Origin of the sequence: Pseudomonas brassicacearum subsp. neoaurantiaca, assembly GCF_013608025.1 — a bacterium.
GTDB lineage: Bacteria > Pseudomonadota > Gammaproteobacteria > Pseudomonadales > Pseudomonadaceae > Aquipseudomonas.
This window is the reverse complement of the sequence record NZ_VDLV01000010.1, coordinates 319071-432659: the sequence shown is the minus strand read 5'-3', so window position 1 is coordinate 432659 and position 113589 is coordinate 319071. Positions and strand designations below refer to the sequence as shown.

At 60.3% G+C, this 113589-nt stretch carries 111 protein-coding genes and 2 pseudogenes (2 of these 113 running past the window's edge); 57 read left to right on the top strand and 56 right to left on the bottom strand.

Annotation, left to right across the window (positions count from 1 at the left end):
- On the top strand, nucleotides 1-326 hold the 3' portion of the coding sequence (locus FHK92_RS08645) for an NADP(H)-dependent aldo-keto reductase (protein WP_181287685.1). The gene continues 715 nt to the left of window position 1, outside the view; only the last 326 of its 1041 coding nucleotides appear in the window; its start codon lies beyond the left edge, outside the window; the stop codon is at nucleotides 324-326.
- A 132-nt stretch (nucleotides 327-458) separates the two neighbouring features.
- On the opposite strand, the gene FHK92_RS08640 is transcribed toward FHK92_RS08645, so the two are convergent.
- Nucleotides 459-1595, bottom strand: coding sequence for an acyl-CoA dehydrogenase family protein (locus tag FHK92_RS08640; RefSeq protein ID WP_181287684.1), 1137 nt, complete (start codon nucleotides 1593-1595; stop codon nucleotides 459-461).
- 243 nt (nucleotides 1596-1838) lie between these two features.
- On the opposite strand from FHK92_RS08640, the gene FHK92_RS08635 reads away from it, so the two are divergent.
- The 5 genes and pseudogenes from FHK92_RS08635 to FHK92_RS08620 all read left to right on the top strand — a co-directional run bounded on the left by FHK92_RS08635 (nucleotide 1839) and on the right by FHK92_RS08620 (nucleotide 6630).
- Nucleotides 1839-2735 carry a GlxA family transcriptional regulator gene (locus tag FHK92_RS08635; protein ID WP_181287709.1) on the top strand — a complete coding sequence of 299 codons (897 nt, stop codon included), beginning with the start codon at nucleotides 1839-1841 and terminating at the stop codon, nucleotides 2733-2735.
- Between the two features lie 266 nt (nucleotides 2736-3001).
- Nucleotides 3002-3241 (top strand): annotated as a pseudogene (locus FHK92_RS27750) (amine oxidase); the annotation flags it as partial.
- A 220-nt stretch (nucleotides 3242-3461) separates the two neighbouring features.
- Entirely contained in the window at nucleotides 3462-4349 is an 888-nt protein-coding gene (locus tag FHK92_RS08630) for a nitrilase family protein (RefSeq protein ID WP_181287683.1), read from the top strand.
- Nucleotides 4350-4364: 15 nt separating this feature from the next.
- Nucleotides 4365-5576: a hypothetical protein gene (locus tag FHK92_RS08625; protein ID WP_181287682.1), complete on the top strand. Its 1212-nt coding sequence runs from the start codon at nucleotides 4365-4367 to the stop codon at nucleotides 5574-5576.
- A 76-nt stretch (nucleotides 5577-5652) separates the two neighbouring features.
- Nucleotides 5653-6630, top strand: coding sequence for an asparaginase (locus tag FHK92_RS08620; RefSeq protein ID WP_181287681.1), 978 nt, complete (start codon nucleotides 5653-5655; stop codon nucleotides 6628-6630).
- Between the two features lie 137 nt (nucleotides 6631-6767).
- On the opposite strand, the gene zapE is transcribed toward FHK92_RS08620, so the two are convergent.
- From zapE to FHK92_RS08605, 3 genes are all read right to left on the bottom strand, one after another.
- On the bottom strand, nucleotides 6768-7862 hold the full coding sequence (zapE, locus tag FHK92_RS08615; RefSeq protein WP_181287680.1) for a cell division protein ZapE: 1095 nt from the start codon (nucleotides 7860-7862) through the stop codon (nucleotides 6768-6770).
- A 100-nt stretch (nucleotides 7863-7962) separates the two neighbouring features.
- Nucleotides 7963-9318, bottom strand: coding sequence for a tryptophan--tRNA ligase (locus FHK92_RS08610; RefSeq protein ID WP_181287679.1), 1356 nt, complete (start codon nucleotides 9316-9318; stop codon nucleotides 7963-7965).
- A 24-nt stretch (nucleotides 9319-9342) separates the two neighbouring features.
- A complete protein-coding gene (locus FHK92_RS08605; protein ID WP_181287678.1) occupies nucleotides 9343-9972 on the bottom strand; it encodes an alpha/beta hydrolase in 630 nt (209 codons plus the stop codon).
- Nucleotides 9973-10119: 147 nt separating this feature from the next.
- On the opposite strand from FHK92_RS08605, the gene FHK92_RS08600 reads away from it, so the two are divergent.
- Nucleotides 10120-10557 (top strand): YhcB family protein, encoded by a 438-nt coding sequence (locus FHK92_RS08600; protein ID WP_181287677.1) that lies wholly within the window; start codon nucleotides 10120-10122, stop codon nucleotides 10555-10557.
- A 258-nt stretch (nucleotides 10558-10815) separates the two neighbouring features.
- Here the strand turns inward: FHK92_RS08600 and FHK92_RS08595 are convergent, their stop codons facing one another.
- The 8 genes from FHK92_RS08595 to ehuR form a co-directional block, all read right to left on the bottom strand.
- The gene (locus tag FHK92_RS08595) at nucleotides 10816-12201 is read right to left on the bottom strand and encodes an aspartate aminotransferase family protein (RefSeq protein ID WP_181287676.1); all 1386 of its coding nucleotides are present in this window, start codon (nucleotides 12199-12201) and stop codon (nucleotides 10816-10818) included.
- On the bottom strand, nucleotides 12198-13685 hold the full coding sequence (locus FHK92_RS08590; protein ID WP_181287675.1) for an NAD-dependent succinate-semialdehyde dehydrogenase: 1488 nt from the start codon (nucleotides 13683-13685) through the stop codon (nucleotides 12198-12200). Before FHK92_RS08590 ends, FHK92_RS08595 begins: the two co-directional genes overlap by 4 nt.
- Nucleotides 13686-13815: 130 nt before the next feature.
- Nucleotides 13816-14295, bottom strand: coding sequence for an Lrp/AsnC family transcriptional regulator (locus FHK92_RS08585; protein ID WP_181287674.1), 480 nt, complete (start codon nucleotides 14293-14295; stop codon nucleotides 13816-13818).
- Nucleotides 14296-14492: 197 nt separating this feature from the next.
- The gene (gene doeB, locus FHK92_RS08580; protein WP_181287673.1) at nucleotides 14493-15494 is read right to left on the bottom strand and encodes a N(2)-acetyl-L-2,4-diaminobutanoate deacetylase DoeB; all 1002 of its coding nucleotides are present in this window, start codon (nucleotides 15492-15494) and stop codon (nucleotides 14493-14495) included.
- A 3-nt stretch (nucleotides 15495-15497) separates the two neighbouring features.
- Nucleotides 15498-16688 carry an ectoine hydrolase DoeA gene (doeA, locus tag FHK92_RS08575; protein WP_181287672.1) on the bottom strand — a complete coding sequence of 397 codons (1191 nt, stop codon included), beginning with the start codon at nucleotides 16686-16688 and terminating at the stop codon, nucleotides 15498-15500.
- Between the two features lie 39 nt (nucleotides 16689-16727).
- Nucleotides 16728-17720 (bottom strand): cyclodeaminase, encoded by a 993-nt coding sequence (locus FHK92_RS08570; RefSeq protein ID WP_181287671.1) that lies wholly within the window; start codon nucleotides 17718-17720, stop codon nucleotides 16728-16730.
- Between the two features lie 21 nt (nucleotides 17721-17741).
- Nucleotides 17742-18713 (bottom strand): hydroxyectoine utilization dehydratase EutB, encoded by a 972-nt coding sequence (gene eutB, locus FHK92_RS08565; protein WP_181287670.1) that lies wholly within the window; start codon nucleotides 18711-18713, stop codon nucleotides 17742-17744.
- 297 nt (nucleotides 18714-19010) lie between these two features.
- The gene (ehuR, locus tag FHK92_RS08560; protein WP_181287669.1) at nucleotides 19011-20405 is read right to left on the bottom strand and encodes a MocR-like ectoine utilization transcription factor EhuR; all 1395 of its coding nucleotides are present in this window, start codon (nucleotides 20403-20405) and stop codon (nucleotides 19011-19013) included.
- Nucleotides 20406-20691: 286 nt separating this feature from the next.
- Here ehuR and ehuB point away from each other — a divergent pair, with 286 nt between their 5' ends.
- The 4 genes from ehuB (at nucleotide 20692) to ehuA (ending at nucleotide 23804) form a co-directional block, all read left to right on the top strand.
- Nucleotides 20692-21549 (top strand): ectoine/hydroxyectoine ABC transporter substrate-binding protein EhuB, encoded by an 858-nt coding sequence (gene ehuB, locus FHK92_RS08555; protein WP_181287668.1) that lies wholly within the window; start codon nucleotides 20692-20694, stop codon nucleotides 21547-21549.
- A gap of 73 nt (nucleotides 21550-21622) precedes the next feature.
- Nucleotides 21623-22282, top strand: a complete 660-nt coding sequence (gene ehuC / locus FHK92_RS08550) for an ectoine/hydroxyectoine ABC transporter permease subunit EhuC (RefSeq protein WP_181287667.1) — start codon at nucleotides 21623-21625, stop codon at nucleotides 22280-22282.
- Complete coding sequence (ehuD, locus tag FHK92_RS08545) at nucleotides 22279-22935, top strand: ectoine/hydroxyectoine ABC transporter permease subunit EhuD (RefSeq protein ID WP_181287666.1); 657 nt, start codon at nucleotides 22279-22281, stop codon at nucleotides 22933-22935. The genes ehuC and ehuD overlap by 4 nt, the downstream gene beginning before the upstream one ends.
- Nucleotides 22935-23804, top strand: coding sequence for an ectoine/hydroxyectoine ABC transporter ATP-binding protein EhuA (gene ehuA / locus FHK92_RS08540; RefSeq protein ID WP_375154600.1), 870 nt, complete (start codon nucleotides 22935-22937; stop codon nucleotides 23802-23804). The genes ehuD and ehuA overlap by 1 nt, the downstream gene beginning before the upstream one ends.
- Nucleotides 23805-24037: 233 nt before the next feature.
- On the opposite strand, the gene FHK92_RS08535 is transcribed toward ehuA, so the two are convergent.
- Nucleotides 24038-24769, bottom strand: a complete 732-nt coding sequence (locus FHK92_RS08535; RefSeq protein ID WP_181287665.1) for an OmpA family protein — start codon at nucleotides 24767-24769, stop codon at nucleotides 24038-24040.
- A 153-nt stretch (nucleotides 24770-24922) separates the two neighbouring features.
- Complete coding sequence (locus tag FHK92_RS08530) at nucleotides 24923-26098, bottom strand: aspartate aminotransferase family protein (protein ID WP_181287664.1); 1176 nt, start codon at nucleotides 26096-26098, stop codon at nucleotides 24923-24925.
- A gap of 98 nt (nucleotides 26099-26196) precedes the next feature.
- Here FHK92_RS08530 and FHK92_RS08525 point away from each other — a divergent pair, with 98 nt between their 5' ends.
- The 4 genes from FHK92_RS08525 to FHK92_RS08510 all read left to right on the top strand — a co-directional run bounded on the left by FHK92_RS08525 (nucleotide 26197) and on the right by FHK92_RS08510 (nucleotide 29943).
- Nucleotides 26197-27099: a LysR family transcriptional regulator gene (locus tag FHK92_RS08525; RefSeq protein ID WP_181287663.1), complete on the top strand. Its 903-nt coding sequence runs from the start codon at nucleotides 26197-26199 to the stop codon at nucleotides 27097-27099.
- A gap of 183 nt (nucleotides 27100-27282) precedes the next feature.
- Nucleotides 27283-28296, top strand: a complete 1014-nt coding sequence (locus tag FHK92_RS08520; protein ID WP_181287662.1) for a sensor domain-containing diguanylate cyclase — start codon at nucleotides 27283-27285, stop codon at nucleotides 28294-28296.
- A gap of 77 nt (nucleotides 28297-28373) precedes the next feature.
- Nucleotides 28374-29117, top strand: coding sequence for a DUF72 domain-containing protein (locus FHK92_RS08515; RefSeq protein ID WP_219915985.1), 744 nt, complete (start codon nucleotides 28374-28376; stop codon nucleotides 29115-29117).
- A 121-nt stretch (nucleotides 29118-29238) separates the two neighbouring features.
- Entirely contained in the window at nucleotides 29239-29943 is a 705-nt protein-coding gene (locus FHK92_RS08510) for a hypothetical protein (protein WP_181287661.1), read from the top strand.
- A gap of 186 nt (nucleotides 29944-30129) precedes the next feature.
- On the opposite strand, the gene FHK92_RS08505 is transcribed toward FHK92_RS08510, so the two are convergent.
- The 9 genes and pseudogenes from FHK92_RS08505 to hmpA form a co-directional block, all read right to left on the bottom strand.
- Nucleotides 30130-30444, bottom strand: a complete 315-nt coding sequence (locus FHK92_RS08505; protein ID WP_030139928.1) for a helix-turn-helix domain-containing protein — start codon at nucleotides 30442-30444, stop codon at nucleotides 30130-30132.
- Nucleotides 30441-30784, bottom strand: a pseudogene (locus tag FHK92_RS08500) (toxin). The gene FHK92_RS08505 and the pseudogene FHK92_RS08500 overlap by 4 nt, the downstream one beginning before the upstream one ends.
- Before the next feature lie 140 nt (nucleotides 30785-30924).
- Complete coding sequence (cyoE, locus tag FHK92_RS08495) at nucleotides 30925-31812, bottom strand: heme o synthase (protein ID WP_181287660.1); 888 nt, start codon at nucleotides 31810-31812, stop codon at nucleotides 30925-30927.
- A gap of 11 nt (nucleotides 31813-31823) precedes the next feature.
- Nucleotides 31824-32159 carry a cytochrome o ubiquinol oxidase subunit IV gene (gene cyoD / locus FHK92_RS08490; RefSeq protein ID WP_041022358.1) on the bottom strand — a complete coding sequence of 112 codons (336 nt, stop codon included), beginning with the start codon at nucleotides 32157-32159 and terminating at the stop codon, nucleotides 31824-31826.
- Nucleotides 32160-32786, bottom strand: a complete 627-nt coding sequence (locus FHK92_RS08485) for a cytochrome o ubiquinol oxidase subunit III (RefSeq protein WP_030139924.1) — start codon at nucleotides 32784-32786, stop codon at nucleotides 32160-32162.
- A 3-nt stretch (nucleotides 32787-32789) separates the two neighbouring features.
- Nucleotides 32790-34820, bottom strand: a complete 2031-nt coding sequence (gene cyoB / locus FHK92_RS08480) for a cytochrome o ubiquinol oxidase subunit I (protein WP_181287659.1) — start codon at nucleotides 34818-34820, stop codon at nucleotides 32790-32792.
- A 3-nt stretch (nucleotides 34821-34823) separates the two neighbouring features.
- A complete protein-coding gene (gene cyoA, locus FHK92_RS08475; protein ID WP_181287658.1) occupies nucleotides 34824-35771 on the bottom strand; it encodes a ubiquinol oxidase subunit II in 948 nt (315 codons plus the stop codon).
- Nucleotides 35772-36554: 783 nt separating this feature from the next.
- On the bottom strand, nucleotides 36555-37064 hold the full coding sequence (locus tag FHK92_RS08470) for a disulfide bond formation protein B (RefSeq protein ID WP_030139920.1): 510 nt from the start codon (nucleotides 37062-37064) through the stop codon (nucleotides 36555-36557).
- A 299-nt stretch (nucleotides 37065-37363) separates the two neighbouring features.
- Nucleotides 37364-38545, bottom strand: coding sequence for an NO-inducible flavohemoprotein (gene hmpA, locus FHK92_RS08465; protein ID WP_181287657.1), 1182 nt, complete (start codon nucleotides 38543-38545; stop codon nucleotides 37364-37366).
- A 149-nt stretch (nucleotides 38546-38694) separates the two neighbouring features.
- Here hmpA and norR point away from each other — a divergent pair, with 149 nt between their 5' ends.
- The 4 genes from norR to FHK92_RS08445 all read left to right on the top strand — a co-directional run bounded on the left by norR (nucleotide 38695) and on the right by FHK92_RS08445 (nucleotide 43408).
- Entirely contained in the window at nucleotides 38695-40248 is a 1554-nt protein-coding gene (norR, locus tag FHK92_RS08460; RefSeq protein ID WP_181287656.1) for a nitric oxide reductase transcriptional regulator NorR, read from the top strand.
- Between the two features lie 195 nt (nucleotides 40249-40443).
- A complete protein-coding gene (locus FHK92_RS08455; protein WP_181287655.1) occupies nucleotides 40444-41346 on the top strand; it encodes a chemotaxis protein CheV in 903 nt (300 codons plus the stop codon).
- 125 nt (nucleotides 41347-41471) lie between these two features.
- The gene (locus FHK92_RS08450) at nucleotides 41472-42221 is read left to right on the top strand and encodes a YkgJ family cysteine cluster protein (protein WP_181287654.1); all 750 of its coding nucleotides are present in this window, start codon (nucleotides 41472-41474) and stop codon (nucleotides 42219-42221) included.
- A 215-nt stretch (nucleotides 42222-42436) separates the two neighbouring features.
- On the top strand, nucleotides 42437-43408 hold the full coding sequence (locus FHK92_RS08445; RefSeq protein WP_181287653.1) for a 2-hydroxyacid dehydrogenase: 972 nt from the start codon (nucleotides 42437-42439) through the stop codon (nucleotides 43406-43408).
- Nucleotides 43409-43468: 60 nt separating this feature from the next.
- Here FHK92_RS08445 and FHK92_RS08440 read toward each other — a convergent pair whose 3' ends face one another.
- Nucleotides 43469-44371 carry a DMT family transporter gene (locus FHK92_RS08440; protein WP_181287652.1) on the bottom strand — a complete coding sequence of 301 codons (903 nt, stop codon included), beginning with the start codon at nucleotides 44369-44371 and terminating at the stop codon, nucleotides 43469-43471.
- Nucleotides 44372-44506: 135 nt separating this feature from the next.
- Between FHK92_RS08440 and FHK92_RS08435 the strand changes: the two genes are divergently transcribed.
- The 4 genes from FHK92_RS08435 (at nucleotide 44507) to fecA (ending at nucleotide 49404) form a co-directional block, all read left to right on the top strand.
- The gene (locus tag FHK92_RS08435; protein ID WP_181287651.1) at nucleotides 44507-45382 is read left to right on the top strand and encodes a helix-turn-helix domain-containing protein; all 876 of its coding nucleotides are present in this window, start codon (nucleotides 44507-44509) and stop codon (nucleotides 45380-45382) included.
- A 129-nt stretch (nucleotides 45383-45511) separates the two neighbouring features.
- On the top strand, nucleotides 45512-46000 hold the full coding sequence (locus FHK92_RS08430; protein WP_181287650.1) for a sigma-70 family RNA polymerase sigma factor: 489 nt from the start codon (nucleotides 45512-45514) through the stop codon (nucleotides 45998-46000).
- On the top strand, nucleotides 45997-46956 hold the full coding sequence (locus tag FHK92_RS08425; protein WP_181287649.1) for a FecR domain-containing protein: 960 nt from the start codon (nucleotides 45997-45999) through the stop codon (nucleotides 46954-46956). The genes FHK92_RS08430 and FHK92_RS08425 overlap by 4 nt, the downstream gene beginning before the upstream one ends.
- A gap of 108 nt (nucleotides 46957-47064) precedes the next feature.
- A complete protein-coding gene (gene fecA / locus FHK92_RS08420) occupies nucleotides 47065-49404 on the top strand; it encodes a TonB-dependent Fe(3+) dicitrate receptor FecA (RefSeq protein ID WP_181287648.1) in 2340 nt (779 codons plus the stop codon).
- Nucleotides 49405-49486: 82 nt separating this feature from the next.
- Here the strand turns inward: fecA and FHK92_RS08415 are convergent, their stop codons facing one another.
- Entirely contained in the window at nucleotides 49487-49897 is a 411-nt protein-coding gene (locus FHK92_RS08415; protein WP_181287647.1) for an HPF/RaiA family ribosome-associated protein, read from the bottom strand.
- A 520-nt stretch (nucleotides 49898-50417) separates the two neighbouring features.
- On the opposite strand from FHK92_RS08415, the gene FHK92_RS08410 reads away from it, so the two are divergent.
- Nucleotides 50418-50735 (top strand): DUF3509 domain-containing protein, encoded by a 318-nt coding sequence (locus FHK92_RS08410; RefSeq protein ID WP_181287646.1) that lies wholly within the window; start codon nucleotides 50418-50420, stop codon nucleotides 50733-50735.
- Here the strand turns inward: FHK92_RS08410 and FHK92_RS08405 are convergent.
- Nucleotides 50732-51232, bottom strand: a complete 501-nt coding sequence (locus FHK92_RS08405) for a phosphate-starvation-inducible protein PsiE (protein WP_181287645.1) — start codon at nucleotides 51230-51232, stop codon at nucleotides 50732-50734. The genes FHK92_RS08410 and FHK92_RS08405 overlap by 4 nt on opposite strands.
- A gap of 287 nt (nucleotides 51233-51519) precedes the next feature.
- Between FHK92_RS08405 and FHK92_RS08400 the strand changes: the two genes are divergently transcribed.
- Nucleotides 51520-51780, top strand: coding sequence for a YebG family protein (locus FHK92_RS08400; protein WP_003205410.1), 261 nt, complete (start codon nucleotides 51520-51522; stop codon nucleotides 51778-51780).
- A gap of 68 nt (nucleotides 51781-51848) precedes the next feature.
- Here the strand turns inward: FHK92_RS08400 and FHK92_RS08395 are convergent, their stop codons facing one another.
- Nucleotides 51849-53240, bottom strand: coding sequence for an aminotransferase-like domain-containing protein (locus FHK92_RS08395; RefSeq protein WP_181287644.1), 1392 nt, complete (start codon nucleotides 53238-53240; stop codon nucleotides 51849-51851).
- A gap of 320 nt (nucleotides 53241-53560) precedes the next feature.
- Between FHK92_RS08395 and FHK92_RS08390 the strand changes: the two genes are divergently transcribed.
- Nucleotides 53561-54766, top strand: a complete 1206-nt coding sequence (locus tag FHK92_RS08390) for a benzoate/H(+) symporter BenE family transporter (protein WP_181287643.1) — start codon at nucleotides 53561-53563, stop codon at nucleotides 54764-54766.
- A gap of 15 nt (nucleotides 54767-54781) precedes the next feature.
- Here the strand turns inward: FHK92_RS08390 and FHK92_RS08385 are convergent, their stop codons facing one another.
- On the bottom strand, nucleotides 54782-55801 hold the full coding sequence (locus FHK92_RS08385) for a Glu/Leu/Phe/Val dehydrogenase family protein (protein WP_030139906.1): 1020 nt from the start codon (nucleotides 55799-55801) through the stop codon (nucleotides 54782-54784).
- A gap of 185 nt (nucleotides 55802-55986) precedes the next feature.
- Here FHK92_RS08385 and FHK92_RS08380 point away from each other — a divergent pair, with 185 nt between their 5' ends.
- Nucleotides 55987-56790 (top strand): SirB1 family protein, encoded by an 804-nt coding sequence (locus FHK92_RS08380; RefSeq protein ID WP_181287642.1) that lies wholly within the window; start codon nucleotides 55987-55989, stop codon nucleotides 56788-56790.
- A gap of 135 nt (nucleotides 56791-56925) precedes the next feature.
- On the opposite strand, the gene maiA is transcribed toward FHK92_RS08380, so the two are convergent.
- From maiA to hmgA, 3 genes are read right to left on the bottom strand one after another with little or no spacing between them, the layout of a single operon-like run.
- On the bottom strand, nucleotides 56926-57564 hold the full coding sequence (gene maiA, locus FHK92_RS08375) for a maleylacetoacetate isomerase (RefSeq protein WP_181287641.1): 639 nt from the start codon (nucleotides 57562-57564) through the stop codon (nucleotides 56926-56928).
- Between the two features lie 9 nt (nucleotides 57565-57573).
- A complete protein-coding gene (gene fahA / locus FHK92_RS08370) occupies nucleotides 57574-58878 on the bottom strand; it encodes a fumarylacetoacetase (RefSeq protein ID WP_181287640.1) in 1305 nt (434 codons plus the stop codon).
- Between the two features lie 3 nt (nucleotides 58879-58881).
- Nucleotides 58882-60186, bottom strand: coding sequence for a homogentisate 1,2-dioxygenase (gene hmgA, locus FHK92_RS08365; protein WP_181287639.1), 1305 nt, complete (start codon nucleotides 60184-60186; stop codon nucleotides 58882-58884).
- A gap of 151 nt (nucleotides 60187-60337) precedes the next feature.
- Here hmgA and FHK92_RS08360 point away from each other — a divergent pair, with 151 nt between their 5' ends.
- The gene (locus FHK92_RS08360; RefSeq protein ID WP_181287638.1) at nucleotides 60338-61144 is read left to right on the top strand and encodes an IclR family transcriptional regulator; all 807 of its coding nucleotides are present in this window, start codon (nucleotides 60338-60340) and stop codon (nucleotides 61142-61144) included.
- A 41-nt stretch (nucleotides 61145-61185) separates the two neighbouring features.
- On the opposite strand, the gene FHK92_RS08355 is transcribed toward FHK92_RS08360, so the two are convergent.
- The 3 genes from FHK92_RS08355 to FHK92_RS08345 form a co-directional block, all read right to left on the bottom strand.
- On the bottom strand, nucleotides 61186-63738 hold the full coding sequence (locus tag FHK92_RS08355) for a LuxR C-terminal-related transcriptional regulator (protein WP_181287637.1): 2553 nt from the start codon (nucleotides 63736-63738) through the stop codon (nucleotides 61186-61188).
- Nucleotides 63739-63946: 208 nt separating this feature from the next.
- Nucleotides 63947-65314, bottom strand: a complete 1368-nt coding sequence (locus FHK92_RS08350; RefSeq protein WP_181287636.1) for a DUF1329 domain-containing protein — start codon at nucleotides 65312-65314, stop codon at nucleotides 63947-63949.
- 22 nt (nucleotides 65315-65336) lie between these two features.
- A complete protein-coding gene (locus tag FHK92_RS08345; protein WP_181287635.1) occupies nucleotides 65337-67136 on the bottom strand; it encodes a DUF1302 domain-containing protein in 1800 nt (599 codons plus the stop codon).
- 570 nt (nucleotides 67137-67706) lie between these two features.
- Between FHK92_RS08345 and FHK92_RS28125 the strand changes: the two genes are divergently transcribed.
- The 6 genes from FHK92_RS28125 (at nucleotide 67707) to FHK92_RS08320 (ending at nucleotide 72716) form a co-directional block, all read left to right on the top strand.
- Nucleotides 67707-67931, top strand: coding sequence for a hypothetical protein (locus tag FHK92_RS28125; RefSeq protein ID WP_375154605.1), 225 nt, complete (start codon nucleotides 67707-67709; stop codon nucleotides 67929-67931).
- Between the two features lie 53 nt (nucleotides 67932-67984).
- Nucleotides 67985-68215 (top strand): bacteriocin immunity protein, encoded by a 231-nt coding sequence (locus FHK92_RS08340; RefSeq protein WP_181287634.1) that lies wholly within the window; start codon nucleotides 67985-67987, stop codon nucleotides 68213-68215.
- A 429-nt stretch (nucleotides 68216-68644) separates the two neighbouring features.
- Nucleotides 68645-70486: an S-type pyocin domain-containing protein gene (locus FHK92_RS08335; protein WP_181287633.1), complete on the top strand. Its 1842-nt coding sequence runs from the start codon at nucleotides 68645-68647 to the stop codon at nucleotides 70484-70486.
- Nucleotides 70483-70734 carry a bacteriocin immunity protein gene (locus tag FHK92_RS08330; RefSeq protein WP_181287632.1) on the top strand — a complete coding sequence of 84 codons (252 nt, stop codon included), beginning with the start codon at nucleotides 70483-70485 and terminating at the stop codon, nucleotides 70732-70734. Before FHK92_RS08335 ends, FHK92_RS08330 begins: the two co-directional genes overlap by 4 nt.
- A 197-nt stretch (nucleotides 70735-70931) precedes the next feature.
- A complete protein-coding gene (locus FHK92_RS08325; protein WP_181287631.1) occupies nucleotides 70932-71726 on the top strand; it encodes an ATP-grasp domain-containing protein in 795 nt (264 codons plus the stop codon).
- A gap of 225 nt (nucleotides 71727-71951) precedes the next feature.
- Nucleotides 71952-72716 carry an N-acetylmuramoyl-L-alanine amidase gene (locus FHK92_RS08320; protein ID WP_181287630.1) on the top strand — a complete coding sequence of 255 codons (765 nt, stop codon included), beginning with the start codon at nucleotides 71952-71954 and terminating at the stop codon, nucleotides 72714-72716.
- 42 nt (nucleotides 72717-72758) lie between these two features.
- On the opposite strand, the gene FHK92_RS08315 is transcribed toward FHK92_RS08320, so the two are convergent.
- The 4 genes from FHK92_RS08315 to FHK92_RS08300 form a co-directional block, all read right to left on the bottom strand.
- Nucleotides 72759-73670, bottom strand: a complete 912-nt coding sequence (locus FHK92_RS08315) for an SDR family oxidoreductase (RefSeq protein ID WP_181287629.1) — start codon at nucleotides 73668-73670, stop codon at nucleotides 72759-72761.
- A gap of 125 nt (nucleotides 73671-73795) precedes the next feature.
- Complete coding sequence (locus tag FHK92_RS08310; RefSeq protein WP_181287628.1) at nucleotides 73796-74698, bottom strand: alpha/beta fold hydrolase; 903 nt, start codon at nucleotides 74696-74698, stop codon at nucleotides 73796-73798.
- Nucleotides 74698-75480: a class II aldolase/adducin family protein gene (locus FHK92_RS08305; protein ID WP_181287627.1), complete on the bottom strand. Its 783-nt coding sequence runs from the start codon at nucleotides 75478-75480 to the stop codon at nucleotides 74698-74700. Before FHK92_RS08305 ends, FHK92_RS08310 begins: the two co-directional genes overlap by 1 nt.
- 150 nt (nucleotides 75481-75630) lie before the next feature.
- On the bottom strand, nucleotides 75631-76086 hold the full coding sequence (locus tag FHK92_RS08300; protein ID WP_181287626.1) for a flavodoxin: 456 nt from the start codon (nucleotides 76084-76086) through the stop codon (nucleotides 75631-75633).
- A gap of 157 nt (nucleotides 76087-76243) precedes the next feature.
- Here FHK92_RS08300 and FHK92_RS08295 point away from each other — a divergent pair, with 157 nt between their 5' ends.
- Nucleotides 76244-76717 (top strand): PAS domain-containing protein, encoded by a 474-nt coding sequence (locus FHK92_RS08295; RefSeq protein ID WP_181287625.1) that lies wholly within the window; start codon nucleotides 76244-76246, stop codon nucleotides 76715-76717.
- 52 nt (nucleotides 76718-76769) lie between these two features.
- Nucleotides 76770-77375, top strand: coding sequence for a hypothetical protein (locus tag FHK92_RS08290; protein ID WP_181287624.1), 606 nt, complete (start codon nucleotides 76770-76772; stop codon nucleotides 77373-77375).
- A gap of 8 nt (nucleotides 77376-77383) precedes the next feature.
- On the opposite strand, the gene FHK92_RS08285 is transcribed toward FHK92_RS08290, so the two are convergent.
- Entirely contained in the window at nucleotides 77384-78343 is a 960-nt protein-coding gene (locus FHK92_RS08285) for a MerR family transcriptional regulator (protein ID WP_181287623.1), read from the bottom strand.
- A gap of 215 nt (nucleotides 78344-78558) precedes the next feature.
- On the opposite strand from FHK92_RS08285, the gene FHK92_RS08280 reads away from it, so the two are divergent.
- The 7 genes from FHK92_RS08280 to FHK92_RS08250 all read left to right on the top strand — a co-directional run bounded on the left by FHK92_RS08280 (nucleotide 78559) and on the right by FHK92_RS08250 (nucleotide 83168).
- Nucleotides 78559-79119, top strand: coding sequence for an antibiotic biosynthesis monooxygenase (locus tag FHK92_RS08280; protein ID WP_181287622.1), 561 nt, complete (start codon nucleotides 78559-78561; stop codon nucleotides 79117-79119).
- 123 nt (nucleotides 79120-79242) lie between these two features.
- Complete coding sequence (folM, locus tag FHK92_RS08275; protein ID WP_181287621.1) at nucleotides 79243-79953, top strand: dihydromonapterin reductase; 711 nt, start codon at nucleotides 79243-79245, stop codon at nucleotides 79951-79953.
- Nucleotides 79954-79973: 20 nt separating this feature from the next.
- Nucleotides 79974-80531: a GTP cyclohydrolase I FolE gene (gene folE / locus FHK92_RS08270; RefSeq protein WP_181287620.1), complete on the top strand. Its 558-nt coding sequence runs from the start codon at nucleotides 79974-79976 to the stop codon at nucleotides 80529-80531.
- Nucleotides 80532-80912 (top strand): dihydroneopterin triphosphate 2'-epimerase, encoded by a 381-nt coding sequence (folX, locus tag FHK92_RS08265; protein ID WP_181287619.1) that lies wholly within the window; start codon nucleotides 80532-80534, stop codon nucleotides 80910-80912. It begins immediately after the preceding gene.
- Nucleotides 80913-81009: 97 nt separating this feature from the next.
- On the top strand, nucleotides 81010-81306 hold the full coding sequence (locus tag FHK92_RS08260) for a DUF1244 domain-containing protein (RefSeq protein WP_181287618.1): 297 nt from the start codon (nucleotides 81010-81012) through the stop codon (nucleotides 81304-81306).
- Nucleotides 81299-81637 (top strand): HopJ type III effector protein, encoded by a 339-nt coding sequence (locus tag FHK92_RS08255; protein ID WP_181287617.1) that lies wholly within the window; start codon nucleotides 81299-81301, stop codon nucleotides 81635-81637. Before FHK92_RS08260 ends, FHK92_RS08255 begins: the two co-directional genes overlap by 8 nt.
- Before the next feature lie 280 nt (nucleotides 81638-81917).
- Nucleotides 81918-83168, top strand: a complete 1251-nt coding sequence (locus tag FHK92_RS08250) for a 2-aminoadipate transaminase (protein WP_181287616.1) — start codon at nucleotides 81918-81920, stop codon at nucleotides 83166-83168.
- A gap of 199 nt (nucleotides 83169-83367) precedes the next feature.
- Here the strand turns inward: FHK92_RS08250 and trxB are convergent, their stop codons facing one another.
- Complete coding sequence (trxB, locus tag FHK92_RS08245; RefSeq protein WP_030139882.1) at nucleotides 83368-84330, bottom strand: thioredoxin-disulfide reductase; 963 nt, start codon at nucleotides 84328-84330, stop codon at nucleotides 83368-83370.
- A 308-nt stretch (nucleotides 84331-84638) separates the two neighbouring features.
- Between trxB and cysZ the strand changes: the two genes are divergently transcribed.
- Nucleotides 84639-85394, top strand: coding sequence for a sulfate transporter CysZ (cysZ, locus tag FHK92_RS08240; protein ID WP_181287615.1), 756 nt, complete (start codon nucleotides 84639-84641; stop codon nucleotides 85392-85394).
- Nucleotides 85395-85458: 64 nt separating this feature from the next.
- Nucleotides 85459-86634, top strand: a complete 1176-nt coding sequence (locus tag FHK92_RS08235) for a glycosyltransferase family 4 protein (RefSeq protein ID WP_181287614.1) — start codon at nucleotides 85459-85461, stop codon at nucleotides 86632-86634.
- A 113-nt stretch (nucleotides 86635-86747) separates the two neighbouring features.
- On the opposite strand, the gene FHK92_RS08230 is transcribed toward FHK92_RS08235, so the two are convergent.
- From FHK92_RS08230 to FHK92_RS08220, 3 genes are all read right to left on the bottom strand, one after another.
- Entirely contained in the window at nucleotides 86748-87851 is a 1104-nt protein-coding gene (locus FHK92_RS08230; protein ID WP_181287613.1) for an NADH:flavin oxidoreductase, read from the bottom strand.
- Between the two features lie 272 nt (nucleotides 87852-88123).
- Nucleotides 88124-88606 carry a glutathione peroxidase gene (locus tag FHK92_RS08225; protein ID WP_181287612.1) on the bottom strand — a complete coding sequence of 161 codons (483 nt, stop codon included), beginning with the start codon at nucleotides 88604-88606 and terminating at the stop codon, nucleotides 88124-88126.
- Nucleotides 88607-88726: 120 nt separating this feature from the next.
- On the bottom strand, nucleotides 88727-89212 hold the full coding sequence (locus FHK92_RS08220) for an FKBP-type peptidyl-prolyl cis-trans isomerase (RefSeq protein WP_181287611.1): 486 nt from the start codon (nucleotides 89210-89212) through the stop codon (nucleotides 88727-88729).
- Here FHK92_RS08220 and FHK92_RS08215 point away from each other — a divergent pair.
- The 3 genes from FHK92_RS08215 (at nucleotide 89181) to FHK92_RS08205 (ending at nucleotide 92620) form a co-directional block, all read left to right on the top strand.
- Complete coding sequence (locus FHK92_RS08215) at nucleotides 89181-89519, top strand: DUF3565 domain-containing protein (protein WP_181287610.1); 339 nt, start codon at nucleotides 89181-89183, stop codon at nucleotides 89517-89519. The two genes, FHK92_RS08220 and FHK92_RS08215, sit on opposite strands and share 32 nt — an antisense overlap.
- Before the next feature lie 89 nt (nucleotides 89520-89608).
- The gene (pta, locus tag FHK92_RS08210) at nucleotides 89609-91708 is read left to right on the top strand and encodes a phosphate acetyltransferase (RefSeq protein WP_181287609.1); all 2100 of its coding nucleotides are present in this window, start codon (nucleotides 89609-89611) and stop codon (nucleotides 91706-91708) included.
- A 3-nt stretch (nucleotides 91709-91711) separates the two neighbouring features.
- A complete protein-coding gene (locus tag FHK92_RS08205; RefSeq protein ID WP_181287608.1) occupies nucleotides 91712-92620 on the top strand; it encodes an acyltransferase in 909 nt (302 codons plus the stop codon).
- A gap of 166 nt (nucleotides 92621-92786) precedes the next feature.
- Here FHK92_RS08205 and cysN read toward each other — a convergent pair whose 3' ends face one another.
- The 3 genes from cysN to FHK92_RS08190 all read right to left on the bottom strand — a co-directional run bounded on the left by cysN (nucleotide 92787) and on the right by FHK92_RS08190 (nucleotide 96621).
- Entirely contained in the window at nucleotides 92787-94685 is a 1899-nt protein-coding gene (gene cysN, locus FHK92_RS08200; RefSeq protein ID WP_181287607.1) for a sulfate adenylyltransferase subunit CysN, read from the bottom strand.
- Nucleotides 94686-94694: 9 nt separating this feature from the next.
- Nucleotides 94695-95612 (bottom strand): sulfate adenylyltransferase subunit CysD, encoded by a 918-nt coding sequence (cysD, locus tag FHK92_RS08195; protein ID WP_030139871.1) that lies wholly within the window; start codon nucleotides 95610-95612, stop codon nucleotides 94695-94697.
- 250 nt (nucleotides 95613-95862) lie between these two features.
- Entirely contained in the window at nucleotides 95863-96621 is a 759-nt protein-coding gene (locus tag FHK92_RS08190) for a Nif3-like dinuclear metal center hexameric protein (RefSeq protein WP_181287606.1), read from the bottom strand.
- Nucleotides 96622-96725: 104 nt separating this feature from the next.
- On the opposite strand from FHK92_RS08190, the gene algW reads away from it, so the two are divergent.
- The 3 genes from algW (at nucleotide 96726) to FHK92_RS08175 (ending at nucleotide 100922) form a co-directional block, all read left to right on the top strand.
- On the top strand, nucleotides 96726-97886 hold the full coding sequence (gene algW / locus FHK92_RS08185; RefSeq protein ID WP_181287605.1) for a Do family serine endopeptidase AlgW: 1161 nt from the start codon (nucleotides 96726-96728) through the stop codon (nucleotides 97884-97886).
- A 199-nt stretch (nucleotides 97887-98085) separates the two neighbouring features.
- Nucleotides 98086-100191, top strand: coding sequence for a TonB-dependent siderophore receptor (locus FHK92_RS08180; protein WP_181287604.1), 2106 nt, complete (start codon nucleotides 98086-98088; stop codon nucleotides 100189-100191).
- A gap of 11 nt (nucleotides 100192-100202) precedes the next feature.
- Nucleotides 100203-100922 (top strand): DUF4198 domain-containing protein, encoded by a 720-nt coding sequence (locus FHK92_RS08175; protein WP_181287603.1) that lies wholly within the window; start codon nucleotides 100203-100205, stop codon nucleotides 100920-100922.
- A 206-nt stretch (nucleotides 100923-101128) separates the two neighbouring features.
- Here the strand turns inward: FHK92_RS08175 and hisC are convergent, their stop codons facing one another.
- The 10 genes from hisC to FHK92_RS08125 form a co-directional block, all read right to left on the bottom strand.
- Nucleotides 101129-102181, bottom strand: a complete 1053-nt coding sequence (gene hisC, locus FHK92_RS08170) for a histidinol-phosphate transaminase (RefSeq protein WP_181287602.1) — start codon at nucleotides 102179-102181, stop codon at nucleotides 101129-101131.
- Nucleotides 102178-103509, bottom strand: a complete 1332-nt coding sequence (gene hisD, locus FHK92_RS08165; RefSeq protein WP_181287601.1) for a histidinol dehydrogenase — start codon at nucleotides 103507-103509, stop codon at nucleotides 102178-102180. Before hisD ends, hisC begins: the two co-directional genes overlap by 4 nt.
- A 123-nt stretch (nucleotides 103510-103632) precedes the next feature.
- Complete coding sequence (hisG, locus tag FHK92_RS08160) at nucleotides 103633-104268, bottom strand: ATP phosphoribosyltransferase (protein WP_030139865.1); 636 nt, start codon at nucleotides 104266-104268, stop codon at nucleotides 103633-103635.
- A gap of 242 nt (nucleotides 104269-104510) precedes the next feature.
- A complete protein-coding gene (murA, locus tag FHK92_RS08155; protein ID WP_030139864.1) occupies nucleotides 104511-105776 on the bottom strand; it encodes a UDP-N-acetylglucosamine 1-carboxyvinyltransferase in 1266 nt (421 codons plus the stop codon).
- Between the two features lie 22 nt (nucleotides 105777-105798).
- Nucleotides 105799-106038, bottom strand: coding sequence for a BolA family protein (locus FHK92_RS08150; protein WP_003221710.1), 240 nt, complete (start codon nucleotides 106036-106038; stop codon nucleotides 105799-105801).
- Between the two features lie 225 nt (nucleotides 106039-106263).
- Nucleotides 106264-106581 carry an STAS domain-containing protein gene (locus FHK92_RS08145; protein WP_181287706.1) on the bottom strand — a complete coding sequence of 106 codons (318 nt, stop codon included), beginning with the start codon at nucleotides 106579-106581 and terminating at the stop codon, nucleotides 106264-106266.
- Nucleotides 106582-106589: 8 nt separating this feature from the next.
- Nucleotides 106590-107243: an MlaC/ttg2D family ABC transporter substrate-binding protein gene (locus tag FHK92_RS08140; protein WP_181287600.1), complete on the bottom strand. Its 654-nt coding sequence runs from the start codon at nucleotides 107241-107243 to the stop codon at nucleotides 106590-106592.
- Between the two features lie 11 nt (nucleotides 107244-107254).
- Nucleotides 107255-107722: an outer membrane lipid asymmetry maintenance protein MlaD gene (gene mlaD, locus FHK92_RS08135; RefSeq protein WP_030139861.1), complete on the bottom strand. Its 468-nt coding sequence runs from the start codon at nucleotides 107720-107722 to the stop codon at nucleotides 107255-107257.
- Entirely contained in the window at nucleotides 107722-108519 is a 798-nt protein-coding gene (gene mlaE, locus FHK92_RS08130; protein ID WP_181287599.1) for a lipid asymmetry maintenance ABC transporter permease subunit MlaE, read from the bottom strand. Before mlaE ends, mlaD begins: the two co-directional genes overlap by 1 nt.
- A complete protein-coding gene (locus FHK92_RS08125; protein ID WP_030139859.1) occupies nucleotides 108519-109328 on the bottom strand; it encodes an ATP-binding cassette domain-containing protein in 810 nt (269 codons plus the stop codon). Before FHK92_RS08125 ends, mlaE begins: the two co-directional genes overlap by 1 nt.
- Nucleotides 109329-109600: 272 nt before the next feature.
- On the opposite strand from FHK92_RS08125, the gene FHK92_RS08120 reads away from it, so the two are divergent.
- From FHK92_RS08120 to FHK92_RS08095, 6 genes are all read left to right on the top strand, one after another.
- Nucleotides 109601-110575, top strand: coding sequence for a KpsF/GutQ family sugar-phosphate isomerase (locus FHK92_RS08120; RefSeq protein WP_181287598.1), 975 nt, complete (start codon nucleotides 109601-109603; stop codon nucleotides 110573-110575).
- Complete coding sequence (locus FHK92_RS08115; RefSeq protein ID WP_181287597.1) at nucleotides 110575-111099, top strand: KdsC family phosphatase; 525 nt, start codon at nucleotides 110575-110577, stop codon at nucleotides 111097-111099. Before FHK92_RS08120 ends, FHK92_RS08115 begins: the two co-directional genes overlap by 1 nt.
- Nucleotides 111100-111106: 7 nt before the next feature.
- A complete protein-coding gene (gene lptC / locus FHK92_RS08110) occupies nucleotides 111107-111679 on the top strand; it encodes an LPS export ABC transporter periplasmic protein LptC (protein ID WP_181287596.1) in 573 nt (190 codons plus the stop codon).
- The gene (gene lptA, locus FHK92_RS08105) at nucleotides 111666-112214 is read left to right on the top strand and encodes a lipopolysaccharide transport periplasmic protein LptA (RefSeq protein ID WP_030139855.1); all 549 of its coding nucleotides are present in this window, start codon (nucleotides 111666-111668) and stop codon (nucleotides 112212-112214) included. The genes lptC and lptA overlap by 14 nt, the downstream gene beginning before the upstream one ends.
- Nucleotides 112214-112939, top strand: a complete 726-nt coding sequence (gene lptB, locus FHK92_RS08100) for an LPS export ABC transporter ATP-binding protein (protein ID WP_047228667.1) — start codon at nucleotides 112214-112216, stop codon at nucleotides 112937-112939. The genes lptA and lptB overlap by 1 nt, the downstream gene beginning before the upstream one ends.
- A 164-nt stretch (nucleotides 112940-113103) precedes the next feature.
- On the top strand, nucleotides 113104-113589 hold the start of the coding sequence (locus tag FHK92_RS08095; protein ID WP_181287595.1) for an RNA polymerase factor sigma-54. The gene runs 1008 nt beyond the window's last position; 486 of the gene's 1494 nt are visible here — the first part of the coding sequence; it begins with the start codon at nucleotides 113104-113106; the stop codon falls past the right edge of the window.

The following is a 113589-nucleotide window of genomic DNA, read 5'->3' as shown; positions in this document are numbered from 1 at the left end:
GTTTCCTGTCGGGCAAGTATGAGAACGGCGCGCGCCCCGCCAAGGGCCGCCTGACGCTGTACAGCCGCTTCATGCGCTACTTCAATCCACAGTCGGAAGCGGCATGCAGTCGCTATGTGGCATTGGCCCGTGAGCACGGTCTGGATCCGGCGCAGATGGCCCTGGCGTTCGTCACCCAGCAACCGTTCGTGACCAGCAACATCATTGGCGCCACCACCTTGGAGCAATTGGACAGCAACATCGCCAGCTTCGACCTGAAGCTGTCGGATGAAGTCCTGGCGGGGATCGAGGCGATTCACAAGGATCAGCCAAACCCGGCGCCTTGATTGATTCATAGACCCCATCGCGAGCAAGCTCGCTCCCACATTGGATTTATGACTGACCACTCATTTGTGATCGACATACAGCCCATGTGGGAGCGAGCCTGCTCGCGATAGCGCCCCAAGCTCACCACCGCATCAAAGCGACCGCGCAATGATCTCCTTCATGATCTCATTGGTTCCGGCATAGATCCGCTGTACCCGCGCATCCGCCCACGCCCGGGCAATCGGGTATTCCCACATGAAACCGTAGCCGCCATGCAACTGCACGCACTCGTCGAGCACCTTGCACTGCAGGTCGGTGCCCCAGTATTTGGCCATCGCCGCCGTCGGCACATCGAGCTTGCCTTGCAGGTGCAGCTCCAGGCAACGATCGACGAAGACCCGGCCGATCTGGATCTCGGTGGCCATTTCCGCGAGCTTGAAACGGGTGTTCTGGAAATCGGCGATGGACTTGCCGAATGCCTTGCGGTCGCGGGTGTAGTCCAGCGTCCATTGCAGCGCCGCTTCGGCCGAGGCCAGGCCACCGATGGCGACGGTCAGGCGCTCCTGGGGCAGTTCCTGCATCAGGTAGGCGAAGCCCATTCCAGCCTGTCCCAAGAGGTTTTCCTTCGACACCCGCACGTCCTGGAAGAACAATTGCGACGTGTCCTGGGCCTTCATCCCGACTTTTTCCAGGCGCTTGCCTTTCTCGAAGCCCGGCGTGCCCGCTTCTACCAGGAACAGGCTGGTGCCCTTGGCGCCCGCCTTCGGGTCAGTCTTGGCGACGACGATGACCAGGTCCGCAAGGAAGCCATTGGTGATGAACGTCTTCGAGCCGTTAATGACGTATTCGTCACCGTCCAGCACCGCCGTGGTCTTCACCCCCTGCAGGTCCGAACCGGCGCCCGGCTCGGTCATGGCGATGGCCGTGACCATTTCCCCGGAGACCAGTTTCGGCAGGTACTTTTGCTTCAAAGCCTCGTTGCCGTAATGGAGGATGTACGGCGCGACGATATCGGAGTGCAACGAGAAGCCAATCCCGGTGAGCCCCAAGCGGCCGATCTCCTCGATCACCACGGCGCTGTAGAGGAAATCTGCATCCAGCCCGCCGTAGGCTTCTGGAAGGTGTGAGCACAACATGCCCGCCTCCCCCGCTTTGTTCCAGAGCTGGCGATCGACATGGCCCTGTTTTTCCCACTGGCTGTGGTACGGCACCGCTTCTTTTTCAAGGAAGCTTCGTACAGTGTCTCGAAACAATTCGTGCTCGGGACTGAACAGGGTTCTCGGGATCATGGCGCACCTTTGGTTATTGTTGAACAGGTCATCCAAAAGAGCCTAAGCCTGCGGCGCACAACGGGACACTGGACACTTGCGCCAAAAAATAAGACGATCCAGCCGTTTGATGACCACTATCCCCTATAAAAATAAAGATGAATTATGTCCATGCACGTCTCCACGCCCTTGCGGCGCGTCAGCATCCTGGCCATCGACCGGGTTTTCGCTTCCACCCTCATGCAAGCCAAGGATTTTTTCCACCTGGCCAGCCTGCGCTATGGCAAACAACTGGGCCACGGCCTGACGCCGGCGTTTGAAACCCGGCTGGTCAGCCCTGATGGCAAATCGGTGAACAGCTTCAGCGATGTGATCATGCCGGTGGACGGTGGCCTGGAAAACGCCGACGTCATCATCCTGCCGGCCTTCTGGGATGACTTCGCCACCCTCTGCCAACGCTATCCACAGGTCCTGCCATGGCTGCGCGAACAACACGCGCGCGGCGCGGTGCTCTGCGGCGAAGCCACCGGGGTCTTCTGGCTGGCCGAAGCCGGGCTGCTCGACGGCAAGGAGGCCACCACCTATTGGCGTTTTTTCAACGCCTTCAAGGAACGCTTCCCCCAGGTGCACCTGAACCAGGACAAACACCTGACCGACGCCGACAACCTGTTCTGCGCGGGCGGCACCACGTCGGCGTGCGATCTCTACATCTACCTGATCGAACGCTTCTGCGGCGCCAACGTCGCCCAGGCCGTGGCGAGGGACATCCTTTACGAAGTACAACGCAGCTATTCGCCTGGGCGGATCGGCTTCGGCGGGCAGAAGCTGCACCAGGACGTGATCATCCTGCAGATCCAGCAGTGGCTCGAAGAGCATTTCGCCGACAAGTTCCGCTTCGAGGACGTCGCCCGTGAACATGGCATGAGCATCCGCAATTTCATGCGTCGCTTCCAGACCGCCACCGGCGACAAGCCACTGCATTACCTGCAACGGCTGCGGATCGAAACCGCCAAGGGCCTGCTCTCCGGCAGCCGCAAGAGCATCAAGACCATCAGCTACGAAGTCGGCTACGACGACGCAAGCTTTTTTGCGCGATTGTTCCGCCAACACACCGATCTGTCGCCGAATCAGTATCGGCAGCAGTTTCAGCAGGCGGCGTGAACCAAGGCTGACTGCAAATCCAATGTGGGAGCGAGCCTGCTCGCGAAGACGGTGTGTCAGCTTGCATCTACGCTGGACATGCCGCCCCCCTTCGCGAGCAGGCTCGCTCCCACCTTCAACCATGCGCAACACAAGGCCACCGCCCTCACATTCCTACAGGAAAAACAGAACGCAGAATGCCCGAGTGCCGAATTTCACTCACATACAGCGCCCCATGAACACCGCAACATCAATCCCTGAAAAAACACCATCAGGGACGACCAACAGTGACTATCGGATCAAGCTACAACTACCCCGCCTCCGCCACCCGGGGCATCACTCGAGCCAAGCGCTCGACTGACAAGAAATGGGTCGCTCGCTTTCCAAACCCTCCCGATTTGTGCTTCGACTACCGGGCGCTGGTCGAACAGAAAGATGGCATCGCCAAGGCTACCAAACCAAAACACAGGATTTGCATCATCGGTGCGGGTATCACTGGGTTGACGGCCGCGAGGGAACTCTCAAGACCGCTGCGATCTTCAACGGCGGATTCTCCCTGAATGACTACCCGCACTATGACCCTGGCACACTGTGCATGGCGCTGCCGAGTCCTCCAAAGCGCTCCAATGTCCATTCTCAGAAGTTGCCTACAACCTACACGGAAACGGCTGACTTACATCCCTGCTTGTTTAGCCTCTTATATACACGCCAATACACAGCGTAATAACAATAAAAAAAGGTTATCCCATGAGTGAGCCAATCAGCCCTGTTCGTGTCGCCGTCGTGCAATTCGACCCACAAGTAGGCATCAATAATCGAGAAACCAATCTGCTGCGCAGCCTTGCGTTGGCCCAGGAAGCGGTCGACGGCGGCGCCAACCTTGTCGTCCTGCCCGAGCTGTCGAATGTCGGCTATTTCTTCAGCAGCAGACAGGACGCGTTCGAACACGCCGAGCCGGTCCCCGACGGGCGAAGCGTGCAGGCCTGGATCGATTTCGCCCGTCAGCAGCAAGTCTTCCTGGTAGCTGGTTTGGCGGAGCGCGAAGGAATGCGTCTGTTCAACACCGGCGTCCTGGTGGGGCCTGACGGCTTTATCGGCAAGTATCGAAAGGCGCATCTGTGGAATCTGGAAAAACTCTGGTTCACGCCAGGCGATGTCGGCTTTCCAGTGTTCGAAACATCCATCGGCCGCATCGGATTATTGATCTGCTGGGACATCTGGTTTCCGGAAGTGCCGCGAATCCTCAGCCAGCAAGGCGCGGACATCATATGCAGTTTGAACAATTGGGTCTGGACACCACCGCCTCTGTTTGATGACGCCGGCAAATGCATGGCCTCGTACCTGACAATGACGGCCGCGCACGTCAACAATGTCTTTATCGCAGCGGCTAGCCGCATAGGGGAAGAGCGAGGCGCCCGCTACCTGGGATGCTCGCTGATCGCGGGCACCAACGGCTGGCCAATCGGTGCGGTGGCATCCGCCGACCAACAGGAAATCCTGTTTGCCGACATCGACCTGACCAGTTCCCGCAGCGCCGCCATCTGGAACAATCTGAATGACCTGCATCGCGATCGTAGAGCCGACCTTTACGATCAAATGCTTGGCTACACCCAGCACCCTTCTCTGCCGCGTTGATAAGGGAGCGATCCGATGGAAACCACAAGCGAAAAACTCGAACAACGCCCGCTGACCACCGGATCACCGCTGGACGTCGCCATCGTTTTGCTGATGTTCGGTGCCATAGCGCTGGTCATCTGGCTTTCATTCACACACCGCGCCTCGTGGCCCGCCCACTGGCCAGACTACAGCCACATGGTATCGAACCTGCCGCAGCCCAGTGCCTGGCTACGCTGGGTGCTGGGGGATATTAGCGAGGTTACGTTCTACAAGCATGAGTTTGCCTCTATCGGGCTGCTCGCCGGGGCCTACCTCGCGTACCGGGCCAATCGGACCGGAAAAGCCTGGCAGGGTTTTTCCATCTGCTATGGCAGCGGCCTGTGGCCGTGGCTCGTCACCAGCTCATTGTTGGGGCTCTTGCTCAGCAACCTGTTGTGGGGCTGGACAGTGACCGCCACCGCTTGGCAGCCCACCTTCGCCGCTTTCGTTTCGTTGCCGGCGGCCATGGTTCTGATGTTTGGCGGCGGCTGGAAGGTCGCGATCAATGGCGCAGTCATGGGCGCTTTGCTGGTCACTCCCGCCAGCTTGTTGATCGTCAACTACGTCTGCAATCCGCTCGGATTACCCGTCGTGATTGGCAACGTCTCGGGCATGGCTGTCGGCAGCGTCATCGCCTTTCTTATCTGTCGCTATCATCCGGGCCTGGTGAAGCCGCAAGCTTCGGCTGAACCATCCGAGCCACCACGAGCCCCACTTCCCGCCAAGACGCCGGACTACGGTGTCGTCTGGACGCTACGCCGGATCCTGGCGGACTTTTCCGAAGCGCCATTCTTCGGCAACGAATGGGCCAGCCTCGGCCTCATAGCGGGTGCATTGCTGGCCTATAGCTTGAGCCCGATGAGCCCAGCCTACGGCTCGGGGTTGCTGCCCCAATTGATCGGTGCGCAAGCATTGACCTCCGCTCTGGGCGTGATCATCTGGCGCCGACAGTGGATGCGACGCGGCTGGTATCCCACCTACATTCCACTGGTGTCAGTGGTTCCGGCGGCATTGTTGACCTACGGCGACAGTTGGCTGGTGACTATTTCAAGCGCCTTGCTGGGTGCCTTGATGGCGCCGCCACTGGCCTGCGCGATCGCCAAACGGCTACCCGCTGACATGCATGTCTTCATCGCCAATGTCCTGTCCATGGCCATCAGCACCGTGCTGATCATTCCGTTTATCGGATTGCTGATAACTCTCTGATTCCTTCATCCCTTGGCTGTATTGCGGCCTTGAGACTCGGCGCATACAGCCTTTCTTATTGAAAGTGAGGTATTGCATGAACCTGCCAAAACTGGCTATTGCATCACTCGGAGGCACCGTCAGCATGCAGGCCCGGGCCTCCGGGGAAGGTGTGGTCCCGACCGTCAGCGGCGCGACCCTGCTGGCTTCAGTACCGGAGTTGAGATCCCATGCCCACGTTACCGTCGAAACGCTGGGAATGTTGCCCAGTGCCTCATTGGATTTCGAGTACCTGCTGAGCGTTCTCCATTGGGCCAAATACCAGATCGAGCAGGGGGCAGTGGGTATTGTCATCACTCAAGGCACCGATACGCTGGAAGAAGCCGCTACGTTCCTGGACTTTCTATGGGACCACGACGAACCCTTGGTCCTCACTGGGGCAATGCGCTCTGCTGCCCAGGCAGGGGCCGACGGACCGGGAAACCTGTTGGATGCCTGTCGAGTCGGCCTGGCCAAGAAGAGCCGGCGACGAGGCGTCCAGGTGGTGATGAACGGGCAGATTCATTCGGCGCAAGCGGTTCGCAAAAGCGATTCGATGGGGTTGCAGGCTTTTTCTTCACCCAACATGGGCCCGACCGGTCTGTTGATGGAAGGTGCCGTCCGCTATTTGCATCCCGCACGACAGCGCAGCGTCTTGCCTGCGCCGCAACACACGACACATAAGGTCGCCTTGTTACAAGCGACACTGTCTGCCGACACCTTGTTATTGGAAAACATACTTGCGCTGGGCTATGAAGGGTTGGTCATCGCCGGTTTCGGTGCAGGGCACCTTTCTGAAACCTGGACTGAGGCGATCGATGCCATTGCAGACAAGATCCCGGTCATCGTTGCAACTCGCTGTGGCTCCGGCTCCACGGCTCGTTCAACCTACGGGTTCAAGGGTGGCGAGATGGATTTGATACAAAGAGGCGCTTCGATGGCTGGCTTTGCCTGCCCGCGCAAAGCGAGGATTCTCTTGTGGTTATTGATCGGGTGCCAGCGACAAGACGACTTGGCTCGCTATATGACGTCTTAGCAGCATTTGAGAATTGGCTAGACCGCTGTGGCGCGAGGGGCTGCTGCGCAACCCAGCGGGAGCAAGCTCCCTCGCCACAGGTGCTTGCTGCCCTTGAAAGAACAGCATGGCTGCTGCCCTCCTCTGTTGCCAATCCCCTACGGCTTATGCGCCCGCGACAGGAATTCGTGGGATTGCATTTCCAGCAAACGGCTCAAGGTCCGTTGGAACTCGAACGTCAGGCGACCGCCGGTATAGAGGTCCTTGAGTTCGACTTCTGCCGAAATGATCAGCTTCACGTTGCGGTCGTAAAACTCGTCGACCATGTTGATGAAGCGACGGGCGATGTCATCGGTGGTGACGCTCATCTGCTCGACGCCGCTGAGCAGCACGGCGTGGAAGATCTTGCCCAGCTCGATGTAGTCGTTCTGGCTACGCGGACCGTCGCACAGTTCGCGGAAATCGAACCAGGCGACGTCGTCACAGGTGCGGATGGCGCGGATCTTGCGATTTTCGATGATCAGCTCGTCGTTTTCGACCGCTTGGGTGCATTCCGGCGTCAGGGCGCGGAAGCTCTTGCGCAGGCTTTCTTCAGCGGCAGCGTCCAATGGGAAATGGAACAGCTCCGCTTGCTCAAGGTGACGCAGGCGATAGTCCACGCCGCTGTCGACGTTGACGACTTCGGTGTGTTCCTTGATCAGCTTGATGGCCGGCAGGAAGCGCGCCCGCTGCAAGCCGTCCTTGTAGAGGCCATCGGGCACGATGTTCGAGGTGGCCACCAACGTCACGCCGTTCTTGAACAGTTCTTCCATCAGCGTGCCGAGGATCATGGCGTCGGTGATGTCGGAAACGAAGAACTCATCGAAGCAGATCACCCGGGTTTCGGCGGCGAAACGCTTGGCGATGATGGTCAGCGGGTTCTTTTCGCCGCCCAGGGTCTTCATTTCTTCGTGCACGCGCTTCATGAAGCGGTGGAAGTGCGTCCGCGTCTTTTCCTTGAACGGCAGCGCTTCGAAGAACGTGTCCACCAGGTAGGTCTTGCCACGGCCGACACCACCCCAGAAATACAGGCCCTTGACCGGCGCCTGGTCTTTCTTGCCGAACAGTTTGCCCAACAAGCCCGGCTTGTTGTTCGACGCGGCGATCAGGTCGTCGTACAGGCGCTGCAAGTGCCGCACCGCCGTTTCCTGGGCTGCGTCGTGGAAGAATTCCGGGCGTTTCAGATCAGCTTGATATCGTTCTAGGGGCGTCATATTCGTTAGCAAGGCAACAAAAACGGGCCGTCACTGTAGCGATGGCCCAGAAGAATGGCAATCGGCCCTTATTCGGGCCGATAGTCGGGTAACGCTTCGATCAGTCCTGAGCAGGCGTCAATGCCACGCGCAACGCATCGATGGCCGCCTCCCGGGCGGCACTGTCAGCGAACGCTGGGCTCTGGGCCACGCACGCGCCGTCGAGCCAGACGCTGAAACTCAGGTCGTCGCTGCGCACATCCAGGGGTTGGCCGGATTGCAATTGCTTGGTCACCTGCCCGGCGGTCTTGCCGTCGGCAAAGTTGTTGGAGAGCAACAATTGCTCGCCCTCGGCGGACAGCAGGCGGAAGCGGAAACTGCCGTCCTCGTCGCGGAAGCTGACGAAGCGTGCCGCCTTGGCCGCTTTCTTTTTGGTCTGGGTCGTCACCTGGACTTGGCTGACGAAGGACCGCAGGCCAACCGCCTCGCGCAGCTCGTTGAGGAACGGCGTCGCCACAGCCCGGGCTTTCTTCGCGCCCAGTTGCAGGATGTCCTCAAGGTCCGACGGACGCTCGATGAATTGGTGATAACGCTCGCGCGCCTCACCCAACTGGTCATCGAGCAATTGGAACAGGCGACTCTTCGCCTCGCCCCATCCCAGGCCTTGCAGCAGTTCGCTGCGGAATTCGGCGGACTGCGCTGGAGTGGAGAAGGCTTGGAACAGGGTAAACAGGTGCGAGTTGTCCGGGTCCTTGGCTTCGCCCGGCGCGCGGGAGTCGGTGACGATCCGCGAGATGGCGTCCTTCATGTCCTTGGCGCTGCTGAACAACGGGATGGTGTTGTCGTAGCTCTTGGACATCTTGCGGCCATCGAGGCCCGGCAGCGTGGCGACGCTCTCTTCGATCAGCGCTTCGGGCATCGTGAAGAATTCCTTGCCCTGGCCGAACAGGTGGTTGAAGCGCTGGCCGATGTCGCGGGCCATTTCCACGTGCTGAATCTGGTCGCGACCGACCGGCACCTTGTGAGCATTGAACATCAGGATGTCGGCGGCCATCAGCACCGGGTAGCTGTACAGCCCCATGGTGATGCCGGCGTCCGGGTCTTCGCCGGCCTCGACGTTCTTGTCCACCGACGCCTTGTAGGCGTGGGCACGGTTGAGCAGGCCCTTGGCGGCGACGCAGGTCAGCAGCCAGGTCAGCTCCGGGATTTCAGGAATATCGGACTGGCGATAGAACGTCACGCGGTCCACGTCCAGGCCACCGGCCAACCAGGTCGCAGCGATTTCCAGGCGCGAACGCTGGATGCGCAGCGGGTCATCGCACTTGATCAGGGCGTGGTAGTCGGCCAGGAAATAAAACGAATCGGCGTTGCTGTCGCGGCTGGCGAGGATTGCCGGACGGATGGCGCCGGCATAGTTGCCCAGGTGCGGGGTGCCGGTGGTGGTGATGCCGGTCAGGATACGGGTACGCGTCGTCATGGGTTATCGCTTGTCAGACTGCTGTCAATTCGAGAGGCGCGGCAGGAGCAGATCCTTGAGGTCGGTCAGCTTGCCATGGAAAAAGTGTCCGCATTCTGCCACTTTCAGCAGCTCATGGGGACGTTGGAGCGCGTCGGACCATGCATAGACCAGTTGCGGATCGACCACTTCGTCGGTTTCCGGCTGGATCACGGTCAGCTCACCACCTGTCGGCAACGGCGATTGCTCGTCCAGGCGCATCACCGCCGGTGCGACCATGAACAGGTGCTTGAGCGCTTTCCCCTGGGCTTCGAGGCGCCCGCCGAGGGTCGCGGCAACAAAGCCGCCGAAAGAGAAACCGAACAGGGCCAGTGGCAGGCCGGGGTGTTTTTCCAGCAGCCAGGCGGCTGCGGCCTGGGCGTCGTCCACTTCGCCAGTGCCCATGTCATGGCTGCCGGCGCTGGCGCCGACGCCGCGATAATTGAAACGCAACGTAACCAGGCCGGCATCGCGGGCGGTGCGTTGCAGGGTCGAGACCACTTTGTTGAGCATGGTCCCGCCCTGTACCGGGTTCGGGTGGCAGATCAGCGCCAGGCCACGGGGGGCCTCGCTGTCCAGGTACAAGGCTTCCAGTTGGCCCACGGGGCCATCGATGAATACAGGGGTTTCGCGCATAAGCAAGGAAAGAACTCCGTGACCCCGAATAGGGTCGACTCGTCTAGCTAAAAGTCTGTGCCTGGCATGATTGCGATGTTCTTCGCGGTATACAGCGCAGGTCCGAGCCGTTAACGTAAAGCAAAGCCGTTTATAGAGGAAGGACTCGTGGAACACTCGCTCTTAGTTTGGTTGTTGCCGACTCTTGCCCTGGTTGCCGGTGTCGCCATTGGATTCCTGCTTGCCCGCCTGCTGCCGAACGCGGTGCCCAACAGCACCCAACGTCAGCTGGACGACATCCAGGAACGTTTCGACAGTTACCAGAATGAAGTGGTCACCCACTTCAACAGCACCGCTTCGCTGGTGAAAAAACTCACCCAGAGCTACCAGGAAGTTCAGGATCATTTGTCCGAGGGTGCCAATCGCCTGGCCCTGGACGAGCAGACTCGTCAGCGTCTGCTGGCTGCCCTGCAAGCCGATGCGGCACAGACCCCACGGGAACGCCTGACCCCGCCGAAAGGGATCCAGGAACCACCACGGGACTACGCGCCAAAGGCCCCGAATTCGCCCGGCATGCTCGATGAGCATTACGGTTTGAAGAAGTAATTTCCAAGCGACATCAAAAAGCCCGCCCGATCGCATGATCGGGCGGGCTTTTTATTGGCTCTGATTCCACTCACTTCAATGTCTGATCCATTGTGGCGAGGGAGCTTGCTCCCGCTGGGCTGCGCAGCAGCCCTTATAGCAGCGAACTCGATTTTCCTGGCGCACCGAGGTGCCTGGTTTTGGGGCCGCTGCGCTGCCCAGCGGGAGCAAGCTCCCTCGCCACGGGATACAGGTGTCCTGAAGTATTGTGTACTCAGCTCAAGCCAACACTTCCTCCGCCACCTGGTCGATAGCCCCCTTGGTGATGTTGACAATCAAGTCCGCCTCTTCCCGGGTCAGGATCAGCGGCGGGGCGAAGCCCAGGATGTCGCCGTGGGGCATGGCGCGGGCGATCATGCCGCGTTGCAGGCAAGTGGCCGAGACCTTGGGGCCGACCTTGAGCGCCGGGTCGAACGCCGTGCGCTGTTCACGGTCGGCCATGAACTCCACAGCGGCCAGCATGCCGTCACCGCGCACCTCGCCCACCAACGGATGACCTTCCAGCGTTTCACGCAACCGACGGTTCAAGTAGCCGCCGACATCCTCAGCGTTGGCCGTAAGGTTTTCCCGCTCCAGGATATCGAGGTTGGCCAGCGCCGCCGCCGCGCAGATCGGGTGACCTGAATAGGTCCAGCCATGGCCCATGGCACCTTCGGCCTGTGAAGCTTTTTCGATTACGCTCCAGACTTTTTCGCCGATGATCACCGCCGACAACGGTGCATAGGCACTCGTCAGCCCCTTCGCAGTGGTGATCAGGTCCGGTTTCATGCCATAGCGCTGGCTGCCCATTTTCGAACCCAGGCGCCCGAATGCGCAGACCACTTCATCGGCGATCAACAGCACGTCGTACTTGTTCAGCACGGCCTGGATCGCATCCCAGTAACCCGCTGGTGGGACGATAATGCCCCCGGTGCCCATCAGCGGTTCGCCGATGAACGCCGCCACGGTGTCGGGACCTTCGGCGAGGATCATTTTCTCCAGCTCATCCGCGCAATAGCGCACGAAGGTCGCTTCGTCCATGCCCGCCGGGGCCTTGCGATACCAGTGCGGGCACACGGTGTGCTTGACCCCTTCCGCCGGCAGGTCGAAATGCTGGTGAAAGGCGGGCAGCCCCGTCAGGCTGCCGGTCATGATGCCCGAGCCGTGGTAGCCACGGTCGCGGGAGATGATTTTCTTCTTCTGCGGCCGCCCCAGCACGTTGTTGTAATAGCGCACCAACTTGATCTGGGTCTCGTTGGCGTCGGAGCCGGACAGGCCGTAATAAACCTTCTTCATCCCTTCCGGCGCCCAGTCCATGATGCGGCTGGACAGCTCGATGATCGCCTCGCTCGAATGGCCGACGTAGGTGTGGTAGTAGGCCAGTTCCTTGGCCTGCTTATAGATGGCATCGGCCACTTCGGTGCGGCCATAGCCGATGTTCACGCAATAGAGCCCGGCGAAAGCGTCGATGAAATCGCGGCCCTCATGATCGCGAATGCGGATGCCCGACGCGCTCTTGATGATCCTTCCCTTGAGCGCGCCGCTGGCGTGGTCATGGGCGTGGGTCGATGGGTGCATGAAATGCGCGCGGTCTTGTTCGAATAGCGTGTTGAGTTCTTGGCTCATGCGGACTCTCCTGGGAACTGGCCTTGATGGTGCAGGCAAAAGTATTTGGTTTCGACGAAAGGCTCGAAGCCTTCGGTGCCGCCCTCGCGGCCGAGACCGGAGGCCTTCATGCCACCGAAGGGAATCGGATGACCGGTGAACTTGACGCCGTTGACCGCGACCATGGCGTGGTCGAGACGGCGGATCAGTGGGTAAATGACATCCAAGCGGTTGGAGCAAATATAGGCGGCCAGTCCGTACTCGGTGTCGTTGGCCATTTCGACGGCCTCGTCCAGGGTGTCGAACGGCATCACCCCGGCGATCGGCGCAAAGTTTTCTTCACGGTAGATGCGCATCTGCGGCGTGACATCGGCCAACACGGTGGGCTGATAAAACAACCCGCCCAAAGCATGCACCTCGCCACCCACCAAGCGATTAGCACCCAACGCCAGGGCATCGGCGACGCGGTCGGCCGTCGCATCGAACGCGGCCTGATGCATCAACGGCCCGACCTCCACCTCTTGTTCCTGCTGATCGACCATGGCCGGCCCGACCCGCAAGGCGCGCACCGCCGCGGCGAAACGAGTGAGAAACGCCTGATACACCGGGCGCTGCACCATGATCCGGTTGGCCGCGCAGCAATCCTGGCCCGAAGTCTGGAATTTCGCTTCCACGGCGACTTTTACCGCCAGGGCCAGGTCGGCATCGGCGCAAACAATGAACGGCGCGTTGCCGCCCAGCTCCAGCGCGACTTTCTTTACGTCATGGGCCGCCGCTTGCAGCACCAGTTTGCCGACGCGTGTCGAGCCGGTGAAGCTCACCGAACGTACGCGGCGGTCCTTGACCAGGGTTTCCATGGCCATTTGCGGCTCGCCCAAGACCACGTTGAATACCCCGGCGGGAAAGCCCGCTTCCTCGGCCAACTGCGCCAACGCCAGGGCTGAGTAAGGCGTTTCATGGGCCGGCTTGATCACTACCGTGCAACCGGCGGCCAACGCGGCAGCGGCTTTGCGGGTAATCATCGCCGAGGGGAAGTTCCACGGTGTGAGCAGCGCGCAGACGCCTACCGGTTCCTTGATCGTACCTAGGTGCGCATTGGGAATATGGCTGGGAATGTTCTGGCCATAGAGGCGCCGGGCCTCCTCGGCGAACCATGGAATGAAGCTGGCGGCATAGGCGATTTCGCCACGGGACTCGGCCAAGGGCTTACCCTGCTCCAGGCTGAGAATCCGCGCCAAGTCTTCACCGTGTTCGGTGATCAGCGCCGCCCAGCGCCGCAGGATAGCGCCGCGCGTCTCCAGGCTTTGTTCGCGCCACGAAGGAAAAGCGCGATGCGCCGCGTCCACCGCCGCGACGATCTGCGGTTGATCGAGCATCGGCACATGGCCGATGACGGTGCGGTTGGCAGGGTTGTGGACGGCCACGCTGTGGCCGCTGTCGCTGTGGACCCAATGGCCATCGACGTAGCAAAGCGCTTTGAACAGCAGCGGATGTTGGTAAGGCATGACGTTCACTCCAGAGCGTGTGCGTGAATCCATGCTAGGGCAGCGGCGCTTGGGTTTTCGGGTGTTCGAGTGGGGTCGGACCTTGGTTTTTTTCTGGAAACGACGGGCTGGAAAGTGTTTTCTGCGGTGCTCAGGAAGCTGGCGCCAGCTCTGCCGGCAACGCACCGGCGGTCTTGATGGTCTTGGTGACGATGTAGGTGAAATAGCGTTCGATGCCGAGGTCTTCGAGCAGCAGTTGATCGACGAAGCGCTGATAGGCATCGACGTCCGGCGCCTGGATCATTGCCAGGTAATCGACACCGCCGCCGGTGGCGTAACAGAACGCCACTTCGGGCGCGGCGATCATGCATTGCTCGAAACGGCGCATGTCCTGGGCGGTGTGCCGGGCCAAGGTGATTTCCACCAGCACCTGCTGGCGCTTGAACACCGCGGCCCAATCGATCTGCGCCCGATAGCCGATGATCAATCCCGCCGCTTCCAACTTGCGCACCCGCTCCCAGGCCGGCGTCACCGACAGGTTGATGGCCTCGGCCAGGCTCGACTTGGTGATGCGCCCGTCCTCGGCGAGTATCTGCAGGATCTTCAGGTCGTAGCGATCGAGTTTGTGCATGGGCCGGGCTCCCGGTGATGACAGAAAAATTCCAGACACACATCAATTGTGGCGAGGGGATTTATCCCCGTTGGGTTGCGAAGCAGCCCCTGACTATCGACCCACTTCGGCCTGACACACCGAGTCGCTTGATTTGGGGCTGCTGCGCAGCCCAGCGGGGATAAATCCCCTCGCCACAGTTCTGTGGTCCATCTGACCTAAGCCAACACATCCGCAATCACCACCAACGTATCGCCACACTGCACTAGCCCGGGAAAGTGCCGGGCCGCGAGCAGGCCGCTGCGGGCGGCGCAGTATTCAACCGGGGCGACGCCGCTGCGGGTGGTGTCATGGATGCGCGCCACCACCTCGCCCTGGGTGACGTTTTCGCCGAGGTCGCGGCACATCTCCAGCAAGCCGTTGTGCTCACTGGCAACGAAGCAACTGGCGTCCGGCATGTCGAGCACCAGCGACGGCTGCAACTCGATCGAGCCCCGCAAAATACCGGCATGGATCAGCAGGTTGCGCACCCCACGCTCGGCAATCGCCACACTGCGGGCGGTCGACGAACCGCCGCCACCCAACTCGGTGGTGACGAACACCTTGCCCTGGGATTCGGCGGCCGTGTCGTACATCGATCCGGCGTCCAGCTCCAGCATGCGCATGCAATACGGCGCGTTGAACGCCAGCATGCCGGCCTCGCAGCGCGCCTGTTGCTGTTTGTCGGGCAAGACGTGGCAGGCGGCGAACGGCAGGAAATCCAGGGTTCGGCCACCGGAATGAATGTCCAGGACAATGTCCGCCAAGGGCAACAAGGTGCGATTGAAATAATCGGCGATTTTCTCGGTGACGGTGCCGTCCGGCCTACCCGGAAAACTGCGGTTGAGGTTGCCCTTATCGATGGGCGAAGTCCGGCGCCCGGCATGGAACGCCGGGGTGTTCATGAACGGCACGATGATCACCCGCCCGCTCACTTCCTCGGCCGTAAGTTGCTGGGCCAGTTTGCTCAAGGCCACCGGGCCTTCGTACTCATCGCCGTGGTTGCCACCGCTGAGCAGTGCGGTCGGGCCGCTGCCGCGCTGGATCACAGTGATGGGGATCATCACCGCGCCCCACGCCGAATCGTCCCGCGAATACGGCAGCTTGAGAAAACCGTGCTGCACGCCCTCGCGGCTGAAATCCACCGTGGCGCTGATGGGATTGCTGGGCAAATCAGGCATGGCTCAATCCTTCACGAACAGTTGACGAGGCACGTTGCACAGCGTCTCGACGCCAGTCTCGGTGATCAAAATGCTCTCGGTGATTTCCAGGCCCCAATCGTCCATCCACAGCCCCGGCATGAAGTGGAAGGTCATGCCCGGTTGCAACACGCTGCTGTCGCCAGGGCGCAGGCTCATGGTGCGCTCGCCCCAATCCGGTGGATAACTGATCCCGATGGGGTAGCCGCAACGGCTGTCCTTATGGATGCCGAATTTCTCCAACACCTTGAAGAACGCCACGGCGATGTCGCCGGTGGTGTTACCCGGCTTGGCCGTGTCCAGGCCGGCGGCGATGCCTTCGACCACGGCTTTTTCACCGTCGAGGAAATGCTGCGGCGGCTTGCCCAGGTAAATGGTGCGCGACAGCGGGCAGTGATAACGCTTGTAGCAACCGGCGATTTCAAAGAAGGTCCCGGCGCCCCGTTCGAACGGCGAATCGTCCCAGGTCAGGTGCGGCGCGCTGGCGTCGGCTCCGGTGGGCAGCAGCGGCACGATGGCCGGGTAGTCGCCGCCATGGCCGTCGGCACCGAGGATGCCACTGCTGTAGATCTCGGCCACCAGTTCGTTCTTGCGCATGCCCGGTTCGATCCGTTCGAGGATCCGCCCGTGCATGTTCTCGACGATGCGCGCGGCGATGCGCATGTAGGCGATTTCCTGGGGCGACTTGACCGCGCGCTGCCAGTTCACCAGGCCCACCGCGTCCACCAGCTTCGCCTCGGGCAGATGTTTTTGCAGGGACAGGAACGCGGCGGCGCTGAAGTAGTAGTTGTCCATTTCCACGCCGATGGTCAGCGCGCCCCAGCCACGGGCGATGATCACCTCGCGGGACAGGTAGTCCATCGGATGGCGCTCGCGGGACTGCACGTAAATGTCCGGGTAGCCGACGATGTTATCGGCCTGCATGAACACCGTGCGCCTGGCACCGTTGGCATCCTGGCCGCGACCGAACCACACGGGTTCGCCGTCCAGCGCCAACAGCACGCATTGGTGCACATAAAACGACCAACCGTCATAGCCGGTGAGCCAGGCCATATTCGACGGATCGGTGACCAGCAGCAGCTCCAGGCCTTGGGCCTGCATGGCCGCGCGAACCTTCGCCAGGCGCTGGGCGTATTCCTCCCGCTGGAACGGAAGATTGACGAGAATCTCTGACATCCACCTGCCCTCTGTTCAATGAATCATGAAAAAAATGATCTAGCGACCGAATGCAAAGCCCTTACCCGCCGCACGCGCCCGCTCGAAGGCGAGGTTGGCGATGGCGGTGTCCTGGGCGCCGGTGCCGGTGAGGTCGCACAGCGTCACTTGCGCCGCATCGGAACGCCCGGCCTGCTGCCCCGCGAGCACGCGTCCCAATTCCATCAGCGCCGGATCGTCGCGAACGGTGCCGGCCACCAAGGCGTGGTGCAGCTCACCCAGCATGCGGGTCTGGCTCAAGCGGTCGGCGACGTAGCAGTCAACGGCCGCCAAGGCTTGCGGGGAAATTTCGTTCTTGTGTTCCGCGTCCGAACCCATCGCCGTGATGTGCAGGCCAGGGTGCAAATGACGGGCTTCGATCAGCGGTTCACGGCTAGGGGTGCTGGTGATGGCGACGTCCACGCCTTCCATGGCTTCCTCGATGGAGGCGCATGGCGTAACGGCAAGCCCGGTGTCGCGAGCGAGTTCGGCACTGAACGCCTTGGCTTTTTGCGCATCCCGCGCCCAGACCCGCACCTCGTCGATGGGCCGCACCAGCCGCAGCGCTTGAAGCTGCAACGCCGCCTGTTCGCCGGCACCGATCAGCGCCACGCTGCGGCTGTCCTCGCGGGAAAGGCAACGCGCCGCCACCGCCCCGGCCGCTGCGGTGCGCACGGCGGTGAGATAACCGTTGTCCAGCAGCAGCGCTTCCAGCAGACCGGTGCGCGCCGAGAGCAGCATCATCATGCCGTTGAGGCTGGGCAGGCCGAGCTTGGGGTTATCGAAAAAGCCCGGGCTGACCTTGATCGCGAAGCGTTCCAGGCCCGGCAGGTAAGCGGTCTTCACGTCTACTTCACCGTTGTGCTCGGGGATGTCCAATCGCAGGATCGGTGGCATCGCCACGGCAGCGGTGGCCAACAGCACGAAGGCCTGTTCGATGGCATCGACGCTGGCCAGATCGAGGGCCACGCAACTGCGCAGGTCGGCTTCGCTCAATAAGGTGACTTCACTCATGGCAGGCTCCGTTAAGGGTTATCAGGCGTTGGCGCCGGCGATCACGCGGGCATGATGTTCGGTGTCGACGTTGCGGCCGCTGACCACCACCACGATGGGGCCACGCGGCTCGACCAGGCCGTCGAGCAGCGCCGCGATGCCCACCACCGCGGCACCTTCGAGCACCAGGCGTTCGTGGTGATAGGCGTGGCGGATGGCATTGGCGATCGAGGCTTCCGAAAGCAGGTGCAGGTCATCGATCAACTGCCGGGTCATGGCGAAGGTGTAGCGGTTGTCGAGGCCGATGCCGCCGCCGAGGGAGTCGGCCAGGGTCGGCAGTTCTTCGATGTCCACCGGCTGGCCGGCAGCGAGGCTGGCCTGCATCGCGGCACCTCGGGCCATGCTGATGCCGTGGACCTGGATCGATGGATGGGCACTTTTCAGCGCGAGGGCAACGCCGGCGAACAGGCCGCCACCGGACAACGGAACGAGAACCTGGGCCACGTCCGGTTGCTGTTCGAGGATTTCCAGGCCGAGGGTGCCTTGGCCAGTGATGATCGCCGGGTGATCGAAGGGCGGCAGGAAGGTTGCGCCCTGCTCGCTCGCAATGCGTTCGGCTTCGCGCTGGGCGTCGTTCTGGGACTGGCCGACGATGCACACCTCGGCGCCCAAATCGCGAATCGCCTGCACTTTGTTGGCAGGTACCAGGTTCGACAGGCAGACAATCGCTCGCACGCCTTGTTGCGACGCTGCGTACGCCAGTGCCCGGCCATGGTTGCCGGTCGAAGCGGTGACCACACCGCGCGCCTTCTGTTCGGAACTGAGTTGCGCCACGGCATTGCTCGCGCCGCGCAGCTTGAAGCTGCCGGTGACTTGCAGCGATTCGAGCTTGAGGTACACGGGCACGCCCATCAGTCGCGACAGGCTGGGGGAATGCTCCATGGGCGTGCGCCTGACCTGCGACTCGATGCGCTGGCGAGCGAGGTAAATGTCCTGCAGCTGCAACCCTGTCATGACCGCGTCCCGAGCAGATGTGTTGGGCGCAGTCTAAGAGGGCCGGATTGCGGGGATGAATGTACTAGGGCAATTTAGTTTGCATTCACTACCGACCGAAAGAAGTGACCACAATCCATAAAAAACACCTTATCCCGTGGCGAGGGAGCTTGCTCCCGCTGGTCTGCGCAGCAGACCCATTCAACAGATGCACCTGTAGACAATTGACTGGTTTAACGACTGCTTCGCAGCCGAGCGGGAGCAAGCTCCCTCGCCACAAAGGCACAGGCAACTCTGCATAAAGCCCACTGCTGCCCATCAAAAATCATGAATCTGCGGATACTGGTTGAAGATCTCCCGCATACCGATCAATGCATGGCGCATTTCTTCATCGCTGCATTCGGCACCGACGCAAACCCGCACCGCGCGGGGCCTGGGGGTGCCACGCACGGTGAACGGATCGGGGGACGTGACGGCGATGTGCTTGTGCCGCAACGCCCGCACCAGGCTGTCGACTTCCCAGTGCGGCGGGATGCCGATCCAGGCATTCAAGGCATGAGGATGCTGGGCCAATACGTGCTCGCCCATGTACTCGGTGACCATCGCCTGGCGCCCAGCCAACAGACGTCTTTGTAGGTGCAGCAACGACTCGGCGCGACCGTCGCGGATCCAGCGGGCGGCGATCTCCGAGACCATCGGCGTGGCCATCCAGCTGTTGACCCGCAGGATGCTTTCAGTGCGCAGCGCCAGACGCTTGGGCACCACCAGATAGCCAATCCGCAACCCGGTGAGCACCGATTTGGTCATGCTCGTGCAATAGAACGACAGCTCCGGCAGGTAATGACTGATGGGCGGCGCCCGGCGTTCGTCCAGCAGCGGACCGTACACATCGTCTTCGATGATGTGCACGCCGAAACGCCGGGCGATCTCGGCGATTTCCCGGCGACGGGCGTCGGGCATCAGGCTGGTGGTGGGGTTGTTCAGGTTCGGCGTGCACACCAGCGCGGTGATGCGCTCGTTGCTGCACATGTCCTCGAAATGCTCGGGGTCGATGCCATGGCGATCAGTGTCCAGGCCCTTGAGGGTAAAACCCAGCACCTGGGAATTACCGATCACGCCGTGGTCGGTCAGCCCTTCGCAGAGCACCACATCGTCGGGCCCGGCGAGAGAGGCCAGGGCGAGGAAGATGCCGTGGGCCGCGCCATTGGTGATCAACACATCGTTGCGATCGACTTTCAGGCCTTGCCGCCCGATCCATTGCGCCGCCGCCTCGCGGTGGGATTCAAAACCGGCTATCGGACGAAACGCGTGAATCCATGGCTGGTCCTCTTCGGTGCTCAGCTCGGCGCAGGTATCGCGCCAGAACTGATCGTGCTCGCGGGTATGCAAAATGCGCGTGATGGAAAAATCCACCAGCGCCCGCTCGGGACTGTCGAGGATATACGTGGCGACCCGATCGCTCATGCGCCGCGAGACGAAACTGCCGCGCCCGACTTCGCAGCGGACCAGCCCTTGGCGCTCCAACTCCTTGTAGGCATTGGTGACGGTCTGCACGCTGATGCCCATGGCGTCCGCCACTTGCCGTTGCGGCGGCAGGCGCTGGTCGTTGGCCAAGGCGCCCTGTTCGATGTCGTCGGCGATCGCCTGCACCAGGATCTTGTATTTGGATTCACCGCTGCGGGCGAGGTCCAGGGCTGATTTCCACTTATCCATAACGGCTATAACCGGCGTGAGAACGGGTGCGCACAGCATTGCGCGGCCATCGCGGCAAAGCAATTGTCCTAGTGCAATACAATCCGCGCCGGGGCTTTTGTATGCTCGGTCCAAGGTCGTTATCCAGGCGGGTGCATGCCCCGACAAAAAGCCGGACCGACCTGTACCGGCGCCAATCCCGATTTCAAGCCACGCCCGGATCCGCCGTACGTTTTGCTCTTGTCACACTGCCTCCTAACACAGAACCGTCCGCTGACGGATCCACAAGAAACAGGAGATTTTATCGATGAGCAATTTTCTTCCCCGCACTTGCACACCTTTGCGCCGGCTCTTGTTGACCTGTGCCGTGCTTGGCCTGGCCAGCAGCGTCCAGGCGGCGACCCTGGACACCGTCAAAAGCAATAGCAGCATCCGCATCGGCTACGCCAACGAAACCCCGTTTGCCTTCACCGAAACCGACGGCACCGTCACCGGTGAATCGCCGGAGATCGCCAAGATCATCTTCGCCAAGATGGGCATCAAACAGGTCAACGGCGTGCTCACCGAATGGGGCTCGCTGATTCCGGGCCTGCGCGCCGGTCGCTTCGACGTGATTGCCGCCGGCATGTACATCACTCCGGCACGCTGCAAGCAAGTGTTGTTCACCGATCCGCAGTACCAGTTGCCTGACGCCTTGCTCGTGGCCAAGGGCAACCCGAAAAAACTCCACAGTTATGAAGACATCGCCAAGCAACCGGATGTGAAGCTGGCAATCATGGCCGGCACCGTGAACCTGGCGTACGCCCGCGACTCCGGGGTCAAGGATGACCAGATCCTGCAGGTCCCCGACACCACCGCACAACTGCAAGCCGTGCGCGCCGGTCGCGCCGACGCCGCCGTCGGCACGCAACTGACCATGAAAGGCCTGGCCGCCAAGGGCGGTGACAAGGTCGAGGCGATGACCGAATTCAAGGACGACCCGTCCCACATCGGCTACGGCGCCCTGGCCTTCCGCCCCGAGGACAAGGACCTGCGCGACGCGGTCAACGCCGAGCTGAAAAAATGGCTGGGTTCGGAAGAACACCTCAAGGCCGTCGCGCCATTCGGTTTCGACAAATCCAACGTCACCAGCAAGACTGCGGCCGAGCTCTGCGCTCAGCCCTAATGGCACGCCGAAACGGGCATGACGCACCGAGCGTAATGCCTGTTCCCCGCTTCATCGGACATCGGGTTGAACCATGGGCGAATTACTTCCGTTATTGATTCAAGGGGCCTGGGTCACGCTCCAGGTGACGTTCTTTGGCTCGCTGCTGGCGATTGTCGCGGCGGTGCTCGCCGCGCTCGGGCGGCTGTCGCCGTGGCGCGCGTTGCGCTGGTTTTCCATCGCTTACATCGAAGTGTTCCGAGGGACGTCGCTGCTGGTGCAGTTGTTCTGGCTGTTCTTCGTACTGCCGCTTCCACCCTTCAACGTCGAACTGAGCCCTTACGCCGTAGCGATCGTCGGCCTGGGCCTGCACATTGGCGCGTATGGGGCCGAGGTGATGCGCGGCGCCATCAGCTCGGTCGCCAAGGGCCAATACGAAGCCTGCACGGCGCTGAACTTCAGCGCCTTCACGCGCTTCAAGCGGATCATCTTGCCGCAGGCGTTGTTGGCGGCGATTCCACCGGGTACCAACCTGCTGATCGAGCTGCTGAAGAATACTTCGCTGGTGTCACTGATCACCTTGTCGGACCTGAGTTTCCGGGCGCGCCAGTTGGATCAGGCGACGTTCCAGACCCTGGAGATATTTAGTCTGGCGCTGGTGATGTATTTCATCCTCGCCCAGGCCATCAACTTCGGCATGCGCAACATCGAGCGACGGCTGAGCCGGGGCCGGATGCGTGGAGGTCTGTCATGACACTGTTCGACTGGTCCTACGCGGCGCAAATCCTCCCGGATCTGCTACGCGCGTCTCTCAACACCGTGGGTATCACGTTGATCGGTTTCCTGATCGCGATCGTGCTGGGGCTGTTCCTGGCGATTGGCCGACGCAGCCGCAAATTCTGGCTGTCGTGGCCGGCCACCGCGGTAATCGAGTTCATCCGCAGCACGCCGCTGCTGATCCAGGTCTACTTCCTCTATTACGTGCTGCCCAACTACGGCCTGAGCCTGACGGCCATGCAAGTCGGCATCGTGGGCATCGGCCTGCATTACGCCTGCTACATCGCCGAGGTTTATCGCAGTGGTCTCGACGCGGTGCCACGGGCGCAGTGGGAAGCGGTGACCGCGTTGAACATCGCGCCGTACGACGCCTACCGCAACATCATCCTGCCCCAGGCATTGCGCCCCATCGTGCCGCCGCTGGGCAATTACCTGGTGGCGATGCTCAAGGACACGCCAGTGCTGTCGGCCATTACGGTGGTGGAAATCATGCAGCAGGCCAAGAACATCGGCTCCGAGAATTTCCGCTACCTGGAACCGATCACGATGGTCGGCCTGTTCTTCCTCGCCCTGAGCCTCGCCCTGGCCTATCTGGTACGGCGTCTTGAAACGCGCATGGAGCTACGCTAATGACTTTACCTCTGTCCACGCCCAACGATTTGTCCCGGCGCAGCACGCTGGCATCGCAGCAGGAGGCCCCGGCCATGCAAATTCCGACACCGTCCCGGCCGATTGTGAGTTTCCAGGACGTGACCAAAAGCTATGGCAGCTTCACCGTGCTGGATCACTTGAACCTGGATGTCGCGCCCGGTGAAAAGGTCGCGATCATCGGCCCCAGCGGCTCGGGCAAGTCCACGTTGCTGCGGGTGTTGATGACGCTCGAAGGCATCGACCAAGGCCAGATCCGCATCGAGGACGATTCCCTGACCCACATGCCCAACCGCAACGGCGTGCTGGTGCCGGCCAACGACCGACACATCCGCCGGGTGCGGGGCAAGATCGGCATGGTGTTCCAGAGTTTCAACCTGTTCCCCCACATGACCGCGCTGCAAAACGTCATCGAGGCGCCGGTGCAGGTGCTGGGCATGAACCCGAAGGAAGCCCGCGAGCGCGCCGCCGACCTGCTGGAACTGGTGGGCCTGGGCAACAAGCTCGATCATTACCCGTCGCAGCTATCCGGCGGCCAGCAACAGCGGGTGGCGATTGCCCGGGCGCTGGCGATGCGGCCGAAAGTGATGCTGTTTGACGAAGTGACTTCGGCGCTGGATCCGGAGCTGTGCGGCGAAGTGCTGAACGTGATCCGCAAGCTGGGCGCCGAACACAACCTGACGATGCTGATGGTGACCCACCAGATGGGATTTGCGCGGGAGTTCGCTGATCGGGTGTGCTTTTTCTACAAGGGGCAGATTCATGAGCAAGGCACGCCGGCGCAGATCTTCGAGCACCCACAGCAGGAGCGCACGTGTGCGTTCTTGAGTGCGGTGAAAGAGGCTAACTAGCCCCCGTCACACAAGTGAACACTTCGTGGCGAGGGAGCTTGCTCCCGCTGGGCTGCGCAGCAGCCCCCCAGAAACTTCACCTCAGTTCTTCAGACACACCGCGATGCCGATTTTGGGCCTGCTTCGCAGTCCAGCGGGAGCAAGCTCCCTCGCCACAAAAGCCCAAACGCTAGCCGCAAAAAAAGGGGGACCCCATTTCCGGGGTCCCCCTTTCAGTTACCGCCCAGCGCTTACTAATACTGCTGGTAAGTCTGCCCCTGCTGCTGCGGGGCCTGGTACTGCTGCCCCGGAATCGCCTTGAGGTTGACTTCGACGCGACGGTTCTGCGCGCGGCCATTGACGTCGGCGTTGCTTGCCACCGGGTTGTCCGGGCCGGCGCCACGGGCCGAGAGGTTGGCACCACTTACGCCCTGGGACGTCAGGTAGGTCGCCACGCTCTGGGCACGACGCTGGGACAGGTCCATGTTGTGCTGGCGGCTGCCGGTGCTGTCGGTGTAGCCGACGATTTCGATCTGGTTCTGGTTGAACTCCTTGAGGGAGTTGGCCAGGTTGTTCAGCGGCTGGTAGAAGCTGGACGCGATGTTCGCCGAGTCGGTGGCGAAGGTGATGTTGCCCGGCATGATCAGCTTGATCTGGTCGCCCTGGCGCTGCACTTCAACACCGGTATTGGCCATGCTGGCGCGCAGTTTCTTTTCCTGCTGGTCGGCGTAGTAACCGTAGCCAGCCGCCGAGGCGCCGACCACTGCGGCGCCGATCAACGCGCCCTTGCCCCGGTTATCGTGACCGATGGCCGCACCGGCCAGGGCCCCCGCCAGTGCACCGAGGCCGCCGTACTTGGCGGTTTTGCTCATGCCCGAAGATTCGGTAGAGGCCTGGCCCTGGTTGTCATAGGGGTTGGGCGACGCACAGCCGGACAACAGGGCCACGGCAGTAGCGACAACGATCAAGCGACGCGAGGTGAACATGGAGATGCTCCTGGGATTTTCAGTCTGGTTGCCAAAGTGTAGGCAATCGACTCTGGCTGGCGTTGGAACGCGACAATCGTTAAAAATTCCGTCCCGCTACGCTGCGCTTCGCCCCGACCGGAAAATACCGTTCGTCACCCCGCCGGAGTCGTTTCACGCCTGCGCCAAACTACGGCTCACGCCCCTGGCGATCATCTCCACTTCCCGCCCGTCAATGGTCAGCGGCGGCAACAGGCGGATGGTCTTGCCCCGGGTGACGTTGATCAGCAATCCATGGTCCCGGGCGGCACTGAGCGTCAGGTCGCGCACCGGCTGCTTGAGCTCGATGCCGATCATCAAACCTTGACCCCGAATCTCCAGCACGTTCGGGTTGTCCGCCAACTCAGCCCGCAACCGGCTGAGCAGTTGCTCGCCCTGACGCCTGGCGTTCTCCACCAAACCTTGCTCCTCGATGATGTCCAGCACCGTGCAACCGACGCGACAGGCCAGCGGATTGCCGCCAAACGTACTGCCATGGCTGCCGGGGGTGAACAGCTCGGCAGCCTTGCCCCGGGCCAGACAGGCGCCGATGGGCACACCGTTACCCAAGCCTTTGGCGAGGGTCATGACGTCCGGCACGATGTCCTCGTGCTGGAACGCGAACCACTGGCCGGTGCGGCCGATGCCGGTCTGGATCTCGTCCAACATCAACAACCAGGCGCGCCGGTTGCACAGGTCCCGCAGCGCCCGCAGGTAACCCGGCGGTGCGACTTGCACGCCACTTTCCCCTTGGATCGGCTCCACCAGAATCGCGACGATACGCTCGCCTTGGGCCTGCTGGATTTTCTCCAACGCGGCGAGATCGCCAAACGGCACCTTGATGAAATCCCCCGGCAGCCGATTGAACCCCAGCCGTACCGATGGGCCGTCGCTGGCAGACATCGTGCCCAATGTGCGCCCATGGAAGGCGTTGTCCATGACCACCACCAGCGGCTGCTCGACGCCTTTGTGCCAGCCATGCAGACGCGCCAGTTTTAACGCGGTTTCGTTGGCCTCGGCTCCGGAGTTGTTGAAAAACGCCCGGTCCATTCCCGACAGCTGCGTGAGTCTGCCGGCCAACCGTTGTTGCCAGTCGATGCTGTACAGGTTGGAGGTGTGCAGCAACAGGCCGGCCTGCTCGCTGATGGCCGCCACCAGCCGGGGATGGGAATGCCCGACGTTGGTTACCGCCACGCCTGCCACCGCATCGAGGTATTCGCGACCGTCCTGGTCCCACAGGCGCGTTCCCAACCCGTGGGTAAAATTCAGCGGCAGGGGTTGGTAAGTGGTCATCAGGCAGGCGGCGGTCATGACATCTAACTCCATTGGATGGTTTTTTCCAGTATGGTTAGCCACCCTCAATGGATAAACATCGCTTTACTTCAATCATTTAAAAGCTGAGCTTGATAATGGACCTATTCCAGGCAATGACCGTTTACGTGAAAGTCGTGGAAGCCGGCAGCCTGACGGCGGCGGCCCAGGCCTGCGAGATGTCCACCACCATGGTGGGCAATCACCTTCGCGCGCTGGAGCAGCGCCTCGGCGTGCGCCTGATCAACCGGACAACGCGGCGCCAGCGCCTGACCGAGTTCGGCTCGGCCTACTACCAACGCTGCCTGGAAGTGATCGGGCTGGTCGCCGACTCCGAACGCCTGGCGGAGCAGACCCAGGGCGACCCCACCGGCACTTTGCGCATCACCGCGCCGCTGACCTTCGGCACGGAGCGCCTGGCGCCGGCCCTGGCCGAATTCAGCCAGCGCTGCCCACAGGTCAAGCTCGACGTGGTCTTGACCAACCAGCGACTCGACCTGCTCGACCACGGCTTCGACGTCGCCGTCCGCCTGGGCCCTGTCGATCCCAAGCTGATCGCCCGGCCCCTGGTGGACTACACCTTGACCATTTGCGCGTCCCCGGCTTACCTGGCACGGCGAGGCACGCCACGACAACCCGATGACCTGCAACAGCACGACTGCCTGTCGTTTGCCTATTCTGCCGCTGACGAATGGCGATTCGCCCAGGACCTCTGGCCTATCAACGGGCCAGAAGGCGAAATCAAGGTGCCGGTGACCGGGCCGATGCTGATCAACAGCTCCTCGGGCCTGCATCGCGCCGCCCTGGCCGGCATGGGCGTGGTGATGCTGCCGGACGCGCTGGTTGCCCAGGACCTGAAAGACGGACTATTGGTGGCGCTGCTGCAGGATTATCAACTGCCCCATCGGCCAATGAGCCTGGCGTACGCCCAGGATCGCTATCGTTTGCCGAAGCTGCGCAGTTTTGTCGAGTTTGCGCTGGAGAAGTGGGGCAAACCCTAAGCTTTGAGTCGAATGAATTGTGGCGAGGGAGCTTGCTCCCTCGCCACGATGAGGCCATCCTGCTTCGATGCATGAGCCCTGCGGCGCCCCACCAGCCATGCTCCGGCTAGTGCCCCTCCGTCCCATCGGCTACTCTTCATCCTCAAAGAGCATTTTGATATCAGGGCTGATTGAGGAACAACGATGGACGACGCCTCGAAGATCGATTTGCTGCGGTTCGATTTGTCCGACCTGGACGAAAGCGTGCTGCACACCATTATGGAACTGGTGAGCGACGGCATCTGGGACTGGAACGCCAATACCGGGTTCGTTTATCGCAACCCCGGCTGGTACACGATGCTCGGCTACACGCCTCATTCACTGAGCAACACCGTGCTGACCTGGGAGAGCGTGATCCATCCGCAGGACTATCCTCAGGTGATGGCGCTGTTCGATGACTATCTGGAACAGCGGTCGCCAAAATACCAGGCCGAATACCGCTGTCGCACGCATGACGGTTCCTATATCTGGATCGAAGACCGCGGCTACGTCATCGCCCGCAATCCCGACGGCAGCGTGGCCCGCATGATCGGCGCCCATCGCAGCATCGACGACAAGAAACGCTTGTTCGAGCAACTGGAACAGCGCAACAAATCCCTCGAGGCAGTCATTGAAGAACGCACCCGCGAACTGTCGCGGGTCAACCATCAACTGCAAATCCAACTCGACGAAAACCGCAGGCTCGCCGAAACCGACGCCTTGACCCTGGTCGCCAACCGCTATCGCCTGGAGCAAGCCCTGCCATTGGCCTGCGAACGCGCCCAGCGCTTTCGTGAACCGTTGTCGCTGATCGCCATGGACGTCGACGATTTCAAGGACATCAATGATCGATACGGCCATGCGTTCGGGGACGCAGCACTGGTTCAGGTGGTGCAGGCGGTCAAGCGTTGCGAGCGCGACGGTGACCTGCTGGTGCGTTGGGGTGGTGATGAATTCATCATGATCTTGCCCAATACATCCTTGGCCGATGCGGTCCTGATGGCCGAAACCATTCGTCGAGGCCTGTCCGACCTGCTGCCGGTGGGGGATTTCCAGATCACCATGAGCTTTGGCGTGGTGCAGCGGCTCGAAGACGAAACCCAGGAGGTGCTGATGGATCGGGCGGACCAGGCACTGTATCGCTCCAAGATGGCCGGCAAGAATGTGATCTGCGACTGACCCCAGGATTACAAAAAATGAACCCTTGAGACGTTTGTCGCGGTCATAGCTTTGTCCCCGCAATCAGGTCTCTCACGTTGGCGACTCGACGTTCGCACTCTTCAATCCTTTTCCTGGGCTGCGCCGGCTGGTCGTTGCCCAGGGCGCAATGGCCGTCCTTTCCCGAGGAAGGGACTCATCTGCAGCGCTACAGCGCGCGCTTTCCAGCCGTGGAGATCAACAGCTCGTTCTATCGCCCGCACCGTCCCGCCACCTACGCAAAATGGGCAGGCAGCGTGGCGGCGGATTTTCGTTTCTCGGTGAAGGTTCCGAAGCAGATTACCCACGAACGACGCTTGTTCGATTGCGAGGGGCTTGTGGATGAATTCCTCGGGCAGTGCTCGCAACTGGGGGAGAAACTGGGCTGCCTGTTGATTCAGTTGCCACCGTCGCTGGCCTTTGACGATGCGCAGGCCGAGGCTTTTTTCAGAGCCTTGCGTGACCGCTATCAAGGCGCTGCGGTGCTCGAACCTCGACACCCGAGCTGGCTCGCACCACACGCCATGGCGATGTTGCAGGCGGAGCGCATCGGCCGGGTGGCCGCCGATCCGTCGCCGCTGCCGGGCGGCGATCACCCGGCGGGTTGGCCCGGCATTCGTTATTACCGTCTGCACGGCTCACCGAAAATCTATTACACGCCTTACGACGACGTCCGGCTCAGGCAAATCGCCCAAGCCTTGCAAGCCGCCCCGGACACACCGACCTGGTGCATCTTCGACAACACGGCCAGCGGCGCCGCGACACCGGACGCGTTGCGGTTGATGGAACTGTTACGCGACTGAAATGCGTACCGGTGACCGGTCCGACCGTGACAACACCGCCCGTGTCCAATAGATTAGGCGACCGGAAAAAAGCTCAATGCCTTTCTCGCCTTATCCCGCTAACAGAAGTAGTGAAATTTCAATGTCCGATTCCAATACCGCTGAATCCGTAGTCACCCTGTCGTCCAAAGCGGAATACGAAAACTCCATCAATCTTTCACAGCATCTGCCCCAGGCCAAAACCATCAGCGAGATGGTCCTCGATGCGTTCCAGTCGAACCGCGAAAGCGACCAGATCCGCGAACTGCGCACCGCCATTCGCCAGGCCCACGATGCGTTCGATGACGACAAGGCCTACGAACTGATGGGCCAGCTCAAGCAACTCAAGGATGCCGAAGCCGCAGACTTTGCCGCCCTGGAAGACCTCAGCAGCCGCTTCCCCATCAGCCGCATTCTTTCCAGCTACAAGGATGATGCGGACTTCCAGGAACTGGTCTATGGCCTGGCCCTGAAAGTGCTGAACCAGACCCACCAGGCCATCAGCAACCCGAGTGGCAGCAAGGGCAAGGCCTCGCGGCCCAAGAAGGAGGCCGAGGTGTTCGTCATCAGCAAGGACGGCATCAGTGTCACCCTGCCCCTGCGCACGCCACGCTCCAAGCCGAACGTCGACCGCGAGGCCTTCGAGTTCCTGGGTTTCAACTTCATTGGCGAAGGCGAAGAAGCCGAACTGGAAAGCGAAACCTTCCTGGACAACAACGGCACCGAACAGCCGGCCACCCGCAAAAGCATCGTCACCGCGCTGCAACAGCAGAAAGCGTTCGACGGCTACAGCATCGCCCAGCAATAAAACAAGCCTGCGTCGAGCCCCTTGTGGGAGCGAGCCTGCTCGCGAATGCGGTGGATCATTTGAAGTGATGTTGGCTGACCGGGCGCTTTCGCGAGCAGGCTCGCTCCCACAGAAGTCCTATGTAATGCCCAAGAAAAAGCCCCGCACTTCTCTCGAAGGCGGGGCTTTTTCATAGCGACTGGCGGTTCAAACAGCACCAAGCCGCTCAACCATATCCGGAAACTTCTCGACCAGTTTGATCAACAAAGCCGCCTGGGCGTTAGGCTTGGACTTCTCCTGCTCCCAGTTTCTGAGGGTGCCTGGACTGGTCCTGATGCTCTTCGCGAAAACGGCTTGGGACATATGGAGCCTGTCGCGCAGGGCCACGATTTCCTGGGCCGACACTTCGGGAACCGGCTTGTCTTCGATCGAAATCTGGCGAAGGGTAATCTTGCCCTCGCGGTGAGCGGCCATCTCCTCGACGCCTTGCATCATCTCGGCAAACAGATCGCGCTTTTTCATAAGGTACCTCGTACTTTCAACTCAGCTTCTATGGCGCGCTTGAGCGTCTTCTCTTGCTCGGAGGTCAGGTTTCCAGTTCGTCCTTGTCATAAATCGCAAACATCCAGAACTGACGATCATGCCTCAACCAATAATAAATGACCCGCAGTCCACCTCGTTTCCCTTTGCCGCGACTTTCATCGAACCAACGCAGCTTACGGAAGCCACCGGTACGTGGCATGACGTCACCGGCCTCTGGATGCTGCAGCATGTAGAACTGAAGCAGGCGATATTCATCATCGGTCAGGTAATGATCAACCGTGGCAGTGAAGGTAGTCGTTTCAAAAAATAAGGTTCGCATGGCAGAAACTATAGGCAAATCGCCTATAGATCAACAAGCCAGAATCTATTGCGACGAATGACAGCGGCTAGTCATGCCCCATTTCGAAAAAAAGCCCCGCACTTCTCTCGAAGGCGGGGCTCTTTCGCAGCGTCTGGCACTTAAGGCGCGTAAGTCAGCAGCAACTCACTCGGCACCTTGAAGTCCAGGGACATCATGACGCTCAGGGCGGTGATGGTGAAGATCGAGAACACGAACAGCTTGCGTGCCCAGACCCGGTCATCTACGGCCTTATAGCCGGTCCAGGCCATGTACAGCCAGTACATGCCCATGGCAGCGGCGACGGCGAGGTAGCTCATGCCGGCGTAGCCGCTGAAGGTCAGCATCAAGGTCGCCACGAGGAACGCAAGGATGTAGAGCAGGATGTGCTTCTTGGCCACCTGGATACCGCGCTTGACCGGCAATACCGGGATCGAGGCTGCCAGGTAGTCGTTGAAGCGGAAGATCGCGATGGCGTAGGAATGCGGCATCTGCCACAGGCTGAACATCACCAGCAGCGTCAGCGCAGCCATGTCGAAGCTGTTGCTGACCGCGACATAGCCGATCACCGGCGGCATCGCCCCCGACAGACTGCCCACCAGCGTGCCGTGGACCGACTTGCGCTTGAGGTACAGGCTGTAGAGGCCGACGTAGATGACAAAGCCGATCACCGCGAACAACGCCGCCAGCGGGTTGGCGACCCAATACAGCAGCGCCACGCCCGCCACGCCCAGCACCGTGGCGAATACCAGGGCCAGCTTCAGCGAAACCAGGCCTTGGACCAGCGCCCGGTTCCGGGTGCGTTCCATCTTGATGTCGATGTCGCGGTCGATGCAGTTGTTGAACACGCAACCGGACGCCACCACCAGGGAAGTGCCGATCATCGCCGCCAGGAAGATGGCCAGATCGACATGCCCTTTCGAGGCCAGGAAAAACCCGCCCGCCACAGAAAGCACGTTACCGAAAATGATCCCCGGCTTGGTGATTTGGATAAAGTGCTTCAGTGACATCCGGACTTTCCTCAGTGCGCCATCATGTTGGTGTGGATGCTGAACATGATCCACAACGACAGGCCGACCAGCAGAACGATCACCAACGCAGCAAAGACAAACGCAATCACGTTGTTGCGCTGGGCGGCCGAACGGTCCAGGTGCAGGAAGTACACCAGGTGGACCAATACTTGGACCACGGCGAAGATCAGAACGATCCAAAGCGTCAGGCTCTTGGGCAGCGATGGGTACATCACCAGGCCGAACGGAATGACGGTCAGGATCACCGACAGGATGAAGCCGATGGCGTAGGACTTGACGCTGCCGTGGCTGGCGTCGTGGCCATCATGGGAATGAGCGTTAGCCATTTACAGGGTCCCCATCAGATAAACAACGGTGAATACGCAGATCCACACCACGTCCAGGAAGTGCCAGAACAGGCTCAGGCAGCTCAGGCGCGTCTTGTTGGTGGCGGTCAGGCCCTTTTTCTGGACCTGGTACATCATGATTGCCATCCAGATCAGGCCGCTGGTCACGTGCAGACCGTGGGTGCCGACCAGGGTGAAGAACCCGGACAGGAAACCGCTGCGGTTAGGACCGAAGCCTTCGGAAATCAACATGTGGAACTCGTTGATTTCCATGCCGATGAAGCCGGCACCGAACAGGAAGGTCATGGCCAGCCAGCCCAGTACCTGATTCTTCTTGCCCTTGAACAGCGCCAGCATGGCGAAGCCGTAGGTGATCGAGCTGAACAACAGCAGCGCGGTTTCACCCAGCACGTACGGCAGCTCGAAGATGTCGTGGCCCGACGGGCCACCGGCGACGTTGTTAACCAGCACTGCGTAGGCCGCGAAGATCGACGCGAACAGAATGCAGTCGGTCATCAGGTAGAGCCAGAAACCGAATACGGTCATCTCGCCCGAGTCGTGGTGATGGTCATCGTGCCCATGGTCATGACCATGGGCGTGTCCAACATTGGTCACTAAGTTCGACATGGTTTAAGCCTGTTCCAACGAGGTTTCAACACGGGTGGCGGTGGCAGGGACTTTCCCGGCCGCGACCAGGCGCTTGTGCTGCTCGGCTTCGATGCGTTCGATGACATCCACCGGCACCATGTAGCCCTGATCGTCACGGGCGGCATGGATGGCGAAATACACCACGGTGCCGACCAGGCTGGCGATGGCCAGCCACCAGATGTGCCAGATCATCGCGAAACCGAACACGGTCAACAGTGCGCCCATGACCACACCGGTCGCGGTGTTGTTGGGCATGTGGATCGGCGAATACTTGGCCGGGGTCTGGTACGCGGTACCGTTTTCCTTGGCTTCGGTGAACGGGTCGATCACGTCTGCTTTCGGCAGCACGGCGAAGTTGTAGAACGGTGGTGGCGAAGAAGTCGACCATTCCAGGGTATGGGCATTCCACGGGTCACCGTGTTCGCACATGTTTTCCGGCTTCTTGCGGTCACGCACGCTGACGTACAGCTGGATCAGCTGGCAAGCGATACCGACAGCGATCATCACCGCACCGAACATGGCGACGTACAGGTACGGCACCCACTCAGGGTTGGTGGTGGTGTTCAGGCGACGGGTCATGCCCATGAAGCCCAGTACATAGAGCGGCATGAACGCGACGAAGAAGCCGGTGATCCAGAACCAGAACGCTGCCTTGCCCCAACCTTCGTGCAGCTTGAAGCCGAACGCTTTCGGGAAGTAGAAAGCGAAGCCGGCGATGTAGCCGAACACCGCGCCGCCGATGATCACGTTGTGGAAGTGCGCGATCACGAACAGGCTGTTGTGCAGCACGAAGTCCGCACCCGGAATGGCCAGCAGTACGCCGGTCATGCCGCCGATGGCGAAGGTCACCATGAAGCCCAGGGTCCACATCACGTGGCTGGTGAAGCGCAGGCGACCCTGGTAGATGGTGAACAGCCAGTTGAACAGTTTCACCCCGGTCGGGATCGAAATCAGCATCGTTGCCAGGCCGAAGAAGGCGTTGACGCTGGCCCCCGAACCCATGGTGAAGAAGTGGTGCAGCCAGACCATGAAGCCCAGTACCGAGATCGCGCCGGAAGCGTAGATCATCGAGTGGTGGCCAAACAGTTTCTTGCCGGAGAACGTCGAGATGACTTCGGAGAAAATACCGAACGCCGGCAGGATGAGGATGTACACCTCAGGGTGACCCCAAGCCCAGAACAGGTTGACGTACATCATTGGATTGCCACCAAGTTCGTTGGTGAAAATGTGGAAATCCATGTAACGGTCAAGCGTCAGCAGAGCCAGTGTCGCGGTCAGGATCGGGAACGAAGCGACGATCAGGACGTTGGCCCAGGTGCAGGTCCAGGTGAAAATCGGCATGTCCATCAGCTTCATGCCTGGGGTACGCATTTTCAGCACGGTGGCCAGGAAGTTGACCCCCGTCAGCGTTGTCCCCAACCCGGATAGCTGTAGCGCCCAGATGTAGTAATCCACACCCACGCCCGGACTGTATTGCAGCCCCGACAAAGGCGGATAGGCAACCCAACCGGTCTTGGCGAATTCGCCGACACCCAGGGAAAGGTTGATCAGCACGACGCCGGACACCAGCAGCCAGAAGCTCAGGGAGTTCAGGAACGGGAAGGCAACGTCACGGGCACCGATCTGCAGCGGCACTGCCAGGTTCATCAGGCCGGTGAAGAAAGGCATCGCCATGAAGATGATCATGATCACACCGTGGGCGGTGAAGATCTGGTCATAGTGCTCAGGCGGCAGGTAGCCAGGCGAGCCCTCGGTGGCCATGGCCAACTGGGTACGCATCATGATGGCGTCGGCAAAACCGCGCAGCAGCATGACCATGGCGACGATGATGTACATCACGCCGATCTTCTTGTGGTCGACCGAGGTCAGCCACTCAGTCCACAGATAGGTCCACTTCTTGAAATAAGTGATACCTGCGAACAATGCCAGACCACCGAGCGCGATGATGGCGAGGGTCACCATGACAATCGGCTCGTGGAACGGGATCGCTTCCCAACTTAATTTACCAAACATCGTTTACTCCTCTGCCCCGGCAGCTGAATGCGAGCTCATGTCCATCCCTTCCATGTTGTGAGCCACTTCCTTCTCGCCCTTCTCGTGATGCATCGGCTTGCCCGGATTCATCCCTTCATACTTATCAATGATGGTCTGGAACAGGTTCGGCGTTACCGACGAGTAGAGTTCGACTGGGTTGTTCTGGCTCGGCTTGGAAAGGGCTTCGTATTCAGCTTTTTCAAGCTGTTTAGGTGCCTTCTTGACTTCGTTTACCCAGGCGTCGAACTCTTCCTGGGTGGTGGCGGTCGCCTTGAACTTCATGCCGGTAAAGCCTGCGCCGCTGTAGTTGGCGGAGATACCTTCAAGTTCGGTGTTCTGGTTGGCGATCAGGTGCAGCTTGGTCTGCATGCCAGCCATCGCGTAGATCTGGCCGCCCAGGCCCGGGATGAAGAACGAGTTCATCACGGTGTCGGAGGTGACCTTGAAGTTGATCGGCGTGTGGGCCGGGAACACGATCTTGTTGACAGTGGCGATGCCTTGTTCCGGATAGATGAACAGCCACTTCCAGTCCATCGAGACGACTTCGATGGTGATCGGCTTGACGTCGGAATCCAGCGGACGATACGGGTCCAGGGCATGGGTCGACTTGTAGGTGACGTAACCCAGGGCAATGATGATCAGCACCGGGATGGTCCATACCGCCACTTCGATCTTGGTCGAGTGGGACCACTTCGGCGTGTACACAGCCTGAGTGTTGGACGCGCGGTATTTCCAGGCGAACAGGAACGTCATGACGATAACCGGCACGACGACCAGCAACATCAGCAGCGTGGCGGTGATGATCAGGTTTCGTTCATCCAGGCCGACCTGGCCCTTGGGATCGAGCAGGGTCATGTTGCAGCCTCCCAGCAACAACGTGCCGAGCAGCGGCAACAAGCCTAGTAATCGGGGGTACCTGTTTTTACTCATCTCACGACCTCTAAAGCAGCTTGCGCAATGCAGTTGGGTTTTGATCGCCAACACTTCACCCTGCCAAGGGTTGGCATTTTCTTGGATTGAATAAGGGCTGCCCGTCGAACGTCAGCGGCTGTTCGACACATCCTGGGCCAGCAGTGAGTTCTTATTCGTTGGTCAAAGGCCTAGTTCAAGCCCAATTCCATTTGGTGCGGGTAGTTGGAGGCACCGACACCTGGGGTCGCATGGGGCGCTGGCGCCCGTCGACCACTCTCGTGCTCAAGCCTGAGCCGGGTCGGAAATTCGGTGCGGGCGATTGTAGTGAGCTGACGCGCCGTAGACCATGTCTCATCCCGAAATAATTTTTATCCGAACCGGCAACAATCTCTTGTCGACATCGCAACGGGCCAGCATCTTATCGAAATTAATTCTCAACAAGAACCCCAAAAATCGTAAGGCTACTACGCCCGATTTAGACAGTTCCGAGTCGTATGACTGAGCCTTGATAGCTTTCAGGCGCCCGTTTTTCGGGGCCTGGGCGATGATGCGCTTCGCTGTTAAAAATGCCTGCACGAGATCACTTCTGCGTACTCAGCAAAGTGCCAGCAGGCTGTTTTTTTATTACAGATTGAAGCGTCAATTCGCGTCTTGAAAGGAGCCCGGACGCAACATGTGTGACAACGTGTCGCACATTGCCGCAGGCTATTCTTGCCTCGGATCAAGGTTGATCCTTACCGAGCCTGAAACGACAAACGCCCCGGCTCTTATAAAGAAACCGGGGCGTCTTCCTGCGCTGTTTCAGCGAATGGCTTTGCGATTGCGTGACACCAGCAATGGCACCAGCACGACGGTCAGCACGAACGCCACCAGCGCCCATTGCGCCAGCGACAACCCGAGGATCGGCGGATACGGGGTGGAGCAGAAACCATCGACTTGGAAGCCCAACGGGAAGATCTTCGCGAGCGGCAGGTCATCGACAATCGGTTGCAACACATCGATGCCACAACTGACCGCCGGAAAAAACTGGGTGTATACGTGATGCCCCGCTACTCCCGCGCCGGCCAAGGCGCAAAGCACAACCAGGCCTTCAAAGATCGTCAGGCTGCGGCGGCTACGCATCGCCGCGCCGATGAAGGCGAAGATCGCGATCAGCAACAACGCATAGCGTTGCAGGATGCACAGTGGGCAGGGAGCCTCACCGAGGACCACCTGCATATAGAGCGCGCCGCCGATCAGCGCCAGGCAGATAAGCCCCAGCAGCACCAGATAGCGCCGCTCACGGCCCAGCCGCATCATTTCCTCATTCATTGCGTTTCCCTTAAGTGCATGGATCGACGCGCAGCCTTGCGGCACGTGGCGCGTTATCGGATGGCCGAAGTCTACACGCAGAAGATGAACGAGCGGCAGTCGGCAGTATCGGGGGAATAAACAGGAAGGGGGTTAAGCGCGGATTAATTTCAGTACCGCGTCGGTAGAACCAACGCTATCGCGAGCAAGCTCGCTCCCACAGGGATTGGGGGTACGCCAACAGAATGGCCTCCGAAAAACTGTGGGAGCGAGCTTGCTCGCGATGAAGGCAACCCGGTCTCCCAGGTCGCCCGAAGCGTTTACTCCAACGCAGCCGCCGGCCCGAAGAACTCGTAACGGCTTTGTTCCGCCGGCACGCCCAAGGCCTTGAGATGCCGCTTGACCGCCGCCATGAAGCCTTTCGGCCCAAGGAAATAAGCGTCCAGGTCGCGCTGTTCCGGCAGCCATTGCGCCAGTTGCGCCTCGTTCAACAGCCCGACCTTGTCAGCCGCAGGACCTGTGCCGTCATGCTCGTCGTAGCAATAAAAGCGCTTGAGTTGCGGATGCCGGCTGGCCAAGTCATCGATCCAGCCGCGGAAGGCGTGTACCTGGCCATTGCGTGCGCAATGGATGAAGTGCACGGGACGCTCGGTCTGCAACGCCGCCTGCAACATGGCGAGGGTCGGGGTGATGCCGACGCCGCCGCTGATCAATACCAACGGTTTGTCACTTTCCGTGAGATAGAAGTCCCCGGACGGCGGGAAGAGTTGGATGCTACTGCCGACCTGGAACTCGTCGTGCAGGTAATTGGACACGCGGCCACCCGCCTCGCGCTTCACGCTGATGCGGTACTGCCCATTGTCCGCCAGGGCCGACAGCGAATAATTGCGGCGCACCTCTTCACCGTCCAAGACCAATTTCATGCCGATGTATTGGCCTGGCTCGGCCTGCAGAATCGGGCCCTTGTCGGCCGGTTCGAAGTAGAACGAAGTGATCTCGGCGCTTTCCTGGACCTTGTCGACGAGGACGAATGTCCGCTCCCCGCGCCAGCCGCCCGGCGCTGCGGCCTTCTGGTCATACAGGCCGGCTTCGGCGCCGATCAGGATATCGGCCAATTGGTTATAGGCCGCGCCCCACGCCGAAATCACTTCCGGCGTGGCGATCTCTTCGCCCAGCACTTCGGCGATTGCCCGCAGCAGGCAGGCGCCGACGATCGGGTAATGTTCTGGCTGGATCTGCAAGGCCACATGCTTGTTGACGATTTTCGCTACCAGGTCGCCCAACTGATCGAGCTGGTCGATATGGCGCGCGTACATCAGTACGCCATTGGCCAACGCCCGGGGTTGGTCGCCGCTGGCCTGGTGAGCCTGGTTGAACAGCGGGCGCACTTCGGGATATTCGGACAACATCATGCGGTAGAAATGAGTGATCAGCGCTTCACCACCGCTCTCGAGCAATGGGACGGTGGAACGGATAATGGCGCGTTGTTCTCGACTCAGCATAGTGACTCCTCGCGTGGTACAGATAACGGATATCCATGCTTATCAGTTTTCATGCCATAAAATTTATCCTTTATTTTCAATGTGTTGAAAACAGATTAGTCATAAAGACACGGCAGCCTTTATAGTCGTTATGACCAGATGGAGTCATTATGACCGCAACCTCTTTGCTCACTTCACTGCTACCGCTGGTGGCAGACCTGTCCCGCGAGTTGCCGGAAGGCGAGCGTTATCGGCGCTTGCTCGGCGCCTTGCGCGCCCTGCTGCCGTGCGACGCCGCTGCACTGCTGCGCCTGGAGGGGGATTGCCTCGTGCCATTGGCCGTGGATGGCTTGAGCACCGACACGCTGGGTCGGCGCTTCCGCATCAGCGAACACCCGCGTTTCGAGGCCTTGCTGGCCAATCCGCAACCGACGCGCTTCGCCACCGACAGCGACCTGCCCGATCCCTACGACGGGCTGGTCGAAGGGCTGGACGAGCATCTGGAAGTTCATGACTGCATGGGTTGCCCGCTGTTCGTCGACGAGCGGCCCTGGGGGTTGCTGACCCTTGATTCGTTGGATCCGGAACGCTTCGAACCGATCGACCTGAGCGCCTTGCAAGCCTTCGCCAGCCTCGCTGCCGCCACAGTCAGCGCCGCCGAACGGATCGATCGGCTGGCCCTGAGGGCCGAAGATGAGCATCACCGCGCCGAGGTTTATCGCCAGGCGAGCGGTCAGCAGCATCGCGACATGGTAGGCCAGAGCAAGGCCCACAAACGCCTGGTGGAAGAAATCAAACTGGTGGGCGGCAGCGACCTGACGGTGCTGATCACCGGCGAAACCGGCGTCGGCAAGGAACTGGTTGCCCAGGCGATCCACGCGGCCTCCACCCGCGCCGACCAGCCGCTGATCAGCCTCAACTGCGCCGCCCTGCCGGACACCCTGGTGGAAAGCGAGCTGTTCGGTCATGTGCGCGGCGCTTTCACCGGCGCCATGAACGACCGGCGCGGCAAATTCGAACTGGCCGACGGCGGAACCTTGTTCCTTGATGAAGTGGGCGAGCTGTCCCTGACCGTCCAGGCCAAGTTACTGCGAGTCTTGCAGAGCGGTCAGTTGCAACGCCTGGGCTCGGACAAGGAACACCGCGTCGACGTACGTCTGATCGCGGCGACCAATCGCGACCTCGCCGATGAAGTGCGCAATGGCCGTTATCGGGCCGACTTCTACCATCGCTTGAGTGTGTATCCGCTGCAGGTGCCCGCGCTGCGTGATCGCGGGCGTGATGTCTTGCTGCTCGCCGGTTTTTTCCTGGAACAGAACCGTTCGCGCATGGGCCTGGGCAGCCTGCGCCTGACCAGCGATGCCCAGGCCGCGCTGCTGGCCTACGATTGGCCGGGCAATGTGCGGGAACTGGAACACCTGATTGGCCGCAGCGCGTTGAAAGCACTGGGTCATTGCAAGACAAGGCCGAAAATCCTCAGCTTGAGCGCCGAAGACCTGGACCTGCCCCGTGCAGCCTCGGACAACGCGCCCATTGCCAGCCCTGTGCCAGTGCAGCCGGAAATGCTGACCGGCGACCTGCGCCAGGCCATGGAAAATTATCAACGGCAAGTCATCAGCGCTTGCCTGGAGCGTCACCAGCACAACTGGGCCAGCGCCGCCCGCGAGCTGGGCCTGGACCGGGCGAACCTGGGACGCATGGCGAAGCGGTTGGGCCTGAAATAACGACAACGGACAGAGCCAAGCGGGAGCAAGCTCCCTCGCCACAGAAGCGGCCTCGCACAAGAACTTGTGACGACGATCCTGGCCTTTGACAGTTTTTCGTCCTAAAGCCTGCCCCCAACAAGTCGATAACCCGTTATCAAAAGCTGTCTTGGCGATCTACATCGCTCGCCCCACCTTTTTACACAGAAGGTTTTTATGTCTTCCAACAAAGCCCGCGCAGATTCACTTTCGCTTCTGCTATTTACCTTGCGCAGCGGCAAGCTGATGGCAATCAACCTGCTCAAGGTCAGTGAAATCATTCCCTGCCCGCCACTGACCAAGCTGCCGGAGTCGCATCCGCACGTCAAAGGCATCGCCACGCTGCGCGGGACATCACTGTCGGTGATCGACCTGAGCCGCGCCATTGGCGAGCGACCGTTGGAAGATCCCGATGGCGGCTGCCTGATCGTCACCGACGTCAGCCGTTCCAAACAAGGCCTGCATGTCCAGGCCGTGAGCAAAATCGTTCATTGCCTGACCACCGACATCAAGCCACCGCCCTACGGCTCCGGCGGCGTGCGCGCATTCATCACGGGCGTGACCTCGGTGGACGGCACGCTGGTGCAGGTGCTGGACATCGAAAAGGTCATCCACGGCATCGCCCCGGCGCAAATCGAGACGGCGCCCACCGAGCTGAGCATGGAAGACGCCGAAGTGCTCGGCAACGCACGGATCCTGGTGGTCGATGACAGCCAGGTCGCCCTGCAACAGTCCGTGCACACCCTGCGCAACCTGGGCCTGCAATGCCACACGGCCCGCAGCGCCAAGGAAGCCATCGATTGCCTGCTGGAGCTGCAAGGCACCGCACAAGAGATCAACCTGATCGTTTCCGACATCGAAATGTCGGAAATGGACGGCTATGCACTTACCCGCACGCTGCGCGAGACGCCGGACTTCTCCCACCTCTACGTATTGCTGCACACCTCGCTCGACAGCGCCATGAACAGCGAAAAAGCACGATTGGCCGGCGCCAACGGTGTGCTGACCAAGTTCTCTTCGCCCGAACTGACCAAGTGCCTGATCACGGCGGCCAAGGCCGTGGCTGAACAAGGCCGCTGAGTTCGCTGAAAATCGATCGCAGGCTTCGTTGTCGCCTCCCAGTGGATGGCGCATAACTTGCTTCGCACGGCTCATCGCGGCGTTTTTGTGACGCTGCTTTCAGCCTATTTGCCTGCGGTCGATCAATGAATACAACGTTTTCCTGTGTAGGGTGCGGTAAATGCTGCTCCGGTCATCACGTTCCCCTGACGCTCGATGAAGCCAGGATGTGGGCCAGTGACGGCGGGCAAGTGATTGTCCTGGTCGAAGCCTTCCTCCCCAATGGCCTCGGTCTGCCCGTGGCGCAGCGCGAGCACGCCGAACGTCGCTCCGCAGTCGTGCGCAGCGGCACGAGCCAAGCCATGGTGGCGATCACTTTTGCCGCTTACAACGCCGGCCCCTGCCACAACCTGGATGCCGACAACCTGTGCAGCATCTATGAGCGCAGGCCTTTGGTGTGCCGCATCTATCCGATGGAAATCAATCCGCACATCCCGCTCAATACCGCCGCCAAGGACTGTCCACCGGAGTCGTGGGAAACGGGGCCACAGTTGATCGTCGGCGGCAAATTGGTGGACCGGGAACTGGCAGGATTGATCGAGCGCTCACGCCAGGCTGACCGTGAAGAAATCGGCATCAAGGAACGCATCTGCGCCTCCCTGGGCATTCATACCACGGCACTGAAGGGCGACGGATTCACGGCGTACCTGCCGAACATGGATGCGTTTGCCGCTGCCATCGACCAGGCCCGTTCGCAGCCACTGCAACCGCAAGACAGCGACTGGCAATTCCATTTGTCCGGTGATGACGTTGCCAGCCAAGTCACGGCCAGCGGCGCGCGGGTCGTCACGCAAGCGCCGGTCGACTACGCCTTCATTTCGCTGCGAGCTGCATGAATCTCTAAGAATCCCTGTGGGAGCGAGCTTGCTCCGGGCGGCGATCCGACGATAGCGGTGGGGCGGCTTGCATTGATGCTGAATGTGACGGCCCCATCGCGAGCAAGCTCGCTCCCCACAAGGAATTAGCTGCTCTCTGAAATGCCATCCCTCTCGCCTAACCCGCGCCAAGAATGTTAGCGTGCTTGGTATTCCATGCAGATGAGCCTTGCACGATGAAAAAAACCGTACTTGCCTTCAGCCGTATCACGCCCCCCATGATCGAGCGCCTGCGACAGGACTTCGATGTGATCGTGCCCAACCCATCGAACGGCGACATCAACGCGCAGTTCAACGAAGCCCTGCCCCATGTCCACGGACTGATCGGCGTCGGTCGCAAGCTCGGCCGCGAGCAACTGCAGAACGCCACGAAACTGGAAGTGGTATCTAGCGTGTCGGTGGGCTATGACAACTACGACCTGGCGTACTTCAATGAACGCGGGATCATGCTCACCAATACCCCTGACGTGCTCACCGAAAGCACCGCAGACCTGGCCTTCGCCCTGCTGATGAGCAGCGCCCGTCGCGTTGCCGAACTGGATGCCTGGACCAAGGCTGGCCAATGGCAGGCGTCAGTCGGGCCGCAATTGTTCGGCAGCGATGTACACGGCAAGACCCTGGGCATCGTCGGCATGGGCAACATCGGCGCGGCCATCGCCCGACGCGGCCGGCTGGGGTTCAACATGCCGATCCTGTACAGCGGCAACAGCCGCAAGGTCGAACTGGAAATTGAGCTGGGTGCTCAATTTCGCGAACTGGATCAACTACTGGCCGAAGCGGACTTCGTCTGCCTCGTGGTGCCGTTGAGCGAGAAGACCCGCCACCTCATTGGCCAACGCGAGCTGAGCTTGATGAAACCGAGCGCCATCCTGGTCAACATCTCCCGCGGCCCGGTGGTGGACGAGCCGGCGTTGATTGAAGCCTTGCAAAACAACCGCATTCGCGGCGCCGGGCTGGATGTCTACGAGAAAGAGCCGTTGGCCGAATCGCCCCTGTTCCAATTGAAAAATGCCGTGACCTTGCCGCATATCGGTTCGGCGACCCATGAAACCCGTGAGGCCATGGCCAATCTCGCTGTGGAGAACCTGCGCAACGCATTGCTGGGCGAGCGGCCGCAGAACCTGGTCAACCCGCAAGTCTGGAAATAACCCCCCTGTGGCGAGGGAGCTTGCTCCCTCGCCACAGGGTTTATCGCCTGACGTTGTGCATCAGCGGGCACCCAGCGCGACTTTCGCGGCCGCTGGTCGCGGCTTGCGAAACACCAGCACATTACCCAGCATCACAAGCACCAGCCCGACCAGCGCGGGCGCCGTCCATTGATAACCTTCGACGAATGCCGAGACGTTAAGCGCCACCACCGGAAACAGAACCGTGCAATACGCCGCTCGCTCCGGCCCCATGCGTCCGACCAGCGTCAGGTAGGCGGTAAAACCGATCACCGAACCCGGGATCACCAAGTACAGCAACGAGCCGACGTAGCGCATATTCCATTCCATGTCGAACGGGATGCCCTCGGCCAGACACCACACCGACAACATCGCCGCCCCGTAGGCCATGCCCCAGGCATTCGTCGTGAGCGGCTTGAGGCCCGCTTTCTGCTGCAGGCTCGACAACATGTTGCCTGCCGAGAAACACAACGTCCCCAGCAGCGCCAATCCCAACCCGAGCAAGGTCTGCGGGCTTGCGCGGTGGCCAGCCAGTTCCGGCCAGAACAACATCCCCAACCCGAACAATCCCAAGGTGCCGCCCAGCAACACGTTGCGGGCGATTCGCTGGCCGAAGAACACCCGGGCATTCAGGGCATTCCAGAGGGTTGCGGTGGAGAACACCACGGCGACCAATCCGCTGGGAATCCACTGGCTCGCGGTGAGGAAACACATGAAGTTGATGCAGAACAGGCAGAGACCCTGGGCGACACAAATCAAGTGGCCGCGCCGGTTCATCACCTGCAAGCGGCGGCTGAGCAGGAGCATCGCGAACAGGATCAGCGCCGCCAGGCCGAAGCGATAAACGATCGAGACCGGAATGGCGACAACACCTAATTGCAATTTCAGCGCAATCCAAGTGGTGCCCCAGATGAGTACGGTAAGCAAGTACAACGAGAGGTTCATGACGGCGACTCCTGGCAATGGCGACCAGTCTCACGCCGATGCCTGCGTGGCGCTTGCGTAAACTTGCGGTTTTTATGCACGACAGGCTGGCATGGGCCGGTCGAGGGAGTAGGATTCAAGCTGGAGAAACCGATCATGACCAGCCTGCAAACCCTGCAAGTATTCCAAGCCCTCAACAGCTCGCCCAACGCTCGCCTGGAGCACAGCGCCGAGCTCGGTGACGGCATGGCGGCCGCTTTGTGGACCAACCACCACGACGCCCGTGACTACGAAGCGCCGACGCACCATACGCTGTCGTGCTACATCGCTGGCGGCACCGGCACGTTTCGTCGCGAACGGCCCGATACTACGGGCGCACCGGACAAACTTTGCATCCTGCCGGCTGGGCATGAGTCCGCCTGGGTCATCAATGGCGACATTCGCCTCGCCCACCTGTATTTCAGCGCTGAACAATTCGCCCTTGGCTGCATTACCCTGCTGGACCGCGAGCCGCGACAAGTGCAACTGCACGAGGAAACGTTCCTCGACGACCCGCAACAGGCCCAGCGCTTTCGCCAGTTGATCGCGCTGAACTGGGACGAACCCGGTGAACGCCTGCTGACCACCAGCCTGGCCCATGACCTGCTCAATCGCCTGTTACTCAGCCAGGTCGGCCAGCGCCAAGGCCTTCGCCTCAAGGGTGGCCTGGCTGCTCATCAGCGGCGAATGCTGGTGGATTACGTCGACAGCCACCTGGCCGATGCCATCAGTCTCGGGCAATTGGCGGCGCTGTGTGCGTTGTCCGAATATCACTTCGCACGGATGTTCCGTGAAAGTTTCGGGCTGCCACCTCATCAATATGTATTGGCTCGGCGCCTGGCCCGCGCGCGGCATTTGCTGCGCAGCACTTCACAGCCGTTGGGCGACGTGGCGCTGGCCTGCGGGTTTGCCAGCGCCAGTCATTTTACTAACCGCTTTCGCCAAGCCTTGGGCGCAAGCCCCGGGGAATATCGACAGGCGTTCTTGCGCTAAAACCCAGCATGCCTCGGCCAAATGAAACAACCAGGTACTCATCCCGATTGCCGTAGCCACCATCGCGCCCCTACAATGCGAACAATTCTTGTTCTCTAGCACAGCTTCGCGCTGTCGGGATGTTCTTCGTTGCCGCCTGCACACACCGTCGAAGTGCTCTACAACGCCCATCACCGTTGGCTCAACGGCTGGTTGCGAAGAAAACTCGGTTGCCCCGACAGTGCCGCCGACCTGGCCCAGGACACCTTCATGCGCGTGCTGACTGCGCGCGATCCGCAGCCGGTCCTGGAGCCCCGTGCGTTTCTCACGACCATTGCCAAGCGCGTGCTGTTCAACCATTACCGCCGCCAGGACCTTGAGCGCGCCTACCTCGATGCCCTCGCCCAACTGCCGGAGCAAGTAGCGCCATCGGAAGAAGAACGGGCAATCATTCTGCAAACCCTGATGGAGCTGGACCAATTGCTCGATGGGTTGCCACGCGCGGTCAAGCAGGCGTTTCTGCTGGCCCAGGTCGATGGCCTGACCTACAACGAGATCGCCCGTGAACTGGGAATCTCGCTGGCGACGGTCAAGCGCCATCTGAACAAGGCAGCAATGCGCTGCTACTTCGCCTTATGACCGCACCGATCAACGGCGCACCCGGCGTCAGCGCGCAAGTTGCCGAGCAGGCCGTACACTGGCTCCTGGAAATGCAGCAAGGCCCGCTCGATACCCGCCAGCAGCAAGCCTGGGAACACTGGCTCGCTGCTCACAGCGAACATCGCCGGGCCTGGGAGCATATCCAGCGAGTCAATCAGCGGCTGCGCAGTGTGTCCCCGCCGCTGGCCCATGCGACCCTCAACGCACCCAAGTCGGCGGCGCGACGTCGGGCGCTGAAGATGTTGCTGGTGCTTGGCGCTGGCTCAGCGCTGACCTGGGGCCTGCGTGAACGCCAATGGCTGCCGCCGTTGATGGCCGATTTTCGCAGCCCAGTGGGCGAACGCCGACGGCTGACGCTGGATGACGGCAGCCTGTTGCAGCTCAACAGCGGCAGCGCGGTGGACGTTCGCTTCGACGCTCAACGTCGCTTGATCCGCCTGCTGGACGGGGAACTGTTTCTTACCGCAGCCCGGGACCCCAGGCCCCTGCAAGTGCTGACCGCCCATGGCCTGCTGGACAGCCACAACGCTCGGTTCAACGTCCGCGAGTATCCGGACCACACCCAGGTGGCGGTGTTTGAAGGCCAGGTGGAAATTCGTAGCCAACATGGCCCGGCGTTGTTGCTGACGGCATCACGGCAAGTTTCCCTTGGCATCAACGGCACCGGGTCCGCCACGGCGCTGGATGCCAACAGCGGTGCCTGGACGGAAGGCATGCTGGTGGCCGCGCACATGCGCCTGGCGGATTTCGTTGATGAGCTCCGCCGTTACCGACATGGCCAATTGCACTGCGACGAGGCGGTTGCCAACCTTCTGATCTCCGGAACGTATCCGCTGGACAACAGTGAACGAATCCTCGATCTGCTGGAGGTCAGCCTGCCGGTAAAAGTACGTCGCTTCACCCGCTATTGGGTCACAGTCGAGGCTCGCGCTTGAATCATCGCGCCCAGCCCAAAAAAAGTGCTGCGCCAGTGAGCCGTTTTCCACGCCTCGGGTGACAGAGAAGGAAAGCACTTCGATACAACCTTCTCGGGATCCTCATCCATGCTGCAGCAACCTACCTGTCTCACCCCGCTCGCCCGTACCCTGCGCCAGCTGCTTCTGGGGGCCAGCTTGAGTTTCGTCGCACTGCCTCCCGTACAGGCTGCAGATACCAAGGCCTATCACATCGCGCCGTCGTCATTGGAAAATGCCCTCAATCAGTTCGGACGCGAGGCCGGGGTGTTGATTTCCTTTGGCTCGCTGACAACCGCAGGCCTGCAAAGTCGCGGGCTGGAAGGCAACTACAGCCCGGAGCAAGCGCTGAGTGCCCTGCTTGAAGGCACAGGCCTGCAAGCCCGCCCCGAAGGCGACAAAGCTTTCAGCCTGCAACCGGCCGCCGACGCCTCGCTGGATCTTGGAACCACCACCGTGGTCGGCGATTGGCTCGGCGACGCCGCACAGACCAACGTCTTCGAACACCCCGGTGCCCGTGACGTCATCCGTCGTGAAGAGTTCGAACGCCAGGGCGCAACCCAGGCCCGGGACGTGCTCAACCGCATTCCCGGCGTCAACGCACCGGAAAACAATGGCACCGGCAGCCATGACATGGCATTGAACTTCGGTATCCGCGGACTCAACCCACGCCTGGCCTCTCGCTCCACGGTATTGATGGATGGCATTCCGGTGCCTTTCGCCCCTTACGGCCAGCCGCAGCTATCGTTTGCGCCAATCAGCATGGGCAACATGGACGCGGTGGATGTCGTGCGCGGCGGCGGTGCGGTGCGCTACGGTCCGCAGAACGTTGGCGGCGTGGTCAACTTCGTGACCCGGGCGATTCCGGACGCACCGACGGTCAAGGGTGGTTTCCAGACCGAGACAAGCCCGTCCTCCAGCCACGATGGCTTCAAGACGTCATCGAACCTGCTGGCCGGCGGAACCGCCGATAACGGCTTGGGCGGTGCCCTGCTCTATTCCGGCACTCGCGGCGGCGACTGGCGTGAACACAGCGACACACAAATTGACGACTTGATCCTCAAGGGCAATTACCAACTGGACGATGCCAACAGTTTCAACGCCATGGCCCAGTATTACGAAGGTGAAGCCGACATGCCCGGTGGCCTGAACGTGGCCGACTACGATGCCAACCCGTATCAATCCACGCGTCCGAACGACCGGTTCTGGGGCCGTCGCACCCTGGTCAATTTCGGCTACCGCTACCAGCAGGACCGTCGGGAATTCACGGCCAGCACTTTCTTTACCAAGACCTTGCGCAGCGGCTACCTGGACCAGGGCACTTTCCTGTCCCTGTCACCCCGCCAATATTGGGTGCGTGGACTGGAAACCCGTTTCGCCCAGGGCTTCGACCTTGGCCCGACCAGCCATGAAGTCGGCGTCGGCTATCGTTATATCAACGAGGCCGGTCATGAGCTGCGCTATCGCACGCCCATCGCCAGCAACGAACTGCCGACAACCTCCAGCCGCAACGATCGGGACACGCGCGGCGGCACCGAGGCCAACGCGTTTTTCATCGATGACCGGATCGATATTGGCAAATGGACCATCACGCCCGGTGTTCGCTACGAAATGATCGAGTCGCAGCAAACCAATAACCTGACGAATGTGAAGTACAAGGGCGACTACAACACCGCTCTGCCAGCGCTTAACGTGCTGTACCACCTGACCGATGACTGGAATCTTTATGCCAACACCGAAGGTTCGTTCGGCAGCGTCCAGTACAGCCAGATGCCCAATCGTGTCAGCAGCGGCGAAGTGAAGCCGGAGAAGGCTCGTACTTGGGAATTGGGCACTCGCTACGACAACGGCAACCTGCGGGCAGAGATCGGCGCATTCCTGATCAATTTCGACAACCAGTATGAGAGCAATCAGACCAACGATTCGGTCATCGCTCGCGGCGAGACTCGTCATCAAGGCATCGAAACCAGCTTCAGCTACGCCCTCGAAGGCCTTAGCCCGGCACTGGGCGGTTTCGACGTGTATGGCACGTATGCCTTCGTCGACGCGACTATTCGCGAGGATGGACCGAACAAGGGCAACCGTGTGCCCTTCTCCTCGAAGCATAAAGGCACCCTGGGAGTCGCTTACACAGAAGGCCCATGGAAGCTGAACCTGGACAGCACCTATCAGAGCGCTCAGTTCGCAGACAATGCCAACACCCGAGCCGAAAGCGCAGATGGCAGTACCGGCAATATTCCCGGCTACATGCTGTTCAGCAGCCGGGCCGCGTATGACTTCGGGTCGCAACTGTCGGACCTCACCGTTGCAGTGGGTGTGAAGAACATCTTCAACACCCAGTATTTCACCCGCTCGTTCGACGATAACAACCGCGGCAAGTATGTCGGCGAGCCGCGCACGCTCTATGTGCAAACTTCCGTTGCGTTCTGACCAGTGCCCAGCGGATCGCTGAAACAAAACGGGCCTGCGATTGCAGGCCCGTTTTCAGTTCAGACGTTAATAGACGGGGCAATCAACCATTGAGGGCGGCCCGTTCGTTCTCCAGGAATTCTTCTTCCAGCATCGCATCGGCCAGGGCAATCGACTCGGTCGGACCGTTGGTGGCGGCGCGCTTGCCGCGCAGTTTGCCAAACAGATGCTCCAGCTTGTGTTCCAGCTTGGTGGCTGCGCCTTCGATGGCGAGTTCCAGCGACTCAGCCTTGTGCGTCACCGAAATTGGCTGATGGCCTTTTGGCCGGGCTTCGAGCTGGCAACGCAAGTCATGGGGACCGGGCTTGTCGCCGTTCTCATCCCCCAAATGGACCTCGACCCGTGTCAGGTCTTCTTCGTAACGTTCGAGCGTGCTTTCAATGGTAGTACGTACCCACTCCTCCAGTCGGATGCTGCTTTGAATATGGTTATCGCTATTGACTTGGATTTGCATAGTTCATCCCTTATTTCGGCTAGCTCGCCAGGGGCCAATCGACGTTAGCGCAACGGCCCCTTGAGTACAGAGTCGGGCTGGCGGAAGAACAATTCAAGCCCTGGAAAAAGATAAATATTGATTTGCAAATAAAGCCGGACAACGGGCAAAAGCGCTGTTAATGTCGGGAGTTGCTTCGCCTCACCTCTCCCCTCGAAACGTCCTTTCCGACCTGCACCGCCAAAGGACATCCAGCGATTCCTGCCCCGAAACGGGCTACACCTAGAGCCTCATCCCAGAGCACCAGCGCGTAAGGCGCCGTGATCATTGTCCGACAGTTTTTCCGGCATGGCCCTTGCTAACTCCTCTACAGGAGCCTGCAGAAGCTACCGAACGCGGCGAGACGGCGATTCCCGGAGGCTGACGCCCTCCGCAACCTTTGGATGGACACGATCATGGAATGGCCGGTGGTCCGGTGTTGCGAACTAATCCCGATCATGGCCGGTCAACAACTGCACGTTCAATCAGGCGGTGACGCATCATGGACAACCCTTTTCAGATCATTACGGACGCCTTCGCGCCGCAGTATCAAATCAACCTGAGCATCCAGGGCCTGGACGGAAGCATCATGCTGACCCTGTCCAAGGCTGGGCGCATCGTCGCCAAGCGCATGATCAGCGCCCAGCAACGCAACGATCCGGAACGGCTGAGACGCTTGGTGCAAAGCATCCAGTTCGGGATTGCCATCGAACAGGGCCACAGCGCCGTGGCCATCCTCGAAGCCATGACCGGCGGCGACAACATCAAGGTGCCGCCACCCCAAGCCCAAGGCCCGGCGCCTTCTGCGGCCGGCCTCTAGATTTCACCCTTTTCCACTTCGGAATGTTCACTGGAACCCGCACCGATCTTGCGGTGCGGATGTTCGATCTTCACCGAAGGGAACTGCGACGAGGCGTAGCGCACCACCAGGATCGCGAACGCCAATAGCAGGATGCCGGCGCACAGGTAAATGATTCCCAGATCAGGCGGGCTGTGGTGCGAGACGTTGGAAATCAGCAGCCGCGTCAGCGCCGTGATCGCCACGTAGATCAAAAAACGAACAGGCATGTGGTTGGTCTTGAAATAGATCCCGACCATCGCACCCAATTCGAGGTAGATGAACAGCAACAGGATGTCATCGATCTTGATGTGTCCCGTTTCGATCATCTGCAGGAATTCCATCACCGCAGCCCATGCGGTCACCGCACCAATGGCGAACAGCGCCAGGTAGTGGAAAGTCTCGACGAACAGGTTGCCCAGCGATTCGGCCAGTTGATGCACGTTCTGGCGGAGGCTCTCGGCCCAGTTGATTTTCACGATGTAATTTCCTTAGGTCGACTCGACCGGATGATGCGGGTTGGACGTGACGGTTGTTCTGCATGCAGAAAAAAGGCCAGCAACCGAGGTGAGATGGCGACTGGCTGGTATTCGACACGTTGGCCACGAACATGCTTGTACGCGCAACACCCACTCAACCGGTCTACATTAAAAAGCCGCTACATTAAAAAGCCACTACCCAAGGCGTCGAGATTCGCTTATTCTTTCGCCTGTATATAAATACAGTAGTCGCACGATAACCAATGTGAAGGCATGTGAGGTGGTGAATGGCCGTCGAAGTGGTATACCGCAGCAGCCGAGATCTGGAGCGCTTGTTCATGGATAAAGCCGAAGCTGACCGTCATGACAAAATGCTGGAGCTCGCCGAATTGCTGGCCGAGGTGTTGCAAAAAGCCGTCCCATCGCTGAGCGAGCAACAGGTGGAAGAAGCCGGGATCTACATGGCGAAGAATCGCGATGTGTTCGCCAAGGCATTCAAGAGCCAGCCGGACGCCTTGTCCGAATTGCTCAACCCGTCAGACGAATGATCAAAAGATCGCAGCCTTCGGCAGCGCCTACACCGCGTAGGAGCTGCCGAAGGCTGCGATCTTTTTTATCAATAGAAACGACGCGGGTCCGAATCGATCAGGCTCGCCAATTTGGTCAGGGCGAAACGCAACTCGTCCTGGCTGGTGGGAGACATCAGCACCAGGCGCACGCACCGGGTTGTTGTCTCTGAACGCTCAGCCTGGAACTGGCTGCCGCTGAGCACCAACACGCCGTTGGCCCGGGCGAGCATGGTGAATTCGTCGCTGGTCCATGGCTCGGGAAGCGTCAACCAGACGTGATACGAGTAAGGCTGGGCCTTGAGCTCGAACCTGGCGAAGATTTCCTGGGCAATCGCTTGCCGCGCAGCCGCTTCGTTGCGTTGGATGCGAACCAGTTTCTTGTCCAGGCCCTCGGTGATCACGTTGCTGGCCAACTGTGCGGTCAACGGCGAGGGCATCCAGACGCTACTGCGCACCATCGAGGTCAAGCGCGACAGCAGTTTCGGCGGGCTATGGAGATAACCGATGCGAAGCGCCGGCATGACCGACTTGGACAGGCTGGTCAGGTACACCGAACGGTCCGGTGCAAAGGCGGCCAACGGCTTGGTCGAGGGATCGGTCGCGAGAAAACCGTAGATATCATCGTCCAGGATGATGAAGTCGAACTCTTCGGCCAGCGCCGCGATCTGTGCCCGGCGTTGTTGCGACATGATTGCCGCCGTGGGGTTCTGGCACGTCGCCACGCAAATCAACATGGCCGGTTTTTCCCGCAGGCACAGCTCGCGCAACGCCTCGGGAATGATGCCTTCGTCATCCATTGGCACGCCGCGCAGGCGACGCTCCAGGCCATGGGCAAGGGAGATGATGCCGGGATAGCAAAGCGCTTCGCACAGCACCAGGTCGCCAGCACGGGTCAAGGCGCTCATCGCTACCATCAAGCCATGCTGGGCACCCGACGTGATGACTACCTGTTGCCATTGGGCGTCGGGCAACGAATGGCGAAGCCACTGCGCCCCGGCCTCACGATGGGCCGGATGCCCACCGTCCGGGGCGTAATCCAGGGCGCGAGCGAAATCGGTGCTCCTGGCCATGCCCACCAGCGCACCCCGCAACCAATAATCCAGCGTCTCGCTGTAGGGCTTGATGATCGACAGATCAAGCAATTCAGGCTGGCCGAGGTTGAGCGCCACGGCGTTGTTGTTCGTCGCCAGTTCAAGTGGCTGGCGGTTGAGCACATAAGTGCCGCGTCCCACTTCCCCGCGCACCAAATGACGCCGATGGGCTTCGCTGTACGCCCTGCTAATGGTGCCCGGCGTGACATCCAACGCGCTGGCCAGCTCCCGCAGCGTCGGCAGCCGATCACCTTCATTCAACACTCCACTGTCGATATCGCGCGCCAGTGCATCGGCGATCGACAGGTACATCGGCTGGCTGGTGTCGCTTAGCTGGGGAACCCACATGAATGACGAATGCCCATCGTAGAAATGATCAAGGGCCGGAGCATATCACAAGGCCCAATACGGCTCATTCCGCGGAGCAACGCAAATTGATTCGATTGAATCTATTTACCGTTTTGCCAATACGCCAAGTCCTGATGATCGATCGTCTGCTGCGACGGCGAATTAAGCCCTAAAACCCCATCCATGGAAATATTTCAATGATCGATCATCACGCCTATTGAATCGATTCAATTTATTCAAATACACTCACGAAAATCGACTCAATCTGTTCCCTCCAATCCGCCAACATTCGGGCGCCCTGCGCGCCAAGCCGAGACCTCATGGACACAATCAGAAAGGATCTATCCCTCTCCGCGATCATCGCAGGCTTTATCGCCGTGATCATTTCCTACGCCGGCCCACTGATCATCGTGTTCCAGGCCGCCAAGGAAGCACAGCTGCCCAACGATGTGGTGTCGTCATGGATCTGCGCCATTTCCATTGGCAGCGGGGTGACAGGGCTGTTCTTGAGCTGGCGCCTGCGGGTTCCAGTGATCACGGCCTGGTCGACGCCGGGGGCGGCCTTGCTGGTGTCGATGCTGCCCACCGTTACCCTGCCCCAGGCCATCGGCGCCTACATCGTGGCTTCAGTGATCATCGCCGTGGTCGGCCTGTCTGGCGCGTTCGACAAACTGATGAGCCGCCTGCCCAAGGCCATTGCCGCCGCCATGCTCGCCGGCATCCTGTTCCGCTTCGGCGCCGGGCTGTTCACGTCCATCGAACTGCAACCGGTGTTGGTGCTGGCGATGATCGCGGCCTACCTGGCCTTCAAACGCTTCTCGCCACGCTACGCGATCCTGTCGGTGCTGATCATTGGCTGTGCGGTGGCGGCTTCGTTCGGCGAACTCAACAGCGGCTCGATCAACGTTGCGGTGGCCCATCCGGTCTTCATCGCCCCGCAATGGAGCTGGCACGCGATCATCAATATTGGCCTGCCGCTGGCGCTGGTCACCTTGACCGGCCAATACGTACCGGGCATGGCCGTGCTGCGCACTGCCGGCTATGACACACAGGCTCGCTCGATCATTTCGTTCACCGCCATCGGCTCGATCCTGATGGCTCCGTTCGGCTCCCATGGCCTGAACCTGGCCGCAATCACAGCAGCGATCTGCACCGGCCGCGAAGCCCATGAAGACCGCGACAAACGCTACATCGCCGGGATTGCCTGCGGGGTTTTCTACATTCTGATGGGCATCTTCGGCGCGACCTTGGCCTCGGTGTTCTCCGCGCTGCCGAAAGAACTGATCGCATCCCTCGCCGGCCTGGCCTTGTTCGGCGCGATCAGCGCCGGGCTGACCGGCGCGATGGCCGACGAGAAACAACGGGAAGCCGCGCTGATCACCTTCCTGGTGACAGCCTCGGGCATGAGCTTCCTTGGTTTGGCCGCCGCATTCTGGGGGCTGATCTTTGGTCTCGTGGCGCATTTCGCATTGAACTACACCCGGGAACGCCGGGCCGCCGTACTGGCCGATGGCAGCCGACCATGACGGTCCGCGATGACGTCATCGGTACAACAAACGCTCCGCCAACTCATCGGCCACCCGTGCCGGCGAGCGTTTTTCCGCTTGGGCGTGGGCGAAGACTTCCGTGAGCCGGGCGCCAATCTTCGACAAGTGCGCGGTGATGGTCGGCAACTCTTCGCCGCGATGTTTCAGGGCGACATAGATCAAGCCGCCGGAGTTGATCACGTAGTCGGGCGCATAGAGGATGCCCCGTCTCTCCAACTGATCAGCCACCTGCAAGTTGCTCAGTTGGTTATGGGCCGAGCCGGCGACCGCCGAGCAGCGCAGTTGCGCCACGCTGTGGCTGTTGAGCACGCCGCCGAGGCCGCAAGGTGCCAGGATGTCACACGGCGTGCTGAGCAATGCGTCGTTGGCGATGGGGTGGGCGCCCAATTGCTCCATGGCCAACTGGACCTTGCCGGGGTCGATGTCGCTGACCAGCAGTTCCGCGCCCGCCGCGTGAAGTTGTTCGGCCAGGGCATAACCGACGTTGCCCAGGCCCTGTATCGCGACGCGCAGGCTCTCCAGGTTATCGCTGCCCAGACGGGCCATCGCCGTGGCGCGAATACCGGCGAAGACGCCCATCGCCGCATGCGGCGCCGGGTCTCCCGAGGCGGTGGTGCTGGTGACATGACGGGTCTGCTGGGCGATGCAGTCCATGTCCGCCACTGACGTCCCGCTGTCGATAGCAGTAATGTAGCGACCGTCCAATTGCTCGATGCAACGACCAAAGGCTTCGAATAGCGCAGCCCGGCTTTCGACATGCGCCGGACGCATGATGACCGCCACTCCCCCGCCCACGGGCAAACCGGCCAGGGCAGCTTTATAGCTCATGCCCTGGGCCAGGCGCACGGCATCGGCCACGGCACTTTCGTCGTCGGGGTAGGAAAGATAACGACACCCTCCCAGGGCAGGCCCCGGACGGCTGCAATGAATGGCAATCACCGCCTTCAACCCGGTCACCGGGTCTACGCTTAAGTGCAGCGATTCAAGGCGGGAGCTTTGCATGAGAGCGAACATTGACAGGCTCCCGAATCACTTTTGTCTGTTTCGCCAGTATAGGCGTGCGCTCGAAAATTGCTGGAGTTCGCCGGAATAAGCACGAGTCGTTGCCTGTTATTTCGGCATAACCTGTTACCGCGTATTTGTGAGACTGGACGAAAACCCATGGCAGAGCTAAAACGAGGCATAGCCCGGAGATTGTGATGACGCCGCGCCAAGCCTTTTTTGATTGCCTGCACCGCTCTCCACCGGCGCTGTTCGAAGCAGCGCTATGGATTGCCGCTGAACATGACCGCGAGCTGGACGTACCGACGTTGCTGAAGGACTTCAAGGATTTGCAACGGCTAGTCAGCCATGGCCTGCCCATGTTGCCGGTCAGTGAATTGGGCCAGCCCTTGCTTCGACGCCTCAATGACCTGGGTTTCGCCCAGGATGATTCCACCCCGCTACGCCCTCGCGCAGCCTTGCTGGACAAAGTCCTGGCGCACAAACGGGGTCAGCCCCTGGCCCTCGGCCTGATCGCCCTGGAATTGGCCCGCGGCCTGGAGATCCCAATGGCCGGTGTCAATTTCCCCGGCCATTTCCTGCTACGCGTCCCCGGTGCCGACCATCTGCTCGACCCGTGCGGCGGCCGACGGCTGTACCCCAATGATTGCCGGGAATTGCTGCAGCGTCAGTACGGCGCGAACATGCCGCTCAAGGCTGAACATATGCTCAATGCTGAGCCGATGCAGATGCTGCAACGGTTGTCGCGCAACCTGCGGCAATTGCACCTGGCGAACGATGACTACATCGCTGCGCTGATCGATGCCGAACGAGTGCTCGAAATGGGCAATGCCAACGCCGCCGACTACCTGGCGCGCGCCAGCCTTTACCAGCGCCTCGACTGCCCCAACGCCGAACGCTTCGATCTGGAGCACGCGCTGATGCTCAGTGAGGATCCGATCCAGCGGCTGCGCCTGACCGAGCGGCTAGGACATCTGCCGCCCAATTCGATTGTGCATTGAGCGGGGTGCAGGGCTAGCAAACATAGGGTGATGGTTGAATCGCCTTCGCGAGCAGGCTCGCTCCCACAGGAATCCCACTCACCCCGTGTGGGAGCGAGCCTGCTCGCGAAGACGCCAGGCCAACCAACATCAATATCAAACAGGGGTATCTGGCTGATTCGCCGGATGCGCCCGCTGAAAGGCTTCATGCTTGGCCGCCAACGCCGCAACCCGCCGGATTCGCGGATAGGGTTGCAACGAGACATTGAACCGCTCGGCGGCGTACAGCTGTGGGATCAGGTACACGTCCGCCATGCCTGGCAGCGCGCCGAAGCAATAGCCGTCATCGCCAATCAATTGCTCCACCGCCGTCAGCCCCTGGCTGATCCAATCCGCGATCCACTCCGCCACCTGCGCTTCGTCGTGTCCCCACTTGCGCAGCTTGTTGAGCACGCTGACGTTGTGCAGGGGATGAATATCGCAGCCAATCAGCGCCGCGACACCCCGTTCGTGGGCGCGAATGGCAAGGTCGTTGCTGAGCAGCGGCACCTGTGGATAACGTTCTTCCAAGTATTCAATGATGGCCGGCGATTGCACCAGCAACGCCCCCTCATCAGTCCGCAGAGCCGGCACCCGCCCCTGCGGATTGATCGACATGTACGCCGGCTGGCGATGCTCGCCCCCCGGCGGGGCGATCAGGTTGATCGGCAGGGCCTGGTAATCCAGGCCCTTGAGCGCCAGGGCAATACGCACCCGATACGACGAAGTGGACCGGTAATAAGTATAAAGTTCCATGCCCCGCCCTCACCGTGCCGGCAGGATCTTGCCGCGACATTCGCCGAAGCCGATGGATGTCATGCCTTCACGACTGCAACGCGCGCGCAGGATGATTTCATCGCCGTCCTCAAGGAATTTGCGAACTTCGCCGGACGCCAGTTCGATCGGCTTTTTGCCGCCCTCGGTGATTTCCAGCAGGCTGCCGAATTGGCCGTTTTCCGGTCCCGACAACGTACCCGAGCCAAACAGGTCACCTGCCTGCAACTGGCAGCCGTTGACGCTGTGGTGCGCCACCATCTGCGCCACGGTCCAGTACATGTAGCGGGTGTTGCTGAGGGTCAACCGATGGGCCGACAAGTTCTGTTCGCGCATGGTTTCGGTCAGCAGCAGGACTTCCAGTTCGATGTCGAATGCACCGCCGGCCTGGTCACGCTTGTCCAGCAGGTACGGCAGCGGCTGCGGATCGCCCTCGGGACGCGCCGGTTGCGGACGACGGAACGGTTCCAGGGCTTCAGCAGTTACCACCCAGGGCGAGACGCTGGTCAGGAAGCTTTTCGACAGGAAAGGCCCCAGCGGCTGGTATTCCCAGGCCTGGATATCTCGCGCCGACCAATCGTTGAGCAGACAGAAACCGGCAATGTGCTCGGCAGCGTCACCAATGGCGATAGGCTCGCCCAAGGCGTTGCCTTGGCCAATCCAGATGCCCAACTCCAGTTCATAGTCCAACCGCGCACAGGGGCCGAATGTCGGCTCGGTCTGGCCAGCCGGCAAGGTCTGCCCCTTCGGGCGCCGCACATCGGTGCCGGACGGGCGGACCGTCGAGGCGCGACCGTGGTAGCCGATGGGCACGTATTTGTAGTTGGGCAGCAGCGGATTGTCAGGCCGGAACAGCTTGCCGACATTTTGCGCGTGCTCGATGCCGACGTAGAAATCGGTGTAGTCATTGATTTTCGCGGGCAAATGCATCTGGCAGTCCGCCGCGCGGGGCAACAGGCTGTCACCCTGGGCTTCGATCTTGTCCCGCAGCGGACTGTCCTCGCGCAGCAGCTCGAGGAGACGTTCACGCAAGGCGACCCGGGCGGTGCGGCCCAAGTCGAAGAAAGCGTTCAGTTGACCACCTTCCATGGCCGCGACAGCGTCGCCCGCCGCGCCTTCGAACAAGCCTGCCTGCAACGCTGCCTGCAGATCGAAAATCCGCTCGCCAATGGCAACGCCGCTCCGCGGGGCGCCGCCAGCGATGCTGAAAATGCCCAGCGGCAGGTTCTGCAGCGGGAAGTCGGCATGACCGTTGGCGGAGGCGACCCAACTGCGGATGGGGGAAACGTGATTCATGGATTATCTCCGGGTCGGGTCGAACGTGACTGGCAACGAGGCCCAGCAGGCATCGTAGTCCGTTTGCAATTGAGGGCAATCCAGGGCGAAACGGCTCGGGCGCAGCACTTGGCTGGTCTCGAACATGAACGCCATGGTGTTATCGATTTTCGCCGGCTTGAGTTCGGCATTGATGGCCTTGGTGCAAGTCTCGCCGTCGGGGCCATGGGCACTCATGCAGCTGTGCAACGACGCGCCTGCGGGCAGGAAACCTTCGGCCTTGGCGTCGTAGGCGCCCTGGATCAGGCCCATGTATTCGTTCATCAGGTTGCGGTGGAACCAGGGCGGACGGAAGGTGTTTTCCGCCACCATCCAGCGCGGCGGGAAGATCACGAAATCAAGGTTTGCCAGGCCGTGGACGCTGGTGGGGGAAGTCAGCACGGTGAAGATCGACGGATCCGGATGGTCGAAGCTGACCGTGCCGATCGTGTTGAATCGACGCAGGTCATATTTGTACGGCACGTTATTGCCGTGCCAGGCCACCACGTCGAAGGGTGAGTGATCCAGCTCGCAAGCCCACAACTCACCCAGGAATTTCTGCACCAGCGTGGTCGGTTGTGCGAGGTTTTCGTAATGGGCGACGGGCGTCAGGAAATCCCGCGGATTGGCCAGGCCATTGCTACCGATAGGCCCCAGGTCCGGCAATCTCAATGGCGCGCCATGGTTCTCGGCGATGTAGCCGCGGGCCTGCGGGTCGAGGAGCTCGACGCGCCACTTCAGCCCTCGCGGCAGCACGGCAATTTCCAGTGGCGCCAGCTCCAGCACACCCAATTCAGTGACGATCCGCAAACGCCCGAGTTGCGGCACGATCAGCCATTCGCCATCGGCATTGAAGAACACCCGCTCCATGGAGCAGTTCGCGCGATAGTGAAAGATGCTGATGCCGGTCGGTTTGTCCGAACCGGCGTTGGCTGCCATGCGCACCAGCCCGTCGATGAAATCGGTCGGCTGTGCAGGGATCTCCAGCGGGTTCCAGCGCAGGCGATTAGGCGTGACCTCGCCCAGTGGACCACCCGCCAATTGACGATCAAGCCTCACAAAGGCCGGATGATTGGCCGAGGGCCGGATGCGGTACATCCAGGTTCGCCGCGCTTCGCTGCGGGCCATGGTGAAAGCGGTGCCTGAAAACAGTTCGGCATACAGACCGTACGGTGCTTTCTGCGGAGAGTTCTGGCCAACCGGCAGGGCGCCAGGCAGCGCTTCGCTGGAAAACTCATTACCGAAGCCAGACAGATAAGCCAGATCCGACGCCGTGGAATCGAGGTTCATGGAGCCTCCTGAGATGCGGCCTGTTACATCGTGCAGTGTTCGAGGCGCACCGGGTTATTTTTATCGTAATCCAATTACGCATAACGTAATTTGCTCGACGACGACCGTCAAGCTATAAAGACGCCCATTCGCCCTCCGGACCCGCACTTCCATGGAAAACCTGCCCAGCAACGGTAAACAGAAAGTCCGCTCGGCCGAGGTCGGCACCGACATCCTCAAGGCGCTGGCCGAACTGTCCCCCTCCACATCATTGTCGCGCCTGGCCGAACACGTGCAGATGCCGGCCAGCAAGGTTCATCGCTATCTACAGGCGTTGATCGCCAGCGGATTCGCCGAACAGAACACCGCCACCAATCACTACGGCCTGGGGCGCGAGGCCTTGCGCGTGGGGCTGGCGGCCTTGAATGGCATGGATGTGCTGCAAGTGGCCGCCCTGCCCTTGGCCGAGTTGCGCGACGATTTGAACGAAACCTGTTTCCTGGCGGTGTGGGGGAACCACGGCGCGACCGTGGTGCGGATCGAGCCGGCCGTACGGGCCGTCACCGTGGTGACGCAACTGGGCTCGGTCTTGCCATTGCTCAGCTCATCCACTGGCCTGGTTTTCAGCGCCTACCTGCCGGCGCGCGAAACCGTCGAATTGCGCGACGAGGAAATCCGCGCCACCCGTGGCCATGCGCTGGCGGACGACCGGGCCTACGCGTCGCTGTGCGAACACATCCGCCAACGCGGCCTGCATCATGTCCACGGTTTGTTGATGCCCGGCGTAGATGCCTTGTCCGCGCCGGTTTTCAACGCCATGGGCCAAGTGACGGCGGTCATGACCATTGTCGGCCCGACGTCGTTGTTTCATGCCGATGAGAACGGCCCGGCAGCGCAACGCTTGTTGGCGGCGACCCGGGCCGTGAGCTGGCGGATGGGTTATGAGGCCAGCCCGGGGTCAGATCACGCAGCCCGGTAAGATCTCGATCAGCAAGTTATCGAGGCAGGCGATGTCAACGGTTAATTCATGACCCCCATCACCTTCGCCTTGGCGACCGCTTGCGTACGCCGCTGTACACCCAACTTGCTGTGGATTCGACGCGAGTGTGTTTTTACGGTGTGCAATGAAATGAATAATTGCTCGGCGATCTGTTGATTCGAATAACCTTGGGCAATCAATTCCAGCACTTCCAACTCGCGCTGGCTGAGCAGGGTCTCTTCGGTCTGCGCGGGTGGCTGCTCGATTTGTCCGGCCGATTCAAACCAGCGCAACAGTTCCGGCTGACGCAAGCGCAGCTCGCGCAGGGCTTGTTGCGCTCGCCAACAGGCGACACGCTGCAGGCCTTCCTGCAAGAGCGTACGCGCCTGGGAGCGGTCGCCGGTCAACCAAGCGACCTCAGCAAGGGCGAGGTACAACTCGGTTTCCAGACCATGCATTTCACTGCGCTGCGCCTGGGTGATCATGGCCGTGAGACGGGCCTGCGCGTCCTGTGCCCGGTGCAGATAGACCTCGGTCAGCACCAGCAGGTATTCAAGATGCGGGATCAGTTCCAGGGTGGCGGGCGGCGCCTGCTTGGCCTGCGGTCCGCAAAAATGCCGCAAGACGCGAGTCAGTACCTCATGGGCCAGTTCCGGGCGGCCCTGTTGCAGCCAGAACTGACAACTGGTTTGCAGCAATACACCACGGTACACCGTATCGGGAATGTGTCGCTGCTGCATGATGCGCTCGGCGTCGCGAAGCTGCATGAACGCCTCGCCATAATCGCCCTGGTTGGCGGCGAGGCAGGCCTTGCCAAGAAAGCCATAGAGCACCTGTTTGTCCTGGTTGCGCAGCCCCGTTTCCAGGCCCGCCTGAAAGTGCTCGTTGGCCTGCTCGTCCAGGCCCATTCGCAAGGACAGTCGCCCACGACGCAGGGCGATTCTTCCCAGCAACGCGGAAAAATCCTGCCCAGGCTTATCAAGCAATGCCTGGACAGCACCCAGCAGGTGGTCGGCCCGGTGAGGAGCACCCCGTTGCTCCAGGATCTGGGCATGATCCAGTTCGAGCAGGCCTTCAAATACCAGAGAATCTTGCGCGCGCGCCAGGCAAAGTGCCTGGCGATTGATCCATTGTGCAGAAGCCAATTCGCCTTTCAGTAACGCCTGCTGTGTCTGACCAATCAGGCACAGTACCCGCAGCGACCAGGCGTCCGGGCCCAGGCTGGCCTGGGCCTGGAGAAAATGTTCACGGGCCTGTTCGCCGTCACCCCGAAGATGCAGCAACCATCCGCGCAGGACCTGCCATCGGGCAATCAACTGTCGCTGTTGGCAAGCCAGGGGCTGGGGCATGAATTTGACCAACTGTTCGATGCAGGCCTCGGCCTGGTCGAAACGTCCGGCAAACATCAAGGCCGTGGTCACCAGGCCTACCGATTGCGCCGTCCCGAGCGACAGCGCTTCACCCTGCTGGTCGTGCAGGTTCAGCAAGAGCTGGACGTTGTTGCGTTGCAACACATGCTCGAAATTCAAATGCTGGAGAAAACTGACGGCGGCCTCGAATTCCTCGGCCTGCATGGCTTGTTCGAACGCCATGGGCCAATCCTGCTCGGCGGCGAACCACTGGCAGGCCCGTCGGTGCCACGAACGACCCTGGGGCCAAGGTTCATCACGCACCAGCCGGGCCAGCGGCGGGAAAATCTGCAGCCAGTCCGACGACGCTTCCCACGGTTCGATAAAACAGCCCAGGTCCCGCAACAGGGGAAGGCACTCAGCCCCCACGGTGTCACCAAACAGATGCTCGCAGAGCCGGGCATTGAAACGCGGCAGATGCGCCAGCACACGCCAGGCCTGGGCCAACTCGGGCGTGAGGGTGCCGAACAATTCGTATTCCAGGTAATCGAGCAAGGTACCGGGACGACCCGGCGCGGCGTGACGACGCGCCCACTCACAACGCTCCAGCAATGTGATGCGCACCCCGGCACACCACCCACCGCTGCGCTGGATGACTTCGCGAGCGGTGCGGGCCGCCAACGGGCCCGGCAAATGAGTGAGGAACTGCTGGACATCGTCGACACCAAACGCCAGGGCTTTCGCGTCGAATTCGTACAGTTCGTCATCGAGCAGCAGGCGCGGCCAGTTGCAGTGAGGACGCCGGCGGCCATTGAGCCACAGGTGCAGCGCGGGACTGCTGACGTTCAACAAACGGTCGAGCAATTGGTCCAGCTCAGGATTGGGCACCCGGCAATAATCGTCGAGGAACAGCCAGGTGGGGGTTTGCAAACGGGCCAGATGGGCCGACAGGCTTGCTTCATCCGTGACGGGCAGGCCAAGGGCTTGCGCCAGGTATTCGCACAATTGCGCGGCATCGATCGCCGTGCCCGCCAGCGGCAGCCAATGCAACCGGCACTCCGCCGGCGCCTGGAGGAAACACTCGGCGAACAATGCGCTCTTGCCGCTGCCTGCCGGCGCGCAAAGCAGCTTGACTCGTGCCTCGGACGCCAACAGGGGCTCGCTCAACGACCGGCGCGACACGTGCGTCGAAGACAGGCGAGGCAACAGCCCAGGACGGTCCGAACACGGAGTCATGGCGGTCATTGTGCGAGGTCCCTTTTATTGTTGTTCCATCACCCTAGACCTCTGTCGACCACCTTAGGAGAAATATTCAGCGCGCTGATTGGCGGCCATAAAAAAAAGACCGGCAGCTCGGCTGCCGGTCTTCGGTTTGCGTATTTTCTCCTAAGGGCGATTGGGGCCGCTGCGCGGTCCAGCGGGAGCAAGCTCCCTCGCCACAGTGCCAGCCGCTTTAGCGAACCCCACTCGAACGCAGCGCCGCCGGGGTGTAGTCGGCTGCCCGAGCCTCGAAGCCATAGACGTAGGCGTGCTTCTCTTCGTTTTTCATCCCCAGGGCAATGTAGCGGCCAGCGATAATGTCGTAGAGCGCTTCAAGCGTGTAGCCCGGGTTCTGATGGTCGTAGTAGAACTGGGCATGACCTTCGGCGACGCGCCACAACTGGCCGCGGCCGTCATAGTGGTCCACCAGCGCTGCCTGCCAGCTGTCCTCGTCGATGTACATGTGGCGCTTGGCGTAGATGTGCCGCTCGCTGGGCTTGACCGTACCGATCACTTCCCAGACCCGGTGCAACTCATAGCGAGTCAGGTCCTGGTTGATGTGGCCGGCCTTGATCACGTCGTCATACTTGAGGCTCGGCGAATCGAGTTTGTAGCTGTTGTACGGGATGTACATTTCCTTCTTGCCGACCAGTTTCCAGTCGTAACGATCCGGCGCACCGGAGAACAGGTCGAAGTTGTCGGAGGTACGCAACCCATCGGCGGCGGTCCCCGGGCCGTCATAGGCCACTTGTGGGGCGCGACGAACGCGGCGCTGGCCGGCATTGTAGATCCACGCCAGGCGCGGCTCTTTCACCTGGTCAAGCGTCTCGTGTACCAGCAACACGTTACCGGCCAGGCGCGCCGGGGCTGTCACCTCCTGCTTGAAATAGGTCAGCACGTTGCTGGCTTTTTCCGGGTCGGCGTCCTTGATCAGGAACGGCACGGCGATCTCTTCTTCAAAGCGGATCGGCGTGAAGCTGCCGTTGGTCTGCGGCGTGGCCTGGGTGATGACTCGCCGCAGGTTGCCGCCGTGATAACGGGTAATGTGGTTCCACAGCACCTCAACGCCGTTCTTCGGAATCGGGAACGCGTAGTAGCGGTTGCCGGTGAAATTGGCCAGGCCGTTGCCGTCGTTGATCGCGTTCACATTGAGCGCGCTGCGCTTGGCCGCTTCATAGACTTCCGGCGGCAGGCCGACGCTGCGATGGGTCGGGTAGACCGGGATCTTGTAGGTCTCCGGGTAGCGCTTGAACATCGCGACCTGGCCGTCGGACAGCTTGTCCTTGTACTTGTCCACGGTCGCGGCGGTGATGGTGAACAGCGGTTTTTCGTTGGCGAACGGGTCGGCCAGGAAGCCCTTGCTGTCCACTGCACCGGCGTTTTTCGCAATGCCGCCGGTCCAGGCCGGAATCGAGCCATCGGCGTTACCGGCCTTCTCCGCGCCCAGCGGCGTCAGGCTGGTGCCCAGTTTGTTCGCTTCCTCCGGCGACACCGCCGCCATCACGTTCGCGGCCAGCAGGCTCAAGGCCAGGGCACCGCATTGCAGGATCATCTTGCGCATTGGGTTTTCCTTGTCAGCCAGATCAGAAGTTCACGCCGAAGCTCAGCGCGAGGAAGTCGCGGTCTTCGAGAACGTTGTAATCGCCGCCGAAGAAATCGGTGTAGCTCAGGCTGGCGGTGTAGGTGTTGCGGTAATCGGCATCGACACCCACGCTGATGGCCTTGGCGCCTTCGTTGAACAAACCGTTGGGGCCATAGCCGGCCACGTCATGGGACCAGGACACGTTGGGCTTGAAGTTCACTCCGCCGATGACGTTGGAGTAGTCGAGGATCGCCCGGGCACGGTAGCCCCAGGACGTCGAGGTGACGAAACCGTCGGTGTCGCCGTTGAAGCCGTACTGGCCGTAGACCGAGTCACGGCCATAACGCAGCTTGTCCTTCGATTCGAGGCCACCGACGTGCACGACCGCCGCCTCGCCCACCACAGTCAGGCGATCGGCGCCCAGGACCTGGTCGAAGAAATGGGTCAGGGTGCTCTGGACCTGGGTGACTTCCTTGCGGCGATAGCCGGTGTTGTCGGCGCCTGCCGAAGTGGCGATGGGGGATGCGGCGCCGCCGGCGATCGGGTTCACCAAGGCGAGGGTCAGGTCGTTGGTGTTGACCTGTACGGGTGCGTTGGGGCGATAGCTGATTTCGCCGGTCCATGCGGTGCCGGTGGGCAGCGTGGTGGAGAAGCTTGCGCCGTACAGGCGGATGTCTTCAGGGTATTCAAGGTAATAGCCACCGCGGCCAAGCATGACACTTTGGGCCAGCGACCGCCCCGCTCCGGTGTTGGGTGCAAGCCCATCGGCAATCAGCATCATGCCAGGCAACGCGGCCAATGTGGACAGGCCTGCCGTAGTGGTTCCAACGGTCGGCGTACGGCTGTGGTAGTTCATGAAGTACAAGCCGTACTCCGTGTCATCACCGAGCCAACGCAACGCCGTGCCCCATTGCCCGGAATCCCGCGCATCGCGGTCAGCACCACGCGCAATGACAACGCCTTCGTCAGTCACCTGGATGCCCTGACCAAAGGTCTGGGTCAACGGCACGAACGGTGCAATCGCCGGGCTGCCCACCGTGTACCCGCTGGTGCAACCATCAGCCACCACATCGTTACCGAAGAACGTCCCGCAGTTGTCGACGACCGTCTGGTCCCACTCCAACTGGTAGAAACCTTCGATGGTGAGTTTGTCGGTCAAGCCCTGGGAGGCGAACAACATATTCACCGGAATCAGGCCTTCCTTGATCTCCGCACCCGGACGGCGGAATGCGGACACGTCGATCGGGTTGATGCTGTTGATAGAGTTACCGATGAAAGTACTTTCACCCCAACTGACCACCTGCTTGCCGGCGCGCACGGTGCCGGGCAAATCGGCGATGGAATAGTTGTGATAGACGAAGGCATCGAGAATTTCCGCGCCTGACGACTTGGCGCCCTCTTTGCGATTGCTGTCGCTGATGTCCTTGAACTCACGGTTTTCATCCTTGAGCTCGAAGTCGTACCAATACTTGCCACGCACGAACACACCGGTGTCGCCGTACTTGAGCTCCAGGTCGTGCAAGCCCTTGAAGATTTTCGAAAAGGTCTCGCCCTTCTTGAAGTTCAATCGTCCATCATCGCCGGTGGAGGATTGCCCCCTGCCCCCGTTGACCGTACCGACCAGATCCTTGTCGGCATCGCGCATGCCCCAGCTCGCGCCAACGGACAGCGAGGAGTCAAACTGACCTTCGATTTCGCCAATGTTGAAAGAAACGGCCTGCGCCTGGGCACAGCAACCCAAGGCCACCGCGACGGCCAGCGCCTGCGGCTTGAAGATGGCGCGCATTGTTATTGTTGTCATGCGTCTTCCCCGGTGAGTGACAGAGCCTTCACCCTACTTGCGCACGTCATGGGCGATAAGCGCACCAAGGGGGTATTCGCGCTGTACCTAAAAAGGATTACAGCCCGTGCGGCAAAGGCTTCTGCGTGGAGTATGAACAGACTGGATGATGGGTCATCAACGCCGCGCATGGGCAATGCCGACCTTCGCGACTGTTGCGCGCACCGCAACAGTGCATGTCCGAAACCGGGCTGTTTCCCGCAGTGCCCGATCCCTATGCTGGCCGGGCTTGCAGGGCAACGGGCCTGCAGGCACAAGTCGCCCGGCGTCCCTCGCGCCTGGCGCACCGTCATTCGGATGGATTGCACATCGATCCATCGTCCCCGTGTACGACTGACGTTGATTTGTAGCTCCTTTACAACGTCACGCTTGGGCCGCTGCTTTTGCAGCGGCCTTTTTTATTGCGGGTTTATTCCTAAACAAAAATTTCTCGTTTCCTACAACTTTGTCGGAAACGCTCACCTGCCCAACTTATTTGATTAACGCCATAGTTGTTCCGCGGTTTTAGACCTCTGGACGGATGCAGCGTCGATAGGTGAAGGGGCACCTATTGCGTCGCAGATTGCGGATCAGTTGAGGGGAGGGGGAAAGTTTAGAAATTTTAAAGGCTTTAGAAAGAGGTTTTGGAAGGCTGTTGCTGCTGATCCGATACTTTCGCAACAATTTAATCAGCACAACCTAATTCGAATGAAGAAGGGGCTATCAGCTATTACGCATGAACGTGAACCTCGACAATATCAACGTAATGACGCCTAAGCGGCACGTCGAAACCCACCGAGAGCACAAACAATGACCCGCTCGATAACGGTATGACAGAGTCTGAATTTCTCGCATTTGTAATAGGAATCTGCAACTTAGACTATCCCTCGGATGAGACTCATATAGGCGCCATCCTAGAATTCAAAAGGACATCAGAGCACCCTGCTGGGTCGGACTTAATCTATTATCCAGACGATGGCAAGGACTGCCCGAAAGAAATAGTAAGCAAAGTGAAAAACTGGCGCGCCGCCAATGGCAAGCCGGGATTCAAGCAACCATGATCCAATTTATTGGGGCCCTTTCTCTGCCGACAGATGCAGCGAAAGGGCTCATTTTATCCGCGCAGCCTCGCTCATATGAAGAATGGACATGCGGGCAACTCCACGGCAATAGGGCTTCGTAATCTTCGACCTAGGATGCTTGTGGCAGGCGCCCCAATGCGCGACGCAGCTACGCATATCCAGCATCACTTGGCAGCTTTGAACGTGTAGTTTATGGAGCGGTTACGCTGTTTTTTGCAGCGAATTTTATCTGTAGGTTGTTTCTCGATAATAAACTCTCGATTCCTACAACTCTGTCGGAAACGCTCACCTGCCCAACCTATTTAATTAACGCCATAGTTGTTCCGCGATTTGAGGCCAGGAACGACTATTCCCGGCAATCCAAGTCGCACTGCCTATTTGCCTATACGCATCGATAAGGAAGTCGACATGCCACAAGAAAAAAATATCCGTGTTACCCACGGCAGGCCCATGACGCCAAGTTCGTCTTCCAATAAGGGGGGCGGACCGGGCGGACCGACAGGCGGGGGCGGAAGTTTTTATTCCGGGTTTGAGCACGGTGGTTTTGACTCGGTGGAAGCGCTGGTTGATATCACCGTGACGGACACTGCAAAAAGCGCAAAAAAGGATTATGAAACCAAGTCACGGCAACTTCCGAGAACGATCGAGAAAGAACTGACGGCGGCTGGACTGGAGGGCTCGCCCCCTTCAAGTTCCCCTGTAGATACCCTTACACGTGAACTGGCCGTGCGCCACAAACTTCTAGCGCGCAAGGCCGCTGAACTAAAACAGCAAACAGCGCTTGCCAATCAGTTTTTCGGCGTCGATCCCCTCAGCAAACCTGTATCGGAGTTCCACCGAAAAGCCCGCGCCATGGAAAGGCCGATCCGCCCGAACGGCGCCGCGATAAAGTCTTGGACGGCCTCTTATAAGGCAGCGTACGAAGCAAAACTGCTGGCCCAAACCATTCGGTTGTTGAATGAACAGCAAGCCGAAATGCAGAAAAAGTTGACTGCCGCCCAAGCCCAGGAACGGGCCAGGAAGGCAGCTCAACAATTGGCCGCTGAAACGGCTCGCAAAGCGAAGGAGACCAAGGAAAGAGAAGCGCTTGCCCTAAGGGCCGAAGCCCAACGCCTGGCTCAGGAACAGGCTCTGCGCCAGGCCCAGTTGGCTGGCGCGTTCATCATTCCGGGCGCGACCGCCGCAGCCGGACCGGTACTCGTCCCCGCCGGCAACAACGCGGACACAAGCCCGATAACGAGCTTGGCTATCAGGGCTGCGCTACGAGCCGCAGTCGCCATGGCTGTCGAGTCGCTCACTGCGTTGGCAGGGGCGACGCTGGCAGGGGTCGGGGCGCTGCTCTATTCCTCCAAGTTGGCCAATGGCGAGTTACCCGAGCGATACGCGTTAAGCACGCCACTTTCAGAACTCACGCCAACACAACACCACGACTTGCACGCCATAGCGGCAATTGGCGGAGCCGTTGACTTGCCGGTGCGCCTCACTTCCCAAGCGGAGGCGGACGGCCAGTTCGAAATCCTCGTGATCAACACCGACGGCGTCACTCATCCGTCGACAGTCAGGGTGGTGGCGGTTGCCTATAACAAAGAACAGAACCTCTACACCGCGACAACTGAAGACACCCCACCCAGGACCTTGACCTGGACACCGGTCGTTCAACCCGGAAACAACTCCACAACGCTCCCCGCTGAACCGCCCGCCCCACCTGTTCATACAGGCGCATCGGTAACGCCCATCGTGGGGAGGATCGATCCCTTCCCCGAAATTACCGCAGACAGCTTCGACGATTATGTCTTCGTTTTCCCAATCGACTCAGGCCTGGCGCCTCTGTACGTCATGTTCAGGGATCGGCGGCAAGACCCTGGGGTCGCGCTGGGGACGGGAACCCCCGTTACGGGAATCTGGACGGATGCAGCATCGATAGGTGAAGGGGCACCTATTTCGTCGCAGATTGCGGATCAGTTGAGGGGAAAGGAGTTTAGGAATTTCAGAAAGTTTCGGGAGAGCTTTTGGAGGGCGGTTGCTGCTGACCCGATACTTTCGCAACAGTTTGACCAATACAATCTAGAACTAATGAAAAGAGGAATGTCAGCTATTGTCATTAAATCTGAACGCGTCGGCAGTCGCAGCAAGTATGAGCTACACCATAAAGAATATATCCATCTAGGCGGCGAGATTTATAATATTGACAACATCAACGTAATGACACCTAAGCGACACATAGAAACCCACCGGGAGCACAAAAATTGAAAAGATCAATAGCGGAAATGACCGAGTCCGAATTTTTGGTATTTTTGATAAAAATCTGTTATGTAGATTACCCCTCGGAAAAAGCCCACACTGCAGCGGTTTTTGAATTTGAAAGAATTTCGGAGCACCCCTCCGGCTCAGATCTGATCTATCATCCGGAAGACGGCCATAACAGCCCCGAAGAGATAGTAAACAAGGTAAAAAACTGGCGCGCCGCCAATGGCAAGCCGGGATTCAAGCAACCCTGATCCAATTTATTGGGGCCCTTTCGCTGTCGGCAGATGCAGCGAAAGGGCTCATTTGATCCGCGCAGCCTCGCTCATATGAAGAATGGACATGCGAGTATTCCTGGCGTGCCGCCAACGGAAAACCGGGATTCAAACAGTCCTGATTTACTACAAAACAACAGTTCCTTTCGTCCTCCATTCTCACCGACAGGCACAACATGCACCTTCTCTACCCCAGTGATCCCTTCAATAAAAAACGTCCCGACGAACAGTACACGGAAGAATACGACGCCGTCGTAGCGGCTGGATTGAAGACGGTGTTGTTCTCTTTCGAAGATTTCGAAGCGGGATTTTTCAGGACTTCCATACCATTCACGCCCGGCGACACCGTTCTGTACCGCGGATGGATGCTGACAGTGGATGCTTACGCGGCGTTGGTCAGTCACTTGCGCGACCAAGGCGCTATTGCGACGACCAGCCCCACGCAATACCGGCACTGTCATCACCTGCCGGAGTGGTATCCATTGCTAGCGGCCTTTACGAGCGAGACCGTGGTATTGGCCGATGATGCGGACTTTGAACAGGCGCTGGATGGGCTGCACTGGCCGGGCTACTTCATCAGAGATTACGTGAAATCTCTCAACACGGGCGCCGGCAGCCTGGTGGACACGCCTGCGGATATAGCACCGCTCGTTGGACTGATGCGCCAGTATCGGGGGCAGATAGAAGGCGGTATCTGCGTGAGGCGACGAGAGAGCTATCTCGAAGAAACCGAGCGTCGGTACTTTGTTCTCCATGGGCAAGCATACGGAGCTACAGGAGAACTGCCGGAATTGGTGAGTAAGTGCGCAAAAATGATCGACAGCCCTTTTTTCTCGATTGACGTAGCGCTCCGGTCAGACGGTGTACTTCGGGTGGTGGAATTGGGAGATGGCCAGGTCTCGGACCGTAAGGAATGGTCGGCGGAGTATTTCGCCTCGATGTTGAATCGTCTGGAAAATGAACACAATTAAGCTACCTCTGCTCCCTTATCCAGACCAACCCGTATGGCCGCTTGTCAGGCGGCCCATTACTCATAACAATTAATATCTTAATTGCAGTTAATAAAAACCCTCAACCTCCTAGCGCCAGTTCCTACAACAAAGCCAGAACCCAACTACGCGCACATAAAAAATTCGCTGTTACGCTCAAACCAATCGCAGCATTTCGCTTCGATTTAATCACCAGCGGATTTTGGTATGCAGATAAACAATACAAGCTATCGGTCAAAAAAAGGTTTTAACAGTCGCATTCGCTTTCTGGTGTTTCATTACACGGCCGGCAACTTCGAGTCTTCGATTAACACGTTAACCGGCCCTTCCGTCAGTGCCCATTACCTCATACCCGACTTCGCCGACCCCGGTTATTTGAAAGCGGGTTTTGAATCCCCCCAGGTTTTCAATCTGGTCGACGAAACCCAGCGCGCCTGGCATGCCGGCGTGAGCAGTTGGGGTAATCGCAGCAACTTGAACGACACGTCGATCGGTGTGGAAATCGTCAACCTGGCAACTGACTATCAAGGCCAATTTACCTTTCCGCCTTATAAGGCCCAGCAAATCGAGGCCATCGAATACCTGGCATTGGATATTCTCAAGCGATACCCGGACATCAGTCCGGTCAATGTGGTGGGGCATTCGGACATCGCGGCAGGGCGTAAAAGTGACCCCGGCCCGATGTTCCCGTGGCATGCGTTGTATCTCAAGGGAATCGGGGCCTGGTTCGATGAGGCCACCCAGGATACGTTCGTGCAGGCGTATCGAGCCAACGGGATTCCCCTTCGGGAACAACTGCTCGGGCAGTTCAAGCGATATGGATATGACACTTCGGCCGCCGCCACGGTCGCCGGTTTCCAACGACTGGTACGGGCCTTCCAGCTGCACTTCCGTCCGGCAAAACATGACGGCGTGGTGGACATCGAGACCGCCGCGAACCTGGCGGCCCTGGTGAAGAAGTATTTTCCCTGAGCAGGTCGCCGCTGCCGACGACAACCGGCCCGGGCGACAAGCTTAAACGGCGTAGCGCTGCAGGTTAGCCATCATTTCCTTCAGGGCTTCGAGATTGTCATTGGGGTGAACGGCGTCCTCAAAGTCGCAAATCTGTTGCCAGTGGGCGGCGACATCCTCAGGCGAAAAGCCTTTGCGCGGATCGAACCCGGCGCCAAGGCTGCGCTCCCAGCGCACCTTGCCCATCCAGCCGCCGCCCACTTCGAATAATCCGGAGGTTTCCTGGCAAGCTTCACTGGCCAGGTACACCACCAGCGGACTGACGAGTTCAGGCTTGAGTTGTTCGAACACCTGCGGCGGGATCAGGCCTTCGGTCATACGGGTGCCGCCGGTGGGGGCGATCGCATTGACGTGGATGTTGTTTTTACGGCCTTCGATGGCCAGGGTGCGGGTCAGGCCGTAGAGACCGAGCTTGGCCATTCCGTAGTTGGATTGGCCGAAGTTGCCGTAGATGCCAGACGTGGAGGCGGTGAAAATCACCCGGCCATAATTCTGCTCACGCATATGGGGCCAGGCGGCGCGGGTGACTTTATAAGCACCTTCGACATGGACGCGGTAAACCAGGTCCCAGTCGGCGTCGTCCATTTTATGAAAGGTCTTGTCTCGCAGGATGCCGGCGTTGTTGACGACAACGTCGACGCGACCAAACGCGTCGAGAGCGTTCTGCACAAGCTTGTCGCCGTCGGTGACGGAGTCATGATTGGCCTCGGCAATGCCGCCGGCCTGGCGAATTTCAGCGACCACCCGGTCGGCCGCCGAAGCGTTGGCGCCCTCCCCTTGAGCCGAACCACCCAGGTCGTTGACCAGCACTTTCGCGCCTTGCCGGGCGAACAGCAGCGCATGGGCACGTCCCAGGCCACCACCGGCTCCTGTGACGATCACGACTTTATCTTCGAAGCGCACAGACTCATTCATGGGCAGAACTCCAGCAGGCCGTAGGACAATGAACGGGAGTGTCGGGTACAAGTCCGCTGGTCACAATCAACTGGGTTGAAAGTGAATGTTGGCCGATAAGGTGCAGGGATGATGCGAGCAATCCATCATGAACACGCCACTTGCCTGCGAGGCGCGGCGATGGCCTCGCGAAATGCCAGGTAGTGATCGAGCACCTGCACCGGTGCTTCGGTGTGCGGGTAATGACCGATGTGAGGCAACAACACCGCGTCAGCATGGGGAATGAGCGCCTGGTAACGCGCCACCATATGCGCACCGGAAATCGGGTCGAACGCCCCGTCGATCAGCCGCAACGGCACCTCGCCGCTCTGCATCGCGCGGACCCAGCGATCACGCTGCACGCGACGCTCGGGAATATAGGCAATGAGCTTGTGCATGATTCGCGGCCCGCGATGAGTCTCGACCAGACTCCAGTAATCATCCAGCTCGCTTTCGGTGGGGCCGGTCCAAGGGCCGAAAATCTGCCGAAAACTCTTCACCAGGCCGTCCCTGCAGAAAGCCCGGCCAACCAGCCAGCCCAAGGGGCTGAGCAGCAGTTTCTGCATCAACACCGGACGATGGGTTTCGGGAAACAGGCCACCGTTGAGGAAGACACAGCTGGCGAGGTCAATGCGCGCCTCGCCATGCCGGGCAATCAGTTCCTGGGCCACGCTGTCGCCGTAATCGTGGGCCAGAACGTGAACACCTTGCGTCACGTTCAAGTGGGCGAGCAGTGCTTGTTGCAGATCGGCCTGCTCCAGCAGGCTATAGACATGCTCCGTCGGCTTCGCGGAATCACCAAACCCGAGCATGTCGCAGGCGATGACTCGATAACGCTGTGCCAACGGCTGCCACAGGTAATGCCAGTCCCAACTGGCGGTCGGAAAACCATGGATCAGTAGCAACGGCTCGCCGTGCCCGGCCGCCCAATAACGGATGGCGTGGCCACGAAACATGAATGTCTGGCCGCGCTGACGCCAGATACGCAGCGGGATCTGGACCATGGGCATCAGCTTTTATAGCCTGGATCTTGCTGGTCCAGTCTGCGCAGCAGCGCTGGCCAGGCCAACGCGCCCCCCATGCCCTGGGCACTTTTGGTTACCCCGGCGACCATCGCCCGGGCGCCGGCCAATACCTGCGGCTCGATGGCAATCAATTCGGCCCCGCCCGTCTGGGCCATGACCTGGATGTCGCAGGCTCGCTGGAAAATGAACATCATCAGGAACGTATCGGCAATGGTCCCGCCACAGGTGAGCAGACCATGGTTGTGCAACATGAGAAAATTGCTTTCGCCCAGGTCAGCTTGCAGGCGGGCCTTTTCTTCCGGGTTCAGCGCGACTCCTTCATACGGGTGATAGGCCAGGCTCGACAGCACGAACAGCGATTGCTGGCTGATCGGCAGCACCCCTTGCTTCTGCGCCGACACCGCAACGCCGGACGCAGTATGGGTATGCAGCACACATGTCACATCGTGCCGCACCTCGTGCACCGCGCTGTGGATGGTGTAGCCGGCAGGGTTGATTTCGTAGGGACTGTCCATCAACTTGTTGCCGGCCTGATCGATCTTGACCAGGTTCGAGGCGCTGATTTCGTGGAACATCAACCCATACGGGTTGATAAGGAAGTCTTCGGTGCCGGGAACCTTCGCCGAAATATGCGTGAAGATCAGGTCATCCCAGCCATGCAGCGCGACCAACCGATAGCACGCAGCGAGATCGACTCGGGTTTGCCATTCGGCTGCGCTGACCTGATCCTTTATGCCGGGTGTCGATTGAATGGGCGCTACGCTCACGGCTATGACCTCTGGCTTTATTTTTTATGGGAGAGACGTCCAGGCTCATGGACAAAGAACCAGTCTAGTCATCTCCCGCCAGGTCGGTAGTTGCGTTGGCAGCCAGCTTACTGGCCGAGCGAGTCAGCATCAGGGCTCGCCGGTGGCGGCTCAACCACGCAGCGCAACGATCAACTCGGCCAACCAGGGCTCGGCATCGGTTTCCGGCGTGACGCTTTCGCTGGCATCCAGGCGCAGCATGGGCAGCACTTCATTCACGCCGAGTTCGGCAAACAGCTCGCGCATCTGCTCGCCACCGCCGCAGAACGTGTCGCCGTAACTGGCGTCCCCCAGGCCGATCACCGCGCCAGGCAGTCCACGAAATGAAGCGGGCAGCTGATCACGAATCGTTGAATAAAGCGGCATCAAGTTATCCGGCAACTCGCCCATGCCGGTTGTCGACGTAACGGCGAGCAAGGCTTGCGGTCCGAACGCCTGGATGTCCGCCAGGGTTGCCCGTGGATTGAGGAATGTTTCGAAATCCGCGTCACCGAGCAATTTGGCGGCATGCCGGGCAACTTCTTCGGCCGTGCCGTAGACGGAGCCGGAAAGAATGGCGACTTTCATCGGTCTGATCCTGAAACTGAATAAATAGAATGGTCATGGTAACAGGCTGCGCACTCAAGCTGCGATTGACTCTCAACAACCAATAATAGCCAGTGGACATCTCCCCGCGTTCTTCTAGAATGCAGCGCGTACAGGGAAGTCCAAGGCTGGAGGCCTCATGATCAACGCCCATCTGATGCAATTGGTGATCAATGCGTCCAACGACGGGATCGTCATCGCCGAAAAAGAAGGCGATGACAACATCCTCATTTATGTAAACCCGGCCTTCGAACGGCTGACCGGTTACAGCCGCGACGAAATCCTCTATCAGGATTGTCGCTTCCTGCAGTCAGGCGACCGGGACCAACCGTCCTTGGAGCCCATTCGTGCCGCCTTGAAACAGGGAGGTGCGTGCCGACAGGTGCTGCGCAACTACCGCAAGGATGGCACCCCTTTCTGGAATGAGTTGTCGCTGTCCACCGTAAAAAACGAGGCGGACGGCCACACTTATTTCGTGGGCGTGCAAAAAGACGTTACCGCCCAGGTGAAGGCCCTGCAGCGCGTTGCCCTACTTGAGAAAGAATTGGCCGAAGCCCGGGACATCATTGCTCGATTTAATTCGACGAGCGGTGAAAACAAAACGGCGAATTAATGGTCAGTCACTACAATCACCAGTGATAACGCAAATATTTTTCGAGCACCTTATGCAGCGCGACGCCCTTCTGACCCAGGATGAGCTTGATTTCATCCGGACCATGCAGCACAACCCGCAGTTGAATGAGCGGGATGTCACGTCGAGCTTGCTTGTAAACGGTGGATCACAGATTCGGGATTTGCTGACGCGCCTGGCGGCGAATGAGCAGGTCACGCTGCAGGCCAACTTCGAAAACCAGCAGATGACCTTCCCGTTGCATCTGGTCGAAGATGAATTCCATGCCATGCACCTTCGTCTGGGCGTGCCGAGCATCTATGAGGATGGCCCGAAGATTCGTCCATGGCGCCTGAACCTCGAAGAGCCCGTGGCGCTGGAAAATGTCAACGGCCAGCCGGGCCCGTTATGGGTGCATGAGGTTTCCTGCAAGGGTGTTCTGCTGGAAATCCGCAACCGCACCAAACCACCGAAGCAGTTTTCCTTGTGGTTCAGCCCGTCTGGCTACGAGCGGATTTCGCTGCGTGGCACGTTCGAAAGGGAAACCGCCCAAGGCATGTACGCTTACCACCTGAGCCAGCATGACCAGGACGAAACCGAGCGGCTGCGCCAATACATCCTTCAACAGCATCGCCTGGCTCACCCGGCAATGCATTTGTAGCAAGCCCCTCAAGTGTCCAGATTGCCCGCCAGAAACTGACGCAAACGCTGGCGAATCTCCATTCCGTCGTTTCCCAGACAACCAATCGATGACCCAGCCAGGCTTTCCTGTGCCAGATCGGAGGCATCGCCGGCCAGCATCACCGGACAATCCAGGCTCATCGCCAATTTCTTCAAGCGCTTGGGTAGATCAACCGCCGGTGCGTGATTGGAGACCAGCACCAGTGCCAAGGGCTGGATCTTCTGGCAGACCAGGATCAGCTCGTCAAACGGTTGGCCGACAGTCATCAGCCTGACGTCCACTTCCGCCTTGGACACGAACAGCGCCGTGACCAACAGCTCCAACTCCCGGCACTGACCGCCAATTCCGCTGATCAGCACTCGTCGGGAGGAAACGTCGCGCTTGAGCAGTATCCGCTGCATCACGCGCGAGCGCAGGAAACCGTCGAAGAACAGCCACTCGCTGGTCTGCCCGAACTCATGCTGGCGTTGCAGCAGTTCTCGCCAGAGCGGCATCAGGATGTCTTGGAATACCACTTGCACTGCATAATTGGAAAAAATCTGTCCGTAGACGCGGTCCAGTGCCAAGTCATCGAAATTACCAACCGCATCCGTGACTTGCTGCTGCCAGCGGTTGTAATCGGCACGAACCAGGTCGGGGGAAATGAATTTGGAAACTGGCGGCACCGACTCGGTCCTCGCCAGAATCTTTCCCACCTTGCTGACGGCCACCCCTCGCTCGATCCAGGCGAGAATGCTCCTGACCTTTTCAATATCGCCCAGGGAATACAGGCGATGCCCACTTTCGGTGCGCGTGGGTTGGATCAGGCCATAGCGACGCTCCCATGCGCGCAACGTCACCGGGTTCACCCCAGTCAATCGCGCCACTTCGCGGATGGGAAACAGATCTTCACGCGTCAAGACACTTGATGTGGGAAACACGAAGTTATCTTCGGTGGTTACGCTCATTCCGAGTTCCCGACATAAGAATGTGTCTCATATTACTCCCTCGCAACCCTGTCATTACAAGGACAAATTAGGTCGGCTTGCGAATTTGTTGTTTTTTGCTCGACAAGGAATAATCCTTGCTTTGCCCTTTGTGACTAAACGCAACCCACTACCCTTGGGGGCGTTTCCCGCGAAGCTCTTATCCGGAGCGTTGCGCTTGTACATGGAGATACAAAATGTCTACCTCACCCGTCACCTTGATGGTCGCGCGCCGCGTCGCCAACGGACGCTATCAGGACCTGATCGCCTGGTTGCGTGAAGGCGAGCAACTGGCAACCGATTTTCCCGGCTACCTGGGCTCCGGCGTGCTCGCACCGCCGCCCGAAGACGACGAATTCCAGATCATTTTCAGATTTGCCGACGAGCAGACGCTGCATGCGTGGGAGCATTCAGCCTCGCGCACGGCCTGGCTGGGACGCGGCAGCGAACTGTTTGCCGATCCCTCTGAACACCGGGTGCGAGGCATCGACGGCTGGTTCGGCACGATCGGCCAACGCCCGCCACGCTGGAAGCAGGCCGTGGCGATCTGGCTGGCGTTCTTTCCTGTTTCGTTATTGTTCAATTTCCTGTTGGGACCGTTACTCGGCGAACTGGGCCTGTTGAGCCGGGTTTTAATCAGTACGCTCATCCTGACGCCGCTGATGGTCTATTTGTTTATCCCGATGTCGACTCATTTATTGGCGAGTTGGCTGGCGGGTGCACCACAGCGGCCATTGCCGGCCGCGCAGAATCGTTGACACCATGGACGCAAGCCAGGGCCCGTGAGGGAAACCGAATCGGGCGCTGGATTTTCCCTTGTTCATAGGACGTACCCGCCGTCGCTGTTATAGTTTTGCTTCTGCCGCGAACCGAGCCGTCCCATGCCCAGCGCCACCGCTCCGATCCTGATCACTGGCGCAGCCCAACGCGTCGGCCTGCACTGTGCCCGACGCTTGCTGGAGGACGGCCACCCGGTCATCGCCACGTACCGCACCGAACGCCCAGGCGTGCAAGCGCTACGGGACTCGGGGGCGACGGTACTGTTCGCCGACTTTTCCAGTGAGTCCGGGATCCTGGCCTTCATCGAACAGCTCAAGCAGCACACCGGTCAATTGCGCGCCATCGTGCACAACGCCTCGGCCTGGCTCGCCGAATCCCCGGGCAACGAAGCCGCGGCCTTCAGCGCCATGTTCGGCGTCCACATGCTCGCGCCCTATTTGATCAACCTGCACTGTGCCGATTTGCTGCAGCGCTCGGTGCCGGCGGATATCGTGCACATCAGTGATGACGTGACGCGCAAGGGCAGCAGCAAGCACATCGCCTATTGCGCCACCAAGGCTGGCCTGGAAAGCCTCACGCTTTCTTTCGCGGCGAAATACGCACCGGCCATCAAGGTCAACGGCATCGCCCCGGCCCTGCTACTGTTCAATCCCGACGACGATGCGACCTACCGCGCCAAGGCCCTGGCCAAATCCGCGCTGGGCATCGAACCTGGCAGCGAAGTGATTTACCAAAGCCTGCGCTACTTGCTCGACAATCCTTACGTCACCGGCACGACCCTGACCCTCAACGGCGGGCGGCACATCAAATAGTCCTGTTCCGAGGAAGCACCATGGCCCTTTCGCCCCAGCATTACCGCGAGATCCTGATCGGCCTGGGCGAAGACCCGGAGCGCGAAGGCCTGCTGGACACGCCGGTGCGCGCCGCCAAGGCCATGGAATACCTTTGCCATGGTTATGGGCAGAGCGTCGAGCAGATCGTCAACGGCGCCCTGTTTTCCTCCGACAGCGACGAAATGGTGATCGTCGCCAACATCGAGCTTTATTCGCTGTGCGAACATCACCTGTTGCCCTTCATCGGCAAGGCCCATGTGGCTTATATTCCTACGGGCAAGGTCCTGGGGCTGTCGAAGATCGCCCGGTTGGTGGACATGTTCGCCCGCCGCCTGCAAATCCAGGAAAACCTCACCCGGCAAATCGCCGACGCGGTGCAGCAAGTCACCCAGGCCGCCGGCGTGGCGGTGGTGATCGAAGCCCAGCACATGTGCATGATGATGCGCGGTGTCGAGAAACAGAACTCGACCATGAACACTTCGGTGATGCTTGGCGCTTTTCGCGAGTCCAGCAACACCCGCCAGGAATTCCTGCAATTGATTCGACGGAGCCAATAAATGCCACAACTTCAGCCCGCCATGGCGCGCATCAAGGTCAAGGATCTGCGCCTGCGTACGTTCATCGGGATCAATGAAGACGAGATCCTCAACAAACAGGATGTGTTGATCAACCTGACCATCCTCTATGCGGCGCAAGAGGCCGTGCGCGACAACGACATCGACCATGCCCTGAACTACCGCACCATCACCAAGGCGATCATCGCCCATGTGGAAGGCAACCGCTTCGCCCTGCTCGAACGCCTGACCCAGGAATTGCTCGACCTGGTCATGGCCAACGAGTCGGTGCTGTACGCCGAGGTCGAAGTCGACAAGCCGCACGCCTTGCGCTTCGCCGAGTCCGTGTCGATTACCCTCGCGGCAAGCCGGACAGCTTCGTAGTCGCTGGACGCGTCAAGCGGTAGACTTCAAGCCTGGCCAAGACAATCCAACTCGCAGCTTGAAGCTCGCCGCTTGAAGCTGTCTCGCAGAGATTCCCATGAACGATCAACAACGCCTCGAACTCGAAGCCGCCGCTTTCCGTCGGCTGGTGGCCCACCTGGACAGCCGCAAGGATGTGCAGAACATCGACCTGATGAACCTCGCCGGTTTTTGCCGCAACTGCCTGTCCAAGTGGTACAAGGCCGCCGCCGACGAGCGCCAGATCGAGGTCAGCCTCGATGACGCGCGCGAAGTTGTCTACGGCATGCCCTATGCCGAATGGAAAGCCCAATACCAGAAAGAAGCCAGCGCCGAACAGCAAGCGGCGTTCGCCAAAGGAAATCCCAATGCCTGACCTGAACACCTTTCGCGCCAGCCTCAAGAGCGGTGAACATGCTTTCGCTGACACCCTGGCTTTTATTGCCGAAGGCTACGAATACCAGCCCCAAGCTTTCAACAACGGCGGCGTCGTGAACGCCGCCGGGCAGAACGAAGGCTCCTGCAAGACCCTTGGCCTGGCTCTGCTTGAAGGCTTGAGCGACGAAGAGGCGCTGCTGGCATTCGGCGAACATTATCGCTCGGTGCTGAACACGCCCGAGGGTAGCGACCACGGCAATATCCGCGCATTGATGGCCCACGGCTTGGCCGGCGTGACATTCGAGGCGCAGCCGCTGCAGCGGCGCTGAACGACACAATCGCCCCCATGTCGAAACCCGCTTTTGTGGCGAGGGAGCTTGCTCCCGCTTGAGTGCGCAGCATCATAAAAGTAGCTGCGCCGCAGCCCGAGACCAGCGCTTCGCGCTGGAGTGGGAGCAAGCTCCCTCGCCACGGGTTGCGCATCCCAAATCAGTGGCGCCTCAGCACATCCCGACTTTTATGATTGACCCGGCAACTTTATTTCGTTTGCCGGGCGCTGCTGCTCGCGGCTTAGATAACGCAAATATTTCTTCGTCCGAGCCGTCACCCATGAGCCGCGAAACCATCAGCCAATCGATTTCCTTCGTTCACCCTATCAACCTCAGCCATGGAAAAAACGCCGAAGTCTGGGACACCGATGGCAAACGCTACATCGACTTCGTCGGGGGCATCGGTGTATTGAACCTAGGCCATTGTCACCCGGGCATCGTCGAGGCCATCCGCGACCAAGCCACCCGGCTGACCCATTACGCATTCAATGCCGCCCCTCACAAGCCTTATCTCGATTTGATGAAGCGCCTGGCAGCGTTTATCCCGGTGGATTACCCAGTGAGCGGCATGCTCACCAACAGCGGCGCCGAAGCGGCGGAAAATGCGCTCAAGATTGTGCGCGGCGCCACGGGTCGCACTGCCGTCATCGCCTTTGATGGCGGTTTCCATGGTCGAACCCTGGCCACACTCAATCTCAACGGCAAGGTCGCCCCTTATAAGCAGAAAGTCGGCGTACTGCCCGGGCCTGTCTATCACCTGCCCTACCCTAGCCAGGACAACGGCGTGACGTGCGCCGAGGCCTTGCAAGCCATGGACCGGTTGTTCAGCGTCGAGATTGATGTGAACGATGTGGCCTGCTTTATCGTCGAGCCGGTGCAGGGTGAAGCCGGCTTCCTGGCGATGGATGTGGATTTCGCCCAGGCGCTGCGACAGTTCTGCGACGACAAAGGCATCGTGCTGATCATCGATGAGATCCAGTCCGGTTTCGGTCGCACCGGCCAGCGCTTTGCATTTTCGCGACTGGGCATCGAGCCCGACCTGATCCTGCTGGGCAAGAGCATCGCCGGTGGTGTCCCGTTGGGGGCAGTAATGGGACGCAAGGCCTTGATGGACAACCTGCCCAAGGGCGGCCTCGGCGGCACCTACTCGGGCAACCCTATCGCCTGCGCCGCCGCGCTGGCGACCCTGGACGAGATGACCGACACGAACCTGCGGGCCTGGGGGGCGCGCCAGGAGGAGGCCATAGTAAGCCGCTACGAATCCTGGCGCCGTCGCGGCCTGACGCCTTACCTGGGCCGCCTGACCGGCGTCGGTGCGATGCGCGGGATCGAACTGGCCCACGCCGACGGCACCCCAGCTCCGGCCCAACTGACGCAATTGCTGGCCTCGGCGCGGGAGTCGGGTTTGCTGTTGATGCCCAGCGGGAAATCGCGGCATATCATCCGGCTGCTGGCACCGTTGACGACCGAGCCGGCCGTGTTGGAAGAGGGATTGGATATCCTGGAAGCGTGCCTGGCGGAACTGGCCTGAGATGCATTGTTTCTGACCACACACAGAACCTGTGGGAGCGAGCTTGCTCGCGATAGCGTCAGGTCAGCCAACATCTATGTTGACTGACACACCGTCATCGCGAGCAAGCTCGCTCCCACAAGGGCTCGGCATCCACCCGTTGGTCATGTGACAGGCATTAAAAAACCGGCCGAAGCCGGTTTTTTTTGTGCCCGATGAATCAGAACGAGGCGTTCTGCAGGCCATCCAGGTAACGCTCGGTGTCCAAGGCTGCCATGCAACCGGCACCGGCCGAGGTGATCGCCTGGCGGTAGACGTGGTCGGCCACGTCGCCGGCGGCGAAGATGCCCTCGACGCTGGTAGCGGTGGCGTTGCCGTCGCGGCCGCCCTTGACCACCAGGTAGCCGTCCTTGAGTTCCAGCTGGCCCTCGAACAGCGAGGTGTTCGGGGTGTGGCCGATGGCGATGAACACGCCGTCAACCTTGATCTCGTCAAAGCTGCCGTCGTTGTTTTTCAGGCGAGCACCGGTCACGCCCATGTTGTCACCCAGCACTTCGTCCAGGGTGGCGTTGAGCTTGAGGATGATCTTGCCTTCAGCGACGCGGGCGTTGAGCTTGTCGATCAGGATCTTCTCGGCGCGGAAGGTTTCGCGACGGTGGATCAGGGTAACGGTGCTGGCGATATTGGCCAGGTACAGCGCCTCTTCGACCGCGGTATTACCGCCACCGACCACAGCCACTGGCTTGTTGCGGTAGAAGAAACCGTCGCAGGTGGCGCAGGCCGAGACGCCTTTACCCATGAAGGTTTCTTCCGACGGCAGGCCCAGGTAACGAGCGCTGGCACCGGTGGCGATGATCAGGGCATCGCAAGTGTAAGTCGCGCTGTCGCCGGTCAGGGTGTACGGCTTGGCGGCGAAATCCACGGCGTTGATGTGGTCGAAGACGATCTCGGTCTCGAAGCGTTCGGCGTGTTCCTTCATGCGCTCCATCAAGGCCGGGCCGGTCAGGCCGTGGACGTCGCCCGGCCAGTTGTCGACTTCGGTGGTGGTGGTCAATTGACCGCCGGCCTGCATGCCGGTAATCAGTAGTGGCTTGAGGTTGGCACGGGCCGCATAAACCGCAGCGCTGTAACCGGCAGGGCCGGAACCGAGAATAATCACACGCGAATGACGGACTTCAGACATGACCTGCTCCTGTTGACCGGACCTTGCGGGCCGGAACGCCGGGTGAGCGGCGCGAATAAAAAAGGACCGTTGATGCACTTGGGGAAGGCTTGGGTTCGACAGTCCTGAAAAAAGAATGGGTGCAGCGTATCGAGGGAGCGAAGATTAAGGAAATACGGTTTAACAATCCAGCTCATAGGTGAGCTCTATCCGCTGCGGCGTTCGCAATAGCGACAAACCTTAAACCTTTGTTACACGCCATGTCGTAGCTTTCCCGCATCAAGCAAAGCCGGTAAGGTCGGCGCGTCCATCTATTCTCGGAGCCACCTATGCCCGCCCCCGTCCTGTCCGGCCCGCAATACTTGCGAGAGGGCCTCAAACTGGTCTTGAGCCCCGGCCTGCGGCTGTTTGTGCTGCTGCCCCTGGCGATCAACCTCGTGCTGTTCGTCGGGTTGATCTACCTGGCTGGCCACCAGTTCAGCCTGTGGGTCGATACATTGATGCCTTCGCTGCCGGATTGGCTGGGTTTCCTCAGTTACATCCTCTGGCCGCTGTTCGTCGTCCTTGTAGCGCTGATGGTGTTTTTCACCTTCACCATGCTCGCCAATATCATCGCTGCGCCGTTCAACGGCTTCCTCGCCGAGAAAGTCGAAGTGGTGGTGCGTGGCACAGATGATTTCCCGGCGTTCAGTTGGGGCGAACTGATCGCCATGATCCCGCGGACACTGGCCCGGGAAGCGCGCAAGCTCGGCTATTTCCTACCGCGTGCCCTGGGCCTGTTCGTGCTGTCGTTCATCCCGGTGATCAACATCGTGGCCGCGCCGCTGTGGTTGCTGTTCGGCATCTGGATGATGGCGATCCAGTACATCGACTACCCGGCGGACAACCACAAGCTGGGCTGGAATGAAATGCTCGCCTGGCTGCGGGAGAAACGCTGGCAGAGCCTGGGCTTTGGCGGCAGCGTGTACCTCGTGTTGCTGATCCCGGTGGTCAACGTGCTGATGATGCCGGCGGCGGTGGCCGGGGCGACGTTGTTCTGGGTCCGCGAACAAGGTGCCGAGACGGCGTTGGCACGACAGGGCTGAGCCGGTCACAAATCCATCATGCTGGCGTCACAATGACGAAACGGCCCCGGTCGACACTGGGGTCATGACCACACACCTGCACGTCACCCTCGTTACCGAAACCTTTGCGCCGGAAATCAACGGCGTAGCCAACACCCTCGGCCGTCTCTACGAGGGCTTGCGTGCCCGCGGGCACCGGGTGGAGCTGATTCGCCCCCGTCAGGCCGGTGATCACGGCCAAGTCAGCGACGACCAGCTATTGCTCTGTCGAGGCTGGCCGTTGCCGGGGTACCCGGGGTTGCAGTGGGGGCAGTCCTCGATGCACAAGCTGCTGCGCCGCTGGAAACGCCACCGCCCCGACGTGCTGTACATCGCGACCGAAGGGCCACTGGGTTTGTCGGCCCTGCGAGCGGCGCGGCGCCTGGGCATTTCAGTGGTCAGCGGCTTCCACACCAACTTCCAGCAATACACCCAACAGTACGGGCTCGGATTGTTGAGCCGGGTGCTGACCCATTACTTGCGCTGGTTTCACAACCGCTCCCGCCTGACCCTGGTGCCGAGCCACAGCCAGCGCCTGGAGCTGGAGCGCCGGCATTTCGAGCGCGTGGCGATGTTGTCGCGCGGGGTCGACAGCCAGCTGTTTCATCCAGCCAAACGCTCGGCCACCCTGCGCGAGAGCTGGGGCCTGGGCGATGACGACATTGCGGTCATTCACGTGGGACGCTTGGCGCCGGAGAAAAACCTGGGGCTGCTAAAGCGCAGTTTCGACACGCTGCGCAACGCTTTTCCGACGCGACGGATTCAATTGGTCATCGTCGGCGACGGCCCGCAGCGTCTCGCCCTCGAACAGCAACTGCCCGAAGCCATTTTCTGTGGCGCACAACGAGGCGAAGCATTGGCCGCCCATTACGCATCGGGGGATATGTTCATTTTTCCGAGCCTGACCGAAACCTTCGGCAATGTCGTGCTGGAAGCCTTGGCCTCCGGGCTGGGCGTGGTGGCCTACGATCAGGCTGCGGCGGCGCAACACATCCGCCATGGCTATAACGGCGTATTGGCAATGCCGGGGGATGAAGAAGCGTTCTGCGACGCCGCTCGTTGGCTGCTGGAAGAGCACGAGGCCTTGCGGTGCGTGCGGCTCAATGCGCGGCAGCACGCCAAGCGCCAGGGCTGGGCGGCGGTGGTCGAGCAATTCGAGGCACAGTTGCGCGGCGTTTGTGTGGGCGAGCAGGGAATGCCTGCCGCGCCGACAATGCTTTGATTATTCGGTAATGCTGAGGTCGCCATCACGAGCAAGCTCGCTTCCACAATGAGTGCGCTGAAGATCAAATGTGGGAGCGAGCTTGCTCGCGATATCGGCGGATCAGGCGCCGCTTAAACCAAGGTCATCAACGCTTCGCGACTGAACGGCAAAATATCCTGCTCCCGCCCTTCACGCACTTTCTGCGCCCAATCAGGATCCACCAGCAGCGCACGGCCTACCGCGACCAAGTCGAATTCTTCCTTGTTCAGGCGCTCAAGCAGTTTTTCCAGGCTGGCCGGTTGCGCAACCTTGTCGGTGTTGACCATGAATTGCAGGAACTCGCCATCCAGGCCGACGCTGCCCACGGTGATCGTCGGCTTACCGGTAAGTTTACGGGTCCAGCCGGCCAGGTTCAGTTCGGAACCTTCGAATTCCGGTTCCCAGAAACGACGTGTCGAGCAGTGGAAAATATCCACACCGGCGTCCGCCAAAGGCTTGAGGAATTCACCCAGCGCTTCTGGCGTCTGCACCAGGCGCGCGGTGTAGTCCTGCTGTTTCCATTGGGAAAAGCGGAAGATGATCGGGAAACTCTCGCCCACGGCCGCACGCACCGCACGGATCAATTCGATGGCGAAACGTGAGCGATTGGCGAGGCTGCCGCCGTAGCCATCGGTGCGCTGGTTGCTGCCTTCCCAGAAGAATTGGTCAACCAGATAACCGTGGGCGCCATGGATCTCCACCCCGTCCATGCCGATGTCCTGGGCGTCCTTGGCCGCTTGGGCGAAGGCGGCGATGACTTCGTCGATGTCCGCCTGGTTCATGCCGTGGACCACCACTTGGCCGTCCTTGAGTTTTTCGGTCGGGCCATAACCCGGCACGCTGGCGTCCGGCTCAGTCCCGATGCGACGCACGCTGCCCACATGCCACAACTGCGGAACGATCTTGCCACCTTCGGCGTGCACGGCATCGACCACTTCTTTCCAGCCCGCCAACGCGGCATCGCCGTAGAAGTGCGGCACGTTCGAATAGCCGTTGGAAGCCTTGTGGCCGACCGTCGAGCCTTCGGTGATGATCAGCCCGACCCCGGCCGCTGCGCGACGACGGTAATACTCGATCACCTTGGCGTTCGGTACGCCACCCGGCGAAAAGGAACGGGTCATCGGCGCCATCACCACCCGGGTCGGCAGCTCGAGGGCGCCGAGATGAAAGGGTTTGAACAGGGCTTGTACAGGCATGGGGCTCTCCACGGGACGGGTCGCAGTCAGATATGACGACGATAATATGGAGCATCCGCAACGCTGGGTAGCACTATTGATTGGAGTGATTAAGGGTTAGAAGGATGTGGGAGGATCGTGTTGGGGTGGCTTAAACCGTATGCACTGCCGGACGCAAGACCTGTGGCGAGGGAGCTTGCTCCCGCTCGGTTGCGCAGCGACCGCCAAAAGCCGGGGCTGCTACGCAGCCCAGCGGGAGCAAGCTCCCTCGCCACAAGGGCTCAGCGTATGGCTTAGGACAGCGCTTTCTCGATCGCCTGGATCACGGCAGGATCATCCGGCGCAGTACGCGGCGAGAACCGTGCCAGCACCCGGCCGTCCTTGCCGACCAGGAATTTTTCGAAATTCCAGGTGATGTCCCCCGGGAACTCGGCCCCTTCGCCTGCCAGCAGGCGATACAGCTGATGACGGTCAGGACCGTTCACTTCCAGCTTGCTGGCCAACGGAAACGTCACACCATAGTTGAGGCTGCAGAACTCCTGGATTTCCTGCTCGGTTCCAGGCTCCTGTCCGGCGAACTGATTGCAGGGCAGGCCCAGCACACTGAAGCCTCGGGCCTTGTATTGCTGATAGAGATTTTCCAGTGCCGCGTACTGAGGCGTCAGGCCACATTTGGAGGCGACGTTGACCACCAGCACGACTTGCCCCTTGAACGGCGCCAGAGCAAGCTCCTGACCATCCAGGGTTTTCAATTTCAGGTCGTGGAAAGCACTCATGACGAACTCCAATTCGCAGATCTTTTCGAAACAGCCGTGGTTGATGCTAACAGCAAGTGACTAAAAAGGCGCCGTACGGCGCCTTTCCAGTTCACTGGTTACCTGAGCGTAGCGCAGAAATCAGTGGTGATGGCCGCCTTCGCCATGGACGTGACCATGGGCGATTTCTTCTTGGCTGGCATCACGGATATCGACGATCTTGACCTGGAAATTCAAGCGCTGGCCGGCCAACGGATGGTTGCCGTCAACGGTCACGTCATCGCCGTCCAGGTCGCGGATGGTCACGATCTGCATCTGGCCATCGGGGGCGGAAGCGTGGAACTGCATGCCCACTTCGAGCTCATCCACACCTTCGAACATGCTGCGGCTCAAGGTGCTGACCAATTCGGCGGAGTACTCGCCATAGGCATCTTCCGGCTCGACGGCTACGGTCAGCTCGTCACCGGTGGTCTTGCCTTCCAGGGCTTTTTCCAGACCCTGGATGATGTTGCCTGCACCATGCAGGTAGACCAGCGGAGCGCCGCCGGCAGAGCTGTCGATGACCTCACCAGCGTCGTTGGTCAGGGTATAGTCGATGGAGACAGCCTTATTGGCGGCGATCAGCATGGGGCGAGACCTTTTGCATAAGAATGAAGAACGGACAAGTCTAAACAAGGATTTGCCCGAAAGCGAACGGAACCCGGACAAACGGGCTAGCTCGAACAGACCAACGGTCACGGGTTTCCATCAGGATGAGGATGGCCACTGGGTCGCCGAGCTGTCCTGCGGCCACACCCAGCATCTGCGCCACCAGCCACCGTGGCAGTCCAGGGCCTGGGTGCTGGACCCTGTGCAACGTATTGAAAAATTAGGCCAGCCCTTTGATTGCGGCTGGTGCGCTCAGGGCCCGGTTAGCGATAACCTTGGCGACTGAATTGTGGGTAGATGACCAGCCATAGGTCGCGCCCTGGTGTCCTGTCGCACAAATACAGGACACTCGTCATGCACCCTTAGAGAATCCGCATGCAAACTTTTTTTATCGCACCCACCGATTTTGGTGTGGGTCTGACCTCCATCAGCCTCGGGCTGGTGCGTACACTTGAACGGGCCGGGCTGAAAGTCGGCTTCTTCAAACCCATCGCCCAGCCCCACCCTGGCGATACCGGCCCGGAACGTTCCACCGAGCTGGTGGCCCGTACCCATGGCCTCAAACCGCCGCAACCGCTGGGCCTGGCCCACGTGGAGCGCATGCTCGGCGATGGCCAGCTCGACGAATTGCTGGAAGAAATCATCACCCTCTACCAGCAGGCCGCCATCGGCAAGGACGTGCTGGTCGTCGAAGGCATGGTCCCGACCCGCAGCGCCAGTTATGCCGCACGGGTCAACCTGCACCTGGCCAAGAGCCTGGACGCCGAAGTCATTCTGGTCTCGGCGCCGGAAAACGAAGTGCTGACGGAGCTGTCCGGTCGCGTTGAGTTGCAGGCGCAACTGTTTGGCGGGCCAAAGGACCCGAAAGTCCTCGGCGTGATCCTGAACAAAGTTCGCACCGACGAGAGCATGGAGGCGTTCACCGCGCGGCTCAAAGAGCACTCGCCGTTACTGCGCAGCGGCGACTTCCGCCTGCTGGGCTGCATCCCGTTCCGCCCCGAACTCAATGCCCCGCGCACCCGCGACGTGGCCGACCTGATGGGCGCACAGGTGCTTAACGCCGGTGACTACGAAACCCGGCGCATGAGCAATATCATCATTTGCGCCCGCACCATGCGCAACACCGTGGAACTGCTCAAGCCCGGCGTGCTGGTGGTAACACCCGGAGATCGCGACGACATCATCCTGGCCGTGAGCCTGGCGGCGATCAACGGCGTGCCGCTGGCCGGCCTGTTGTTGACCAGCGACACCCTGCCCGACCCACGCATCATGGAGCTGTGCCGTGGCGCCTTGCAGGCGGGCTTGCCTGTGTTGTCAGTGAGCACCGGCTCCTATGACACCGCCAACCTGCTCCACGGCCTGAACAAGGAAATCCCGATCGATGACCGCGAACGCGCGGAGATCATCACCGATTTCGTCGCCAGTCACCTGGACGCCAAATGGCTGCACCAGCGCTGCGGCACGCCACGGGAAATGCGCCTGTCGCCCGCGGTGTTCCGCTATCAATTGATCCAGCGTGCCCAGGCCGCGAACAAACGCATCGTATTGCCCGAAGGCAGCGAGCCGTTGACCGTCCAGGCCGCCGCCATCTGCCAGGCCCGGGGCATCGCCCGCTGCGTATTGCTGGCGAAACCGGCCGACGTCGAAGCAGTGGCCCGCGCCCAAGGCATCGAACTGCCGCCGGGGTTGGAGATTCTCGACCCGGATGCGATTCGCGAGCGTTATGTCGAGCCGATGGTGAGATTGCGCAAGAGCAAAAGCCTGAACGCCCCCATGGCCGAGCAGCAATTGGAAGACACCGTGGTGATCGGCACGATGATGCTGGCGCTGGATGAAGTGGACGGGCTGGTCTCCGGTGTCATCCACTCCACCGCCAACACCATCCGCCCGGCACTGCAACTGATCAAGACCGCGCCAGGCTGTTCGCTGGTGTCGTCGGTGTTTTTCATGCTGTTTCCCGAAGAAGTCCTGGTCTACGGCGACTGCGTGATGAACCCGCACCCCAGCGCAGCGGAGCTCGCGGAAATCGCCTTGCAAAGCGCCGACTCGGCGGCGGCGTTCGGCATTACGCCGCGGGTGGCGATGCTCAGCTATTCCAGCGGCGAGTCGGCCAGTGGCGAAGAAGTGGAAAAAGTTCGCGAAGCCACCCTGCTGGCCCATGAGGCCCAACACGGTTTGTTGATCGACGGCCCGCTGCAATACGACGCCGCTGCCAACGAAACCGTGGCGCGGCAACTGGCGCCCAATAGCCAAGTGGCAGGCCGGGCGACGGTGTTCATTTTCCCGGACCTGAACACCGGCAACACCACCCACAAGGCCGTGCAGCGCAGCGCCGACTGCGTCAGCCTCGGGCCGATGCTGCAAGGCCTGCGCAAACCGGTGAACGACTTGCCGCGCGGCGCCCAGGTCGACGACATCGTCTACACCATCGCCCTGACCGCGATCCAGGCCGCCAACCGACCCATGGATATTTGATCAATGCTCGATTCCCTGCCTGTTCCCTTGCGCGGCGTCATTGCCTCGCTGCTGTTGGCACTCAATACCATCGCCTGCTGCACACCGCTGTTCATCGTGGCGATCTTCAAACTACTGCTGCCCTTCCCCGCCGCCCAGCGCTTCACCGACTGGCTGATGAGCCACATCCATGAAGCCTGGATCAGCAACAACAAGGTCTGGATGAACCTGGTGCGCTCTACCCGCTGGCACATCAGCGGCCTGGAAGGCCTGGACTACCAGCATTCGTATCTGGTCACCAGCAACCACCAGAGCTGGGTCGATATCATGGTGTTGCAGTACGTGCTGAACCGACGCATCCGCCCGTTGAAATTTTTCCTCAAGCAAGAGTTGATCTGGGTGCCGGTGATCGGCCTGGCCTGGTGGGCGCTGGGCTTCCCGTTCATGAAGCGCTACTCCAAGGCTTACCTGGAAAAGCACCCGGAGAAGAAAGGCAAGGACCTGGAAACCACCCGCAAGACCTGCGCGAAGTTTCGCAACAACCCGGTGGGCATCTTCAATTTCGTCGAAGGCACGCGCTTTACCGAAGGCAAGCATGCGCAGCAACAGTCACCGTTTCGCTATTTGCTCAAGCCCAAGGCCGGCGGCATCGCGTTCGTGCTCGATGCGATGGGTGAGCAACTGGAGTCGATCATCAACGTGACCATCCATTATCCGGGCGGTCGCCCAGGGTATTGGGATCTGCTCTGCGGCAACGTTGGCGAAGTGGTGGTGCATTTCCAGGAACTGACGATCCCGCCGCAATTCATTGGCAAAAGCTACGACCAGGACGGGGAATATCGCCTGGAGTTCCAGGGTTGGATCAACCAGTTGTGGCAGGACAAGGATGCGCTGCTGGAGCAGATGCATCGCGAGTACCCCGCCAAGTCCTGAGGGGACTGCACTGGCCTCATCGCGAGCAAGCTCGCTCCCACAATGGTCAGCGGTAAAGCAACCCCCTGTGGGAGCGAGCTTGCTCGCGATGGCGTCCTTCCAGACAACAAAAAAAAGCCCGCAGATGATCACTCATCTGCGGGCTTTTTAGTGACAGCGGCGAGCCTTAGATCGCCCCACGCTTGCGCAGCAGATCCAGCACCTGCTTGACGCTTTCTTCCAACGTCAGCGATTGCGTGTCGATCACCAGGTCGGCATCCAGCGGCACGTCGTACGGGAAGGACTCGCCCGGGATGTTATCCCCGGCAGCCGCGTACAGCCCTTGCGGATCACGCTGGGCGCATACCGCTGGCGAGGCCTGGACGTAGACGGTCAGCAGGCGCTCGCGGCCGATCAGGTCCTTGGCCTGTTCACGCCCTTCGGCGCTTGGTGCAACGAACGCGGCCAGGGTCAGCAGGCCAGCTTCGTTGAACTGGCGGGCGACGTGAGCCGCACGGCGCCAATTTTCGGTTCGCCCGCTGCGATCCTGCGGCAGGCCTTTGTTCAGGTCGTGACGAAGGTTCTGCCCGTCGAGCACGAACACCGCACGGCCCATGTCGAACAGCTTGCGCTCCACCGCATAGGCCAACGTGCTCTTGCCCGCGCCGGACAGGCCGCTGAACAGCACCGTGGCCGGCTGTTGGCCGAAGCGTTGGGTACGTTCTTCCACCGACACATGGGCCAGCTTGCCGTGGTGCGTGCTGCTGCCATGGGCCAAAGGCTGCGCCACGATCATGCCCGCGCCGACGGTACCGTTGGTCAGGCGGTCGATGACGATGAACGCGCCGGTGGTGCGGTTGCTCTCGTAACCGTCCAGGGCGATCGGCGCATCCAGGGCGATCTTCACCTTGCCGATTTCGTTGAGCTGCAACGCGCTGGCCGGACCTTCTTCCAAGGTGTTCACATCGACCTTGTTGACGATGCTGGCAATCGAACCCGGCACGTAGCTGGTGGCGCGCTTGATGTCGTATTTCTTGCCCGGCAGCATCGGCTCCTCGGCCATCCACACCAGCATCGCTTCGAAGCTGTCGGTGACCGGCGGAACGTTGTCGGCATGCACCAGCAGGTCGCCACGGGAGATGTCGATCTCGTCTTCCATGGTCAGCGTCACGGCTTGGCCTGGGCCGGCATGTTCCAGCTCACCCTCGAAGGTGACGATGGATTTCACGCGGCTGCTCTTGCCCGACGGCAATACCACCACTTCGTCGCCCTTGTGCACGATGCCGCTGGCAAGCGTGCCGGCGAAACCGCGGAAGTTCAGGTTCGGACGGTTGACGTACTGCACCGGGAAACGCAGGTCGGTGAAGTTGCGGTCGCCCGCCACTTCCACGGTCTCGAGGATTTCCATCAGCGACTGGCCGGTGTACCACGGCGAACGCTCGGACTTGTTCACCACGTTGTCGCCCTTGAGGGCCGACATCGGCACGAAGTGCATGCTGGTGGGCTTCATCTTCAAGCCTTCGGCGAACTTCAGGTAGTCGGCCTTGATCGACTCGAACACACCTTGGTCGAAGTCCTTGAGGTCCATCTTGTTGATGGCCACGACGATGTGCTTGATGCCCAGCAACGAGGCGATGAAGCTGTGGCGACGGGTCTGGGTCTGCACGCCATAGCGCGCATCCACCAGGATGATCGCCAGGTCACAGGTGGAGGCACCGGTGGCCATGTTGCGGGTGTACTGCTCATGGCCGGGGGTGTCGGCGATGATGAATTTGCGCTTGGCGGTGGAGAAATAGCGGTACGCGACATCAATGGTGATGCCTTGCTCGCGCTCGGCCTGCAGGCCGTCGACCAGCAACGCCAGGTCGATATCGTCACCGGTGGTGCCGACTTTCTTCGAATCGCGGGTGATGGCTTCCAGGTGATCTTCGTAGATCATCTTGGAGTCGTGCAGCAGGCGCCCGATCAGGGTGCTCTTGCCGTCGTCGACGTTACCGCAGGTCAGGAAGCGCAGCAGCTCTTTACGCTCGTGCTGGCCCAGGTAGGCGAGGATGTCCTCGCTGATCAAATCAGATTGATGCGACATGACAGCCCCTTAGAAATAACCTTGACGTTTTTTATCTTCCATCGAGCCTGCGCCATCGTGGTCGATGACCCGGCCCTGGCGCTCGGAAGTTCGCGTCAGGAGCATTTCCTGGATGATGTCCGTCAGGCTCTCGGCCTCGGACTCCACCGCGCCCGTCAACGGGTAGCAGCCAAGGGTACGAAAACGCACTTTCTTCTTGACGATACGGGCTTTGTCTTCGTCGGACAGGTGCTCGAGGATGCGCTCGTCGTCGATCATGATCAGCGTGCCGTTCTTCTCGATCACTTCACGTTCGGCGGCGAAGTACAGCGGCACGATCGGGATGCCTTCGAGGTAGATGTACTGCCAGATATCCAGTTCGGTCCAGTTCGACAGCGGGAAGACGCGAATCGACTCGCCCTTGTTGACCTTGCCGTTGTAGACGTTCCACAGCTCCGGACGCTGGTTCTTCGGATCCCAGCGGTGCTTGCTGTCACGGAACGAGTAGACGCGCTCCTTGGCGCGGGACTTCTCTTCATCGCGACGGGCGCCACCGAAGGCTGCGTCGAAACCATGCTTGTCGAGCGCCTGTTTCAGGCCCTCGGTCTTCATGATGTCGGTGTGCTTGGCACTGCCGTGGGTGAACGGATTGATGTTCTGCGCCACGCCGTCGGGGTTGATATGGGTGATCAAGTCCAGGCCGAGCTCTTCGACCATACGGTCGCGGAACTTGTACATTTCCTGGAATTTCCAGCGGGTGTCGACGTGCATCACCGGAAACGGCAGCTTGCCGGGGAAGAACGCCTTGCGTGCCAGGTGCAGCATCACGGCGGAGTCTTTACCGATGGAGTACAGCATCACCGGGTTATCGAACTCGGCGGCCACCTCGCGGATGATGTGGATGCTTTCCGCCTCCAGCTGTTTCAGATGCGTCAGTTTGTCGACCATGGCTACTCACGAAAGCTTTCTTATGAACGGCCAGCGGGCCGTGTTCGAGCGGGGAATCCTAGCACAGCGACCTCTTCTAATCAGGGCGCCAACTAGATCGAAACAGCATATGGATATGCCCGGTGGTTCGGGCCCCGCAATGCCCTTTGTGGGAGCGAGCTTGCTCGCGATAGCGGTATGTCAGTCACAAATGTTGACTGATCCGCCGTTATCGCGAGCAAGCTCGCTCCCACAGGGGATAGTCGGTGAGTCAGATCGGATTTGGGCAGTCGATAAATATATGCTCCAACGCAAAACGCCGCGCCAGGTAGTCACCCAGCGCCTGGACGCCGTAGCGCTCGGTCGCATGATGCCCGGCGGCGATGAAGCTGATGCCGTTTTCCCGCGCGCTGTGGAACGTCTGCTCCGACGCCTCGCCACTGAGATACAGATCAACTCCCGCCAGCACCGCCTGGTCGATGTAACCCTGGCCGCCACCGGTGCACCAGCCAACCCGACGGATCATCTGCTCGCCCTCGATCAGCAACGGCTCGCGACCCATCACTTCCTGGACCCGACGGGCAAAGTCCCGAGGCGTCATCGGTTCGTTCAGCGAACCGACCAGGCCGACAACCTTGGGATTATCCGGATCCAGCGGCCCCTCGACGGTGATGTCCAACTGGCGGGCCAATTGCACGTTGTTGCCCACCTCGGGATGCAAGTCCAACGGCAAGTGATAGGCCAACAGGCTGATGTCGTGCTTGAGCAATGTCTTGAGCCGGCGCTGCTTCATACCGGTGATGCAGGGGTTTTCACCTTTCCAGAAATACCCGTGATGCACCAGTATCAGGTCGGCGTTGGCCTCCACGGCAGCGTCCAGCAAGGCCTGGCTGGCCGTCACACCGCTGACGATACGCATCACTTGGGGGGCGCCTTCGACTTGCAGGCCGTTGGGGCAGTAATCGGCAATCCGGCTGCTCGCCAGGTAACGGTCCGCTTCTTCGACCAGGGTGCTCAGGGCGACGGCCATGAAAAGACTCCTAAATATCCCGTTCAGAGGCGCGCGCGGCCTCGTATAATGCGCGACATTATGGGCGGTCTCATACCGCCTGCAACCTTTGTAGGACGTGCTTAATGCTCAAGGCGCTGCGTTTTTCCGGCTGGCCGCTGTTGGCCGGCGTGCTTGTCGCTCTCCTGATTATCCAGCGCTACCCCGAATGGGTTGGGCTGCCCAGCCTTGACGTCAACCTGCAGCAGGCGCCGCAAACCAAGGCCGTGCAGCAAGGACCGGTGTCCTACGCCGACGCTGTGACCACCGCCGCACCGGCCGTGGTGAATCTGTACACCACCAAGGTCATCAACAAACCCAACCATCCGCTGTTCGAAGACCCGCAATTCCGGCGTTTCTTCGGTGACAACTCGCCCAAGCAGAAGCGCATGGAGTCGAGCCTGGGGTCGGGTGTAATCATGAGCCCGGAAGGCTACATCCTGACCAATAACCACGTCACCAGCGGTGCCGACCAGATCGTGGTGGCGCTCAAGGATGGCCGTGAGACCCTGGCCCGGGTGATCGGCAGCGACCCGGAAACCGACCTCGCGGTGTTGAAGATCGATCTGAAGAACCTGCCGGCCATCACCATCGGCCGCTCCGACAGCATTCGCATCGGCGACGTGGCCCTGGCGATCGGCAACCCGTTTGGCGTCGGCCAGACCGTGACCATGGGCATCATCAGTGCCACTGGTCGCAACCAGCTGGGACTGAACAACTACGAGGATTTCATCCAGACCGACGCCGCGATCAACCCCGGCAACTCCGGCGGCGCGCTGGTGGATGCCAACGGCAACCTCACCGGGATCAACACCGCGATCTTCTCCAAGTCCGGCGGCAGCCAGGGCATTGGCTTCGCCATTCCGGTGAAGCTGGCGATGGAGGTGATGAAATCCATCATCGAACATGGCCAGGTGATTCGTGGCTGGCTGGGCATCGAAGTGCAGCCGTTGACCCAGGAACTCGCGGAGTCGTTCGGTTTGTCCGGGCGGCCCGGCATCGTGGTGGCGGGCATCTTCCGCGACGGCCCGGCACAGAAGGCCGGCCTGCAATTGGGCGACGTGATCCTGAGCATCGACGGCGAACCGGCCGGCGATGGCCGTCGCTCGATGAACCAGGTGGCCCGGATCAAACCCACCGACAAGGTGACGATCCAGGTCATGCGCAACGGCAAGGAACTCAAGCTCACGGCTGAGATTGGCCTGCGCCCACCGCCAGCACCGGTGGTGCCGAAGGAAGAGCAGTAAGCAATTTCAAGCCTTCCAAAATCCTCTGTGGCGAGGGAGCTTGCTCCCGCTTGAGTGCGAAGCGCTCACAAAAAAAAGGGCTGCTTCGCAGCCCAGCGGGAGCAAGCTCCCTCGCCACGAAGATACCAAATCAGAAATAGCATAAATTCTCATTAGTAGTGTTATATTGTTTCAATTCTAGCAATTGGAACAACATAACATGTCATCCCTGAAACGGATTTCCGTTGCCAGTCTCACGCTGGGCCTGCTTGGCGATCCCGCAATCGCCGAAGAAATCCAACCGCTGGAACTGGACGCTATCAACGTGACGTCCGAATACGAATCCCCCACCGGCCCCATCTCCGGCTACCGGGCGACCCGCTCCGCCAGCGCGACCAAGACCGACACAGCTTTGCGCGACGTCCCGCAATCGATCAGCGTCATTCCCGCCAGCGTGCTCAAGGATCTCGGCAGCACCCGCGTCGAACGAGCCCTGGAATACGCCGGCGGCGTATCGAAGCAGAACAACTTCGGCGGCCTGACCCTCTACGAATACAGCGTGCGCGGCTTCACGACATCGGAATTCTACAAGGACGGTTTCAGCGCCAACCGCGGTTATCCGAGCACGCCGGACGCGGCAAACATCGAGCGCATCGAAGTACTCAAGGGCCCGGCCGCCAGCCTGTATGGTCGAGGCGATCCCGGCGGTACGGTGAACATTGTCACCAAGAAACCGCAACCGGAAGCCTTCACCACGTTGCAAACCAGCGCCGGGAGTTGGGATCGCTACCGAACCGCCCTGGACGTCAATACGCCGCTGGATGTCGAAGGCAGCGTATTGTCGCGGGTCAACCTGGCGGTGGAGGACAACAACAGTTTTCGCGACCATGTCGGCAGCAAGCGCGTCTTCGTCGCGCCCTCCATCAGTTGGCAACTGAACCCGGACACGCGCTTGATGGTGGAAAGCGAAATCGTGCGCCACAGCTCGACGTTCGACCGTGGCATCGTCGCCCCGAACAATCGCTGGAGCGGCGTGTCCCGCTCGACGTTCCTGGGTGAACCCAACGATGGCGACATCGACAACCACAACAACATGCTCCAGGCCGCCCTCGAGCATCAGCTCAACGACGCCTGGCAATTACGCCTGGCCAGCCACTACAAGCAGGGTGAACTCTGGGGATTCGCTTCCGAAGCGCGCCCACTGAACACTGACGGCCACACGGTGAACCGCCGCTACCGCGAGCGCGACAACAATTGGCACGACAGCATCACCCAACTGGAATTGCGCGGCCTCTTCGACCTCGGTCCCTGGCAGCACGAATTGTTGCTAGGCACGGAATACGAGGACTACCGCAAGAACGAGCGCGTGACGACCATCGCTGGCGGCGCTTATCCGATCGACATCTACGACCCGATCTACGGCCAGCCAAAACCGAACGGCACGCGCTCCGGCACGGATTTCTTCGAGCATGTCGAAAGCAGGGCCGTAAGTCTCCAGGACCAGATCATCTTCACCGACAAGCTGCGCGGCCTCCTCGGCGTGCGCTACGAACACTTCGAGCAAAGCATCGACAACCACGTCAATGACGTGACCAGCCGCCAACGCCATGACGCCCTGACGCAGCGGGCCGGCCTGTTATATCAACTGACGCCGGAGGTCGGGCTGTTTACCAACGTTTCCACTTCGTTCAAACCCAACAATGGCCTGGGTGCCGATGGCAAGACTTTCGATCCCGAGGAAGGGGTTGGCTACGAAGTCGGGATCAAGAGCGAACTGTTCGACAACCGCCTGAGCACCACGCTGGCGGCGTTCCACATCGAAAAGGAAAACGTCCTGACGCAAGTTGCCGGGAGCGACTTCAGCCGCGCCGTGGGCAAGGCCCGCAGCCAGGGCATCGACTTGCAGTTCAGCGGCCAACTGACTGAAGCCGTTCGGGTGATTGGCGCCTTCGCCTACATCGACGCCGAAGTCACCAAGGGCGACGAACTCATCCCCGCAGGCAGCCGGATCCTCGGCGTCGCCAAGCGCAGCGGCAGCCTGCTGGGGGTCTACGAGTTCCAGGATGGTCAGCTGCGCGGCTCGGATGTCGGTGCGGCGTTCACTTACGTAGGCGATCGCTCGGGCGAAGCCGGCAAGGACTTCGAACTGCCGGCCTACCACACCGTGGACCTGCTGGCCCACTACAAGGCCAGCGACACGGTCACCGTGGGCCTGAACCTGAACAACATCTTCGACGAAAAATACTACGAACGCTCCTACAGCAATTACTGGATCACTCCCGGCGATCCACGCAACTTCACCGTCAGCCTCACCCTCGATCTATAAAGGAAGTCAGCATGAAATACCCCAAGACCTTCGCCCTGCTCGGCCTGCTCCTGGCCACCCAGGCTTCGGCCCATGGCCTGTGGACAGAACAACGACGCGGCAACATCGAAGTGATCTACGGTCACGGCGCCGAGGACAATGCCTTCAAGGCACAGAAAGTCAGTGGCGCCTGGGCCTACGACCTGGCCGGCAACATGATCCCAGTCACGGTGGAACGCTTGCCAGACCACGCCCGCCTGCTGCCTCTCAAGCCGCCGGCCGTGTTGGCCGTCGCGCTGGACAATGGGATGTGGTCGCAGACCGCTGACAAAAAATGGATCAACGAAGGCCGCAGCAAGGTGCCCGGGGCGATCGAATCGACCCAGACCTTCAAGTACAGCCTGGCGATCTATGAGCCGGGGGCGAAGCTGCCGAAGCTGGGTGCGATCAAGTTTGTGATCGTGCCGGAAGTCGACCCACTGACCGTCGGTCCGGGCCAGTCGTTGCCGGTGCGGGTGCTGCTCGATGGCAAACCGGCCGCAGGCGTGAAATTGGTGGGGGACTATCGTAGCGCGCCGAGCACTGTGAGCACCGAAACCGATACCGAAGGCCGAGCCAAGGTACTGGTGCGCAATGAGGGGCTGAACGTGATCGCCGCTCAGATGGAAATCCCGCTCAAGGACAACAAGGATGTCGCGACGCGTGGGGTGTTCACCTCGCTGACGTTCCTTGGCGAGCCGCATCACGAGTAAGCGCTGAAAGCTGTGGGAGCTGATCTGGCGCCATCGCGAGCAAGCTCGCTCCCACAAGGGACTTTCAGTGTCGCTGATCTTCAGGACACCTTGGAATCAATGTGGGAGCGAGCTTGCTCGCGATGGCGTTGGGTCAGTCACCCTTGCATTAACTGACACACCGCCTTCGCGAGCAGGCTCACTCCCACAGGGTCCATGTGCAGGCTTTAGAGTTCGCCCAACGCCTCGATCAGCGCCTGGTTCTGCTCCGGCGTGCCGATGCTGATCCGCAGGAACTGGGCAATGCGCTCTTGCTTGAAGTGCCGCACGATCACGCCCTGCTCACGCAACTTCGCCGCCAGCCCGGCCGCGTCGTGCCGGGGGTGACGGGCGAAGATGAAGTTGGCCGCCGACGGCAGCACTTCAAAGCCCTTGGCTTGCAAGTGGGCCACCACCCATTCACGGTGCTCGATGACCAACCGGCAAGTGCGGTCGAAATACTCGCGATCATCGAATGCCGCCGCGCCGCCGACATTCGCCAGGCGATCCAGCGGGTAGGAGTTGAAGCTGTTCTTGATCCGCTCCAGCGCTTCGATCAGATCCGGATGGCCCACCGCCAGGCCCACGCGCAATCCCGCCAACGAGCGAGACTTGGACAGGGTTTGCGTGACCAGCAGGTTCGGATAACGATCCACCAGGCTGATAGCCGTCTCACCACCGAAGTCGATATAGGCTTCATCCACCACGACCACTGAATCCGGGCTGGCCTTGAGGATCTGCTCGACCGCTTCCAGCGCCAGCAGGCAGCCGGTTGGCGCGTTCGGGTTGGGGAAAATGATCCCGCCGTTGGGCTTGGCATAGTCCGCCGGCTCGATTCGGAATTGCTCATCCAGCGGCACCGCGTCGAATTGAATGCCGTAGAGCCCGCAATATACCGGGTAGAAACTGTAGCTGATGTCCGGGAACAACACCGGCCGGTCGTGCTGAAGCAGACCGTGGAAGATGTGCGCCAACACTTCATCCGAACCATTGCCCAGGAACACCTGGTTGGTTTGCACACCGTAATACCGGGCGACGGCGCTTTTCAGCAGGTCGCTGTTGGGATCCGGATACAGGCGCAGGTTGTCATTCAATTCAGTCTGCATCGCCGCGAGTGCCTTGGGCGATGGGCCGTAGGGATTCTCGTTGGTGTTGAGCTTGACCAGGCGGGTCAGCTTCGGCTGTTCGCCCGGTACATACGGCACCAGGTCCTTGACGAACGGGCTCCAGAATCTACTCATTTCAGTTCCCCTTCTTGTTCGTCTTTGATGCGGTATTCGGCGCTGCGTGCGTGGGCGCTCAGCGATTCGCCACGGGCCAGCACCGAGGCGGTCTTGCCCAGTTCGGACGCGCCCTGCTCCGAGCAGAAAATGATCGAGGAGCGTTTCTGGAAGTCATACACCCCCAGCGGCGACGAGAAGCGCGCGGTGCCGGAAGTGGGCAGTACGTGGTTCGGACCGGCGCAATAGTCGCCCAGCGCCTCGGAGGTGTGGCGGCCCATGAAGATCGCGCCGGCGTGACGAATCTTCGGCAGCCAGGCCTGGGGATCGGCGACCGACAGCTCCAAGTGCTCCGGCGCGATGCGGTTGGCGACTTCGATGGCCTGCTCCATGTCATCGACCTTGATCAGCGCGCCACGGCCATTGATCGAGGTGTTGATGATTTCAGCGCGGTCCATGGTCGGCAGCAACTTGTCGATGCTGGCGGCGACCTTGTCGAGGAACTCGGCGTCCGGGCTGACCAGGATTGCCTGGGCGTCCTCGTCGTGCTCGGCCTGGGAAAACAGGTCCATGGCGATCCAGTCCGGATCGGTCTGGCCGTCGCACACCACGAGTATCTCCGAAGGGCCGGCGATCATGTCGATACCGACCTGGCCAAATACGTGGCGCTTGGCGGTGGCGACATAGATGTTGCCCGGGCCAACCACTTTGTCGACCCGTGGCACGCTTTCAGTGCCATAGGCCAACGCGGCCACGGCCTGGGCACCGCCGATGGTGAACACGCGGTCCACACCGGCGATGCAGGCGGCAGCCAGCACCAGTTCGTTGATTTCACCGCGCGGCGTCGGCACGACCATGACCACCTCGGTCACACCGGCTACCTTGGCCGGGATCGCGTTCATCAACACCGAAGACGGATAGGACGCCTTGCCACCTGGCACATAGAGGCCGGCGCGATCCAGCGGCGTGACTTTCTGACCGAGGACAGTGCCGTCGGCCTCGGTGTAGCTCCACGAATCCTGTTTTTGCCGTTCGTGATAATTGCGCACCCGGGAGGCAGCTTTTTCCAGGGCTTCACGCTGGGGCACGGTGATTCGGGTCAAGGCCAGTTCCAGACGCTCGCGCGGCAAGATCAGGTCAGCCATCGACGCGACTTGCAGGCCGTCGAACTTCTGGGTGAACTCCACCAGGGCGGCATCGCCACGCTCGCGCACGGCCTTGATGATGTCCAGCACCCGCTGATTGACCGAATCGTCGGACACGCTCTCCCAGCTCAGCAGATGATCCAGATGATGTGCGAAATCCGGGTCGGCAGCGTTGAGTCGGCGAATCGAGGTGGGAGCGGTCATAGCGAGGGCCTCATTAATGGCAAATGCTCAGGCGCCCTAAGCTACCAGTCCATTCGCGTGGGCACCTGAGAAAATTGGCTATGACGCGGATAGACGGGCGCGACCCAAGGTCGCGCAGGTGAATCAGCCGCGGTGTCGCGATTCCACTGCCTTGCGCAGGGTATCGATCAGAGCCTGGATACGGGCGTGCTGCATTTTCATCGAAGCCTTGTTGACGATCAGCCGGGAGGTGATGTCAGCGATGAAATCCTGGGGCTCCAGGCCGTTGGCCCGAAGGGTATTGCCGGTGTCGACCACGTCGATGATCTTGTCTGCCAGGCCGATCAGCGGCGCCAGCTCCATCGAGCCGTAGAGCTTGATGATATCGACTTGGCGGCCCTGTTCGGCGTAGTAACGCTTGGCGACATTGACGAACTTGGTCGCTACCCGCAGGCGTCCCTTGGGTTCGGCCGCGCCAACCTTGCCAGCGGTCATCAGCTTGCAGCGGGCGATGCGCAGATCCAGCGGCTCGTACAAGCCCTGGCCGCCGTATTCCATCAATACGTCCTTGCCGGCGACGCCCAGGTCGGCGGCACCGTGTTCCACATAAGTCGGCACATCGGTGGCACGCACGATCAACAAGCGTACGTCGGCCTGGGTCGTGGGGATTATCAGCTTGCGGCTCTTGTCCGGATTCTCGGTCGGCACGATGCCCGCTTCAGCCAGAAGCGGCAGGGTGTCGTCAAGGATGCGGCCCTTGGACAGTGCGATGGTCAACATGGGAAACGTCAGTCCTTATCAAGGTACTCATGCCCGGTCGCAAGCGGCGCCGGACACACATCGAGGGTGAAACCACCCTCGATTTGAAGCGATTCAACAGGCACATCCGTGTGCCCACGGAAAGTGCCTGCGCGACGATCATACTGCGTTGAAAACAGGCTCGGAATGCTCATTGACAATCAGTCAACTCCGCTTCCTCGCCTGTTTTCGCCTTGCCTGATCGCCGCGCAGTCACTTTCCAATTAACCCGGTACGCGACGAATCTTGGCGCCGAGCATCTGCAGTTTCTCTTCGATGCACTCGTAACCACGGTCGATGTGGTAGATGCGGTCGATCAGGGTGTCGCCTTCGGCGATCAAGGCCGAGATCACCAGGCTGGCCGAGGCACGCAGGTCGGTGGCCATGACTGGCGCGCCCTTGAGTTTCTCGGTGCCGGTGACGATGGCGGTGTTGCCTTCGACCTGGATCTTGGCGCCCATGCGGTGCAGCTCATAGACGTGCATGAAGCGGTTTTCGAAGATCGTCTCGATCACCGCGCCCGTGCCTTCGGCAATGGCGTTGAGGGAGATGAACTGCGCCTGCATGTCGGTTGGGAACGCCGGGTACGGAGCAGTCCGCACGTTGACGGCTTTTGGCCGCTTGCCGTGCATGTTCACTTCGATCCAGTCTTCGCCGCAGGTGACTTCGGCACCGGCTTCCTTGAGTTTTTCCAGGACCGCTTCGAGGATCGTCGGATCGGTGTCCTTGACCTTGACGCGACCACCGGTAACGGCGGCAGCGACCAGGTAGGTACCGGTTTCGATCCGGTCCGGCATCACTTTGTAAGTGGCCGAGTGCAAGCGCTCGACGCCATCGATGGTGATGGTGTCGGTGCCGGCACCGCTGATCTTGGCGCCCATGGCGATCAGGAAGTTCGCCAGGTCGACCACTTCAGGCTCGCGCGCGGCGTTTTGCAGCACGCTGCGGCCCTTGGCCAGTGCGGCGGCCATCATGATGTTCTCGGTACCGGTCACACTGACGGTATCGAAGAAGAAGTGTGCACCGCGCAAACCGCCTTCCGGCGCCTTGGCCTTGATGTAGCCGCCCTCGACGTCGATCACCGCACCCATGGCTTCCAGGCCACGGATGTGCAGGTCCACCGGACGCGAACCGATGGCGCAACCGCCAGGCAGCGCCACTTCGGCTTCACCGAAACGGGCGACCATCGGGCCCAATACCAGGATCGAGGCACGCATGGTCTTCACCAGCTCGTACGGTGCGATCAGGGTCTTGATGGTGCGTGGGTCGATTTCGACGGCGAGCTTCTCGTCGATCACAGGCTCGATGCCCATGCGACCGAACAGCTCGATCATCGTAGTGATGTCGTGCAGGTGCGGCAGGTTGGCCACGGTCACAGGACCGTCGCACAGCAGGGTCGCGGCCAGGATCGGCAGCGCGGAGTTCTTTGCCCCGGAAATACGGATTTCGCCATCAAGGCGAACGCCGCCGGTAATAATCAATTTATCCATAAGAATCTCGACGCCCTTGGGCTCAGGTGCGCTCGGCCCAGGCCGCGCGGCTGAAAAATTTCATAGTGACCGCGTGGATGCTGCCATCGGCGATCCATGGGTTCAAATGGGCATAGATGCTCTGCTGACGCTTCACCGGGCTCAACGCCGCCAGTTCATCGCTGATCACATTCAGCTGGAAATTGCAGCCTTCGCCTTCAACTTCCACCTGCGTACCAGGCAGCTTTCCTTCAAGGAAGCTCTTCACTTCTACAGCCTGCATGCTCAACCTCAATCGGCGCCCTGTGCGCACGGGTCGCACATCATACAAAAAAGCCCCTCGCCTGCGAACCCCGCGAAGCAGGACTCTGACGAGTAACGCTGCGTTCTTGGGCCTGTTTGAATCAATGTGGCGAGGGAGCTTGCTCCCGCCGGGCTGCAGGGCAGCCCGTACAAAAGCAGGGGCCGCTGCGCGGCCAGCGGGAGCAAGCTCCCTCGCCACAGGTTTTCATGCATGGACCATGGGGTGCGCCAGCAGCTCGGTCAACTCGCTGACCTGGGCTATCTCGCGCATGTCTTCGGGCATCCCTCGGATGCTCCACGTCTTGCCGGCGGCCTGGGCATCGCGCATGAAGCACAGCAAAAGCGACAATCCGACGCTGCTGGACTTCTGCACGGCCGAGCAATCAATCACCAGCTCAGCTGTTTTTGCCGACTTGATCAATGCCTGGCCCTGCTTGCGCAAGCCCGGGCCGGTGCGGTAGTCCAGCACGCCGCTGAGCAGCAGCTCGCCGGCCTCGCCCAGGCGAACGCCGGACTCGCTCACCGACTCGTTCATTGTTCCTGCTTCTCTTTGGCTTCTTCGGTCACTTCCTTGGCCTTGGCGACTTCACCGGCCCAACCGTCGATGGTCTTGTCCAGGTCATTGCCATTGCGCTGCATCGCGTCGGCGAACTGGTCACGGAACAGCTTGCCGATATTGATGCCGTTGATGATCACGTTGCGTACTTTCCACTCGCCATTGATTTTCTCGAGTGTGTAGGACACAGGATAAACGGCGCCATTGTTGCCCTTGACCTGCATGTCAACGCTGGTGCGGGTGCCGCTTTCATCCTTGGCCGGCGAAACGGTGATGCCCTGGTTGTTGTATTCCAGCAAGGCGTTGCCATAGAACTGCATCAGGCTGCGCTTGAAGTTCTCCTGGAAGCGGGTCATCTGCGCCGGGGTTGCCTTGCGCGAGTACTTGACGGTCATGATGCTCTTGGAGATGCCATCGGCGTCCACCACGGGGCCGACGATGCCGTTCAGCGCGTCATAGAACGCGCTTGGGTCCTGCTTGTATTTCTCTTTATTGGCGGCAAGGTCCGCCAGCAATCGAGTGGTGGTGTCCTGGATGATGTCGTGCGCCGAAGGCGCCGCCATGGCATTGCCCATCAGCGGCAGGGCCGCCAGCAGGACCAGCAGGCTGCGTCGCAGGATAGAGATCATTCAAAAGCTCCTCATTTGGCGTCTTTGCTAACGGTATTGAGCAGGAATTTACCGATCAGGTCCTCGAGCACCAGCGACGACTGCGTATCGTGGATGGTCCCGCCGTCCTTGAGCAGGGTGTCTTCCCCGCCCACGCTGATACCGATGTATTTCTCACCCAACAGCCCAGCGGTGAGGATAGATGCAGTGGAGTCAGTCGGCAGGTTATCCACGCGCTTTTCCAACTGCAGCGTCACCCGGCCAGTGAAACTGTCGCGGTCCAGATCGATTGCCGTGACCTTGCCGATCGTCACACCGGCCATGGTCACCTTGGCTCTGACCGTCAAACCGGCGATATTGTCGAAATACGCATAAAGTTTATAAGTATCGGTGCTCGCGGTTGGCGCCAGTCCACTGACCCGCAAGGCCAGCAGCAGCAAAGCCAGGATGCCAGCCAGCAAGAAAAGGCCGACACCGATTTCCAGGGTGCGGTTTTGCATCAGAAATCTCCAAACATCAAGGCGGTCAGAATAAAGTCAAGGCCCAGTACAGCCAACGAGGCGTAGACCACGGTCTTGGTTGTGGCACGACTGATCCCCTCTGACGTGGGCTCACAGTCATAACCTTGAAACACGGCAATCCAGGTGACCACGAAAGCGAAGACGGCACTCTTGATCACACCGTTGAGGACATCGTCGAGGAAGTTGACGCTGTTCTGCATGTTGGACCAGTAGGAGCCTTCATAGACCCCCAGCCAATCGACGGCGACCCACGAGCCTCCCCAGATCCCCACGACGCTGAAGATCATCGCCAGCACTGGCAGGGAAATGAAGCCGGCCCACAGCCGCGGGGCAACGATGTATTTGAGTGGATCGACACCGATCATTTCCAGGCTGGACAACTGCTCGGTGGATTTCATGTTGCCGATTTCGGCGGTCAGCGCCGATCCGGCACGCCCGGCGAACAGCAGTGCGGTCACCACCGGGCCAAGCTCGCGCAACAGTGTCAGCGCAACCATCTGCCCGACCGCCTGCTCCGATCCATAGCTGGACAGGATACTGAAGCCTTGAAGCGCCAATACCATGCCGATGAAAATCCCCGAGACGACGATGATGACAAGGGACATCACCCCGACCGAATGCAACTGCTTGATCAGCAGGCCGAAACCTCCACCGGTGGAATTGCGGCCGAGCAAGGCGTGCATCAGGAACAGCGAGGAACGCCCCAGCACTGCCACCACGTCGATGCCGGAGCGACCGAACAAGCGAACTCTTTCGATTAACGATTTCTTGCGCATCAGCGCTTCCCCAGCAAGTCGGTACGGTAATCCGTGGCCGGAAAATGGAACGCCACCGGACCGTCCGGGTCCCCTTTCATGAATTGGCGAATGCGCGGGTTGTCCGAATCCTTCAATTCCTGCGGCGTACCCTGCCCCAGCACCTGGCCATCGCCGACGACATAGATGTAGTCGGCGATACTGGCGGTTTCGGCCAAATCATGGGAAACCACAATGCTGGTGATGCCCAGCGCATCGTTCAGCAGGCGAATCAGGCGCACGAGCACGCCCATGGCAATGGGGTCCTGCCCAACGAAGGGCTCGTCGTACATGAGGATTTTCGGGTCGAGGGCAATCGCCCGCGCCAAGGCAACCCGACGCTTCATGCCGCCTGACAGCTCGTCCGGCATCAGTTCCAGGGCGCCGCGCAGCCCGACTGCCTGCAATTTGAGCAGAACGATGTCGCGGATCATCTCTTCCGGCAGCTCGGTATGGACCCGCAGGGGAAACGCCACGTTCTCGAACACATCGAGGTCGGTAAACAGGGCGCCGCTCTGGAACAGCACCCCCATGTCCTTGCGCGCATCGAACAGATCGCTGCGCGACAATTTCGGAAGGTTCTGGCCATTGACCCAGACTTCGCCGGCACTGGGACGCAATTGCGCGCCCATCAGTCGCAGCAGCGTTGTCTTTCCGCACCCGGAAGGCCCCATGATGCCGGTCACCTTGCCGCGCGGGATGCGAATATCGATGTCATTGAAAATGCTGCGCGTCCCTCGCTTGAAGGACAGTCCCTTCAGCTCGACCGCGTAGGCGTTGTCGGCACTCATCTAAACTCCTTGCGATGCAGCCTCATATTCGAGTGCCCCGGCCAATCGACAGACGCCGGTACCGCCGGGCACACGAACCGGCGGCGAACTATATCACTGCAACCATCAGGCGCCCAAGGCCAACCCCCGGCCTGTTAAGCCTGGTTTAAGGTAAAGGACCACATTTTATGTCCAGCCTTGCAACTGTTCGAACAAAGCGTGACGAACTAACGTGAGGGAATCGTTCATTGCCGCTATAATCGCCGCCTTTTCATCGGGCTATACGATCTGACATGAGCCAATCCAGCGACCTGATTCAATCGGCACAACGTACCATCCGCCTCGAGCTTGAAGCCGTACAAGGCTTGTTGCCCCGTATCGACGCTGATTTCGTACGCGCCTGCGAGATGATTCTGGCCAGCAAGGGCCGCGTGGTCGTGGTCGGGATGGGCAAGTCCGGCCACATCGGCAACAAGATTGCCGCCACGCTGGCAAGCACCGGCACCACGGCTTTTTTTGTTCACCCCGCCGAAGCCAGCCACGGCGACATGGGCATGATCACCCGGGACGACGTCATCCTGGCACTGTCCAACTCGGGCTCGACCAATGAAATCCTCACCCTGCTGCCATTGATCAAGCGGCTGGGCATCCAGATGATCAGCATCACCGGCAATCCCGACTCACCGCTGGCGAAGGCAGCCGAGGTGAACCTCAATGTTCATGTCGAGCACGAAGCCTGCCCGCTGAACCTCGCCCCGACCTCGTCCACCACTGCGGCCCTGGTCATGGGCGATGCCCTGGCAGTGGCCTTGCTGGAGGCCCGTGGATTCACCGCCGAAGATTTCGCTTTTTCCCATCCCGGTGGCGCCTTGGGCCGTCGCCTGCTGCTGAAAGTCGAGAACGTCATGCACGCCGGCGAAGAGCTGCCACAGGTTCAACGTGGCACGCTGCTCAAGGATGCGCTCATGGAGATGACCCGCAAGGGCCTCGGCATGACCGCGATCCTGGAACCCGACGGCAAGCTGGCCGGGATCTTCACTGACGGTGACCTGCGCCGCACCCTCGATCGCGCCATCGATATACGCAACGCGACCATCGACGAAGTCATGACCCTTCACGGCAAGACCGCCCGCGCCGACATGCTGGCCGCCGAGGCCTTGAAAATCATGGAAGACCATAGGATCAACGCATTGGTAGTGGTAGATGACGAGGATCGCCCGATCGGCGCCTTCAACCTGTCCGACCTGCTGCGTGCTGGAGTAATGTGATGACGACCGACCTGCTGCAACGGGGCAAGAACATCAAGCTCGCCGTTTTCGACGTCGACGGTGTACTCACCGATGGCCGCCTGTATTTTCTCGAAGACGGCAGCGAGTTCAAGACCTTCAACACCCTCGACGGCCAAGGCATCAAGATGCTCATGGCCGCAGGCGTCCAGACCGCCATCATCAGTGGTCGCAAGACCCCGGTGGTGGAGCGGCGAGCGAAGAACCTTGGCATCCCGCACCTATACCAGGGCAGGGAAGACAAATTGGTGGTGCTGGACGAACTGCTGGGCCAACTCAATCTAAGCTATGAACAGGTTGCCTACCTCGGCGACGACTTGCCGGACTTGCCGGTGATCCGCCGGGTCGGCCTGGGCATGGCAGTGGCCAACGCAGCCGCCTTCGTACGCGAGCACGCCCACGGCGTCACCAACGCGAAGGGCGGCGAAGGCGCAGCCCGTGAATTTTGTGAGTTGATCCTGAACGCCCAGGGCCACCTCGAAGCGGCCAACGCCGCGTACTTGTGAGCCATTTATGTTAGGCAAGAAAATTCGCACCATTCTGGTGTTCGGCTGCATCGCCGCGATTTTCGCAGCGGTGGGCTACTGGAACATCAGCCCGGAACGCTTCCTTGACCCATCCGCGACCAAGGTCGAGGAAAACGACATCGACTGGTATGCGACCAATACGCATACCCTGCAATACCTGCCAGATGGCAAGGTGCAGTACGAAATGACGTCTGACAAAGTCGACCATGTAAAGGCCAGTGATATAACGCTGGTCACCAAGCCGGACCTGAACATGTTCCGCGGCACTGAATTTCCGTGGCATGTGCAGAGCGAGCGCGCCGAGGTCAATCCCGGCGGCACCGAAGTCGAACTGATCGACTCGGTACGCATCGCCCGGACCGATGAGAAAAACCGTACGACCATCATCACCAGCAGTCGCATGACGGTCTTTCCGCAACGAGAATATGCGCAGACCGAGCAACCCGTTAGAATCGACGGCGCCGGCGGCGTGTCGACCGGCGTAGGAATGAAGGCGTATTTGAAGGAAAGCAGGATACACCTGCTATCGAAAGTAAGAGGACAGTATGAAGCTCGCTAAAACCCTCCCTATTTTGCTCAGTCTGGGCGCAGCACTGGGAAGCGCGAGCGCCTGGGCTCTTCCCAACGACCGCGACCAGCCTATCCGTATCCAGGCCGACGACGCGCAACTGGACGACAAGAACGGTGTCGCCACCTACAAAGGTGACGTGATCATCACCCAGGGTTCGATGAAAGTGACCGGCAACACCGTGACCATCACCCGGACCCAGTCCGGCGACATCGACGTGGTGACTTCGGTGGGCAACCTGGCCTACTTCGAACAACTGCAGACCGCGGGCGACACCAAGCCTGTCCAGGGTTACGGAGTCACCATCCAGTATCACGCCGCCCAGGACCGCGTTGTCCTGATCGACCGCGCCAAGGTTGTCGACAAGGACAACAACGTGACCCAAGGCGAGAAAATCGTCTATGACACGGTCAAGAAACTGGCCAGCGCGGGTCGTGCCACTGGCAGCAAGGTCACCGAGGCGCGTCCGCGTATCGACATGGTGATCCAGCCGAAAAAGAAAACCGACGAGCAAAAGGCCCAGTAATGGCAACTCTGAAAGCCCAACACCTGGCCAAGAGCTACAAGAGCCGCCAGGTTGTGCGCGATGTCAGCCTGTCCATCGACAGCGGCCAGATCGTTGGCCTGCTCGGCCCCAACGGCGCGGGCAAGACGACTTGCTTCTATATGATCGTCGGCCTGGTCCAGGCCGATCAGGGTCGAGTCCTGATCGACGACCTCGACGTCAGCCACCAGCCGATGCATGGCCGGGCGAAGGCCGGTATCGGCTATTTGCCGCAAGAAGCGTCGATCTTCCGCAAACTGTCGGTTGCCGACAACATCATGGCGATCCTCGAGACCCGCAAGGAGCTCGACAAGGCCGGCCGGCGACAGGAGCTGGAAAGCCTGCTGCAGGAATTCCACATCAGCCATATTCGCGACAACCTGGGCATGAGCCTGTCCGGCGGCGAACGTCGCCGCGTTGAAATCGCCCGCGCCCTGGCCACCGCGCCGAAATTCATCCTCCTCGACGAACCGTTCGCCGGCGTGGACCCGATTTCGGTCGGCGACATCAAGCAGATCATCCACCACCTCAAGGCCAAGGGGATCGGTGTGTTGATCACCGACCACAACGTGCGCGAGACGCTGGATATCTGCGAGACCGCCTACATTGTCAACGACGGGCAGTTGATTGCCGAAGGCGACTCCGCGACCATCCTGGCCAACGAACTGGTCAAGGAAGTGTATCTGGGCCATGAGTTTCGCCTGTAAGCACAGATGCCTGGTGCATCGCCCGGGCGTCGCCAATTTTATTGTGGCGGCGCTCTAGGCAAACACCTCAGTTTCAGGCATATAATTTGCTTAAGTTTGGCGCTCCGGCGCCCTTGTAGTGGATGGCGCATGTGCGCCGGCGAATAAGGTGTTAAGCCCCTGCCATGAAACCATCGCTAGTCTTGAGAATGGGCCAGCAGCTGACGATGACGCCGCAGCTGCAACAGGCCATCCGCCTGCTCCAATTGTCGACCCTGGACCTGCAACAGGAAATCCAGGAGGCCCTGGAGTCCAATCCGATGCTCGAACGCCAGGAAGAAGGCGACGACTTCGATAACTCCGATCCGCTGGCCGACAACGTCGAACAGAAACCCCCTGCCGAAATCCCGGAACCGTCCTATCAGGAAGCTGCCCCGACGGTGGATAACATCGAGGACGGCGAGTGGAACGAACGCATTCCCAACGACCTGCCCGTGGATACGGCGTGGGAAGACGTCTACCAGACCAGCGCCAGCAGCCTGCCAAGCGGCGATGACGATGAGTGGGACTTCACCACCCGCACCTCGGTCGGCGAAAGCCTGCAAAGCCACTTGCTGTGGCAACTGAACCTGGCACCGATGTCCGACACCGATCGCCTGATCGCCGTGACC

Coding starts and splice junctions, on each gene's coding strand:
- FHK92_RS08640 (WP_181287684.1), bottom strand. CDS start 1,595: ATGATCCCGAGAACCCTGTTCAGTCCCGAGCACGAATTGTTTCGAGAC.
- FHK92_RS08630 (WP_181287683.1), top strand. CDS start 3,462: ATGAGTGAGCCAATCAGCCCTGTTCGTGTCGCCGTCGTGCAATTCGAC.
- FHK92_RS08625 (WP_181287682.1), top strand. CDS start 4,365: ATGGAAACCACAAGCGAAAAACTCGAACAACGCCCGCTGACCACCGGA.
- FHK92_RS08620 (WP_181287681.1), top strand. CDS start 5,653: ATGAACCTGCCAAAACTGGCTATTGCATCACTCGGAGGCACCGTCAGC.
- zapE (WP_181287680.1), bottom strand. CDS start 7,862: ATGACGCCCCTAGAACGATATCAAGCTGATCTGAAACGCCCGGAATTC.
- FHK92_RS08610 (WP_181287679.1), bottom strand. CDS start 9,318: ATGACGACGCGTACCCGTATCCTGACCGGCATCACCACCACCGGCACC.
- FHK92_RS08605 (WP_181287678.1), bottom strand. CDS start 9,972: ATGCGCGAAACCCCTGTATTCATCGATGGCCCCGTGGGCCAACTGGAA.
- FHK92_RS08595 (WP_181287676.1), bottom strand. CDS start 12,201: ATGAGCCAAGAACTCAACACGCTATTCGAACAAGACCGCGCGCATTTC.
- FHK92_RS08590 (WP_181287675.1), bottom strand. CDS start 13,685: ATGCCTTACCAACATCCGCTGCTGTTCAAAGCGCTTTGCTACGTCGAT.
- FHK92_RS08585 (WP_181287674.1), bottom strand. CDS start 14,295: ATGCACAAACTCGATCGCTACGACCTGAAGATCCTGCAGATACTCGCC.
- doeB (WP_181287673.1), bottom strand. CDS start 15,494: ATGCCTGATTTGCCCAGCAATCCCATCAGCGCCACGGTGGATTTCAGC.
- doeA (WP_181287672.1), bottom strand. CDS start 16,688: ATGTCAGAGATTCTCGTCAATCTTCCGTTCCAGCGGGAGGAATACGCC.
- FHK92_RS08570 (WP_181287671.1), bottom strand. CDS start 17,720: ATGAGTGAAGTCACCTTATTGAGCGAAGCCGACCTGCGCAGTTGCGTG.
- eutB (WP_181287670.1), bottom strand. CDS start 18,713: ATGACAGGGTTGCAGCTGCAGGACATTTACCTCGCTCGCCAGCGCATC.
- ehuR (WP_181287669.1), bottom strand. CDS start 20,405: ATGGATAAGTGGAAATCAGCCCTGGACCTCGCCCGCAGCGGTGAATCC.
- ehuB (WP_181287668.1), top strand. CDS start 20,692: ATGAGCAATTTTCTTCCCCGCACTTGCACACCTTTGCGCCGGCTCTTG.
- ehuC (WP_181287667.1), top strand. CDS start 21,623: ATGGGCGAATTACTTCCGTTATTGATTCAAGGGGCCTGGGTCACGCTC.
- ehuD (WP_181287666.1), top strand. CDS start 22,279: ATGACACTGTTCGACTGGTCCTACGCGGCGCAAATCCTCCCGGATCTG.
- ehuA (WP_375154600.1), top strand. CDS start 22,935: ATGACTTTACCTCTGTCCACGCCCAACGATTTGTCCCGGCGCAGCACG.
- FHK92_RS08535 (WP_181287665.1), bottom strand. CDS start 24,769: ATGTTCACCTCGCGTCGCTTGATCGTTGTCGCTACTGCCGTGGCCCTG.
- FHK92_RS08530 (WP_181287664.1), bottom strand. CDS start 26,098: ATGACCGCCGCCTGCCTGATGACCACTTACCAACCCCTGCCGCTGAAT.
- FHK92_RS08525 (WP_181287663.1), top strand. CDS start 26,197: ATGGACCTATTCCAGGCAATGACCGTTTACGTGAAAGTCGTGGAAGCC.
- FHK92_RS08520 (WP_181287662.1), top strand. CDS start 27,283: ATGGACGACGCCTCGAAGATCGATTTGCTGCGGTTCGATTTGTCCGAC.
- FHK92_RS08510 (WP_181287661.1), top strand. CDS start 29,239: ATGTCCGATTCCAATACCGCTGAATCCGTAGTCACCCTGTCGTCCAAA.
- FHK92_RS08505 (WP_030139928.1), bottom strand. CDS start 30,444: ATGAAAAAGCGCGATCTGTTTGCCGAGATGATGCAAGGCGTCGAGGAG.
- cyoE (WP_181287660.1), bottom strand. CDS start 31,812: ATGTCACTGAAGCACTTTATCCAAATCACCAAGCCGGGGATCATTTTC.
- cyoD (WP_041022358.1), bottom strand. CDS start 32,159: ATGGCTAACGCTCATTCCCATGATGGCCACGACGCCAGCCACGGCAGC.
- FHK92_RS08485 (WP_030139924.1), bottom strand. CDS start 32,786: ATGTCGAACTTAGTGACCAATGTTGGACACGCCCATGGTCATGACCAT.
- cyoB (WP_181287659.1), bottom strand. CDS start 34,820: ATGTTTGGTAAATTAAGTTGGGAAGCGATCCCGTTCCACGAGCCGATT.
- cyoA (WP_181287658.1), bottom strand. CDS start 35,771: ATGAGTAAAAACAGGTACCCCCGATTACTAGGCTTGTTGCCGCTGCTC.
- FHK92_RS08470 (WP_030139920.1), bottom strand. CDS start 37,064: ATGAATGAGGAAATGATGCGGCTGGGCCGTGAGCGGCGCTATCTGGTG.
- hmpA (WP_181287657.1), bottom strand. CDS start 38,545: ATGCTGAGTCGAGAACAACGCGCCATTATCCGTTCCACCGTCCCATTG.
- norR (WP_181287656.1), top strand. CDS start 38,695: ATGACCGCAACCTCTTTGCTCACTTCACTGCTACCGCTGGTGGCAGAC.
- FHK92_RS08455 (WP_181287655.1), top strand. CDS start 40,444: ATGTCTTCCAACAAAGCCCGCGCAGATTCACTTTCGCTTCTGCTATTT.
- FHK92_RS08450 (WP_181287654.1), top strand. CDS start 41,472: ATGAATACAACGTTTTCCTGTGTAGGGTGCGGTAAATGCTGCTCCGGT.
- FHK92_RS08445 (WP_181287653.1), top strand. CDS start 42,437: ATGAAAAAAACCGTACTTGCCTTCAGCCGTATCACGCCCCCCATGATC.
- FHK92_RS08440 (WP_181287652.1), bottom strand. CDS start 44,371: ATGAACCTCTCGTTGTACTTGCTTACCGTACTCATCTGGGGCACCACT.
- FHK92_RS08435 (WP_181287651.1), top strand. CDS start 44,507: ATGACCAGCCTGCAAACCCTGCAAGTATTCCAAGCCCTCAACAGCTCG.
- FHK92_RS08425 (WP_181287649.1), top strand. CDS start 45,997: ATGACCGCACCGATCAACGGCGCACCCGGCGTCAGCGCGCAAGTTGCC.
- fecA (WP_181287648.1), top strand. CDS start 47,065: ATGCTGCAGCAACCTACCTGTCTCACCCCGCTCGCCCGTACCCTGCGC.
- FHK92_RS08415 (WP_181287647.1), bottom strand. CDS start 49,897: ATGCAAATCCAAGTCAATAGCGATAACCATATTCAAAGCAGCATCCGA.
- FHK92_RS08410 (WP_181287646.1), top strand. CDS start 50,418: ATGGACAACCCTTTTCAGATCATTACGGACGCCTTCGCGCCGCAGTAT.
- FHK92_RS08400 (WP_003205410.1), top strand. CDS start 51,520: ATGGCCGTCGAAGTGGTATACCGCAGCAGCCGAGATCTGGAGCGCTTG.
- FHK92_RS08395 (WP_181287644.1), bottom strand. CDS start 53,240: ATGTGGGTTCCCCAGCTAAGCGACACCAGCCAGCCGATGTACCTGTCG.
- FHK92_RS08390 (WP_181287643.1), top strand. CDS start 53,561: ATGGACACAATCAGAAAGGATCTATCCCTCTCCGCGATCATCGCAGGC.
- FHK92_RS08385 (WP_030139906.1), bottom strand. CDS start 55,801: ATGTTCGCTCTCATGCAAAGCTCCCGCCTTGAATCGCTGCACTTAAGC.
- FHK92_RS08380 (WP_181287642.1), top strand. CDS start 55,987: ATGACGCCGCGCCAAGCCTTTTTTGATTGCCTGCACCGCTCTCCACCG.
- maiA (WP_181287641.1), bottom strand. CDS start 57,564: ATGGAACTTTATACTTATTACCGGTCCACTTCGTCGTATCGGGTGCGT.
- fahA (WP_181287640.1), bottom strand. CDS start 58,878: ATGAATCACGTTTCCCCCATCCGCAGTTGGGTCGCCTCCGCCAACGGT.
- hmgA (WP_181287639.1), bottom strand. CDS start 60,186: ATGAACCTCGATTCCACGGCGTCGGATCTGGCTTATCTGTCTGGCTTC.
- FHK92_RS08360 (WP_181287638.1), top strand. CDS start 60,338: ATGGAAAACCTGCCCAGCAACGGTAAACAGAAAGTCCGCTCGGCCGAG.
- FHK92_RS08355 (WP_181287637.1), bottom strand. CDS start 63,738: ATGACCGCCATGACTCCGTGTTCGGACCGTCCTGGGCTGTTGCCTCGC.
- FHK92_RS08350 (WP_181287636.1), bottom strand. CDS start 65,314: ATGCGCAAGATGATCCTGCAATGCGGTGCCCTGGCCTTGAGCCTGCTG.
- FHK92_RS08345 (WP_181287635.1), bottom strand. CDS start 67,136: ATGACAACAATAACAATGCGCGCCATCTTCAAGCCGCAGGCGCTGGCC.
- FHK92_RS08340 (WP_181287634.1), top strand. CDS start 67,985: ATGACAGAGTCTGAATTTCTCGCATTTGTAATAGGAATCTGCAACTTA.
- FHK92_RS08335 (WP_181287633.1), top strand. CDS start 68,645: ATGCCACAAGAAAAAAATATCCGTGTTACCCACGGCAGGCCCATGACG.
- FHK92_RS08325 (WP_181287631.1), top strand. CDS start 70,932: ATGCACCTTCTCTACCCCAGTGATCCCTTCAATAAAAAACGTCCCGAC.
- FHK92_RS08320 (WP_181287630.1), top strand. CDS start 71,952: ATGCAGATAAACAATACAAGCTATCGGTCAAAAAAAGGTTTTAACAGT.
- FHK92_RS08315 (WP_181287629.1), bottom strand. CDS start 73,670: ATGAATGAGTCTGTGCGCTTCGAAGATAAAGTCGTGATCGTCACAGGA.
- FHK92_RS08310 (WP_181287628.1), bottom strand. CDS start 74,698: ATGCCCATGGTCCAGATCCCGCTGCGTATCTGGCGTCAGCGCGGCCAG.
- FHK92_RS08300 (WP_181287626.1), bottom strand. CDS start 76,086: ATGAAAGTCGCCATTCTTTCCGGCTCCGTCTACGGCACGGCCGAAGAA.
- FHK92_RS08295 (WP_181287625.1), top strand. CDS start 76,244: ATGATCAACGCCCATCTGATGCAATTGGTGATCAATGCGTCCAACGAC.
- FHK92_RS08290 (WP_181287624.1), top strand. CDS start 76,770: ATGCAGCGCGACGCCCTTCTGACCCAGGATGAGCTTGATTTCATCCGG.
- FHK92_RS08285 (WP_181287623.1), bottom strand. CDS start 78,343: ATGAGCGTAACCACCGAAGATAACTTCGTGTTTCCCACATCAAGTGTC.
- FHK92_RS08280 (WP_181287622.1), top strand. CDS start 78,559: ATGTCTACCTCACCCGTCACCTTGATGGTCGCGCGCCGCGTCGCCAAC.
- folM (WP_181287621.1), top strand. CDS start 79,243: ATGCCCAGCGCCACCGCTCCGATCCTGATCACTGGCGCAGCCCAACGC.
- folE (WP_181287620.1), top strand. CDS start 79,974: ATGGCCCTTTCGCCCCAGCATTACCGCGAGATCCTGATCGGCCTGGGC.
- folX (WP_181287619.1), top strand. CDS start 80,532: ATGCCACAACTTCAGCCCGCCATGGCGCGCATCAAGGTCAAGGATCTG.
- FHK92_RS08260 (WP_181287618.1), top strand. CDS start 81,010: ATGAACGATCAACAACGCCTCGAACTCGAAGCCGCCGCTTTCCGTCGG.
- FHK92_RS08255 (WP_181287617.1), top strand. CDS start 81,299: ATGCCTGACCTGAACACCTTTCGCGCCAGCCTCAAGAGCGGTGAACAT.
- FHK92_RS08250 (WP_181287616.1), top strand. CDS start 81,918: ATGAGCCGCGAAACCATCAGCCAATCGATTTCCTTCGTTCACCCTATC.
- trxB (WP_030139882.1), bottom strand. CDS start 84,330: ATGTCTGAAGTCCGTCATTCGCGTGTGATTATTCTCGGTTCCGGCCCT.
- cysZ (WP_181287615.1), top strand. CDS start 84,639: ATGCCCGCCCCCGTCCTGTCCGGCCCGCAATACTTGCGAGAGGGCCTC.
- FHK92_RS08235 (WP_181287614.1), top strand. CDS start 85,459: ATGACCACACACCTGCACGTCACCCTCGTTACCGAAACCTTTGCGCCG.
- FHK92_RS08230 (WP_181287613.1), bottom strand. CDS start 87,851: ATGCCTGTACAAGCCCTGTTCAAACCCTTTCATCTCGGCGCCCTCGAG.
- FHK92_RS08225 (WP_181287612.1), bottom strand. CDS start 88,606: ATGAGTGCTTTCCACGACCTGAAATTGAAAACCCTGGATGGTCAGGAG.
- FHK92_RS08215 (WP_181287610.1), top strand. CDS start 89,181: ATGGAGACAGCCTTATTGGCGGCGATCAGCATGGGGCGAGACCTTTTG.
- FHK92_RS08220 (WP_181287611.1), bottom strand. CDS start 89,212: ATGCTGATCGCCGCCAATAAGGCTGTCTCCATCGACTATACCCTGACC.
- pta (WP_181287609.1), top strand. CDS start 89,609: ATGCAAACTTTTTTTATCGCACCCACCGATTTTGGTGTGGGTCTGACC.
- FHK92_RS08205 (WP_181287608.1), top strand. CDS start 91,712: ATGCTCGATTCCCTGCCTGTTCCCTTGCGCGGCGTCATTGCCTCGCTG.
- cysN (WP_181287607.1), bottom strand. CDS start 94,685: ATGTCGCATCAATCTGATTTGATCAGCGAGGACATCCTCGCCTACCTG.
- cysD (WP_030139871.1), bottom strand. CDS start 95,612: ATGGTCGACAAACTGACGCATCTGAAACAGCTGGAGGCGGAAAGCATC.
- FHK92_RS08190 (WP_181287606.1), bottom strand. CDS start 96,621: ATGGCCGTCGCCCTGAGCACCCTGGTCGAAGAAGCGGACCGTTACCTG.
- algW (WP_181287605.1), top strand. CDS start 96,726: ATGCTCAAGGCGCTGCGTTTTTCCGGCTGGCCGCTGTTGGCCGGCGTG.
- FHK92_RS08180 (WP_181287604.1), top strand. CDS start 98,086: ATGTCATCCCTGAAACGGATTTCCGTTGCCAGTCTCACGCTGGGCCTG.
- FHK92_RS08175 (WP_181287603.1), top strand. CDS start 100,203: ATGAAATACCCCAAGACCTTCGCCCTGCTCGGCCTGCTCCTGGCCACC.
- hisC (WP_181287602.1), bottom strand. CDS start 102,181: ATGAGTAGATTCTGGAGCCCGTTCGTCAAGGACCTGGTGCCGTATGTA.
- hisD (WP_181287601.1), bottom strand. CDS start 103,509: ATGACCGCTCCCACCTCGATTCGCCGACTCAACGCTGCCGACCCGGAT.
- hisG (WP_030139865.1), bottom strand. CDS start 104,268: ATGTTGACCATCGCACTGTCCAAGGGCCGCATCCTTGACGACACCCTG.
- murA (WP_030139864.1), bottom strand. CDS start 105,776: ATGGATAAATTGATTATTACCGGCGGCGTTCGCCTTGATGGCGAAATC.
- FHK92_RS08150 (WP_003221710.1), bottom strand. CDS start 106,038: ATGCAGGCTGTAGAAGTGAAGAGCTTCCTTGAAGGAAAGCTGCCTGGT.
- FHK92_RS08140 (WP_181287600.1), bottom strand. CDS start 107,243: ATGATCTCTATCCTGCGACGCAGCCTGCTGGTCCTGCTGGCGGCCCTG.
- mlaD (WP_030139861.1), bottom strand. CDS start 107,722: ATGCAAAACCGCACCCTGGAAATCGGTGTCGGCCTTTTCTTGCTGGCT.
- mlaE (WP_181287599.1), bottom strand. CDS start 108,519: ATGCGCAAGAAATCGTTAATCGAAAGAGTTCGCTTGTTCGGTCGCTCC.
- FHK92_RS08125 (WP_030139859.1), bottom strand. CDS start 109,328: ATGAGTGCCGACAACGCCTACGCGGTCGAGCTGAAGGGACTGTCCTTC.
- FHK92_RS08120 (WP_181287598.1), top strand. CDS start 109,601: ATGAGCCAATCCAGCGACCTGATTCAATCGGCACAACGTACCATCCGC.
- FHK92_RS08115 (WP_181287597.1), top strand. CDS start 110,575: ATGACGACCGACCTGCTGCAACGGGGCAAGAACATCAAGCTCGCCGTT.
- lptC (WP_181287596.1), top strand. CDS start 111,107: ATGTTAGGCAAGAAAATTCGCACCATTCTGGTGTTCGGCTGCATCGCC.
- lptA (WP_030139855.1), top strand. CDS start 111,666: ATGAAGCTCGCTAAAACCCTCCCTATTTTGCTCAGTCTGGGCGCAGCA.
- lptB (WP_047228667.1), top strand. CDS start 112,214: ATGGCAACTCTGAAAGCCCAACACCTGGCCAAGAGCTACAAGAGCCGC.